The sequence below is a fragment of the Amycolatopsis sp. NPDC089917 genome, assembly GCF_040684635.1.
Taxonomy (GTDB): Bacteria; Actinomycetota; Actinomycetes; order Mycobacteriales; family Pseudonocardiaceae; genus Amycolatopsis.
Genome location: NZ_JBFBGL010000017.1, coordinates 1 through 114990 on the forward strand (window position 1 = coordinate 1; position 114990 = coordinate 114990).

Consider the following 114990-nt stretch of genomic DNA (forward strand, 5'->3'; position numbering starts at 1 on the left):
CGACCCAGCGTTCTCCGGCAGCTCCATGGGTCGCGAAAGCCACTTTCGGGACGTCAGGTGTCTCGAAAGTGGCTTTCGCGACACCCGAAGTCGGCGGGCACGCGAGCGGGGAGCATGACGCCCTTGCCTTTCCGCCCGGCAGAACCGGAATCGCCACTCACGACCACCGTTCGCTAGGCGGAACTCGCGTGATCAAAGACGTGACACGCGTGTCGTCCCTTCGATCACGCGAGTTCGCCGTCCGATCACGTGAGTTCCGCCTTCGATCACGCGAGTTCGGCTAAGCGGAGAAGACCCCGGTGACGGCGGCCGCCGCCGAGATCAGCGCGAGCCAGACCGGCGGGACGACGTCCTTGGGCCCGTCGCCCGCCCGCACGTGGGCGATCGCCGCCCCGATCAGCAACGCCGTCAGGCCGATCGCCGCGGCGATCCCCAGCGGCAGCCAGAAGAAGCCGGCCACCAGGCCCGCCGCCCCGGCGACTTCGAGCGCGCCGATCCTCTGGATCTCCCGGACCGAGAAGCCGAGCCTCTCGGTCCGGGAGACCAACGACGGCTGACGCAGGACCTTCGCCACCCCCAGTACGGCGAAGATCGCGGCCAGCAGGAGGGAAAGCACGGCGGAAAACACGGCCATCACGGAACTCCTCGGTGTGAAGGGACTTGTCAGACCGTGACGCGGCGCATCGTGGCGAACCCGCCCGCGCCCGCGACGGCCACCAGCACGGCGAGCACCCCGGTCAGGCCGCCGACGGTCAGCGTGCCGAAGAACGTGCCGACCTTCGACCACGAGTCGGTCCAGCTGAGCAGCACCACCGCGCCCAGCAGCACCAGGACCTGCGCCGCGGCGAACAGGACCACGCCCACCACCGAAGCGCGGCGGTAGATCAGGCCGTACCACATGCCGTAGAGGTACATCAGCGTCAGGAACACGAACGCCGTGAGCAGGGTCAGGTACCAGGGCCCGTCGAGCAGCCACGGCACCCGGAAGTAGTTGAGCCCGAGTCCCCAGCCGCCGGTCGCCTGCTCGATCGCCTGGAACACGGCGATCCCCACCGCGTACACCGCGGAGAGCCCGGCGACCAGCAGGACCGTGCCCAGGTAGTACGACCGCCGGGACACGCCGAGCGCGAGCCCGAACGGCAGCGACTTCGTCATGCTCATGGCGCCGCAGACGAGCATGAAAACGAAGAGCGTGAACAGGCCGCCGGAGTAGTTCTGCTCGGGCTTGTCGGGGATCACCGAGAAGATGACCAGGTTCACCCCGAAGGCGAAGAGCGTGACGCCGACCGGGAGGACCAGGTACTGGAGCCGGTCCACCAGGTGATAGCGCGCGACGTTGATCAGGGTGTTCATGCGGACGCCTCCTCTGCGGTCGTCGCCTGTCCGTTGGAGGTGTGCACCATCAACTGCTGCAAGGAAAGCGGTTCGAGCTTCAGGTGCAGCGCCTGCGCCCTGGCCTTCGCGGCCGCGTCGAGCGAGTCGGCGACGGTGACCGAGGCCCGCGAACCGATCTTGCGCCGGTGCAGCACCCGGCGGCCGGCGACGAAGTCGTCCACCGCGAGGGCGGGACCGCTGACCGTGGCGGCCGAACCGCGCAGGTCGTCGGCGGGCGCGTCGAGGACGACGCGGCCCTTGTCGATCATCACGACGTGCTCCAGCAGATCGGCCACTTCGTCGATCAGGTGCGTGGAAAGCAGGACCGTGCGCGGGTGGGCCGAATAGTCGTCGAGCAACCGGTCGTAGAACAGCTGTCGCGCGACGGCGTCGAGACCCGCGTACGGCTCGTCGAGCAGCGTGAGTTCCGCTCGCGCCGCCAGCCCGATCGTGATCGACAGCGCCGAGCGCATCCCTCGCGAGAGCTTCTTGATCGGGCGCTTCAGCGGCAGAGCGAAGTCGCGCAGCAGCGTGTCGGCGAGTTCGGCGTCCCAGTTCGGGTAGAACCACGACGCCGCCGCGAGGGCGTGCCGGACCTTGAAGTCCGGGAACTGCTGGTCCTCGCGGACGAGCACCATGCGCCGCAGCACTTTCTCGTTCTCGACCGGGTTCTCGCCGAACACGCGGACCGAGCCCGCGCTGGCGAACTCCTGGGCGGTGACGATGCGCAGGAAGGTGCTCTTGCCCGCGCCGTTGCGGCCCAGCAGGCCGGTGATCTTGCCTTCTTCGATGTCGACCGAGACATCGCCGAGCGCGAGGTGGTCGCCGTAGCGCCGGTTCAGGCCGGTGGTCGAAATGGTCGGCGTCATGCGGCGGGTCCTCCGTTCCGGTGTCCGTTCCCGCGGATGAGCGAGATCAGGGTTTCGTCGTCGATGCCGAGGCGCCTCGCTTCGATGAGCATCGGGTCGAGGTACTGCTCGGCGAACCGCTGCCGCCGGTCGGTGAGCAGCTTCTGCCGCGCGCCGCCGGCGACGAACATGCCGATACCGCGCCGCTTCTCGAGCAGGCCGTCGTCGGCGAGCACGTTGATTCCCTTGGCCGCCGTCGCCGGATTGATCCGGTAGAAGGCGGCGAGTTCGTTGGTTGACGGCACGCGTTCCCCCTCGGCCAGGCTTCCCTCGGCGATGTCGTCGGCGATCTGTTCGGCGATCTGCACGAACAGGGGCGTTCCTTCGTCGAGCACGACACCTCCGTCCCCAGTCTTCGTGCACCTCGTTGGTGCGGTGGTTCATTGCTGGACTAAGTAACCCATGAACCACCCGCCGAACGCAAGTGGCTTCCGCCGTGCGCACTACTGTGCAATGCGTGGTACCTTCTGTTGCGTAAGACTGGAGGGACGCGACTGTGGAGATCAGTCAGCTGCTAAAAGGCGTGCTGGACCTCGCCGTTCTCGCGGTGCTTCGCGGGGAGGACGGCTACGGCTACGACGTGCTCCGAAGACTCCGGGTCGCGGGGTTGCAGGAGGTGGGTGACGCTTCGGTGTACGGGACGCTCCGGCGGCTGTACAAGGCGGGCCTGCTGACGTCCTACGTGGTGCCGAGCGAAGAAGGCCCGCACCGGAAGTACTACAGCCTCAACGAGCCGGGACGTCAGCGCCTCGAAGAGTCGGGGCAGACCTGGCGGACTTTCGCCACGACGATGAACAGCCTGTTGGGAGAGGCAGCATGAGCACGCAGAATCCGACCGCCGTGCGGGTGTATCTGGCGAGGGTCAGGAGCGCGCTCGCCGACCTGCCCGAGAGCGAAGTCGAGGAAATCCTCGAAGACGTCCGGCCGCACCTCGCCGAAATGGAGGCGGAACTGGGGGACAACCCCAAGGTCGACGCCCTGATCGAGCGTCTGGGCAGCCCCGAGGGCTACGCCGCCGAATTGCGCGCGTCCGGTGGCTATCCGCCGCGCCCGCCCGGCTCGGGTGACCTGAGCACCGTGCTGAAGGAGAAGACCGGGATCGGCGGAGCGCGGTTCGCCTTCTGGGGACTGGTGTTCTCCATGGGCGGTTTCGCGCTGTTCGGCTTCGCGGCCGCGGTGTGGGTCCGGGTGGAACCGTTGCTGGGCCTGCTTTTCGTCGCTCCCGTGCTCGCGATCAGCGTCGCCTACGTGGTCCGGCGGGGCGTCGCCCCGATCGCCGAATTGCCCGAGGTGATCAAGCTTCGCGAGATCGTGAAGTCGTTCCAGAGCAACCGGAACGACAAGGGACTGAGCTACTTCCGCACGCTCAAGCCTGCCTGGTGGGTGCTGTGCGCGGCGGTGCTGGTCGTGTTCGGCCTGCTGCTCGTGCTCCGCGACGCCGAGGCCGTCCTGTTGCTGCCGTTGATGTTGCTGGCGGCCGTCGCGGTGGTCTGGGCGGGACCGAAGCTGAAGACCGACCGGCGGCTGCTGTGGCTGGCCGTGCCGATCTCGGCGTTCGTCATCGGCAGCATCCTCGGCGGCGCGGGCGCGGCCGTCGATCTGATCGCCAAACGGTCCTACGGCGGCAGTTCCTACAACAGCGGCTACACGCCGAACTACAACGACACCTACGGCAATCCGCAGTTGATGTACGGCAGCCAGGACGTGGAGAACATCTACGCGTTCGACGCCGAGGGCAAGCCGCTGACGGAGATCTACCTCTACGACGAGAACGGCCGTCCGCTCAGCACGACCCGGTACGCCTGCGAGAAGAGCACGGGTGAGAAGCGGAGGGCCGGCGACGACAACCGCTATCCGCGCCCGCTCATCGAGCGGGGTGTCGAGGACAACCAGGGGAGCCGCAACGGCTACAACGGTTCCCGCGGCTACTGCGAGGAAAAGGTCGAGGTCCCGTTCAGCGCGGCGATCCCGAAGGGTGCCCCGGTGCAGCCTTCCGCGACCCCTCAGGCGCCGCCGTCGAGTTCCACCCAGCCGACGCGCTAGGTGGTCCGGGTGAGGGCGGACGTCGGGGGCCGCCTTCACCCGAATCGGGGAGAGCCGCGAAAGTCACTTTCGAAGACATCGGGGATCGGGAAAGTGGCTTTCGCGGCATTTCTCTTTTGTGACCTGGCGGAGCACTTTCGTTCCAGGTCATGGCCGCTACCCTTTTCGGATGCGTCACCGCGACGAGCCGACTCTCGAACGCGAGCGCGAACTCGGGAGGATCGAAGCGGCACTCGCCTCCGCCACGGCGGGCGAGGGCCGGGCGGTGGTCATCGAAGGCAGGGCGGGGATCGGCAAGACCCGGCTGCTGCAGGAGACCCACGCGCTCGCGAAAGGCCGCGGCTTCGGCAGGGCGCGGGCCTTCGGCGACGCGCTCGAAGAAGCGCTGCCCTGGGGCGTCGTCCGTCAACTGGTCGAGTCTTTGTTTTCCCGCCATGGCGAGGAAGTCCTCGACGCCGCGGCCGGTGATCCGAGCGAAGCCGAACTCGCCAGGACGCTGCACGCGTTGTGGTGGGTCGCGGTCGACCTCTCGGCGGCCCGGCCGTTGCTGATCACGGTCGACGACGCGCACTGGGCGGACCCGTCGTCGCTGCGGTTCCTCGTCTATCTCTCCCGCCGGATCGCCGACCTCCCGATCGCGCTCGTCGTGGCGACCCGTCCGCCCGCGGAGCACACCGGGCCGCTGGCGCTTCTGAGCGTCTCACGGCAAGCGGAACGCGTGCTGCCGAAAGGGCTTTCACCCGAAGCCCTCGCCGAACTCGTGGCCGCCCGCGGGGTGCCCCCGGCCTGGGCCGTGGTCACCGCGCTGCACGAAGCCAGCGGCGGAAATCCTTTTCTGGTCGGGGTTCTCGCCGACGAGCTCGACGTGCTCGGGCTGCCGCTCGATCGCGGCACGACCGCGAACAAGGTCGGAAAGCTGGGTCCCAGCACCGTTTTCCACGCGGTTCTGGGCAGAGTGCCGCGAGAGGCCGTCGCGCTCGCCGGAGCGGTCGCGATCCTCGGCACCGGCGGTGCTCCGTGGCGGGCAGGAGCGCTGGCGAAGCTGGACGCCGCAGGACTTTCGGCCGCCGTCGAGGCACTGATCTCGGCCAACGTCTTCACCGCCGACGGAGACCATCTCGTCTTCGTCCATCCTGTCGTCCGCGAGGCCGTTCTCGCCGAGCTGGGCCCGATCGACCGCGCGGCGTTGCACGCTGCCTCGGCGAAGGCGTTGTACGCGGCGAAGGCACCAGAGGACCGGATCGCCGCTCATCTCGTGCAGGCCCCGAGAGGCACCTTGCCGGACTCCGCCGCGATCCTGCGCCGGGCCGCGGCGGCGCTGCTTTCGGCGGGCGATCCGGGAACGGCCGCCGCGCATCTGCGCCGGGCCGTCGAGGAGAGCCCGGACGATGCCGCGTTGCGGGCCGAACTCGGCCACGCGCTGCTCCGCACGGGTGAGACCGTGGAGGCGCGGCGGCAGCTCCTCGTGGCGGCGGACGGGGTTCCCGACGCCGAACTCGTCGCGGCCGCCGCGTCGGCCACGACGGTCGTCGACGGACCCGAAGCCGCCGTCGCCGAACTCCGTGAGGCGATCGCCGCCCGCCCCGGCGGCCCGCGCGATCCCGGCCGGATGCATCTGGAGGCGCGGCTCGCGGTGGTCCGCTCGTTCCTGCCGCACCATCGCCGGACGGCGTCCGATCACCTGCGCGAGTACGCGAGCCTGAGCGGCGGCACGCCCGACGAGCGCACCCTGCTCGGCCTGCTCGCGCAAATGGGGCGCTACGAGGTCCGTCCCGCGGGCGAGGTCGCCGCGACCGCCCGTCGCGCGCTCGCCAACGGCGCCTATTTCGAAGACGCCACCGGCAGCATCGACGCGATGGTCGGCTGGGTGGTCGCGATGCTCGCGCTGATCTCCGCCGACGGGATCGAAGAGGCGGGCCGGGAGATCGAACGCGCGCGGCAGCGGGTGCGGGTACACGGTTCGCCCGTCGAATTCGCGATGGTCGCCAACGCCGCGCTGTTCCTCGACTGGCGGCTCGGCCCTGGCCGCCACGCTGACCACCCTGGCCGCCACGCTGCCCGCCTTGGCGCTGTCCGCCGCCCTGGCCGCGGTCACGGCCGCCCTGCTCGCGAGCGGGCTTGCCGGGCTCGTCGTCCAGGCGCAGCGTCAGCGAGATCCGCTTGCGCGGCACGTCGACCTCCAGCACCTTCACCTTGACGATGTCGCCCGGCTTCACGACCTCACGCGGGTCCTTGACGAAGTTCTTCGACAGCGCCGAGACGTGCGCGAGCCCGTCCTGGTGCACGCCGACGTCGATGAACGCGCCGAACGCGGCCACGTTCGTCACGACGCCTTCCAGGCGCATCCCCGGCTTGAGGTCGCCGATCTTGTCGACGCCCTCGGCGAAGGTCGCGGTCTTGAACGCCGGACGCGGGTCGCGGCCCGGCTTGTCGAGCTCGGAGAGGATGTCGGTGACCGTCGGCAGACCGAACGTCTCGTCGACGAACTCGGCAGGCTTCAGCGCCTGCAGCGTCCGCGTGTTGCCGATCAGCGCGCGGATGTCCGTGCCGGTGGAGGACAGGATCCGCCGCACCACCGGATAGGCCTCCGGGTGCACCGAGGACGAGTCGAGCGGGTCGTCGCCGTCCGGGATGCGGAGGAAGCCCGCGCACTGCTCGAACGCCTTGGGGCCGAGGCGCGCGACCTCCTTGAGCCCGGTCCGCGTCTTGAACGGCCCGTTCTCGTCGCGGTGCGCCACGATGTTCTCCGCCAGCGTCGTCGTGATGCCCGAGACGCGGGTCAGCAGCGGCGCCGACGCGGTGTTGACGTCCACGCCGACCGCGTTCACGCAGTCTTCGACCACCGCGTCGAGCGAACGCGACAGCGAGATTTCCGACAGGTCGTGCTGGTACTGCCCGACACCGATCGACTTCGGGTCGATCTTCACCAGTTCAGCCAGCGGGTCCTGCAGCCGCCGCGCGATGGAGACCGCGCCGCGCAGCGAGACGTCCATGCCCGGCAGCTCCTGCGACGCGAACGCCGACGCCGAGTACACCGACGCGCCCGCCTCGGAGACGACGGCCTTGGTCAGCTTCAGTTCCGGGTGCTTCTTGATCAGCTCGCCGGCGAGCTTGTCGGTCTCGCGCGACGCGGTGCCGTTGCCGATCGAGATCAGGTCCACCCGGTGCCGCGCGCACAGGGCGGCGAGTTCGGCGATGGACTGGTCCCATTTGTTGGCGGGCTGGTGCGGGTAGATCACGTGGGTGGCGACGACCTTGCCGGTCGCGTCGACCACGGCGACCTTGACGCCGGTGCGGAAGCCCGGGTCGAGGCCCATCGTGGCGCGGGTGCCCGCCGGTGCGGCGAGCAGCAGGTCGCGCAGGTTCGCGGCGAACACGCGGACGGCGTCGTCCTCGGCGGACTGGCGCAGCCGCATCCGCAGGTCGATGCCCAGGTGCAGCAGGATCTTCGTGCGCCACGCCCAGCGGACGGTGTCGCCGAGCCACTTGTCGCCGGGGCGGCCTTCGTTGGCGATGCCGAACTTGTGCGCGATGCGGTTCTCGTACTCGGTGGGCCCGGTCTTGGGCTCCTCGGAAGGCTCCTCGGACTCCATCGACAGGTCGAGGACTTCTTCCTTCTCGCCGCGCAGCATCGCGAGGATCCGGTGCGAGGGGAGCTTGGTGTAGGGCTCGGAGAACTCGAAGTAGTCGGAGAACTTCGCGCCTTCTTCGGCCTTGCCGTCGCGGACCTTCGAGGCCAGCCGGCCTTCGGTCCACATCTTCTCGCGCAGCTCGCCGATCAGGTCGGCGTCCTCGGCGAAACGCTCGACGAGGATCGCGCGGGCGCCGTCCAGCGCGGCCTGCGCGTCCGCGACACCCTTGTCGGCGTCGACGAACACCGCGGCGGCGGCCTGCGGGTCGGTGTTCGGGTCGCTCAGCAGCCCGTCGGCGAGCGGCTCCAGACCGGCCTCGCGGGCGATCATCGCCTTCGTCCGCCGCTTGGGCTTGTACGGCAGGTAGATGTCCTCCAGGCGGGACTTGGTGTCCGCCGCCATGATCGACGCTTCCAGCGCCTCGTCCAGCTTGCCCTGGCCGCGGATCGACTCCAGCACCGCGACCCGGCGCTCGGCGAGTTCCCGCAGGTAGCGGAGTCGTTCTTCGAGCGTGCGGAGCTGGGCGTCGTCCAGCATCCCGGTGACCTCTTTCCGGTACCGGGCGATGAACGGCACGGTCGATCCGCCGTCCAGCAGGTCTACGGCCGCCTTGACCTGCCCCTCGCGCACGCCGAGTTCTTCGGCGATCTTCTGCTCGACTGTCTGCAGGCCCTGCACGCTCACTCCCACGCTCCTGAATCCGCCCTCGGGTGCTCTCGGACCCTGCATTCTGCCGCTCGTGCCGAGCCGACTTTCGTATGGCCTCCCCTAAGCGAACCCTTGACAGGTGGATTGGTCTGTACCATTTTGATGTGGCCGACATCACCCGTTCGTGGAGGCCAGTAGTGAAAGTCAAGCCGAAACACGCGTTCCTCGCCCTGCTGTCGTCTTTGGCCGTGTGCCTGGGGGTGACTTTCGCGGTCTCTGGCAGCGCCTCGGCCGCGAACATCCTGACCAACCCGGGCTTCGAACTCGGGACCACGAGCGGCTGGACCTGCTCCGGTACGTCCTCGGTGGTCAGCACGCCGGTCCACTCCGGCACCCGCGCGCTCAGCGCCACCCCCGCCGGGCAGGACAACGCCCGCTGCTCGCAGAGCGTGCCCGTCAAGGCCAACACCGCGTACACGCTGTCGGCGTGGGTGCAGGGCAGCTACACCTACCTCGGTGTCACCGGCACCGGAACGGGTGACAAGAACACCTGGACCCCGGGTGGCGGCGCCTGGTCCCAGCTGTCGCTGAGCTTCACCACCGGCACGTCCACCACCAGCGTCGAGATCTACCTGCACGGCTGGTACGGCCAGGCCGCGTACTTCGCCGACGACGTCAACCTGGACGGCCCCGGCGGCTCGCCCACCACGACGCCGACGACGACCACTTCGTCGCCCACCACCAGCACTTCGCCGACCACGTCGAACCCGCCGACCACCACGACGGGCAACCCGCCGACCGGGGACCTGCCGAAGCACGTGATCACCGGCTACTGGCAGAACTTCTACAACGGCGCGAAGGCGCTCAAGCTCGCCGACGTCCCGACGAAGTACAACATCATCGCGGTGTCCTTCGCCGACGCGACGACCACGCCGGGCGCGGTCACCTTCACCCTCGACTCGGGTCTGTCGAGCCAGCTCGGCGGCTACACCGACGCGCAGTTCAAGGCCGACATCAAGACGGCGCAGGCGCGCGGGCAGAAGGTCATCCTGTCCGTCGGCGGTGAGAAGGGCACGATCCGCGTCGACTCCTCGGCCGCGGCGACGAACTTCTCCAACAGCATGAAGACGCTCATCGCGAACTACGGCTTCGACGGCGTCGACATCGACCTCGAGAACGGCGTCAACTCGACCTACATGGCGCAGGCGCTGCGGGCCATCCACGCGGGCGGCGGCACGGTCATCACCATGGCGCCGCAGACGATCGACATGCAGAGCACCGGCGCGGAGTACTTCAAGCTGGCGCTGAACGTCAAGGACATCCTGACGATCGTCAACATGCAGTACTACAACAGCGGTTCGATGCTCGGCTGCGACCAGAAGGTGTACTCGCAGGGCACCGTCGACTTCCTCACCGGACTGGCGTGCATCCAGCTCCAGGGCGGTCTGCGGCCCGACCAGGTCGGTCTCGGCCTGCCCGCCTCGGGCTCGGCCGCGGGCGGCGGCTACCAGGCGCCCGGCAACACGGTCAACGCGCTGAACTGCCTCGCGAAGGGCACGAACTGCGGTTCGTTCAAGCCGTCGACGACGTACCCGACGATCCGGGGCGCGATGACCTGGTCGATCAACTGGGACGCCTCCCAGGGGTACTCCTGGTCGAACACGGTGAGCGCGGGCCTGGCCGGCCTCCCGTGATGACCCGCTAGACCGGGGCGGGTGCCGGCGTCGCGCGGGCGACGGCACCCGCCCTTTCCATGTCAGAGCGGGGTGAGCGGCAAGCGCAGGGCCGCGGGAGCCTCCGGAGGCACGACGGGCTTGAGCGGGGCGACAGGGTACAGCCGCCGGTAAGCGGAGCCGAGCGGCGGCCGCGGGTCGGCCTCACCCTTGTTGGGCCACAACGACATCGCGCGTTCCGCCTGCGCGGTGATGGTCAGCGACGGGTTCACCCCGAGGTTCGCCGAGATCGCCGATCCGTCGGCGATGTGCAGCCCTGGGTAGCCGTGCACGCGCTGGTACGGGTCGACGACGCCGGTCTCGGCGCTCTCGCCGATCGCGCAGCCGCCGATGAAATGCCCGGTGATGGGGATGTTCGCCAGATCCGTCCACGCGCCCTGCGCGAGCCCGCCGATCTTGGCCGCCACCCGCCGGGTGACCTCGTGCCCGGCCGGGATCCACTCGGGGTTCGGATCGCCGATGCCCTGTTTCGTGGTCATCCGGCGGCCGAAGAGCCCGCGTTTCGTGTACGTGGTCACGGAATTGTTCAGCGTCTGCATCACCAGCAGCCCGACCATCCGCTCCGACCAGCGCCGCGGGTTGTGGAGCCGCACCAGGTTCCGCCGGTTCCGCCACAGCTCGCGCGCGCCGAGCGCCCACCGGCGCCTGCCCGGCTCGGCGTCCACGAGCACCGTCGTCAGCAGGCCCATGAAGTTGCTGCCCTTGCCGTAGCGCACCGGTTCGACGTGCGTGACGGCGTCGGGATGGATCGACGACGTGATCGCGACGCCGCGCGTGAAGTCCGTGTCCTTCCGCAGCGACCGCGCGGCGAGGACGGCCTCGGAGTTCGTCCTGGCGAGCAACCCCAGGCGCGGTGACAGCTCCGGCAGGGTGCCGGAGTCCTTCAACGAATGCAGAAGCCTTTGCGTGCCCAGGGAAGCGGCGGCGAACACGACCTGCTCGGCGGTGAAGGTCCTGCGAGCCCAGCGTCCCGTCCGGACGGTGTCGACCGCGTATCCGCCGTCGATCGGCCGGACCGACACCGCGGTGGTCAGCGGATGGACCTCCGTACCCGCTTTTTCCGCCAGGTACAAGTAGTTCTTGACGGTCGTGTTCTTCGCGCCGACGCGGCAGCCCGTCATGCACTCGCCGCAGTGCGTGCACGGCTTCCGTCGCGGCCCTTCGCCGCCGAAGAACGGGTCGACATCGCGCTCGCCGAAGTAGACGCCGACCGGGGTCGGCCGGTAGGTGTCCGCGATGCCCATGTCCTCGGCGACCTCGCGCAGTACGCGGTCGGCCGGGGTGATCAGCGGGTTCTCCGTCACGCCCAGCATCCGTTTCGCCTGGTCGTAGTGCGGGGCGAGCTCGGCCTTCCAGTCGGTGATGTGCGCCCACTGCGGGTCTTCGTAGAAGGTGTCCGGGGGTTCGTAGAGCGTGTTCGCGTAGACGAGCGAACCGCCGCCGACGCCCGCGCCGCTCAGCACGAACGTGTTCTTCAGCAGGGTCAGCCGCTGGATGCCGAAGCAGCCCAGTTTCGGGGCCCACAGGTACTTCCGCAGCCGCCAGGAGGTCTTCGCGAACTCGTCGTCGGCGAACCGGCGGCCGGTCTCCAGCACGCCGACGCGGTACCCCTTCTCGGTGAGCCGCAACGCTGTCACGCTGCCGCCGAAACCGGAGCCGATCACCAGCACGTCGTAGTTCATCGCGGTCCCGCCGTCCGGTAGTCGCCGAGGTCGAGGGTCTTCGTCCGGCGGTCGTACTCGGTCACCAAGCCTGGCCAGTTCGTGCTCACGCGGCCGTTCTCCTGGCGGTACCAGCTGGCGCAGGCCGACCAGACGCTGCGGTCGAGCCGCCGCTGGATCTCCTCGTCGTACCGCTGCTCGACCCCGGGAACGACGTCCATATAGGACACTTCGGGACGGCTGAGGTGTTCGACGGCCTGGCGGATGTAGCGGGCCTGCCGTTCGATCATGTAGATGATGGAGCCCGCGCCGAGGTTCGTGTTGGGGCCGTAGACGCAGAACAGGTTCGGGAAGCCCGGCACGGTCATGCCGAGGTACGCCCGCGCGCCGCCCTTCCACGCGTCGGACAGTGCCCTGCCGCCGAGGCCCTCCACCTTGAGCTCGCCGAGGAAGTCGGTCGCCGCGAACCCGGTCCCGTAGACGATGACGTCGGCTTCGTGCTCCACGCCGTCCTCGGTGAGCACCCCGGACGGCGTGATCGCGCTGATGTGCCGGGTCTCCACGGCGACGTTGTGCTGCGCGAGCGCGGGCAGGTACTCGTTGGTGAACAGGATCCGCTTGCAGCCCAGCGGGTAGTCCGGGGTGAGCTTCTCGCGCAGCGTCCGGTCCTTGATGTGACGGCGGCGCAACTGGGCCGTGCGGAGTTCGAAGACCTTGGCCAGGAAAGGATGTTTGGTCATCGCGTAGGTCGCGTACTCGGCGAGGAGGAAGATCCGGAGCCTGCCGAGCAGTTGCGTGGCCGGGAGGTGCCGGAACAGCCGCTGCTGCCAGCGCCGGTAGCGGGTGTCCCGTTTGGCCATGATGTACGGCGCGGTGCGCTGGAACACGGTCAGCTCGCCCGCCCGGCGCTGGAGTTCGGGCACGAACTGGATCGCGCTCGCGCCGGTGCCGATCACCGCGACCTTCTTGCCGCGCAGGTCGACGTCGTGGTCCCAGTGGGCCGAGTGGAAACTGGCGCCCTCGAAGGTTTCCTGGCCGGGGATGTCCGGCTGGACCGGTCGCGAGAGCTGTCCGACCGCGGGGACGAAGACGTTCGCTTCGAACGTCTCGCCGCCCGCGGTCTCGACCCGCCAGAGCCCGCGTTCCTCGTCGAAGGCCGCGCCGGTGACACGGGTGTCGAAGCGGATGTGCGGTTCGAGCCCGTAGCGGCGCACCACGCGCTTGAGGTACTCGTGGATGTCCGGTTGCAGGGAGAAGCGCTTCGGCCAGTCCGGGTTGGGTTCGTAGGAGAACGAGTACAGCGGCGACGGGATGTCGCAGCCCGCGCCGGGGTAGGTGTTCTCCCGCCAGACGCCGCCGGGTTCGGCGGCGCTCTCCAGGATGGTGAAGTCGTCGAACCCGGCGCGTTTGAGCTCGATCGCCATCCCGACGCCGCCGAAGCCAGTCCCTACGATCAGCACGCTCGTGTCGCCCATGCCGATCGAAGCTACGCAGCGTTCACCCGGCTAGGAAGTACACGACCGGCCACTCAATCGAGATTTCCGGCCACGATCTCCACGGAGTGACTCTCGGCCTTCGGGTGTGCCCAGGTCAGAAGGCGGTGGGCCGAGCTTTCGAGGGCGTCCAGATCGCGCTTCGGGACGCGTTCGAACGGCGTGATCACCACCGACGCGGCCTTCTTCACCACCTTGATCTCCCAGAAGCCCTTCACGGACCCGTCGACCAGGATGGTGCCTTTGACCAGGCCGTTCTGGGTGATGACGACCTTGCGGTACTCGTCGCTGATCACTCGCGTGCGGTCGGCGTAGGACAGGACGGTCTGGTCGAACGGGCCCAGCAGCCGGGCCGGCGCGGGCGTGTCCGGATCGGGACGAGAGGCTTCGGGCAGGTCGAAGAGCTCGCGGCCGTTCTCGTCGCGGAACGTCCGCAGTTCCGGCCGCAGCCGCTCGACGACGTCGCCGAGTTTCGTGATCCCGGCCCACGCCTGCGCGTCCTGCACGCCGGCCGGCCCGAACGCGGCCAGATAGCGCCGGAACATCGCTTCGGGTGACAGCGACTCGTCCGGTTCGGCGCCGAGCCAGTCCCCGGTGGCCTGATACGTCGGCTGCCCCGACTTGCCCCAGACGCCGCGCGGCGGGATCTGCACCAGCGGCAGCAGCGCCCGAGCGACGTGCACCAGCGACGACGGCGCCACCCCCTCCCAGTGCTTCGCGAGTTCCGCGCCGAGCCCGGCCGACGAAAGCGGCCGCTCGCCGAGCAGCTTGCGGGCGACGCGGGCGATCTCCTGGTGGTCGAGATCCCTGATGTCGGGGCCGAACTGGGTGTTGCCGGTCACCGCGCGGTCGTAGAGGGGCTGCACGATCGGCCGCCACGCCAGCGCGTCCGACGGCGTCACCAGGTGCACCGTGCCGCGCATGAGCGCGATGCGCACGACACTCTTGTCCAGCAGCAGGTCGGCCAGGTCTTCCTGGCGGAAGCCGTGCAGCCGTGTCCACAGCGCGAAGTACGGCGGGTTCGGCGCCTGCGCCTGCAACCCGGCGAGATGCTCGACCGCTTCGAGCGCGGTCATCTTCGAACGCCGGAGCAGCAGTTGCCGGTCCAGCATGGCGCGATTCAGCGCGCGCCTGCTCAACGTGTCGGACATGCCGCTCACCCTAATCGGGATCAAGGACAGTTACGGTCCTCAATGCGCCGATCGTCGCCCGGGGATCCATAATCCCGGCCATGGAACTACCGCCGCCGGTGATCCGCGACTGGGACTACCCGCGCGGGACGGCGAGCATCGTGCTCATGGCTCGCTTCGCCGCCGAGAACGGCATCACGGGTCTGGAGTCCTACGAGCACGCTCCCGTCGACGGTCAGGTCGACGCGCGGCAAGAGCTGGCTGTGGTCCGGAGCCTGGTTCGCGGGCTCGGCGGCGGGGACGACGTCGCGCTGCGGCTGAGCAGGCGGTACCGCGTCAGCGCCTTCGGCATCTTCGGTTTCGCGTGCATCAGCAGCCCGACACTGGGTGACGCGATGCGTTTCGCGCTGCGGTACCTGGACCTGAGCTTCACCTTCTGCATCCCGCACGTGACCGTCGAGGCCGGCCGGCTCGCGCTGACCATGGACGACGGCCGCGTGCCCGCCGACGTCGCCCGCTTCCTGGTGTTGCGCGACCTCGGTGCCATCCACACCGTCATGCGCGACATCCTGCCGGATATTTCCTTGCGTTCGCTGGCCTTCCGGCACGAGAAGTCGTCCACTGTGGACGAATACGTGCGGACTTTCGGGATCGCGCCGTCGTTCTCCGCGTCTGCGCACGTCGCCACTCTGGACCCGCTCTTCCTCGACAAGCCCCTGCCGCAAGCCAACGACCAGACTGTCGCGGTCTGCGCCGCGCAATGCGATCTGCTGGTGTCGCGGAAACGCGAACGGTCCGGGATCGCCCAGCAGGTGCGGGAACGGCTGGTGCGCCTCGGCGGGGTCGACGCGGGGATGGAGGAGGTCGCGCGGCGGCTCGCGCTCAGCCCGCGCACGCTGCGACGGCGGCTGTTCGAGGCCGGGACCGGCTACCGCGCGCTGCTCGACGAGGTCCGTCAGGCGCTGGCGGAGGAGATGCTGGACACCGGCGCGCTCAGCGTCGAGGACGTCGCGCTGCGGCTGGGCTACGCCGAGGCGTCGAGTTTCATCTACGCCTTCAAGCGCTGGAAGGGGATGACGCCGGCGGCGTACGCCCGGCGGAACGCGTTGCGAGGACGGCCGGGTAGGTGACGCGCAACAAGTGCAGGATCGAATCGGTGAGGAAGACGCGCAGCTCGTCCCGGCCGAGCGTGCCGCGGACCAGCCACTCGCGGGACGCGGCCCGCAGCATCCCGCCATACGACCGGATCATCGCGCGAAGCTCCTCGCGACCCTCCGTGACGTCGCTCATCAACGCGGCCGCGAGCACCCTGTCGGCGGCGATCTCGTCACCCTCCAACATGATCCGCTCGATGTCCGGGTCACGGCCGACGGCCTCCGGCCCGATCGCCGTCAGCCACGCCTGCTCGTTGCGCTCGACGACCTCGATCCAGTGCCGCACGCTGATCGCGAGCCGCTCTTCGGCGGTGGTGTCGGGCAGGTTCTCGATCACCGGCGCGGGCACGATCATCATCTGCCGGACGACTTCCAGGTACAGCTCGCGCTTGCCGCCGAAGTAATGGTTGATCAGCGGCCTCGCCACCCCGGCCGCCTTCGCGATGTCCGAGGTCGAAACGGAGGCGTACGTGCCCTCGCCGAACAACCGCCGGGCCGCCGCCAGGATCTCGGCGCGCCGGGCGGCCGGTTCGAGACGGCGCCGACCTGAGAGAACGGGCGTCTCCGGATCGGTGTTCACGCTTCGAGCGTAACTGTTTCAGGCGGCCGCCTGCCGTTATTCATTCGGAACGACCCGCCGGTAACTCCGAGAGCCTTCGAACCGACGTTCGGGGCGGGGGGACCGGGTGCCATGGGTAGGGACGAATGACCAGTGCTGAACGCGATCCGGTTCGCCGCGTCGGGCGGTGGGTCAGTGTCCGATTGCAGCATCGTGACGTCCGGATCCAAGGTGACACAGCGGACGAATGCGTCTCCTACGCGGGGATCGTGATCACCAGCTTCGAGAACGGGGCCGAGGTCGGCGAACGCTGGATCCCGCTCGGGGGCGATCCGTCGGAGGCCGACGACGAACAGCTCATCCAGCAGTTGCGTGACGCTTTGATCTGGCAGGCGCGCCGCCCACCCAAGGCCGCAGGGGAGTAGCCAAGCCGGAACACGCGTGTCTGGAGCCGGATCTCGCGTGATCGGAGCCGGACCGGCTCCAGACACGTGAGTTACGGCTTCAGTCACGCGAGTTACGGCTCCAGGCACGCGAGGTCCGGCTGGAACCCCGCCCGAAGCTAAGCCCGCAGGCCCTCGAAAGCGATCTTGCACACCGCGTCCGCCAGTTCCGTCCCCGCCGAGCCCCGGCGCGGCCGGTACCACTCGATCAGCGAGTTCACCATGCCGTACAGCAGCCGCGCGGTGACCGCGGGATCGATGTCGGGCCGCACGTCGCCCTCGGTTTCGGCCCGTTTCACCAGGTCCGTCACCAGCCGGTCGAACTCGCGCCGTCGCGCCAGCGCCGCGCGTTCGACCTTCGTGTTGCCCCGCACCCGCAGCAGCAGGGTCACGAACGGCAGCTGCTCGACCAGCACGAGGACACTGCCCCGCACCAGATGTTCCAGCTTCTCGATCGCCCTGCCCTCGAAGGACTCCGTCTCGGCGGCGACGGCGAACAGGCCGTTCAGCGCGCGGTCGACGGCGAGCCGCAGCAGCTCCTCCTTGCTCGGCACGTGGTGGTAGATCGCGGATTTCGTGATCCCGAGCTTCCGGGAGAGGTCCTCCATGCTGGTGCCGTCGTAGCCGCGTTCGTTGAACAGCCGGACGGCGACCTGCAGCAGCGACTCGAGGTCGTACCCGGGGCGGCCCCGGCGGGCGGGGGTGCTCAAGCGCGGTCCCGCTCGTCGAGCACCCGGCGCATCTTGCCCAGCGACCGCTCCAGCGTGTCCGGGTCGACGACCTCGACGCCGACGCTCACGCCCACCCCGTCCTTGACCCCGGCGATCAGCCGGGCGGCGGCCTCGGCGCGCTGGTCGGCGGTCACGTCCGGACGAGCCTCGACGCGGACGGTCAGGTGGTCCATCCGGCCCTTCGTGGACCGGATCAGCTGGAAATGCGGCGCGAGCGCGGGGGTCACCAGCACGACTTCCTCGATCTGCGTGGGGAAGACGTTGACGCCACGCAGGATGATCATGTCATCGCTACGCCCGGTCACCTTCTCCATCCGCCGGTACGCGGGCCGCGCGGTGCCCGGCAGCAGCCGGGTGAGGTCGCGGGTGCGGTAGCGGATGATCGGCAGCGCTTGTTTGGTGAGCGACGTGAACAGCAGCTCGCCCTCGGCGTCGATGGGCTTTTCGGTGAACGGGTCGATCACCTCGGGGAAGAAGTGGTCCTCCCAGATGTGCAGCCCGTCCTTGGTCTCGACGCATTCCTGCGCGACGCCGGGGCCCATCACCTCGGACAGGCCGTAGATGTCGACGGCGTCGATGCCGACACGCTCCTCGATCTCCGTGCGCATCTGCTCGGTCCACGGTTCCGCGCCGAAGATGCCGACCTTGAGCGAACTCGTCCGCGGGTCGATGCCCTGCCGTTCGAACTCGTCGAGCAGCGTCAGCATGTACGACGGGGTGACCATGATGATCTCGGGTTCGAAGTCGGTGATGATCTGCACCTGGCGCGCGGTCATGCCGCCCGACGCCGGGATCACCGTGCAGCCCAGTTTCTCCGCGCCGTAGTGCGCGCCGAGACCGCCGGTGAACAGCCCGTACCCGTAGGCGACGTGGACCTTGTCGCCCGGCCGCCCGCCCGCCGCGCGGATCGAGCGCGCCATCACCGTCGCCCAGGTGTCGATGTCCTCGGCGGTGTACCCGACGACGGTCGGCTTCCCGGTGGTGCCGCTGGACGCGTGGATGCGGCTGACCTGCGATTCCGGCACGGCGAACATGCCGAACGGGTAGTTGTCCCGCAGGTCCTGTTTCGTGGTGAAGGGGAACTTCGCCAGGTCTTCCAGCGCCTTGCAGTCGTCCGGGTGAACCCCGGCCTCGTCGAACTTCCGGGTGTAGAACGGCACGTTGTCGTAGGCGTGCCGCAGCGTCCACCGGAGGCGTTTCAGCTGCAGCGCCTGGAGTTCGTCGATGGTGAGGTTCTCGGCTTCGTCGCTGGAAGTCATCGTCACGCCTTCTGGATGGTGCGGCTCCGGCCGCGGAATTCGGCGACGACCTCCGGCCCGTCGGGGGTCTCCCGGTGCACGGTGACGTCGTAGATGCCGTTGCGGCCGTAGCGGGTCCGCTCGGTGGCGGTGGCGACGAGATGATCGCCGAGCTTGCCGGCGGCGACGAACGAGATCTCCGCGCCGGACGCGACGGTCACCGGGCCGTGGCTGTTGCAGGCGCAGGCGAAGGTCGTGTCGGCCAGCAGGAAGACGTAGCCGCCGTGGGCGATGGCGTGGCCGTTGACCATCGTCTCGGTGATCTTCATCGTGGCGACGGCGTGCCCTTCGGCGGCCTCGACCAGTTCGATGCCCATCGCGTTGGACGCCTGGTCGTCGGCGAACATCGTGTGCGCGGCGTTAGTCAAGCCAGACCACCTAGTTACTGACCGAATGGACGGTTGTTAAAGGGTGTCGCCAGTAAAGGCGTGCTTTCGGGCGGATGTCAAGCGTCCACCGCCTTCAGGGGGTTTGCAAGACCCCGGTCAGGAGCTACAGTCAATTACTGAACGGACGGTCTGTTAATCCACCACGCGAAGGGTCGCCCCATGGCATTGCTGCGCAGCTACGTCTCCGGCGGATGGCACACGGCGGAAGCTGACGGAGTACCGCTGCACGACGCCTCGACGGGCGAGGAGGTCGCCCGGGTCTCGTCCGACGGCGTCGACTTCGCCGCCGCGCTGGACCACGGCCGCCGCGTCGGCGGCCCCGCGCTGCGCGAGCTGACCTTCCACCAGCGCGCCGCGCTGCTGAAGGCCCTGGCCTCCCACCTGCGCGAACACCGCGAGGAGCTGTACGCGCTCTCGGCAAGGACGGGCGCCACCAAGGGCGACTCGATGGTCGACATCGACGGCGGCATCGGCGTGCTGTTCGCCTACTCCAGCAAGGGCAAGCGCGAACTGCCGAACGACACCGTCTACGTTGACGGCAACGTCGAGCCGCTGAGCAAGGGCGGCACCTTCGTCGCCCAGCACATCGCCGTCCCGCTGCGCGGCGTCGCCGTGCAGATCAACGCCTTCAACTTTCCCGTCTGGGGCCCGCTGGAGAAGTTCGCGCCCGCGTTCCTCGCCGGGGTGCCGAGCCTGATCAAGCCTGCCAGCCAGACCGCGTACCTCACCGCGCGCCTGGTCGAGATCATCGTCGAGTCCGGCATCCTGCCCGAGGGTTCGCTGCAGTTCGTCGCGGGCAGCGTCGGCGACCTGCTCGACCACGTCACCGCGCAGGATCTCGTCTCGTTCACCGGTTCCGCGTCCACCGCGCAGAAGCTGCGCGCGCATCCCGCCATCGTGCGCAACTCGGTCCGGTTCAACGCCGAGGCCGACTCGCTGAACCTGTCGATCCTCGGCCCGGACGCCAAACCCGGCACCACCGAGTTCGATCTCTTCGTCAAGCAGCTGACCACCGAGATGACGGTCAAGGCGGGCCAGAAGTGCACCGCCATCCGCCGCGCCTTCGTCCCCGCGGACCTGCTCGACGCCGTCGCCGAGGCCGCGAGCGCGCGGCTGGCGAAGACCGTCGTCGGCAACCCCACCGCCGAAGGGGTGCGGATGGGCGCGCTGGCCAGCCTGGAGCAGCGTGAGGAGGTCCGGCGGTCGCTCAAGGCGCTGCTGGACGTCGGCACGGTCGTCTTCGGTGACCCTGAGCAGGTCGACGTCGTCGGCGCGGACGCCGAACGCGGCGCGTTCCTCTCGCCAGTGCTGCTGAAGGCGGACCCGGAGCGTTCCGAGCCGCACGAGGTCGAGGCGTTCGGCCCGGTGTCGACGCTGCTGCCCTACACCTCGACCGAGCAGGTCATCGAGCTCGCCGCTCGCGGCGGCGGAAGTCTCGTCGGGTCCATCGTTTCCGCGGACCAGGATTTCGTGCGCGAGGTCGTCCTCGGTGTCGCGCCGTACCACGGCCGTCTGCTGGTGCTGGACGCCGACGACGCCAAGGAGTCGACGGGCCACGGTTCGCCGATGCCGCAGCTGGTCCACGGCGGCCCCGGCCGCGCGGGCGGCGGCGAGGAGATGGGCGGCGTCCGCGGCGTGCTGCACCACATGCAGCGCACCGCCGTCCAGGGTTCGCCCGGCGTCCTGACCGCGGTCACCGGCCGCTGGGTCACCGGCGCCCCGCGCATCGCGGACGACGTCCACCCGTTCCGGAAGTCCTTGGCGGAACTGAAGATCGGCGACTCCGTCGTCGCCGGGCCGCGTGAGGTCCTGCAGTCCGACGTCGACCACTTCGCCGAGTTCACCGGCGACACCTTCTACGCCCACACAGACCCCAAGGCCGCGGCGGCGAACCCGCTGTTCGGCGGGATCGTGGCGCACGGGTACCTCGTGGTCTCCTTCGCCGCCGGCCTGTTCGTCTCGCCGGAACCCGGCCCGGTGCTGGCCAACTACGGCCTGGAGAACCTGCGGTTCCTCACCCCGGTCAAGGTCGGCGACACCCTCACGGTGACCTTGACCGCCAAGCAGATCACCCCGCGCATCGACCAGGAGTACGGCGAAGTCCGCTGGGACGCCGACGTCACCAACGCCGACGGTGACTCGGTCGCCAAGTACGACGTCCTCACCCTGGTGGCGAAGGAGCAGTCATGACCGCGACGTTGCCCGAGGAAGACCTCGAAAAGCACTTCGAAGCGACCATCGAGCGCGACCAGCGCATCGAGCCCCGCGACTGGGTGCCCGAGGGCTACCGCAAGACGATGATCCGCCAGATCGCGCAGCACGCGCATTCGGAGATCATCGGCATGCAGCCCGAGGGCAACTGGATCACCCGCGCGCCTTCCTTGCGGCGCAAGGCGATCCTGCTCGCCAAGGTGCAGGACGAGGCCGGGCACGGGCTGTACCTGTACTCGGCGGCGGCCACGCTCGGCGCCGACCGCGCGGACCTGACCGACAAGCTGATCAACGGCAAGCAGAAGTACTCGTCGATCTTCAACTACCCGACGCTGACCTTCGCCGACGTCGGCGTGGTCGGCTGGCTGGTCGACGGCGCCGCGATCTGCAACCAGGTCCCCTTGTGCCGCAGCTCGTACGGCCCGTACGCCCGCGCCATGATCCGCATCTGCAAGGAGGAGTCCTTCCACCAGCGGCAGGGCTTCGAACTGCTGATGACCATGATGCGCGGCACGCCGGAGCAGCGCGAAATGGTGCAGGAGGCGGTGAACCGCTGGTGGTGGCCGTCGTTGATGATGTTCGGCCCGCCGGACGCGGACTCGCCGAACACCGCGCAGTCGATGGCCTGGAAGGTCAAGCGGCACACCAACGACGAGCTGCGCCAGCGTTTTGTCGACATGTCCATCCCGCAGGCCGAGGCGCTGGGCGTCACCTTCCCGGACCCGGACCTGAAGTGGAACGCCGGACGCGGGCACTACGACTTCGGCGCCGTCGACTGGGACGAGTTCAAGAACGTGTTGAAGGGCAACGGCCCCTGCAACGCCCAGCGCGTCGCGCACCGGCGGCGGGCCCAGGAAGACGGCGCGTGGGTGCGGGAAGCCGCGGCCGCCCACGCCGCGAAGAAAGGTGCCCCGGCATGAAGCACGACTGGCCGTTGTACGAGGTGTTCGTCCGGGGCAAGCGCGGGCTGAACCACGTGCACGTGGGTTCGCTGCACGCGGCGGACGACGACATGGCGCTGCACCACGCGCGGGATCTGTACACCCGCCGCAACGAAGGCGTGTCGATCTGGGTCGTGCGCGCGTCCGACATCACCGCGTCCTCGCCGGACGAGAAGGACCCGTTCTTCGCGCCCAGCGGCGACAAGGTGTACCGGCACCCGACGTTCTACGACATCCCCGACAACGTCCCCCACATCTGACATGAGCTTCGACAACGCCTACGAGGCGATCACCGAGGAGAACGACTCCCGCTGGGCCTTCGGCACCGGGTTCGAGGATCCGCTGTCCGGGGTGGACACGACGGTCCCGTCCGGTGTGGACGGTGCGCGACTGGCGGCCTACTGCCTGATGCTCGGCGACGACGCGCTGATCTTCTCGCACCGGCTCCAGGAGTGGTGCACGAACGCGCCTGAACTCGAAGACGAGGTCGCGATCGCCAACATCGCGCTCGACCTGCTCGGGCAGGCGCGGCTGCTGCTGGCCCGCGCGGGCAAGGCGGACGGCAGTGACCGCACCGAGGATTCGTACGCCTTCTTCCGGAGCGAGCAGGAGTACCGCAACGTCCGCCTCGCCGAACTCGAAGGCGGGCACTTCGGGTATCTGATCGCGCGGCTGCTCGTGTTCTCGATCTGGCGGCTGGCACTCCTGCAGCGGCTCCAGTCCTCCGTGGACCCGGTGCTGGCGGCCATCGCGGACAAGGGCGTCAAGGAAGTCGCCTATCACCGCGATTACGCCGCCCAGTGGGCCGTGCGCCTCGGCGACGGCACCGAGCTGTCCCACGAGCGCATGCAGGAAGGCCTCGACGCCGTTTGGCCTTATGTCGGCGAGCTTTTCGCCGCGCACGAGGTCGAGTTCGTCGAGTCGCCGTCGCTGCGGCCGGAGTTCGACGCGATCCTCGACCAGGTGCTGGCCGTCGCTCACTTGACCCGGCCCGAGGCCGGCGCGCTCGCCGGGGTCTCCGGCCGGATGGGCCGCGACGGCGTGCACACCGAGCGGATGGGCTTCCTGCTGGCGACCCTGCAGAGCGTCGCCAGGGAACATCCGGACGCGACATGGTGACCGCGTACGCCGTGGCGGCCACGGTCACCGATCCGGAACTGCCGATGCTCACCCTCGCCGACCTCGGCGTGCTGCGCGAAGTGTCCGAAGAGGACGGTCGGGTGATCGTGGCTATCACTCCGACCTACACCGGCTGCCCGGCGATGGACACCATGCGCGACGACCTCGTGCACGCGCTCACCGGCGCGGGCTACGGCGACGTCGAGGTCCGCACGGTGCTGTGGCCGGCGTGGTCCACCGACTGGATCACCGAAGACGGCAAACGGAAACTGGCCGAGGCCGGGATCGCGCCGCCGGGGGCCGCGCCGCGGCGGACCGGCCCGATCCCGTTCACGCTGAGCCCGCCGGTGTCTTCGGTCCGCTGCCCGCATTGCGGTTCCGCAGACACCGAAGAGCAGTCCCGGTTCAGCGCGACGGCGTGCAAGGCCTTGCGCCGCTGCCGGTTCTGTCTCGAACCGTTCGAACACGTCAAGGAGATCTAGCGTGACCGCGATCCTGCGCCGCACCGGGTTTCACGCCCTGAAAGTGGCCGACGTCCAGCGTCTGTGCGACGACGCCGTCGCGGTCACGTTCGACGTGCCCGAGGACCTCGCCGACACGTTCCGCTTCAAGGCCGGTCAGTCGCTGACCCTGCGCCGCGAGGTCGACGGCCGTGACGAGCGCCGCTCGTACTCGATCTGCGCGCCCGCCGGTGCGGCGCCGCGGGTCGGTGTCCGCGAGGTGCCGGGAGGACTGTTCTCGTCGTGGCTGGTGCGCGACGTGAAACCCGGCGACGAGATCGAGGTCGCGCCGCCCACCGGTACCTTCAGCCCCGACCTGGAAGCCGCCGGGCACCACGTGCTGATCGCGGCCGGGTCCGGGATCACGCCGGTGCTGTCGATCGCGTCGTCGCTGCTCGGCGACTCCGACGCCACGGTGACCGTGCTGTACGGCAACCGCCGCACGGACACCGTCATGTTCGCCGACGACCTCGCGGACCTGAAGGACCGCTACCCGGCGCGGCTCGAACTCGTCCACGTGCTCTCCCGCGAGCCGCGCGAGGCCGAACTGTTCACCGGACGCCTCGACGTGGAGAAGCTGCGGCGCCTGTGCACCGTGCTGATCCCGGTCGGGGACGTCGCGCACTGGTGGCTGTGCGGACCGTTCGAGATGGTGACCGGCGCGCAGGAACTCCTGCGATCCCTGGAGGTCCCTGACGAGCGTGTGCACCAGGAACTGTTCTATGTGGACACTCCGCCGGAGCCGGTGCGCCACGTCGACCCGGCCGTCGTGGGTTCGTCCAGCGAGGTGACGCTGGTCCTCGACGGCCGGTCGACGACGATGACGCTGCCGCGTAACTCTTCCCTGCTCGACGGCGCGCAGAAGTACCGCCCGGACCTGCCCTTCGCCTGCAAGGGCGGCGTGTGCGGGACCTGCCGGGCGAAGATCTGCGACGGCAAGGTGGACATGCGGCGCAACTTCGCCCTGGAGAAGGCCGAAGTCGACGCCGGTTTCGTGCTCACCTGCCAGTCGGTGCCGGTGTCCGACGCGGTGACGGTGGACTTCGACGCCTGAGTCAGGCGAGACAGGCGCGGATCGCGTCGCCGTAGACCCGGCCGGCGAGGCGGAAGTTCTCTTCGCCGTGGTGGCTGAACCGCTCCAGGGAGACCCCGCTGTTCACTTCCAGCACCAGCGGGTCTCCCTGGACGGTGACGATGTCGACCGTGGCGAAGCGCAACGACAACGCGTCCGTCGCGCTTCGCCCCAAGGTCGCCAGCCCCTGTTTCGTCCGATGATCCCCGCACACTTCGGGCACCGCCCCGAAATGCAGGTTGTGCCGCCACTCCTGGCTGTCCGGCGGCCGCACCTTGCGGTAGGCGAGCAGCAGCTCGCCGTCCAGGAGCACGGCCCGGAACTCGTCCTCGACGTCGAGGAGGGGAGACCAGGCCAGCGCGCGATAACGCGGCGAGAGCGCGGAGACCAGGGCGTCCAGTTCGGCTTCCGTGTGGACGCGATGGACGTCGCGGCCGCCGCTCTCCGCGTTCGGCTTGAGGACGATCGGGAGTTCGGCCCGCCAGTCGACCTGCCGGTTGCCCCGCCAGGCGGCCCGCAGCAGGGACTGCTGGAGGCAAGGAACACCGGCCGCCCGCATGAGCGTCGAGCTCGCCGCCTTGTCGTCGGCGATCTTGGCCGCCGCGACGTTGTTGAGAGGAAAGGAATAGCCGAGCACGAGCGCGCGGTCCGCGTCGCGCCGGATCTCCGCCAGCCAGTGGTCCGCGTGCCAGGCGATCGTCCCGCCCGCTTCGGCGACGGCGTTCTCGAGATGGCGGACGAAGTGCCGGTCGGCGAGGCCCGACCTGGGCGGGTCGGCGTCCATCACACTGCTGGGGCTGGTCACGGATTCCCCTCGTCTCGGCCGGTCACCTGCCAATCGTGCCCGGCTTCACCGGTGTTACTCACCCCTGTTCACTCGATCCGGTCCGCTCCACCTCGATCCACCTGGTGATGCCGATGTCCTTCAGGAACGGCCGGTCGTGGCTCGCCACGATCAGTGTGCCCCGGTAGGCCAGCAAAGCCTCGGTGAGCCGTCGCACGCTCGCCAGGTCGAGGTTGTTCGTCGGCTCGTCGAGCAGCAGCAGCCGCGGCGTGGGCTCGGTCAGCAACAGCGTCGTCAGCGCCGCCCGGAACCGTTCCCCGCCGGACAGCGACGCCACCTCGCGGTCGGCCGCCTTCCCCCGGAACAGGAACCGCGCCAGCCTAGCGCGGATCTCGTTGTCCGTGAGCGACGGCGCGACCAGGCGCACGTTGTCCACAAGGGACAGTGAGTCGTCGAGGATGTCGAGCCGCTGGGGAAGCAGCCTGGCGGGGACGAACAGCTCCGCCGCGCCCGACTTCGGCGGGAGTTCTCCGGTGATCGTCCGCAGCAGGGTGGTCTTCCCCGAACCGTTCGGGCCGACGAGGGCGATCCGTTCGGGGCCCATGACGTGCAGGTTCACCGCCGGGCCGAACCGGGGCACGGCGTCGATCCGGAGCACGTCCGTTCCCCGGGGGACCGTGGTCTCCGGCAGTTCGACGCGGATCTCGGCGTCCTCGCGCACCAGTTCCCCGGCGGCTTTCAGCGCTTCGACGGCGCCTTCCAGCCTGTCAGCGTGCAGATTCCGGTGCTTGCCCGCGGCGATTTCCGCGTCCTCCTGGCGTTTGCGCATCCGCACCTTGGGCTCGCGTTTGGTGTCCCACATCTTCTGGCCGTAGCGGGCCCGCCGGGCGAGTTTGATCCCGGCTTCGATCAGCTCCCGTTTCTGCCGCTTGACGTCGGACTCCGCCGCGCGCAGGTGCCGCCGCGCGGCGTCCTGGGCGACCTCGACGGCGTGTTCGTAGGTCGCGAGGTCGCCGCCGTACAACGTGACTTGGTGGTCGCGGACCTCGGCGATCCGGTCGACCAGCCGGAGCAGTTCGCGATCGTGCGAGACGACCACGAGGATCCCGCCCCAGGCGGCCACCTCGCGGTGCACGAGTTCGCGCGCCCGCAGGTCGAGATTGTTCGTCGGCTCGTCGAGCAGCAGCGCGGCCGGACGGCGCAGGAGCAGGGCGGCTAGCCCGAGCAGCGTGAGCTCGCCGCCGGACAGCTCACCGGCCCGCTCGTCCAGCCGGACGGCGCTGAGACCGAGCCTGTCGAGGATCGCGCGGGTGCGCTCCTCGACGTCCCAATTGTCGCCGATGGTGGCGAAGTGCTCTTCGGTGGCACTGCCGCTCTCGACGGCCCTGATGGCCGCGCGGACCGCGGTGACGCCCAGGACGTCGTCGACCCGGCGATCGGTGTCGAGGACGAGGTTCTGCGGCAGGTAACCGAGCTCGCCGGGCGCGGTCACCGAGCCCGTGGTGGCTTTCAACCGCCCGGCGACCAGCCTGAGCAGCGTGGACTTACCGGATCCGTTGGTGCCGACCAGGCCGGTGCGGCCGGCGCCGATGGTGAGCGAAAGGCGCTCGAACACCGGGACGCCGTCTGGCCAGGTGAAGGTGACGTCGGAAAGCGTCAAGGAAGAAGACATGAGACTCCCTGCGAAGGAGGTGGGATGAGGGCGCAGGTTCGTCTCACAAGATCATCGGGCCACCCTAGCCCGCGCGCGTCCGCGGTGCGACTGAATTTCGCGGGGCATACTGGCGGGCGTGATCGAACGACCCCACGTCCTGTTGTCCGCCGCGGTCTCGCTGGACGGCTACCTCGACGACGCGACCGACACCCGCCTGGTGCTGTCCGGTGACGAGGACTGGGCCAGGGTGGACGGGCTGCGCGCGGTGTCGGACGCGATCCTCGTAGGCGCGAACACGGTGCGCGCGGACAACCCCCGCTTGCTGGTCCGCTCGCCGGAGCTGGTCGCGGAACGGGTCGCCGCCGGCCGCCCGGAACAGCCGGTCAAAGTCACCGTCACGCGGAGCGGGTCCCTTGATCCGGCGGCGCGGTTCTTCACCGTCGGCGACGCGGAGAAGCTGGTCTACGCCCCGCCCGGGGTCGTCACCGGAGTGAAGGCGACCGTCGTCGACCTGGTGGATCTGCGCGGCATGCTGGCCGACCTCCACGCGCGCGGTATCCGGCGGCTGATGGTCGAGGGCGGCGGCGCGATCCACACGCAGTTCCTCACCGAAGGGCTCGTCGACGAACTGCACCTGGCCGTCGCGCCGTTCTTCGTCGGCGATCCGCGTGCCCCGCGATTCACCGGTCCGGGCGCTTTCCCGCGCGGGCTCACGCTCGTCGACAGCACGCGGCTGGGCGACATCGCCGTGCTGGAGTACCACGCCACGCCGGAACCGTCCGAAGTGGACATTCTACGGCTGCGCGAAGCCATCGCGCTGGCCGAGAACTGCCCGCCGCGCACTTTCCGCGTCGGGGCGGTCATCACCGACGCCGACGGCGAAGTGATCTCCACCGGCTACTCGGGCGACGGTGATCCCGCCAACCACGCCGAAGAAGCCGCGCTAGCCAAGCTCGAACCCGGAGATCCGAGACTGGCGGAGGCGACGATGTACACGTCACTGGAGCCGTGCAGCTCGCGGACGTCACATCCGCGAAGCTGCACCCGGCTCATCCTCGACGCCGGCATCCCGCGCGTCGTTTTCGCCTGGCGCGAGCCGTCGGTGTTCGTCGACTGCGTCGGCGCCGAGACACTGGAGGCGGCCGGACGCCGGGTGATCGAGGTACCAGCCCTCGCGGCCGACGTCCGCCGCGCGAACACCCACATCGCGGGTGTCCGCCCCTGACCTACTTGCAGGCGTCGCAGCAGCCGCAGCCCTGACCGGTGCACGCCGAGCAGCAACCGTGGCGAAGCACGACCTTCAACAGACGCTTGATCATCGCTGTCCTCCCGATCGTTGTCATCCCACCGCCCTTGTCACGCTAAGTTCTGCGCATACGACAGTGGTACCGCCGGGAGTGCCATGGGGCCGCTCCAAGGGGTGACGTCAGGATTCGAGGTCCCCCTCCAGCGAGAGGTAGACCTCCCGCAGCTGAGCCAAAAGATCGGCGTCCGGCTCCGCCCACAGCCCCCGATCGGCGGCCTCGTTCAGGCGCTCGATGATGCCGCGCAACGCCCACGGGTTGGCCTGGCGCAGGAACTCCTGGTTGACCTCGTCGAGCACGTAGGACTCGCTGAGCTTCTCGTACATCCAGTCGCCCACCACGCCCGCGGTGGCGTCGAAACCGAAGAGGTAGTCGACCGTCGCCGCCAGCTCGAAGGCGCCCTTGTAGCCGTGCTTGCGCATCGCCGACAGCCAGCGCGGGTTGACCACGCGGGCCCGGAAGACGCGGGCGGTCTCCTCGCCGAGGGTGCGGGTGCGGACCGCGTCCGGCGTGGTGCTGTCACCGACGTAGGACGCCGGCGCGGTGCCGGTCAGCGCGCGGACGGTCGCGATCATCCCGCCGTGGTACTGGAAGTAGTCGTCCGAGTCGGCGATGTCGTGCTCGCGGGTGTCGGTGTTCTTGGCCGCCACCACGATCCGCTTGTACGAGTTCTCCATGTCCTCGCGCGCCGGTCGGCCGTCGAGGTCGCGGCCGTAGGCGAACCCGCCCCAGACCGCGTAGACCTCGGCGAGATCCTTGTCGTCGCGCCAGTTCCCGGAATCCATCAGCGGCAGCAGGCCCGCGCCGTACGCGCCGGGCTTGGACCCGAAGATCCTCGTGGTGGCCCGGCGTTCGTCCCCGTGCGCGGCCAGATCCGCGCGGGTGTGGGCGCGGACGAAGTTCTGCTCGTCCGGTTCGTCCAGGTTCGCGACGAGGCGCACGGCGTCGTCCAGCAGCGTGATGACGTGCGGGAAGGCGTCACGGAAGAAACCGCTGATCCGGACGGTGACGTCGACGCGCGGACGGCCGAGCTCGGCGAGCGGGATGGACTCGATCCCGGTGACCCGTCGCGACGCCTCGTCCCAGACCGGCTGGACACCCAGCAGGGCAAGGACTTCGGCGGCGTCGTCACCCGACGTGCGCATGGCCGACGTGCCCCAGACCGAGAGGCCGACCGAACGCGGCCAGTCGCCGGTGTCCTCCTTGTAGCGGCGGAGAAGCGAGTCGGCGAGTGCCTGCCCGGTCTCCCAGGCGAGACGGCTCGGGATGGCCTTCGGGTCGACGGTGTAGAAGTTGCGGCCGGTCGGCAGCACGTTGATCAGGCCGCGCAGCGGAGAACCGCTGGGACCCGCCGGGATGTAGCCGCCGTCGAGCGCGTGGAGCACGGCGTCGATCTCGGCGCCGGTGCCCGCCAGCCGTGGCACGATCTCGGTCGCGGCGAAGGTCAGGACCCGCGCGACCTCCTGGTGTTCCGGCACTTCGGCGACGACTTCGGCGACGGCGGCGGGGGACCAGTCCCGCGCTTCCATCGCCTCGACGAGCGACCGGGCCGTCTGCTCGATGGCGTCCACTTCGGACAGTGGTGCGTCGCTGTTTTCCTTGAGCCCCAAAGCTGAACGAAGACCGGGGACGGCGCCCTGTTTGCCGCCCCACATCTGCTGCGCGCGCAGCATCGCGAGCACGAGGTTGATCCGCGCCTCGCCCACCGGCGCGGCGCCGAGGATGTGCAGGCCGTCGCGGATCTGGGCGTCCTTGACCTCGCACAGCCAGCCGTCGATGTGCAGCAGGAAGTCGTCGAACTCCGCGTCGTGCGGCCGTTCCTCGACACCGAGGTCGTGGTCCAGCTTCGCGGCCTGGATCAGTGTCCAGATCTGCGCGCGGACCGCGGGCAGCTTCGCCGGGTCCATCGCGGCGATGTTGGCGTGCTCGTCGAGAAGCTGTTCGAGACGGGCCATGTCGCCGTAGCTCTCGGCGCGGGCCATCGGCGGGATCAGGTGGTCGACGATCGTCGCGTGCGCGCGCCGTTTCGCCTGCGCGCCCTCGCCCGGGTCGTTGATCAGGAACGGGTAGATCAGCGGCAGGTTGCCGAGGACCGCGTCCGGCGCGCAGGAGTCCGAGAGACCCGCGGTCTTGCCGGGAAGCCATTCGAGCGAACCGTGTTTGCCGAGGTGGACGACGGCGTGCGCGCCGAACTCCTCCTCCAGCCAGCGGTACGCGGCCAGGTAGTGGTGACTCGGCGGGAGGTCCGGGTTGTGGTAGATCGCCACCGGGTTCTCGCCGAACCCGCGGGGCGGCTGGATCATCAGGATGACGTTGCCGGACTGCAGCGACGCCAGGACGATGTCGCCCGCTTTGTTTAGAGACTTGTCCACATAGAGCTCACCGGGCGCGGGACCCCAGTGCTCCTCCATGCCCTCGCGCAGTTCCGCGGGCAGCTCGGCGAACCACGCGCGGTACTTGTCGGCCGGGACGCGGATCGGATTGCCGGAAAGCTGTTCCTCGGTGAGCCACTCCGGATCCTGGCCGCCCGCGGCGATGAGCGCGTGGATCAGCGCGTCGCCGTCCGGCTGGTCGGTGCCGGTGGGCTCGACGCCGGGGAACGGGTCCTCGCCGAGGTCGTAGCCCTGGTCGCGCATGCGGCGCAGCAGCTCGATCGCGGACGCGGGGGTGTCGAGGCCGACGGCGTTGCCGACGCGGGAGTGCTTCGTCGGGTACGCGGACAGCATCAGCGCGATGCGGCGCTCCCGCGGCGGCGTGTGGCGCAACCTCGCGTGGGCGAGCGCGATCTTGGCGACCCGCGACGCGCGTTCGGCGTCCGGCACGTACTTCGGGAGGCCGTCGTCGTCGATCTCCTTGAACGAGAACGGGACGGTGATGAGGCGGCCGTCGAATTCGGGGACGGCCATCTGGTTGCCCGCGTCGAGCGGGGAGAGGCCGTCGTCGTTGGCGGACCAGGTCTCGCGGTCGCTGGTGAGGCAGAGCGCCTGGAGGATCGGGATGTCGAGCGCGGCCATCTCGGCGACGTCCCACGCCTCGTCGTCCCCGCCGGCGCCGACCTCCGACGGCCGCGTGCCGCCGGCGGCCAGCACGGTGACCAGGAGCGCGTCGGCCTTGGCGAGCTCGGCCATCATCTCCGGCTCGCGGGTGCGCAGGGACGCGCAGTGGATCGGGAGCGCGCGGCCCCCGGCGTCCTCGATGGCGTCGGAGAGGGCGTGGACGAACTCGGTGTTACCGGACAGGTGATGCGCGCGGTAGTAGAGGATCGCGATGACCGGACCGGTGGTTTGCTCGGGTGTGCGCTCCAGGACTCCCCAGAGCGGTTGCACGGCGGGCGGCTCGAAGCCGTCACCCGTGAGAAGGAGCGTGTCGTTCAGGAACCGGTGCAGCTGGGTGAGGTTGGCGGGGCCGCCCTGCGCGAGGTACGCGTGCGCCTCCGCCGCCGTGCCCGCCGGGACCGTGGACAGCTTCATGAGCTGCGCGTCCGGCGTCTGCTCACCGCCGAGGACGATCACGTGCGCGCCGCTCGCACGGACCGTGTCGAGCCCCTCCTGCCAGCTCCGCTCGGACCCGAGGATCCGGACGACGACGATCCGGGCGCCGTCGAGCAGGCCGGGCAGCTCGGCGAGGTCGAGCCGGGCGGGGTTGGCCAGCCGGTAGTCGGCCTCACTGGCGCGTGCGCTGAGCAGGTCGGTGTCCGAAGTGGACAGAAGCAGGATCACGGCAGTCCTCACTCGGGGTGTCCGCGCCCCGGGTCGTGCGGTCGCGACGGCCGGAGTTCCTGGCTTCCTCTCTCTTGGCTGCGAGAGGTGACAGTGGCGGGACCGCCCCGGACTCTCACCGGGTTCCTCCCTCTGCCGTCGCGTGGGTCTCCGCTCACTCTCCGGTGCGGTCCGGCGGGAGTCAAGGTGATGTGTCCGGCAGGCGGTCCGAGGCAGGGTACTCGCTGGTCGTGAGCGGTGTGCTCGGACAGATTTGCGGGTATGCGATCGGTCTTCGTGTTCCCCCGACTGGATCAGGCGGGCATCGTCGCTGCGCTTGATGCGCTTTCGCCAAGCCAGAACGAGCCCTGGCTGGTGGAAGACGTGCTGTACTGCTGGCTGAAGTCCGAGGACGACCACCTCTACCAGGGCTGGGAACAGGAAGCCGACGAGCATCTGATTCCCGCGATCGGTCACCGCCCGGACTGGGCGATAGAGATCGAAGTGTCCGGCCGGGTCGAAGGAACCGGGCAACTGCGGCGGCTGGTCCTGACCCTGCTTGAGCATGGTGGCGTCGTGACAGACGACTTCAGCGACCATGCGTGGACGGCGAGCGAGATCCGGTCCCACGCGCGATACGAAGGCTTGACCTTCTTCGACTTCCGGGGTTCGTACAACCGGCTCACCCAGCCACAGGCATGGTGAGGGGCCCGTCGCCGGTGTGGCTGGCGGGCTCCTCGGGTCATGCGTGTGTGTTGCGCCGGGTTCTTCGTAACGGGTCGAGGTATTGGGGTGGGATGAACTCGGGTAGCCCGTCGGTGGCCATGCGGACGTGCCAGTCGCCGTGGTGGATCAGCCGGTGGTGGAAGCTGCAGAGCAGGACCAGGTTCCGAAGATCCGTGGGGCCGCCGTCTGCCCAGTGGTGGATGTGGTGGGCGTGACAGTTCTTCGGTCTTCGATGACAGCCCGGGAACGCGCAGCCGCGGTCGCGGATGTTGAGCGCTCGTCTTTGGCCTGGGGTGACGAACCGTCGTAGTCGTCCCACGTCGAGGGGTTCTCCGGCGGCGTTCATGACCACCGGGAGCATGAGGCAGTCGCAGGCGGCCATGCGGGCTTCGCGGGCGGTCATGGTGCCGACGAAGTCGAGGCAGGCTTTCCCGATCCCGGTCTTGAGCTCGTCCAGGCCGATGGTGACGTGCACGAGAGTGCGGTAGCCGCTCGTTCCGGGCTGGTCAGGGCAGGCGATAGCGAGATCGAGCAGCTCGGCCCAGGCGTCACCCTGGCGTTCGGCCTTCGTTCGCAGATCGGCTTGGCCGAATTCGTCGACCGGGCGGGGTTTCGCGTAGGCCTCCAGCGCGGCGGCGGTCCGGGCACCCAGCTCGTCATCGAGCAGCCCGTTCAGCTTCCAGAACCCGTCCTTGCGGCGCTCCAGAGTGACCTCGCGGCGCGGCTGCTTCGGTTCTGGCTCCTTGGGCTTGTTCCCGTCGGGGTCGAGCCAGGCGAGAATGTTCGCCTCCGCCTTCACCAGCTGCCGGGGACCCGCGTCCCGGGCGAGGTTGCCGAGAATCTTCTCGGCGCTCTCCCGCTCCTCAGCAGAGGTGTCGGCAGGGAGCTTCGCGAGAATCTCCAGGATCTGCTGGATCCGCTCCGCCCCGACCAACCCTTCAGCGGCCGCAGCGCCGGTGGTGGGCGCGACCGCTGGGACTTCGGTGCCGTCTAGGGCGCGGGTCGGGTTCAACGCGATCGCCTGATTCACCACCGGCCGGGCCTCCTGAAAAGAAAGCCCCGCCACATCGGCAAACCATTTGATCGTGGTGCCATAGCCGAACAAGTCCTTCACGCCCCGGGACTCGACCTCCGCCAAATACCGGCCCAAGCCAGCGGAGGCGACCCGCATCACCTGCAAGAACTGTCGCACGCCATGGGCAAGCTCCAGCTTGTCGGCGCGCCACAACTCCTGCGGCAACTCGGGGAGAACGGTCTCGGACACCCTTCAATACTACACCTCAAATTCGAACATGTGTTCGTAACTTTACGCCACTGGCGAGTCCGCACATTTCCCACTGACGGGTGACCCGGCACCATTCGCGATTAGTCCTCTAAATGCTTCACGCAAGAGTGGAGTGGTGTGGCAGGTGCTCGGGACCGGCATCGTCACCGCATTTAGTCCTCTAATTGCGAGGCTCGCGAGCAGGAGTTCCTCGCCTCCGATCCGATCCCGCCCCAGCCGGACAGCGTGAGCGTGCGCCCGCTCCAGCAGGCTCACGCCGAGCGTTCCGAGGAATCCCCGATCCGCGGGAAAGGGGCGGTGGAGAAGATGATCTCCACCGTCACCTCGAAGAATCCCGCGATCCGCAGCGCGAGGTAGAGGCTCGGGCTGTACTCGCCGCGTTCGAGGTAGCCGATGGTCTGGTAGTGCACGCCCAGCGCATCGGCGAGCTCGCGGCGGGAGATGCCCCGTTCCGCCCGCAGCATCGCGATCCGGTTGTAAACGACCTCGCTCATGAGCTAGCCAATTCGCTGCATCGCCTTTTCCCGTCGTGCCGCCACCGAGGACCCGGATTCGCGGCGCGCCATCCGACGCAGGACCACCGGGGCCAGGACCAATCCGATCACGGCCCACGCGGCCAGCACGCCGAGGGTCTCCCAAGGCCGCCAAGAGTGCCCGATCTCGATCATCACCGTCGAATCCGGCAGCAGTGCCGACCGCATGCCGAGGCCGAGCCAGTACATCGGGAAAACCTGGCCGATGCCCTGCAGCCATTCGGGCAGCGCGGTGATCGGGTAGAAGATCCCGGAGATCGCGCCGAGGCCCAGGGTGGGCAGCATGATCAGCCCGATGCTGCGCGCGTTCGTGGTCAGTGAGCCGAAGATCGCGCCGATCGGCATGGTGGCGAGCAGGCCGAGCACCAGCACCCACAGCAGGCCCAGCCAGGACGTCAGCCCGCCCGGGGCGATGCCGTCGAACAGGATCAGGCTCGGGAACAGCACCAGCAGCATCCCGATGACGGTGCTGAGGGAGACCGTGACGACCTTGCCGACGAGGTAGCCGACCATGCCGTTCGGGGTGGCCTTGGCGCGCAGGAGCGTGCCGTCCTCGCGTTCGACCGCGAGGACGCCCGCCATCCCGAGCATGCCGCTGAACACGATGCCCGCGCCCAGCACGCTCGGCACGGTCGCGGCGCCGAGCGAGAACTCCATGCCCGGCAGTTTCGCGTCGCGCATGAAGAACATGACGACGATGAAGATCGCCGGGAAGACGAAGGTGTTGAACAGGTCTTCGCGGTTGGTCATCATCTGGCGTGCTTCGAGCCAGCCCCGCCGGACGCCCATCCGGACACTGTGCTGAACCGGGTTCATCGCGCGCCCACCGCCTCGAGGGTCTCGGCCTTGCGGACGAGGGTCATGTAGGTGTCTTCGAGCGACGCCCGCCGGACCTCCAGGTCGTCGACGGCGTCCCCGTGCTGCTTGAACAGTTCGTGCACGTACTTCGTCGATTCCGTCGTCGAGTGCACGAACCGCTGGCCGTCCAGCGTCCAGCGCACCTCGGCCTCGCCGGCGATCTGCCTGCTCAGCGCGTCGGCCGAACCGTCGGCCACGATCCGGCCGTGGTTCAGGATCAGGATCCGGTCGGCCAGTTTCTCGGCCTCGTCGAGGTCGTGCGTGGTGAGCAGGATCGTCGTGTCGTCGTCATCGGTCAGCCGGTGCACGAGTTCGTGGAACTCGCGCCGCGCCTCCGGGTCCAGTCCGGCGGTCGGCTCGTCGAGGAACAGCAGTTCCGGGCGGCCGACGATGCCGATCGCGACGTCTAGACGGCGCCGCTGCCCGCCCGACAGCATCCGGACCCGCTTGTCCGCGTGCGCGGTCAGCCCGACCGCGGCGATCAGCTCGTCCGCGTCCCACGGCCGCTTGATGCGGTCGGTGGAGTACGGCGCGTAGTAGCTGCCCAGGTGCTCCAGCAGTTCCCGCACCCGCCACTTCGCGTGGTCGCGCCAGGACTGGAGGACGACCCCCAGCCGCGCCCTCCAGTCCTCGTCCGCGTGCGCCGGGTCGATGCCCAGCACGCTGACCTCGCCCTCCGAGCGCATCCGGAAGCCTTCGAGGATCTCGATCGTCGTGGTCTTGCCCGCCCCGTTCGGCCCCAGCAGGCAGATCACCTCGCCGCGGTGCGCGGTGAAGTCCACCCCGTGGAGGACGTCGTTCGTCCCGTACCGCATCCGGAGATCTTTGACGGAGATCATCACGTCGTGTGGATCTCTCATAGGTCACCCCCATCTCAGTGCTGCGATCGAATGTAGCACACCTACTACATTCGATCCGATGATTACTCCCTCTCAAAGAGGCCATCTACAGTGAGCGCATGTCCGCGAGCGCACGTGTCCGAGCCGATGCGTGCCCCGGTGTTTTCGCCACCCACGACGCCGCGGACGGTCCGCTCGCCCGCGTCCGGCTGCCCGGTGGCGCCATCACGGCGGACAGGCTCCGGGCTCTCGCGGACGCCGCCGACGACCTCGGCGACGGCGCTCTGCACCTGACCTCGCGCGGCAACATCCAGCTTCGCGGCGTCACCCGTCCCGGTCTCGCGGCCAGGCTCACGAGTGCCGGGCTTCTGCCTTCGCCGTCGCACGAACGCGTCCGCAACATCCTCGCTTCGCCGCTGAGCGACGTCGCCCAGGAACTCGCCGCCGCGCTCGACAAAGCCCTGTGCACCGTCCCCGAGCTCGCCGAACTTCCGGGGCGCTTCCTCTTCGCGCTCGACGGCGGAGAAGGCGACGTCGCGGGAGAAGGCGCCGACGTCTGCTGGCGTGACGGCGCGGTCCTGCTCGCCGGCCAGGACACCGGCCTGCGCGTCCCCGCCGAACACGCCGTCGACGCGCTGATCTCGGTCGCGCGCGCGTTCCTCCGGACCAGGGGCACGGCTTGGCGGGTCAGTGAACTTTCCGACACGAAACCGCTGGTCGGCGGCATTCCGGGAGAGCGAACCGAGCCTGAGGTCTTCGCTACCGGGCCAGGCCTGCCCATCGGACCGATCGGCGACGCGATCGCGGTAGCCCCGGTCTTCGGCCGCCTGACCTCGGCACAGGCGCGCGCGATCGCGAGGGCCGGGAACGCCGTGGTCACCCCGTGGCGGTCGATCCTGGTCCGCGGTCCCCTCGAGCCGGACACCGGACTGGTCGCCGATCCGGACGCGCCTTCGCTCGGGATCAGCGCCTGCATCGGACGGCCGGGCTGCGCGAAGTCGCTGGCCGACGTCCGGGCCGACGCGGCGCGGGTCGGCCGGGCCCCGAGAGCCCATTTCGCCGGTTGCGGACGGCGTTGTGGAAAACCCGCGCACGAGCACGTCGACGTGCTCGCGACGGAGGACGGTTATCTGGTCGACGGGGCGTTCGTCCCGGCCGGCGAGCTGGCGAAGGCGTTGGCCGAGAAAGGACAGCAGTGATCGACTACATCCGGGACGGGGCCGAGATCTACCGGCATTCGTTCGCCACCATCCGCGAGGAGGCGGATCTCGCGATCCTCCCCGACGACGTCGCGGTGCTGGCCGTGCGGATGATCCACGCCTGCGGGATGGTCGACCTGGTCGACGACCTCCGCTACAGCCTGGACGTCGTGGAGTCCGGCCGCGCCGCCCTCGAAGCGGGCGCGCCGATCCTCTGCGACGCCAACATGATCGCCTCCGGTGTGACCCGCAAACGTTTGCCTTCCGCCAACGAGGTGCTGTGCACGTTGTCCGACCCGAAGGTGCCGGGGCTGGCCGAGCGGATGGGCACCACCCGGTCCGCGGCCGCGCTGGAACTCTGGCGCGACAAGCTGCCCGGTTCCGTGGTGGCGATCGGCAACGCGCCCACCGCGTTGTTCCGCCTGCTGGAACTGCTCGACGAGGGTGTCGGCGCCCCGGCGGCGATCATCGGCGTCCCGGTGGGTTTCGTCGGCGCCGCCGAGTCCAAAGTGGAACTCGCGGACCGGGCGCCGGCCCCGTACCTGGTGGTGCACGGACGTCGCGGCGGCAGCGCGATGGCCGTCGCCGCGATCAACGCGATGGCGAGTGAGGTCGAATGAGCGGGCTCGGGAAACTCTGGGGTGTCGGGCTCGGGCCCGGTGACCCGGAACTGATGACGGTCAAGGCCGCGCGGCTGATCGGCGAGGCGGACGTCATCGCCTATCACAGTGCGCGGCACGGCCGGAGCATCGCGCGGTCGGTCGCCGAGCCGTACCTGCGGGACGGCCAGGTCGAGGAGAAGCTGGTCTACCCGGTCACCACCGAGACCACCGACCACCCCGGCGGCTACGAAGGCGCCATCGCCGACTTCTACGAGCTGAGCGCGAAGCGGCTCGCCGAGCACCTCGACGCCGGACGCGACGTGGTGGTGCTCTGCGAAGGCGACCCGTTCTTCTACGGCTCCTACATGTACATGCACGAGCGGCTCGCCGACCGCTACGAGGCGACCGTGGTGCCCGGCGTGACGTCGGTCAGCGCGGCGTCGTCGGTGCTCGGCCGCCCGCTGGTGCAGCGCGACGAGGTCCTCACCATCCTTCCCGGCACCCTGCCCGCGCCGGAGCTCGCGCGACGCCTCGCCGACACGCAGGCCGCGGCGGTGCTCAAACTCGGCCGCACGTTCGGCAACGTCCGCGAGGCGCTGGCCGAGGCCGGGAAGCTGGACGACGCCTTCTACATCGAACGCGCCACCTGGCAGGCGCAGCGCGTCGAGCCGCTGGCCGACGTCGACCCGGAATCGGTGCCGTACTTCTCGCTGGCGCTGCTGCCCAGCCCCGCGTACGCGTCCCGGCTCGCCGACGAACCCGAAGTCCCCCGGAAGCCGGAAACGCACACCGGCGGCGAAGTCATGGTCGTCGGCCTCGGCCCCGCGGGGCCTGGCTGGCTGACTCCCGAAGCGACCGAGGAACTGGCCGCGGCGGAGCACATCGTCGGCTACGGCCCGTACGTCGCGCGGGTGCCGCAGCGCGCGGGCCAGCGGCGGCACGCGTCGGGCAATCGTGTCGAGGCCGAACGCGCCGTCGAAGCGCTGGAACTGGCCGCGAACGGCGCCAAGGTCGCGGTGGTGTCCTCCGGCGACCCGGGCGTCTTCGCGATGGCGTCGGCCGTGCTGGAGCAGCTCGCCGCCGGACACGGGACGGGAACGCGGGTGCGGATCGTGCCGGGCGTGACCGCCGCGCAGGCGGCCGCGTCCCGGGTCGGCGCGCCGCTGGGGCACGACTATTGCGTGCTTTCGCTGTCGGACCGGCTCAAGCCGTGGGAGATCATCGAACGACGGCTCGACGCGGCGGGCGCGGCGGATCTCGTGCTGGCGCTGTACAACCCGGCGTCCCGCACGCGGACCACGCAGCTCGCGCAGGCCCGTGACGTCCTGCTGCGGCACCGCGCGCCCGAGACGCCGGTGGTCGTCGCCCGCGACGTCGGCGGACCGGAGGAGGACATCCGCGTCGTCACCCTCGGCACGCTGGAGCCGTCGGAAGTGGACATGCGGTGCCTGCTGATCGTGGGTTCGTCGAAGACCCGCGCCGAGAACGGGGTGGTCTGGACACCGCGCAGCTACGAGTGACGGCTCGGCCCGGCGTTCCGGGCCGATTCCGCTCGCGCCCCCGGCCTCAGCCTGGATACAGGGCCCGACGGGGCAGAGAAGTAGACGGAGTAACTCTCTCCGTAATAAACATATAGCGCATGGGGGGACTTGCCACAAGCCCCCGGTGATGCCGCAGACTCACTCGCCGTAGCCGAAACCTGGCGAAATGGGAGTCTGTGTCAACTCAGGGTCATGAAGAAGAGCTCCGGTCCGAACGCGAATACGTCGCCGGGCTCTACACGCGCCTGGACGCCGAACGCGCCCGGGTGAAGGGGGAGTTCCAGGCCGCGCTGGGCGGGACCGGCGGGACGGCCATGGAACGCGACGTCGAGGTGCGCGCGCTGGCCAGGGAGTCGCGCCGGCTGGACGTCGTGGACAACGGCCTGTGCTTCGGCAGGCTGGACAGCTTGGCCGGGGAGACCTCGTACATCGGCCGCATCGGGCTCTTCGACGAGGAGAACGACTACGAACCGGTGCTGCTCGACTGGCGGGCGCCCGCCGCGCGCCCGTTCTACACCGCGACCGCCGCGACGCCGGAGAAGATGCGCCGTCGCCGTCAGTTCCACACGCACGGACGTGAGCTGCTCGGCTTCACCGACGAGGTGTTCGGCCGCCCCGGCGGCGACGCGGAGGGTGACGCGGCGCTGCTCGCGGCCGTCAACGCGCCGCGCGGCGAGGGGATGCGCGACATCGTCGCGACGATCCAGGCCGAACAGGACGAGATCATCCGGCACGAACACCCCGGTGTGCTGGTGATCGAGGGCGGGCCGGGCACCGGGAAGACCGTGGTGGCGCTGCACCGCGTCGCATACCTGCTCTACACCCAGCGCGAGCGGATGGAACGCCACGGCGTGCTCGTCGTCGGGCCGAATCCGGCGTTCCTGCACCACATCGGCCGGGTGCTGCCGTCGCTGGGCGAGACCGACGTGGTGTTCATGACCACCGGCGATTTCGTGCCCGGCAAGCACGTCACCGCCGAGGACGGTCCGGAGGCGACGCGGCTCAAGGGGTCGCTCAAGATGCTGGACGTCCTCAAGGCCGCCGTCGCCGGCCGACAGCGGCTGCCGGAGGAGCCGGTGCTGATCGAGCTGGCCGACGTCACCGTCCGGATCGACGCCGAGACCGCGGAATGGGCCAGGGACGAAGCGCGCAAGAGCGGCTTGCCGCACAACGAAGCGCGGGTGACGTTCACCGACATCGTCACCTACGTCCTGACCGAGCGGGCGATCGCGCGGATCGGCCGCGGCTGGCTCAGCCGGGACGACCGCGACGAATGGGAGCGGCTGCGGAAGGACCTGCTCAAGGAACTGGCCGAGAGCGAGACGTTCACTGCCGCGCTCGACGACCTCTGGCCGATCCTGACGCCCGAAAGCCTGCTGGGGACGCTCCTCTCGTCCTCGGAACGGCTGCGCGCGGCGGGGGCCGACCAGGCGTTGCTGCGGGCCGACGGGGAGGCCTGGACGGTGTCGGACATGCCGCTGCTCGACGAGCTCGTCGACCTGCTCGGCCGCGACAAGGCCGCGGACGAAGCGGCGGAAAAGGCGCTGGCGCGGGAAAAGAAGGCCGAGGCCGAGTACGCCGAAGGGGTGCTCGACACGATGAAGCTCGACCGCGAGGAGATGGACGAAGACGTCATGCTGTCCGCGGAAAACCTCCTCTTCGCCGACGAACTCGCCGACCGGTTCGTCGAGCACGACACGCGCAGCCTCGTCGAGCGCGCGAGCGCGGACCGGGACTGGACGTACCGGCACGTCGTCGTCGACGAGGCGCAGGAACTGTCCGAAATGGACTGGCGGGTGCTGATGCGGCGCTGTCCCAACCGGTCTTTCACCGTCGTCGGGGATCTGGCGCAGCGCCGGTCCGAGGCGGGGGCGCGGTCGTGGGACGCGATGCTGGAGCCGTACGTGCCGGGGCGCTGGGTCTACCGGTCGCTGACGGTGAACTACCGCACGCCGTCGGAGATCATGGCCGTCGCCGCGTCGGTGCTCGCCGAATTCGCGCCCGACGTCCGGGCGCCGGAATCGGTGCGCTCGAACGGTGTCGAGCCGTGGGCGCGGCAGGTTTCGGCGGAGTCGCTGGCCGGCGCCATCGAGGAGTTCGTCAAGGACGAAGCCGGTCGTGAAGGCACCAGCGTCGTGATCGGACCGCCGGGAGTGCCGGGCACCGTGCCCGCCTCGGAGACGAAGGGGCTCGAGTTCGACGCCGTCCTCGTCGTCGACCCGGAACGGATCCTGGCCGACGGCCCGCGAGGCGCGGCTGAGCTCTACGTGGCGCTTACGCGCGCTACGCAGCGGCTCGGCGTCCTTCACGAGGACCCGCTGCCGCCCGCGCTGGCGGGCCTGAACCCGTAACTCGCGTGATTGGACACCGCACTCGCGTGCTTGGAGGCGTAACTCACGAGTTCCGCCTCCAAGCACGTGAGTTACGGGTTCAAGCACGCGAGTTACGCCTAGCGGGTCGGGTCCTTGCCGTTCGGCTGCTGCGGCCCGGGACCCGGCGACCACCAGCCGGGCACGACCTTCTCGCCGTGGATGATCGTCGGCGCGATCCCCTCGGTGAACGGTTCGACCTGCAGCAGCTGGCCCCACGACTGGCTGGGCTGGCCGATCAGGTAGCTCGGCACCTCGGGTTCGGCGGCGACCTCTTCGAGCCAGCCGATCGGACCGCCGTTGGTGCTGGACGCCCAGTTCGCCTCGTCGGCGACGGCGCCCGCGGTGATCCGGTACTCCGGCATCTTCGAGATGCCGTCGTGCGAGGTCACCGGCTCCACGCACGGGTAGACGAACGACGCGGGCCAGTCGACGTACACCGGTTTGCCCGCGATCTTCTCGGTCAGCGTGGTGAACGTCGGCACGCGGGGCGCGGACGCCGCGATCCAGCCGTCCTCGGTGAGGTCGTTGTCGACGATGTTGATCCGCACGGACGTCGTCTCGGCGGGCAGGTCACGCAGGTTGATCCGGGTGTCGTTCCAGCCGTTGGTCCCCGCGCCGGGCGGGAGGACGAACTGGCTGCGGACGACCTTCACGCCTTCGGGTGTGTTCACGCCGTAGTCGAGGCTGACCGACGTCGGCCGCCGTGCGGCGCCCGCGGTGGCGACCACGATCTGGCCGTCGGCGGGCTTCTCGGCGAGGGCGTACCAGTCGCTGCGCAGCCGCCCGGCCCGCGTTTCGGGGTCGAGGAAGCTGCTCCACATCGGCACCTCGTCGGGCTTGAAGCCGTGCGGAGGTTCGGCGAGCGGGTCCTTGTCGTCGATCGCGCGGGTGTGGAACCCGGTCTGCACGCGGCCGTTGTCCTTCTCGGGATCGGGCAGCGGCGGCGGGGTCTGCCCGGCGGGCGGCTCCTCCTTCTTGACCGGCACCGTCCGCTGTTCGGACTGGGCCCGCAGGATGCTGGTCGCGGCGTCGCGTTCCACCATCACGTGGTCGGAGAGGTTGCAGCTCTTGCCGAACAGATGCCCGAAGTTCGCGGCGCCGAGGCTGTAGGAACCCTGCTGGTTGTGGATCGCCCACGCCATGCTGACGAACTCACCCGTGGCCATGAGACCGCAGACGACCACCAGCGAGAGCGAGCCGAGCCGCAGCGAACGGCTCCGTCCTTCCTGCGGTCCCGCCTGCTGGCCGGGCCGATGCGCGCGGACGTTCTCCACGAACGCGTAGATCCCGGAGATCGCGGCAGCGACCAGCAGGATCGTCGACAGCGGGATCCCGCCGATCGACGGCGCCACCGCGGTCCACTGCACACCGAGTTTCGAGACGAACCAGAACGAGTTGGGCCCGGTCGCGGCCAGCGCGCCGACCACGAGCAGCCCGGCGAGGAACGCCGCCCGGTTCCGTCTGGACCGCAGCACGGTCGAACTGGTCGCCAGCGCGGTCAGCGCCGCCATGGCCGCGCCGACCGCGGCGAACGCGCCGAAGTGGTGCGTCCACTTGGTCGGGGTCAGGGCCAGCAGCAGGAAGAACAGCGCGACCGTGCCGATCAGGCGACGGCTGGGGCCGAGCGCGGCGCCGGGGATCCGGCCGCGGCGCAGCAGCACCACCAGGCAGGTCCCGGTGCACAGCAGCACGAGCAGGACCGGGAACCGGCGTGGCACCGATCCGTCCGGCAGGCTTTCGAAGAGCAGCTGGTAGCGCGCGAGTTCCTGGAACCACGACAGGTTCGGGCCGACCAAGGTGCGGATCCGGGTCGCCTCCTGGACGGTGGCGAAGGTCTGGTCGGCGAACACCACGATCAGCACCAGCAGCCCCGAGGCCAGCACCGGCCCGAGCACCGGCAGCCAGCCGTTCTCGGCGCGCTGGCGGACCAGTTTGAACAGCGGGCGGGCGGCGACCAGGAACGGCGCGACCGCGATCAGCCCGGTCGGCGTCGCGGCCAGGGTGAACCCGGCGGCGGTCAGCCCGAGGCACAACGGCAGCAGACGGCGGGTCACCAGCGCGCGTTCCACGGCGCAGATCGCCAGCAGCGAGCCCAGCGCGGCGACCGGTTCCGGCCGGACACCGTTGTTGAACGGCATCCACCAGACCAGGAACACCGCGGCGGCGGCCCAGCCCGCCGCGCGGCTCATCCGGACCTGGGTGCCGAGCCGCGGCATGACCTCGCGGCTGATCAGCAGCCAGCTCAGCACGCCGAGCAGGAACGACGGGAGCCGGATCCACGGCGGCACCGTGCTGACGTGCGCCATCAGCTGATACACGTGGTAGAACCAGCCGAACGGCGCTTCGGCCACACCGAACCAGCGGTGGTAGTTCGTGAGGTAGCCGGTCTCTTCGGCCACTCTCGACATCGTGAGGATGTAGCCGTCGTCGGAGGTGACCGGGCCGATGAAGACCCACGCGCCGAGCGCGATGATCACCGTCGCGTCGCGGGCGGTCAGCCGCCACCAGCCGACCGGCGCCCAGCGCGGCGCCCGGCGGGCGACCCCGGAGTCCAACCGCCACACCGCGATCAGGCAGCCGATGAACGACAGCGCCGCGATCACGCCGACGATCCACTTCAGCACCGTCGGCGAGGTCTGGTAGCGGGTGTCCGGGACGACCGACACGTGCAGGCCGGCGATCGGGTCCTTGCCCGCGTTGATCGACGAGTAGATGCCGACCAGCCGCGGCCGGACGTCGCCCTCGGCGTGGAACACCACGGTCTCGGCGACGGTCAGCGTCATCTGGTTCGCGTCCGCCGACAGTTTGATGTCGCATTTGTCGGCGGGCAGCGGCTGCTGCACGATCTGCTGTCCCTGACTGGACGCGAGCAGCACACCGCTGTCGATGCGCAGCTGGAGGCCGACGCCCTTGCCCGCGCGCGGGTCGGTGCGGCCGTCGGGCACGGTGGAGAACAACAGCGCCTGCCCCTGCGAACGCGCGTCGAGCGACCGGACGGTCGTGCACGGCAGATCGACGCGGAGGTCCTGGGCCCAGTACCCGGTCAAGGGCGCGTTGACGGAGCGGGTGTCGCCGCCCGTTGGCCAGACGACCTCCGCTGTGTCCTGCACCACCGGCAGGAAGGGGAAAGCCAATGCGCACAAGGCGGACAGCAACCCCAGCGTGACAGCGATCAAACGCATCGGCGCAACGCTAACGGGTCTGGTCCGAACGGCTTACGCAGGGCTGCCCTTCGTCGTGCCGCCGAGCCAGGTTAGGGCGTCCCGGACTGTCGTCACACTGGTCGTTTCGGGACGTCTCGGGCGCCGGACGACGACCACCGGGAGGCCGAGTCCGCGGGCGGCGGTGAGCTTCGCGGCGGTCATCGAGCCGCCGCTGTCCTTGGTGACGAGCACCTGGACGTCGTGCCTCTCCATGAGCGCGCGTTCCTTCTCCACCGTGTACGGCCCTCGGTCGAGCAGGACTTCGTGCCGCCGGGGGAGCGGCACCTCGGGCGGGTCGACGCAGCGGATCAGGAACCAGAGGCCGAGTCCGGCGAACGCGGCGAGACCTTGGCGTCCGCTGGTGAGGAACACGCGGTCACCCAGCGTCGGAAGCAGTCGCGCGGCGTGGCCGAGGTCGTCGGCCCAGTGCCAGGTGTCGCCGGGTTGCTCGGTCCAGCCGGGCCGGGCCAGCCGCAGCAACGGAACGCCCGTCGAACGGGCGGCTTCGGCCGCGTTGGCGCCGATGCGTTCGGCGAAGGGGTGGGTGGCGTCGATCACCGCGTCGACGTCGTTCTCGGTCAGCCAGCGCGCGAGACCCTCCGGGCCGCCGAAGCCGCCGACGCGCACTTCGCCGTCGGGCAGCTTCGGTCGCGCGACGCGGCCCGCCAGTGACGACACGACGTGTTCGCCCTGGCCGGCCACCGCTTTCGCGAGCTCCCGCGCTTCGCCGGTGCCGCCCAGGATCAGCAGCGTCATCGCGCCACGGCCGCGCGCCACCGTTCCAGCGTGCGCAGGTTGGCGAGCGTCTCGGCCCAGGTGAGTTCGGGCGCCTGCCGGTCGGCGAGGTGCGTGGCGACGTGGTCGGCCTCGCGAGCGAAGAGGCCTTGAGTCGCTTCGACCTCGATCACCTCGGGCTCGCCGCCTTCCGGCGTGAGGACGATCCGCGAGGTCTTCGGCTTCCGCATCTCGTGGATCCACGCCGGTTTCGGCACGTACAGCTGACCTTGCGAGCCGTAGACGCGGATGTGGTCGTCCTGTGTCAGCTGGAAACCGCAGGCCAGTTGCGCGAGGATCCCGCCCGGCAGCCGGAGCAGCCCGAACGCGACCTCGTCGACGCCGTTCGCGTCGAGCCTCGCCATGCCGAGCACCTCGTCGGGCTCGACGACGTCCTGTCCGGTCACCGCCTGCGAGACCAGCCGCGCGAGTGAGGTGCAGTAGCAGCCGACGTCGAAGATCCCGCCGCCGCCCAGCGCGGGCTCGACGAGGCGGGGGACGGCGAAGTTGTAACTGAACGCGACGTCCACCGCGCGGACCTCGCCGATGGCGCCGCACGAGATCAGCTCGGCCAGCCGCCGGATCTGCGGGTGCAGCCGGTACATGAACGCCTCCATGAGGAAGACGTCGTTCGCCCGCGCCGCTTCGATGACCTTTTCGGCTTCACTGACCGAAACCGTCAGCGGTTTCTCGCACAGGACGTGCTTGCCTTCTTCGGCCGCGCGGATCGCCCACTCGCCGTGCATCGGATGCGGCGTCGAGATGTAGACCGCGTCGACGTCCGGATCGGCGAGCAGATCCTCATAGGAGCCATAGCATTTCGGGATCTCGAAGCGGCTCGCGAACTTGGCCGCCCGGTCGCCGGAGCGCGCGGCGACGGCTTCGAGCACACCGTGCTTGCTCTCCTCGACACCTGCCGCGAACTCGGCGGCGATGGTCCCGGCGGCCAGCAGGCCCCAGCGCACGCTTTTGAGATGACCCAGTTTCACAAGGACTCCGGTTGACTCGCTCGATCCCTGGTGGCCGAATAGAGAAAGCTATCGGGAAATCCTTCGGCCGCAAGTACTTCTCCGACGAAGATCATCGCGGCGCGGCTGATCCCGGCCTCGCGCGCCTGTGCGGCGATGGTGCCGAGCGTGCCGCGCAGCACCTGCTCGCCCGGCTGACTCGCCAGCGCGACGACCGCCGCCGGGCAGTCTTCCCGATAGAACGGCCGCAGTTCGTCGACTACCTGCTCGATCCGGTTGATCGCCAGATGCAGCGCGAGCGTGGTGCCGGTGCGCGCGAAGTTCGCCAGCGTCTCACCCGGGGGCATGGCGGTGGAGCGGGCCTGGGCGCGCGTGATGACCAGGCTCTGGCCGACCTCGGGCACGGTCAGTTCCCGGTTGAGCAGCGCGGCCGCGGCGGCGAACGCCGGGACACCGGGGGTGACGTCGTAGGGAACGCCCGCCGCGTCGAGTCGGCGCATCTGCTCGGCGACCGCGCTGTAGATCGACGGGTCGCCCGAGCACAGCCGCGCGATCTCGTGGCCGCCTCTGTGGGCCTCGACCATCCGCTCGACGATCGCGGGGAGGTCGAGGTCCGCGGTGTCGATGAGCACCGCGTCGTCCGGGCAGTACTCCAGGAGCGCCGTCGGCGTCATGCTGCCGGGGTACAGGCAGGTTCCGCAGCGTCCGAGCAGGTCACGGCCGCGCACGGTGATGAGGTCGGCCGCGCCGGGACCCGCGCCGATGAAGTGCACTGTCAAGGTTTGCTCCGATAGTTCCACTGTGTCACGGCTCGCGCCGGGGTCCAGCCGGTGAATCCGCCCAGCGGCGCCGCCTGCTCGACGCCGACGCGGATCAGCTCGCCGCCGTGTTCGCCGTACGCGCGGGCCAGGGCCTGTTCGGATTCGAGGGTCACGCCGTGCGCGACGATCCGCGCACCGGTCGCCAGGCAGGCGTCGAGCACGCCGGGCACGGTCAGCCCGCCGCCGATGAAGATCGCGTGCGGCCTGGTCAGTCCGTCGAGTGAGTCCGGTGCCGCGCCGATCACCACGTCGAGTTCCGGGACGCCGAGCGCGTGCGCGTTCCGGGTGATCCGGGCGGCCCGCTCCGGCGAGCGTTCGATCGCGATCGCCCGGTTCAGCGGATGGACCCGGGACCATTCGATCCCGACGCTGCCCGCGCCCGCGCCGACGTCCCACAGCAGTTCGCCGGGCGACGGCGCGAGCCTGGCCAGCGCGGACGCGCGCAGGTCGCGTTTGGTGAGCTGGCCGTCGTGTTCGAAGGCGTCGTCGGGCAGCCCGGTCAGCGGCAGCGCGGGACCGTCGGCCTCGATCGCGAACACGGTCAGCGAGCCCGGGCCGATCCGCTCGTCGGGGCCGCCGAGGTCGGACAGCGCGGTGACGCGGCTCTTGCCGTAGCCGCGGGTTTTGAGCAGGTCGAGCAGGTCTTCGGCGTTCGTTCCGAGGACGAGGATCTTCCGCCCGGGGGCCAGCGCCCGGCTCACCCGGCCGATCGCGCGGCCGACGACCGTGATCACCTCGGTCTCCTCCGCCGACCAGCCGAGCCTCGCGCGGGCGAGTGTCACCGAGGAGAGCGCGGGCAGGACCTCGACGTCGTGACCGCGCCGGATCAGCGTCGTGCCGATCCCGGACAGGAGCGGATCGCCGCTGGCCAGGACGCAGACGTGGCCTTCTCGCTCGGCGAGGAAACCGTCCAGGGCGGGGAGGAGCGGGCTCGGCCACGGCTCGGATCTCACCCCGGCCGGCAGGTACGCGAGCTGGCGTGGCGCACCGACGACGACGTCCGCGCGCAGCACCGCTTCCCTGGCCTGCGCGGACAGGCCGGACCAGCCGTCGGCTCCGATCCCGACGACCGTCAGGGGTGATTTTTCGCGCACCTCGGTCACGCTAGACGACGGATTTCCTGTGCGATGATCGCACCGGATCGTCGAGGATGAGGGAGAGCTGTGAAGCCGTACCCGTTCACCGCCGTTGTGGGGATGCCGGATCTGCGCCTGGCGCTGGTGCTTTCCTCCATCTCGCCCGCCGTCGGCGGGGTGCTCGTGCGCGGTGAGAAGGGCACGGCGAAGTCCACGATGGTGCGTGCGCTGGCGGGGCTGCTGCCCGGCGTCGACGTCGTGGACGCTTGCCGGTTCTCGTGTGATCCCGTCGAGCCCGACCCGGCCTGCCCGGACGGCCCGCATGCCGAGGGTTCGGCCGCGCACCGCCGTCCCGCGCGGCTGGTGGAACTGCCGGTCGGCGCGGCCGAAGACCGCGTGATCGGCTCGCTGAACCTGGAACGCGCGCTGGCCGACGGCGTCACCGACTTCCAGCCCGGTCTGCTCGCGGCCGCGCATCGCGGGCTGCTGTACGTGGACGAGGTCAACCTCCTGCACGACCACCTGGTCGACACGCTGCTCGACGCCGCCGCCATGGGCCGCGCGACCGTCGAACGCGAGGGTGTGTCGGTGTCGCACGCCGCCCGGTTCGTCCTGATCGGCACGATGAACCCCGAGGAAGGCGAACTGCGGCCGCAGCTGCTGGACCGCTTCGGCCTCACCGTCGAGGTCGCGTCCAGCCGGGATCCCGAACTGCGTGTCGAGGTCGTCCGGCGGCGGCTCGCCTACGAGGCGGATCCCGACGGTTTCGCCGGCCAGTACGCGGCGGCCGACGCCGAACTCGCCACGGACATCGAGGCCGCACAACGACTTCTGCCCTCGGTCAAACTGCCGGACGACGCGCTGCGGCAGATCGCCGAGGTGTGCGCCTCGTTCGAGGTCGACGGCATGCGCGCGGACATCGTGACCGCGCGGACGGCCGTCGCGCACGCCGCCTGGGCCGGGCGGACCGAGGTGACCACCGAGGACGTCCGGGTCGCGGCCCGGCTCGCGCTGCCGCACCGCCGTCGCCGGAATCCCTTCGACGCGCCCGGAATCTCCGAAGAGCAGTTGGAGCAGGCGCTTCAGGACGCCCAGCCGGAGGACCCCGGTCCCGACGATGACGGTCCCGGTTCGGGCACCCCGCCGGAAGGTGGCGAGACTTCGGGACCGCCGCCGTCGTCGTCATCGGAAGGCGGCGAAGAGCCGTCAGGCGGCGGACGGAGCGGCGGTGACCAGAAGCCGGTCGGTGCCGGGGAAGCCTTTCGCGCCCGGCGTTTCGAGGTGAAGGGCACCGGTGAGGGAGCCGCCGGACGGCGGTCGAGGGCGATCACCGACAACGGCCGCACCATCGGCGTCCAGCCCGCCGGGACCAAGGACGGGCATCCGCACTTGCTCGCGACCGTGCGCGCGGCCGCGCCGCATCAGCGGTCCCGCGGCCGCAGCGGCGCCGGACTCGTGGTGCGGTCGCAAGACCTGCGGTTCGCCCGCCGTGAAGGGCGAGAAGGCAACCTGGTGCTGTTCTGTGTGGACGCGTCCGGCTCGATGGGCGCGCGCCAGCGGATGCGCGAGGTCAAGACCGCCGTGCTGTCGCTGCTGCTCGACGCCTACCAGCGCCGCGACAAGGTCGGCCTGGTGACCTTCCGCGCCTCCGGTGCCGAGCTCGCGCTCCCGCCGACCATCAGCGTCGACGCTGCGGCGTCCCGTTTGGACGGTCTCGCGACCGGCGGCCGGACCCCGCTGGCCGAAGGACTCCTTGAGGCGGCACGGGTTCTGCGGATCGAAGCCGTCCGCGATCCACTGCGGCGCCCGCTGCTCGTCGTCGTCACCGACGGCCGCGCGACCAGCGGCGCGGACGCTGTCAAGAGGGCTCAGCAGGCCGCCGGACTGCTGGCCGGCAACGTGACCTCGGTCGTGATGGACTGCGAGAGCGGCAAGATGCGCCTCGGGCTCGCCGCGGAACTGGCGGACCACCTGGGCGCGGAACATGTTCCGGTCACCGAGGTCGCCGCCGACACGCTCGCGGGCGCCGTCCGCACTCGTCTTTCCGGAAAGGCCGCGTAATGCCCCAGGGCAAACCGGAAACCGTGCCGAACGACGGGCTCACCACCCGCCAGCGTCGCAACCGACCGCTGCTCGCCGTGCACACCGGCGAGATGAAGGGGAAGTCCACGGCCGCGTTCGGGATGGCGTTGCGCGCCTGGAACCAGGGCTGGTCGATCGGCGTGTTCCAGTTCGTGAAGTCGGCGAAATGGCGCGTCGGCGAGGAAGCCGCGTTCCGCGCGCTGGGCAAGCTGCACGAAGACACCGGCCAGGGCGGCGCCGTCGAGTGGCACAAGATGGGCGAGGGCTGGAGCTGGGCGCGCAAGTCCGGGTCCGAAGAGGATCACGCCGTCAACGCCCAGGAGGGCTGGGCCGAGATCAAACGCCGTCTCGCCGCCGAAACCCACGACTTCTACGTCCTCGACGAGTTCAGCTACCTGCTGAAATGGGGCTGGCTCGAAGTCGGCGACGTCGTCTCGACGCTGACCGGGCGCCCCGGGCACCAGCATGTCGTGATCACCGGCCGGTACGCGCCGCCGGAGCTGATCGAGGCGGCCGACCTGGTCACCGAGATGACCAAGGTGAAGCACCCGATGGACGCCGGGCAAAAGGGCCAGCGAGGCATCGAATGGTGAATCGCGTGGTCATCGCCGCGCCCGGTTCCGGGCACGGCAAGACCACGATCGCCGCGGGCCTCATGGCGGCGTTGCGCGCGCGGGGGCTGAAGGTGTCCGGGCACAAGGTCGGGCCCGACTTCATCGACCCGAGTTATCACGCCCTCGCGACCGGGCGGCCTGCCCGCAACCTCGACCCGTTCCTTCAGGGCGAGGACCGGCTGATCCCGTTGCTGCGGCACGGTTCCGCCGGTGCCGACATCGCGATCATCGAAGGCGTGATGGGCCTCTTCGACGGGGCGCTGGGCACCGAGGGGTACGCGTCGACGGCGCATGTCGCGCGGCTGCTGGACGCTCCGGTCGTGCTCGTCGTGGACGCGTCGGCGGCGTCGCGCAGTGTCGCGGCGACCGTGCTCGGGTTCGCGCAGTACGACACCCGCGTCCTGCTCGCCGGGGTCATCCTCAACAAGCTGGGCTCGCAACGGCACGCGGACGAGATCGTCACCGCGCTGGAGGCGACCGGCGTCCCGCTGCTGGGAACGTTGTACCGCAACGAAGAGATCCACGCGCCCAGCCGTCACCTCGGCCTGGTCCCGGCGGCGGAGCGGGCGAGCGAGTCGGAACGGCTGCTGCCGGAACTGGCGGGCTGGATCAGCGAAGGTGTCGACCTCGGCGCCGTCGTCCAGGTCGCGCGGTCGGCTTCCCGGCTTTCGGGTGAACCCTGGCGGCCGCCGCTTTCCCATGACGGCTCGCGCACGGTGGTCGCCGCCGCGGCCGGGCCGGCGTTCACCTTCCGCTACACCGAGGCCGACGAACTGCTCGCCGCCGCCGGCGTCGACGTCGTCGAGGTGGATCCGTTGCAGGACAAGGAACTTCCCGAAGGCTGCGCCGGACTGTACTTCGGCGGCGGGTTTCCGGAGGTGCACGCCGAAGAGCTGTCGGCGAACGTCCCGTTGCGGACGGCGGTGGCCCGCGCGGTCGGCGACGGAATGCCCGTCGTGGCCGAATGCGCCGGGCTGTTGTACCTGTGCCAGGACATCGACGGGATGCCGATGACCGGCGTCCTCGACGCCTCGGCCACCATGACGAAACGCGGGAAACTCGGATACCGCAAGGCTTTCTCACCCGCGGACACGGTGCTGACCGTCGCCGGGCAGCGCGTCACCGGTCACGAGTTCCACCGCACGATCGTCGAACCCGGCAGCGGCCCGACACCCGCGTGGGGCTGGGACCGCACACCCGACGGTTTCGCGTCGGCCTCGCTGCACGCGTCGTACCTGCACGTCCACTGGGCGGGCTACCCCGAACTCGCCGAGCGGTTCGCCGCCGCGGTCCATGCCCATGGCTGACTACGACCTCTGGCACCATGGAGACCGCGAGGTCGGCGAAGGGCTCGTCGATCTGGCGGTCAACGTCCGGCTCCCGGCGCCGCCCGCCTGGCTGCGCGCCGAACTGGCGGCGGCCCTGGACGACCTGGCCGCGTATCCCGACGTCTCCGCCGCGGTGACCGCGGTGGCCCGGCGGCACGGGTTGCCGGAGTCCCAGGTGCTGGTGACCTCGGGCGCGGCCGAGGCCTTCACGTTGCTGGCCACGGCGTTGCGGCCTTCGCGTGCGGTGGTCGTGCACCCGCAGTTCACCGAGCCGGAAGCCGCTCTGCGCGCGGCCGGTCATGCCGTCCATCGCGTCCTGCTGTCGCCCGATGACGGGTTCCGCCTGGGCGGCGTTCCGGACGACGCGGACCTGGTCTACGTCGGGAACCCCACGAACCCGACTTCGGTGCTGCATCCGGCCGCGGAGCTGCTCGCGTTGCGGCGTCCGGGCCGGCTGGTCGTCGTCGACGAAGCCTTCCTCGACGCCGTTTCCGGTGAGACCGAAAGCGTTGCGGGACAACCAGGTTTCGTCGTCCTCCGGAGCCTGACGAAGACCTGGGGCATCGCCGGCCTGCGCGCCGGATACGTGCTGGCGGAAGAGTCCGTTGTGGACAGTCTGCGCGCGGTCCAGCCGCCGTGGTCGGTGTCCTCCCTCGCCGCCGTCGCCGTCGTGGCTTGCTGCCGCCCGTCGGCACTGGAGGAGGCCGAAAAGCGCGCGGTGTCGGCGGAATCGGATCGGGAGTACCTGGTTTCGAGCCTGACGGCCTTGGGCGTCGAGGTGCTGGGGGAGCCGCGCGGGCCGTTCGTGCTCGTGCGGCTGCCCGGGGCTGACGGCGTTCGGGAACGGTTGCGGGAGCACGGGTTCGCGGTCCGGCGCGGGGACACGTTCCCGGGGCTGGACTCGCGGTACCTGCGGATCGCGGTGCGGGACCGGGAGACGGTGGACCGGTTCCTGGCGGCCCTCGCGCTGGTGACCCCTGCTTGAGGAGTGTCGCGAAAGCCACTTTCGGGACGTCAGATGTCGCTAAAGTGGCTTTCGCGACGCACGAACGGGGAGGCTGCATGAGCTACTGGGCCATCGTCAGCCGTAATCACCCTCTGAGTGATCCCTGGACCGTGGTCCGGGGAACGCGCTCCTCCGAGGAATCCCTCACTGTCGACCGGACCTGGCGGAAGTCCGACCAGATCTACCGCATCGACTCCGGCCGCGAGTATCAGGACTACCTGCCCGTCACCGAAGAGTACGTCGAGTGGTTCAAGGCCAAGATGGCCGAGCGGACCGGTCGCCGCCGGGCCGCCGAACCGAAGTGGGGCCCGGAGTTCTACTACTGGGCGATCGTGCTCGGCCGGTTCACGCTGGACGACCCGATGACCGTGGTGCGTGCCGACGGCTACGGCGACGGCCTCCACGAGTTCACCCGTGATCTCGACTGGCGGCCGGGCAAGCCGGACCGGTTCACTCGGCTCATGGGCGACAGGGGCCCGGGCAACGACGCCGTCCTGATCACCGGGAAAGAGGCCCGGCGATTCGAGCGGACCCAGGCCGATCGCGTGCGCGAGCACAGATTCTGAGGGGACACTCGACGTCCCCGCCTCCGGCGAACGGACCGCCGCGACACGTCCCTTTTCCGGCGCCCGGGATGATTGGATGAGCCGGTGAACTTCGTGATCGGCGTCTTCGATCTCTTCGCCTACACCATCCCCGGCGCGCTGTACGTCGCGTTCTTCGGTTACCTCGGCGCGAAACTCCACCTCCTGACGGCGGCGAGCATCGGCGGCGTGCCGACGGTGGTGCTGGTCGTCGTGATCGTCGTGCTGAGTTTCCTGTTGGGCTATCTGGCCTATCCGCTCGGCGAAGCGCTGGAGCGGATCGTGCCGCGCAGGCGGAAACGGAACCCGGTCGACCTGTTCCTCCAGCGCTCACCCGCCGCCAAGGGTCGCCCGTTCCTGAAGGAGAACACGCATCTCCTGCTGAGCGCGCTGCAACTGCACGACAAGGAGGTCGCGGTGGACGTCACGAGGCTGCGCGCGTCCGGGCTCATGGTGCGCAACTGCGCGCCGCCGTTGCTGCTGGGCGCGGTCGCCGCGATCGTCGACGTCTTCACCGGCAAGCATCCGTTCGTCGCGGCCGTGCTCGCGGTGCTGCTCCTGTCCGCGTCGCTCACTTTGGTCGCGCAGGCCAGGAAACTCAGCCTTTGGGCCGGGATGAAGACGCTCGAACTGTGCTTCTGGATCCCGGAAATCGACGAGAAGCTCACGACCGCCGACCCGGCCTCCTGAGGTGTACTTGCCACCGGGCAGGACCAGGCTTAAAAGGACAAACCCAGCAGAACGCCCGCCACGGCCACCTCGACGCAGCCGCCGAGCACGTCCCCGGTGATCCCGCCCAGCCGTTGGACGCACCGGGCCAGCAGTGCCGAAGCGGCCAGGTATCCCAGCGCCACCGCGGCGAGCCCTTGCCACCAGGGACGAACCAGCGCCGCCGCGCCCGTGAGCACGGCGAACACCACCGCGGCCGTCCACACCGGCACCGAACCGGCGACGGTCGCGCCCAGCCCTTCCGGCCGGGCCGTGGGCACACCGCGCGCACAGCACAGCGAGAGCACGCCGCGTCCGGCGAAGATCGCGAGCGCGGCCGCCGCGACGCCGTGCCCGGCCGAGATCGCCCCGGCCAGCGCGCCGACCTGGACGAGCAGCACCAGCACCAGCGTCGCGACCCCGGTCGGCCCGGAATCCCCGCGCCGCATGACCTCCAGCGCCCGTTCGCGGTCGTAGGAGGCGCCGAGCCCGTCGGCGGTGTCGGCGAGTCCGTCCAGATGGAGCCCGCGGCTGCCCAGCGCCACCGCGCCGACCGCGAGCGCCGCGGACGCGAAAGCGGGCAAGCCGATCAGCTCACCCGAGTAGACGATCGCCGAAGCGACGGCGGCGAGCGGCACGACGGCCAGGGGAGCGAGCACCATCGCGCCGCCCGCCACCCGCCGGTCGATCAGTTTCGGCGCCGGGACCCGGACCGTGGTCAGGGTCCCGACGGCCATTTTCAGCGCGTCGGCGATCAAGCCAGATCCGCCAGCAGGCCCATGTCCGCGAGGATCGCCCGAGCCGCCCGCAGCGTCGGCACCGCCTGCACGGCGCCGCTGCCCTCGCCGAGCCGCAGCCCGAGGTCGAGGATCGGCTCAAGTCCGAGCGCCTTCAACGCGTACGCCTGCGACGGCTCGGTCGACCGGTGCCCGGCCAGCCACCACTGCTCGGCGCCCGGCGCGATCTCGCGCGCGACGAGCGCCGCGGCCCCGGAGAACACGCCGTCGAGCAGCACCGGAACCCCGCGGACCGCGGCCTGCACGAGAAAGCCCGACGTCGCGGCGAGACAAGCGCTGCCGAGAGCGGTCAGCACCGCGAAGGGGTCCTTCACCGCACCGGCTCTGGTCAAGGCGGCCTCGACGACGGCGACCTTCCGCGCCCGGCCCTCCTCGTCGATGCCGGTGCCCGTGCCGACGACCTCTTCCGCCGCCAGGCCGAGCACCGAGGCGACCACGGCCGCGCAGATCGTCGTGTTGCCGATCCCCATGTCGCCGGGGATGAGCAGATCCGCGCCGCCGTCGATCTCCTCGTCCGCGATCGCCAGCCCGTGCTCGAACGCCGCCCGCGCTTCACCCTCGGCGAGCGCGTCCTCGACGTCGATCGAACCGGAACCCCGCCGGACCTTGTGCGCGGTGACCGCGGCCGGCACGTCCGCGCCGTCCCAGTCCACGGCGATGTCGAGCGCCCGCACCTTGGCCCCGGACAACGCGGCGAGCACGCCGACGCCGCTCTTGCCGGCCAGGAACACCCGGACCATCGCCGCGGTGACCTTGCGCGGATACGCCGACATCCCGGACACCCCGTGGTCCCCGGCGAACACGACGACGCGGACGTCGTCGAGCGGTCGCGGCGGGACACAGCCGTGCGCCGCGCTGAGCCAGGCGGCCAGGTCTTCGAGCCTGCCGAGCGAACCCAGCGGCTTGACCAGTCCGTCCAGTCTGGCGCGCGCGGCGGCTTCGGCGGCGGCGTCCGGGGTGGCGATACGCATGGCTACTCCCTAAGGCAGGTCCAGCATCCGTCCGGCGACGACCAGCACGGTCCGGTCGGACACGGCGGACACCCGGTTGTTCAACGCGCCCAGCACATCACGGAACACGCGTCCGGACACCGTCGCGGGCACCACACCGCTGCCGACCTCGTTGCTGACCGCGATCACCGGGACGTCGGCCTGCGCCCACGCCGCCAGGAAGTCCTCCAGCCGGTCGTCGAGCCGCCGTTCCCAGCCCTTGCGCTGCTCCCACGCGCCGACCTCGTCGAGCACCCGGCTGATCCAGGTGCCGAGGCAGTCGATGAGCAGCGGATGCGTCGCCGTGCGCAGCACCGTGGCCAGGTCGGTGGTCTCGACCGTCTTCCAGTGGGCGGGCCGTCGCGCGCGGTGCGCGGCCACCCGGGCGGCCCAGTCGGGATCGTCGGCGCTCGGCGGCAGTCCGGGGGCGACGTAGGTCAGGTGCGGGTGGCGGGACGCGAGGCCCTCGGCGTGGTGGGACTTCCCAGAGCGGACGCCGCCCAGTATCAGCACCTTGCCGTCGTCGCGCGAGTAGCGGCGAAGTGCCCTCGCGAGGGACTCGAGGACCCCCGCGAGGCGATGCGTCAGCTTGGTCATACCCCGCATTCTCGTGCACGCGCTACGGTTCGCCACGTGCCACTCCGACAAGCCGCCACCGCAGCCGGACTCGTTACCGGTTACGTCGCCGACGCCGTGTTCGGAGACCCACGGCGGAGGCATCCGGTCGCCGGCTTCGGCCGCGCCGCGCAAGCCCTCGAACAGCGGGTTTGGGCCGATTCGAAGGTGCGGGGCGCGGCATACACCGTCGCCTGCGCGGGCACGGTCACCGGATTGGGTGTCGCTGCGCACCTCGTGACCCGAAAGCGTCCGTTCACGCGGTTCGCGCTCACCGCGGCGTCCACTTGGGTGGTCCTGGGCGGCCGGGGGCTCGCGGCCGAGGGCGCGCACATGGCCCGGCTGCTCGACGACGGCGACCTGCCCGCCGCGCGGCGGCGGCTGTCGCATCTGTGCGCCCGCGACGCCACCGATCTCGACACCGGACAGCTCGCGCGCGCCACCACCGAGTCGATCGCGGAGAACACGTCGGACGCCGTCGTCGCGCCGCTGCTGTGGGGAGCGGTCGCCGGGATCCCGGGGTTGCTGGGCTACCGCGCGCTCAACACGCTCGACGCGATGGTCGGCTACCGCTCGCCGAGGTACGCGAACTTCGGCTGGGCGTCGGCCAGGGCGGACGACCTGGCGAACCTGGTGCCGTCCCGCGTCGGCGCGGCGCTGACCGTGGCGTCCGCCCCGCTCGCGGGCGGGTTCGCCAAAGCCGCGTTCCGCGTCTGGCGCCGCGACGGGAAGCACCATCCGAGTCCCAACGCCGGCCAGATCGAAGCCGCGTTCGCGGGCGCGCTGGGCGTCCGCCTGGGCGGGACGAACAGCTACGGCGGCCGCACGGAGCGCCGCGGCGTCCTCGGCGACGGCCGCGAACCGGAACCGGTGGACGTGCGCCGCGCGGTCCGGTTGTCGCGAGCGGTCGGTCTCGCCGCGCTCGCCGTCGCGGTCGCGGTCACCCGGTGAGCGGCCTGCTCGTCGCGGGGACGACGTCGGACGCGGGCAAGAGCCTGGTCACCGCCGCGTTGTGCCGCTGGCTCGCGCGCCGCGGCGTGCGGGTCGCGCCGTTCAAGTCGCAGAACATGTCGAACAACTCGATGGTGTGCGCGGACGGCGCCGAGATCGGCCGCGCGCAATGGCTCCAGGCGCGGGCCGCCCGGGTCGAACCCGAAGCCGCGATGAACCCGGTGCTGCTGAAACCGGGGAGTGACCGCCGCAGCCACGTCGTCGCGCTCGGGAAACCGTTCGGCACGCTGGAAGCGGGGGAGTACGCGACCGGCCGGGCCGGGCTGGCGGAGATCGCGTTCGACACTTTTTCCGCTCTGCGAAAGCGGTTCGACGTCGTGGTGTGCGAAGGCGCGGGCAGCCCGGCCGAGATCAACCTGCGCGAGGGCGACTACGTCAACATGGGGCTGGCACGGCGCTTCGGCCTGCCCGTGGTCGTCGTCGGCGACATCGACCGCGGCGGGGTCATGGCCGCGATGTTCGGCACCCTCGCGCTGCTGTCCGCGGCGGACCAGGCGCTGGTTTCCGGGTGGCTGGTCAACAAGTTCCGCGGTGACGTGGGCCTGCTGCGGCCGGGTTTGGAGACGCTGGAGAAGCTCACCGGCCGCCCGGTCTTCGGCGTGCTGCCCTGGCTCGACCAGGTGTGGATCGACTCGGAGGACGCGCTGGCCGCCGCGGGCTGGGGAGCGTCCGGTGGTTCCCTGCGGATCGCTGTCGTGCGGTTCCCCCGTGCCTCCAACGCGACCGACGTCGACGCGCTCGCCGCCGAGCCCGGCGTCTCGGTCGCGCTGACGGCCGATCCGGACACGGTCCGGTCCGCCGATGTGGTGATCCTGCCCGGTTCCCGCGCGACCGTGGACGACCTGGCGTGGCTTCGCGCTCGTGGTCTGGCGGACGCAGTGTCGTCGCGGGCCGAGGCGGGACGTCCGGTGCTGGGGATCTGCGGCGGCTATCAGATGCTGGCCGCCGAGATCGAGGACGACGTCGAATCCGGCGCCGGCACGGTGCCCGGTCTCGGTCTGCTGCCGACGCGGGTCTCGTTCAGCGCGGACAAGGTGCTGGCCCGTCCCTCGGGCGCATGGCGCGGCCAACCCGTGGAGGCGTACGAAATCCACCACGGCACGGTCGCCGCCACCGGCCCCGCCGAGTCCTTTTTGGACGGGTACCGGCGGGGCGCGGTGTGGGGCACGATGTGGCACGGCGCCTTCGAGAACGACGGTTTCCGCCGTGCCTGGCTGGGTGAGGTCGCGGACTGGTCACCGGCCGCCGGGGCGCCGGGCTTCGGCGCGCTGAGGGAAGCCATGCTCGACAAGCTCGCCGACGCCGTCGAAGAACACGTCGATACCGCCGGACTGCTGCGGCTGATCGAGGACGGCGCCGGCCGCGGCCTGCCGTTCGTGCCGCCCGGAGCCTAAGCCCGGACGGCTTCCTTGCTCTTCAACGCCTTCTCGGCCAACGCCCCGAAGGTCAGGCCGAGCGCGGTCCAGAGCACCACCTGCGTGCCGACCGAGGCCAGCCGGAACGTCCACAGCGTGGAACCGGGGAATCCGTCGGGCACCTCGTCGATCGACGGCAGCAGCGCGGCCGCCACCCCGATCAGCACGATGTACCCGCCCGAGGCGATCAGGCCGCCGCGCCACGCGCCGAGCCGGTCGGCCAGTTTCCGGCCGAACGCCGCCGCGAGCAGGCCGATCAGCAGCGAGAGCGCGACGAAGCCGAAGTACAGCGACGTCCGGCTCCCGATCGTGCCCGCCTGCCCGACGGCCGGGGGATTCGCCGGATATTTCAGGAACGGCACCAGGAACACGACCACGAAGGCACCACCCGCGAGAAGCGCCGCGGTCACGCGCGGCCGCAGGGTGCCGAGCCGTCCGTGGACGAAGGCGAACGCGAGCGAGAACAGCCCGCCGACCGCGACGCCGTACAGGCCGACGCCGGTCAGCAGACCGACGGTGCTCTGCACACCGCGCGTGACGAGCTCTTCCTCCTCCTGTTCGGCCGGGGCGGGAGCGTGTTCGTGCGCGCCCGGCGCGCTGTGCGAATGCGCGGCGCCGCCTTCGAGACCGATGGCGGTCTCGACCGAAGGCTCACCGAGGAAGTACGCGAAAAAAGTCGCCAAGACACCGGCGATCAGGCCCGCGAGCATGCCGCGGACCAGCAAGGTCCTCATCATGGGGCGTGTGCCGCCTAGTGGCAGGGGAAGGCCAGCAGGTGCCGGCCGTCGTGGACGAATTCGTGGACGTACGAATTCGCGAACACCGACACCGCGCCCTGCTCCGCGCTGACGAAGTACAGCGCGATCAGCGAGAGGAGGATGACGAGCACCGCCCAGGGCAGGATCTCGCGGACGGGGATCCGGACGGGGACGGGTACTGCGGCTACCGCTTCGGACATGGCGGTGGGACCTCCTCGGGCTAGCGCGGCCTCTTCAGGGGTTGCACGACGGCTCCGGGTCTGGCTTCCTCGAACCGGCTGGTTCGAGGTCACAGTGGCGCGACCGCGCGGAATCTCACCGCGTTCCGGGTGCCGTCGTCTGGCCGGTCGAGCGTAGGTCGCCACGAAGCGTCCGGTCAATGTGACGGAACCCGATCGGCGCAGGCTCGTTACGACGGAATCGGGACCCTCCACCGATCGGTGGATGAAGGATCCACCGCGTCTTGGCCGCTCGGTCGATTCGGCGCACCCCCGCCGGACGGCATCGTCGTCGTATGGCAATCATCGAGGTGGACGGCCTCGTCAAACGCTACGGCGACCACACCGCGGTGGACGGTGTCGGTTTCTCCGTCGAGCGAGGCGAGATCTTCGGCATCCTGGGTCCCAACGGCGCGGGCAAGACCACGACCGTCGAGTGCGTCGAGGGGTTGCGCGTCCCGGACGGCGGGACCATCCGGGTCTGCGGGCTCGACCCGCGACGCGAGACCGGTGAGCTCCGGCAACTGCTCGGCGCGCAGCTGCAGGAGAGCGAGCTGCCGGACAGACTCGAGGTCGGCGAGGCGCTCAAGCTCTACAGCTCCTTCTATCGCGAACCGGCGGACTGGCGGGAACTGCTCGCCACCCTCGACCTGACCGACAAGGTGGACACGCAGTTCCGCAGGCTGTCCGGCGGGCAGAAGCAACGGCTGTCGATCGCGCTCGCGCTGATCGGGAACCCGAGGGTGGCGGTGCTCGACGAGCTCACCACCGGCCTCGACCCGCAGGCCCGCCGCGACGCGTGGGACCTGATCGAGGCCGTTCGCGACCGGGGCGTCACGATCCTGCTGGTCACGCACTTCATGGAAGAGGCGGAACGCCTGTGCGACCGGATCGCGGTGATCGATTCCGGCAAGGTGGCCGCCCTCGACACCCCGGCGGGGCTCGTCGCCCGCGTCGGCGACCGGCAACGCGTCCGGTTCCGGCCGTCCGCCCCGCTGGACCCCGCCGTGCTGACCGCGTTGCCCGAGGTCAGCTCGGTCGAACGGGCAGGGGAACGGCTCGTGGTGACCGGCACCGGGAACCTGCTGCTCGCCGTGACCACAGTGCTCGCGCGCAACCAGGTCACCGCCGCCGAACTACGCGTCGAGCAGACCTCCCTCGACGACGCGTTCGTCGCGCTCACCGGCCGCTCCACCGACTCCTGAGGAGACCACGATGCCCGCCCTGACCCGGCTCACCGCCGTCGAGACCAAACTCTTCTTCCGCGAACCGATCCTCGTGTTCTTCGTGCTCGCCTTCTCACCCATCCTGCTCGTCATCATCGGCGCGATCCCCGCCATGCGGGAACCGAGCGAGGACCTCGGCGGCGCCAGCGCGATCAGCGTCTACGTGCCGATCATCGTCGCGATGAGCCTCGCCTTGTACGCGCTCAGCAGCCTTTCCCAGCTGTTCGCCACGTATCGGGAGAAAGGAATTCTGCGCCGGATGCGGACCACCCCGGTCAAGCCGGGTGTGCTCCTCGGCGCGCAGCTGCTGATGTCCATCGTCCTGTCCGTGGCGACGATGCTGGTCGTGCTGGCCATCGCCAGGCTGGCGTTCGACGTGAGCCTGCCCCGGAACACGCCCGCGTACCTGATCGGCTACCTGCTGGCCGCGCTGTCCGTTTTCGCGATCGGCCTGCTGATCGGCTCGTTCGCGCCGACCGGCAAAAGCGCCGGCGCGATCGGCACCCTGTCGTTCTTCCCGCTGGTGTTCTTCGCCGGTCTCTGGGTGCCGCGCGCCGAGATGAACGACGTCCTGCGCGCGATCAGCGACCTCACCCCGCTGGGCGCGGGCGTGCAATCATTGCAGGACGCCGCCGCCGGTCACTGGCCGCAACCGCTGCAGGTGGCCGTCATGCTGGGGTGGACGATCGTGGCCGGTGGCCTGGCCGCCCGGTACTTCCGCTGGGAGTGAATCGTGAGCGTCGAAGCGGAGCTGCGCGCGGAGTTCGACCGCTGGGAGCGGACGGAGACGGTGGTCTTCAAGCTCCTCCCGTACGCGTTGCTGGCGACCTGCCTCTTCATCGCGCTGCTGCTTCCGCTATGGCGGGTGCCGGTGCCCCTGCCGACGGTGATCGGGCTGTCGGTCGCGGTCGCTGCCTGGATGGCCTGGTTCCACACGCTCCGCCCGGAAGGGAACGGGAAGGGCGGGTATTACGCGGGTCTCATGGCGCTGACCGCCTGCCTTGTCGCGGTCGCGCCCTGGTACGGCCTGTTCACCTTCGTCGGCTACCCGCAGGCGTTCCACTACCTGAAGGGCCATTGGCGCTACGCGGGCGTCACCGTCACGTCCATGATCTCGGCGATGGCGTACCTGGGCGGGCTCGCGAACGCCCGGGACCTGTGGCCGGCGTGGGCGGGGATCAGCGTGATCAGCACGGTGCTGGCCGCGGCGTTCTCACGGATCGCGGAGCGGGCCGACCAGCGCATCGTCAAGCAGAAGCAGGCGCTCGCCGAGTTGCACGAGGCGAACGCCCGGCTCGAAACCGCGCTGCAGGAGAACGCGGGGCTGCAGGCCCAGCTCCTGGTCCAGGCGCGTGAGGCCGGGGTACTCGACGAGCGGCAGCGGATCGCGCGCGACATCCACGACACCCTGGCCCAAGGGCTGGCGGGCATCCTCACCCAGCTGCAGGCCGCCGAACAGACGTTGGGCGAGCACCGGCACCTGGCGAACGCGATGGACCTGGCGAGGGAAAGCCTGACCGAGGCCCGGCGGACGGTGCACGCGGTGCAGCCGGAAGCCCTCGCCGAGGGCAGGCTCCAGGACGCGATCGGCGACGTGACCAGGCGCTGGGCGGAGGTGAACCACGTCGACGCGGTGCTGACCACCACCGGCGACCCGCGGCCGATGCACGCCGACGTCGAGGTGACCCTGCTCCGGACGGCGCAGGAAGCACTCGCCAACGTGGCCAAGCACGCGAAGGCGAGCCGGGTCGGTTTGACCCTGTCGTACATGGAGGATCTGGTGACACTCGACGTCCGCGACGACGGAGTGGGCTTCGAGCCCGATACCCGGCACACCAACGGTTCCGCCCACGGCGGGTTCGGGCTGACCGGGATGCGGCAGCGTGTGCGGCGCCTCGCGGGCACGCTCGAGATCGAGTCGGAGCCGGGCGGGGGCACCGCGATCTCGGCCGCCGTGCCCGCGATCCCGGCCGGGGCCGAGCGATGATCTCCCTGCTGATCGTCGACGATCACCCGGTGGTGCGGGACGGGCTGCGGGGCATGTTCAGCGCCGACCCGCGGTTCGAGGTCCTCGGTGAGGCGGGGGACGGCGAGGAAGCCATCACCGCCGGGGTACGGCTCCGGCCCGACGTGATCCTCATGGATCTGCGGATGCCCCGGACCGACGGCGTCACCGCCATCGAGGAGCTGGCGAAACGCGGAGTCACTTCGCGGATTCTCGTGCTCACCACCTACGACACCGACAGCGACGTACTGCCCGCCATCCAGGCCGGCGCCACCGGCTACCTGCTGAAGGACGCGCCGAGGGAGGAACTGTTCCGCGCGGTGGAGGCGGCCGCGCAGGGGCAGGCGACGCTTTCCCCCGCCGTCGCGACCCGGCTGATGGGGCAGATGCGGCAGAAGCCGACCTCGGGACCGCTTTCGCGGCGTGAACTGGAGGTCCTGGAACTGATCGCGCAGGGCTCGACCAACCGCGAGGCGGCGAAGCGGCTGTTCATCAGCGAGGCGACGGTGAAGACGCATCTGCTGCACGTGTACGCCAAACTCGATGTCAACGACAGGGCGGCCGCCGTGGCCGCGGCGTTCTCCCAGGGTTACCTGACACCGCGCGGCTGACGGAACCTGCCGCCGGCGGTCGGGCGCATGTCAAAATCCAGCTATGACACCTGCGGTGGCGGCACTCGATGTCGGCGGAACGTCCATCAAGGCGGCCTTGTACGACGCGGACCTGAAAGACCTGGCCAGCTTGCGCGAGCCGACGGCGCGCGGAGCGGACGGCGAGGCCCTCGCCGACCAGGTCGCGCGGATCGTGGAAACCCTGGGCAAGCAGGCGGGCACCGGGACACCGGACGCCGTCGGCGTGGTCATCCCCGGCATCGTCGACGAGGTCGAGCGGGTGGCCCGGTTCTCGGCGAACCTCGACTTCCGTGACGTCCCGTTCGGCGAGATGCTCGACAGCAGGCTGGGCTTGCCGTTCGCGTTCGGGCACGACGTCCGCGCGGGCGGGCTCGCGGAGTTCCGCGTCGGCGCGGGCAAGGGCTGCACCGACGCCGCCTTCATCCCGGTCGGCACCGGGATCGCGGCCGCGCTGCAGCTCGACGGCAAGCTGTACGCCGCGGGCGGGCAAGGCGGCGAGATCGGGCATATCGACGTCGGCCACCGGCTGCTGTGCGGCTGCGGCGCCACGGGCTGCCTGGAGGCGATCTCCTCGGCGTCGGCCATCGCCCGCCGCTACAGCGAGCACACCGGACGCCCGGCCGAGGGCGCCGAGCAGGTGGTCGACGCCGCGCGGCACGGCGACGAGGCCGCGATCTCCGTGGTCAACGACGCGCTCGAAGGACTCGGGCACGGCATCAAGACCCTGGTCACGCTGCTCGCGCCCGAGGTCGTCGTGCTCGGCGGCGGCCTGTTCACCGCGGGCGACTACGTGCTCGAACCGGTGCGGGCGTGGCTGAGCTCGAACCTGCAGTTCCAGCGGATGCCGGAACTGCGGATCGCGCAACTCGGCGACGAGGCGGGCAGGCTCGGCGCGGCCCTGCTGGCGCTGGACCGGCTCAGTGTTCGATGACGAACCCGCGACCGCGATCGACGTCGGCAGGACGCTGTCTGGTCGTCCTCCTCGCGGATGCGGACAGGGCGTCCTGCCACCGCGATAGCGGGGCCTTCGGCCGGGGCGGGTTCGTGCGCAGCTCCGCCAACTGGCTCAAGCCTTGACGACCCGCACGCCTTCCTCTTCGAAGGCGTGCACCCGCTGGGGATCCGCGCGGCCGTCGGTGACGAGGACGTCGACGTCGGCGGTCGCGCAGATCTTCGCGAAGGCGTGACCGCCGAGTTTCCCGCTGTCGGCGAGCACGACGACCTGCCGGGCGCGCGCGGCCATCAGCCGGTTCGTGCTCGCGTCGCCCTCGTGGTGCGCCTGCGCGCCGTGCACCGGGTCGAACGCGTCCACCCCGAGGAACACCAGGTCCAGCGAGATCTGGTCGAGGAACAGCTGCGACAGCGGCCCGGACAGGTCGAACGACTGCTGCCGCGCGACCCCGCCGGTCACCACGATCTTGATGTTGGGCCGCACGGCGAGCTCGTGGGCGATGTTGAGCGCGTTCGTCACCACGGTCAGCAACGGCCCGCTGCTCGACTCGCCCATGTCGGGCCGGGTCGCGAGCGCGCGGCCCACCTCGGTGCTCGCGGTGCCGCCGTTGAGGCCGACCACCATGCCCGGGTCGACCATTTTCGCGGCGGCGGCCGAAATCCGTTGCTGTTCCGGCGCGTTGCGGGCTGCCTTGTGCCGCAACGGAAGGTCGTAGGCGACGTTGCTCGCGACGGCGCCGCCGCGGGTGCGGACCACGAGATTGCGGTCCGCCAGGTGATCGAGGTCCCGGCGGATGGTCGCGGGGGACACGCCGAGCTCGCCCGCCGAAACCTCGACGTCGACCTTTTCCCGCTCTCCCACCATGTCCAATAAAGCCGTCAGCCGTTCATGCCGGTTCATCCGAGCTCCCTCCCCGAAGCGCGATGTCGCTTACCGCACCGGACAAAGTACTACGCGTCGCGATGCGGTCGGAGGGAAGCGGCGGGTTTGGGAAAACGGCAAGTGAGTGGTCGCCGGCCACCCCCAGTGTGACCGGCGCCCACCCGGTGGCCGGCACGCCCAGGGCCGGCCCGATTCGGAGGTTATCGGCGCGGACTCCGGACGGATATCCGCATTGCGCCCGTTCCGGTGACGTTTAGCGGATAGTCCGCCATTCGGTCACCGGAACCGGGCACAGCGCGTGAAGAATCAGCCCTTTCCGCCCAGCCCGCGCAGGAACGCGAGCGACGGCATGAAGAAGTAATCGCCGCCCTTCAGGGTCACCGCCTGCGGGAAGGGATCCGCGGTGACCGTCCGGGTACCCGCCCAGTCCTTGGTGTAGACGGATTCCGGACGCGGGCCCTGTCCGATGACCGGATCGAGCCCTGGCGGCTTGACCCCGACCGGCGGAATCGGGAACCCGGGGTTGTTCGCCCAGGTCGCCTGGGTGAACTCGAACTGGTTGCCCACGGCCGAATTGAACGCCATGAACAGCAGGCCGACCTCGCTGCTCGGCCGGGCCGACGGCGGCAGGTCGGCGTTCGGGTCGTCGGCTCGCTCGCCGTAGGGCACGCCTCGCCGCGCCATCAGGTGCAGGCGTTCCTGCTGCGGCTGTTCCGCCCCGCCGCTGCCACGCGGGTTCGTCTTGCGGATGTGGGCCTGGAACGGGCATTTGGCGCCGCTGCCGTCACTTCCGTAGTCGAAGTTGTTCGGTACCGGGCTTTCCGCCCCTTCTTGCCGTTGCGCGGTCAGCGGTGTGCCGTCCTCGAACCGGCCGACGATCATCGCGCCCGCCCGTTCCCGGTCTTCGCCGACGAGACCCAATTGGCCGGCGAGCGCCTCTTCCGCCTGCTTGAATCGCCGCACGTTCTGTTCCAATTTGCGGAAAACGAAGTAGCTGCCGAAATGCGTACCGGGATCGGGGGCGGCGCGATCGGGGACGAGCACCTGGTTCAAAGGCGCACTCGGATCCCAGGCGCTGATGCCGTCCGTTCCCGTCTTTTCCGCGTGGATGTCCTCGACCAGGAAGAGCGGCTGGCTCCGGCCGTCGACGTAGCCGAAATGTTCGATGCCCTCGCCGCGGGAATTCGCCCGGCCGAGTCCGGTTTCCTCGGCGACCACGGAAATCGTCGACGGAATCAGTGCGAGAACCGCGTTCCGGCGCGCGGTCATCGGCGCGTCGGCGCCGTCGGCGATGATGACGACGGCGTGGATCTCGTCGAGGTACCCACTGTCGAACGTGGAGCGAGGCGGGTCGTTCAGCTTCTCGCGGGTCTCCTGCGCACGCATGCCTCGGCGGAAAGATTCGTCTTGCGGTGGCTCGATTTTCAGGAATCGGTAGCCTGCCGAGGTCAGCCCGGCGCCGACGTAGGGAGACCCCTTCGCCCCCTCCGCCTTGAAGCGTTCGACCTCGGCCAGGTGGGTCTTCGCCGACTTCATCAGCGGGACGAGCGAAGAGAGGAACTTTTTCGTGCTCTTTTCCTCCGAAAAACGGAGGAAAAGAGCGGAGAAATGGTCGCGAGCGTGCGCTTTGAGGATGTTCGGCTGAAGTTCGTCGAGCATCTTCGCGGCGTCGCCTGCCGCCGTCTTCCATTCCAAGGGAATGCTCAGGTCAACGGGCATAACAAGGAACCCCCTCCATGGGAACCCCGTCCGGCGGCCCCGGCAGGTCTTGCCGGTCCCCACCGCCGTGCGGGACTTACTCCTCGATACAACCGATACCGAAAGCCCGCCGGCATCACCCTCAGTTATGCGCTTTCGGCGGCTTTATCACCCGAAAGAACCAACGGGTCGATCACGTAACGCAATCAGTCCTCTGCTTGCGATAGTTCGTCGTCGAACCACCGCAAGCAGAGGACTGAATACGCGAAGGGCCCGGTACCGGATACCTACTGTCTGGCCGGTTCCGTGTGATCAGGCGGACGACACACGTGATCAGGCGGACGACACACGTGTCCGGACGGACGACTCGCGGCGGACCTCGGCCGCGAGCGTGTCGTCCGTCCGATCACGCGAGTTCGCCGTCTGATCACGCGAGTCACGCCTTCCGACCCGGCGACCTGACCTGCGCGATGCCCCGGGGATCGTGTCGCGAGCAACTCGGCAACAAGTACGTGAAGGCCCCCTTCACTGCGTCTAGCGCAAGGAAGGGGGCCTTCACGTACTGGAACGAGACCTAGGTTAGCGGACGGTCGGTCGGAGCGATCGGAGCGGGCAGGACGTCCCGTCCGGTGAGGAACGCGTCGACCCCGGCCGCAGCGGAGCGGCCCTCGGCGATCGCCCACACGATGAGCGACTGGCCGCGGCCCATGTCACCGGCCACGAACACGTTGTCCACGCTGGTCTTGAACTCCTTGTCGCGGGCGACGTTGCCGCGCTGGTCGAGCTCGACGTCGAGCGCCTCCAGCAGGCCTTCCCGCTCCGGGCCGACGAAGCCCATCGCGAGCAGCACCAGCTGCGCGGGCAGCTCCTTCTCGGTGCCCTCCACCGGGACGAACTTGCCGCCCTCGTTGCGTACCTCGACCAGCTTCAGCGCCCGCACCCGGCCGTCGGCGTCGGCGGCGAACTCCTGGGTGTTGACCGAGTACAGCCGCTCGCCGCCCTCCTCGTGCGCGGACGAGACGCGGTAGATCATCGGATACGTCGGCCACGGATGCGCGTCCGACCGCGAAAGCGGCGGCTTCGGCATGATCTCCAGCTGCGTCACCGACTTCGCGCCCTGGCGGTGCGAGGTCCCGACGCAGTCCGCGCCGGTGTCGCCGCCGCCGATGACCACGACGTCGAGACCCTCGGCGCTGATCGGCGTGACGTCCAGGTCGCCGGACGCGACGCGGTTGGCGTGCGGCAGGAACTCCATCGCCTGGTGGATGCCGTCGTGCTCCCGGCCGGCGATCGGCAGGTCGCGCCACGCCGTCGCGCCACCGGCGAGGACCACCGCGTCGTAGGACGACTTCAGCTCCTCGACGGTGAGGTCGACGCCGACGTTCACCGAGGTCCGGAACTCCGTGCCCTCGGCCCGCATCTGGTCCAGCCGCCGGTCGAGCCGGTGCTTCTCCATCTTGAACTCGGGAATGCCGTAGCGCAGCAGCCCGCCGATCTTGTCGGCCCGCTCGAAGACCACGACACTGTGGCCCGCGCGCGTGAGCTGCTGCGCCGCGGCGAGTCCCGACGGCCCGGACCCGACCACCGCCACCTTCTTGCCGGTCTTCGCGACCGGCTCCTGCGGCGTGACCCAGCCTTCCTCGAAGGCCCGGTCGATGATCGAGATCTCGACCCGCTTGATGGTGACGGGATCGTCGTTGATCCCGAGCACACACGCCGTCTCGCACGGCGCCGGGCAAAGGGTCCCGGTGAACTCCGGGAAATTGTTGGTCGCGTGCAGCCGCTCGGCCGCGTCACGCCAATCGTCGCGCCAGGTCAGCGTGTTCCACTCGGGGATGAGGTTCCCGAGCGGGCAGCCCTGGTGGCAGAACGGGATGCCGCAGTCCATGCAACGCCCGGCCTGCTTCTGCAGCTTCGACGTCGCGAAGTCCTCGTACACCTCGCGCCAGTCCATCAGGCGCAGGTCGACGGGACGGCTCTTCGGCGTCTCGCGAGTGGTGGTCAGAAAGCCCTTGGGGTCAGCCATGTGCGGCCTCCATGATCGCCTCGTTCACGTCACGCCCGTCGCGCTCGGCTTCCGCCTGAGCCGCGAGCACCCGCTTGTAGTCCTTCGGCATGACCTTGCCGAACCGGTCGACGGCGGCGTCCCAGTCGGCGAGCAGCGTGCGCGCGACCGCGGACTCCGTTTCGTCGTAATGCTTTTCGAGCGCCTCGCGCAGGAAGTCCACATCGGACGAATCCAGCGGGTCGATGTCGACCATCTCCGGGTTCGTCCGGTGCGCGGGCAGGTCCAGCACGTACGCGACGCCACCCGACATCCCGGCCGCGAAGTTGCGGCCGACGCCACCGAGCACGACGACCCGGCCACCGGTCATGTACTCGCACCCGTGGTCGCCGACGCCCTCGACGACGGCCAGCGCGCCCGAGTTGCGCACGCAGAACCGCTCGCCGACCTTGCCGCGGATGAAGATCTCGCCGCTGGTCGCGCCGTAGCCGATCACGTTGCCCGCGATGATGTGCTCTTCGGCGTTGTACCGCGCCACCTCGGGCGGCCGCACGATGAGCCGTCCACCGGACAGGCCCTTGCCGACGTAGTCGTTGCCGTCACCGAAGAGCCGCAGCGTGATGCCCTTGGGCACGAACGCGCCGAACGACTGACCGGCGGTCCCGGTGAAGGTGACGTCGATCGTGTTGTCCGGCAGGCCCTCGCCGCCCCACCGCTTGGTGAGCTCGTGACCGAGCATGGTGCCGACGGTCCGATTCACGTTGCGGACCGGCAGCTCCAGCCGCACCTTGTCGCCGGACGACAGCGCGCCCTCGGCGAGCTGGATCAGCGTGTTGTCGAGCGCCTTCTCCAGCCCGTGGTCCTGCACCGTCTGCTGGTGGCGCAGCCCGGCGGGCGCGGTGTCGGGCACGTGGAAGATCGGCGTCAGGTCGAGACCGGCGGCCTTCCAGTGGTCGATCGCCTTGCGCTTGTCGAGCATCTCCGCGTGGCCGACGGCCTCGGCGATGGACCGGAAACCCAGCTCCGCCAGGTACTCCCGGACCTCCTGCGCGATGAACTCGAAGAAGTTCACCACGTACTCGGCCTTGCCGCTGAACTTCTCGCGCAGCTTGGGGTTCTGCGTCGCGACGCCGACCGGGCAGGTGTCGAGGTGGCACACGCGCATCATGATGCAGCCGGACACCACCAGCGGCGCCGTCGCGAACCCGAACTCCTCGGCGCCGAGGAGCGCGGCGATGACGACGTCACGGCCGGTCTTGAGCTGACCGTCGGTCTGCACGACGATCCGGTCGCGCAGGCGGTTGGCCAGCAGCGTCTGCTGCGTCTCGGCGAGCCCGAGTTCCCACGGGCCGCCCGCGTGCTTGATCGACGACAGCGGGGAAGCGCCCGTGCCGCCGTCGTGCCCGGAGATGAGCACGACGTCCGCGTGCGCCTTGGAAACCCCGGCCGCGACCGTGCCGACGCCGACCTCGGACACGAGCTTCACGTGGATGCGCGCGGCCGGGTTGGCGTTCTTGAGGTCGTGGATCAGCTGCGCCAGATCCTCGATCGAGTAGATGTCGTGGTGCGGCGGCGGGGAGATGAGCCCGACGCCCGGCGTGGAGTGCCGCGTCTTCGCGATCCACGGGTACACCTTCGCGCCGGGCAGCTGGCCGCCCTCGCCGGGCTTCGCGCCCTGCGCCATCTTGATCTGGATGTCGTCCGCGTTGACCAGGTACTCGCTCGTGACGCCGAACCGGCCGCTCGCGACCTGCTTGACCGCGCTGCGGCGTTCGGGGTCGTAGAGCCGGTCCGGGTCTTCGCCGCCCTCACCGGTGTTCGACTTGCCGCCGAGGCGGTTCATCGCGATGGCCAGGGTTTCGTGCATCTCCGACGAGATGGAGCCGTAGGAGATCGCGCCGGTGGCGAACCGCTTGACGATCTCGGAGACCGGTTCGACCTCCTCGATCGGCACGGCGGGCCGCTGGCCGATCTTGAAGTCGAACAGGCCGCGCAGTGTGTACAGCTTCTGCGCCTGGTCGTCGACGGACTTCGTGTACTCCTTGAAGACCTCGTACTTCCCGGCCCGGGTGGAGTGCTGGAGCTTGAACACCGTCTGCGGGTTGAACAGATGCGGTTCGCCCTCGCGGCGCCACTGGTAGTCCGCGCCGGTCTCCAGCTCGCGGTGGTTCGCGCGGAACCCGTCGCGCGGGAACGCCCGGCGGTGCCGCTCGGCGACCTCCAGCGCGAGGGTGTCGAAGCCGACGCCGCCGAGCCGGGAAGTGGTGCCGGTGAAGCAGTCCTGGATGACCTCGTCGCCCAGCCCGACCGCCTCGAAGATCTGCGCGCCGGTGTAGGAGGCCACTGTGGACACTCCCATCTTGGACATCGTCTTACGGACGCCCTTGCCCAGCGCCTTGATCAGGTTCGCGGTCGCCTGCTTGGCGGTGGAACCGGGGATCAGGCCCTGATCGGCCATCTCCTCGACGGTCGCCATCGCCAGGTACGGGTTCACCGCCGCGACGCCGTAGCCGATCAGCAGCGCGATGTGGTGCACCTCGCGCGCGTCGCCCGCCTCGACGATGAGGCCGACCTGCGTGCGGGTCTTCTCCCGGACCAGGTGATGGTGGACCGCGCCGGTGAGCAGCAGCGACGGGATGCCCGCGTGGTCCTCGTCGATCCCGCGGTCGGACAGCACGATCAACCGGGCGCCCTCGGCGATGGCCGCGGACACCTCGGCGCGGATCTCGTCGAGCCGCCGCACGAGCGCCTCGCCGCCACCGTGGACGTCGTAGGTGCCGTTCACGGTGACCGACTGGAACTCGGGCAGGTCGCCGTCGTCGTTGACATGCACCAGCTTCGCGAACTCGTCGTTGTCCAGCACCGGGAACGGCAGCACGATCCGGCGGCACGACTTCGCGCCGGCCTCCAGGAGGTTCGGCTCCGCGCCCAGCTGGGTGCCGAGCGACGTGACCAGTTCCTCGCGGATCGCGTCCAGCGGCGGGTTGGTCACCTGGGCGAAGAGCTGGATGAAGTAGTCGAAGAGCAGCCGCGGACGGCTGGACAGCGACGCGATGGGGGAGTCGTTGCCCATCGAGCCGATCGGCTCCGCGCCGGTGCGGGCCATCGGTTCGAGCAGGACGTCGAGTTCCTCTTCGGTGTAGCCGAAAGCCTGCTGACGGCGCACGAGCGCGCCGTGCGCCGGGACCTCGCGCTCGCGCGCGGGAAGCCCTTCGAGCGGGAGGAGGCCGTCCTCGACCCATTCGTCGTACGGGTGTTCGGTGGCGAGCTCGTTCTTGATCTCCTCGTCCTCGACGATCCGGCCGGCGGCCGTGTCCACGAGGAACATGCGGCCCGGCTCCAACCGTCCTTTCCGGACGATCGCGGACTGCTCCAGCTCCAGCACGCCGACCTCGCTGGCGAGGACGACGAGACCGTCCTCGGTGACCCAGTACCGGGCCGGGCGCAGGCCGTTGCGGTCGAGCACCGCGCCGATCTGGGTGCCGTCGGTGAAGGAGACCAGCGCGGGGCCGTCCCACGGTTCCATCAGCGTCGAGTGGAATTCGTAGAACGCGCGGCGCGCGGGGTCCATTTCCTGATGGTTCTCCCAGGCCTCCGGGATCATCATCAGCACCGCGTGCGGCAGCGACCGGCCGCCGAGGTGGAGCAGTTCGAGCACCTCGTCGAAGGACGCCGAGTCGCTCGCGCCGCGCGTGATGATCGGGTGGATCCGCTTGAGGTCACCCGGGATCAGGTCGGATTCGAGCAGCGCCTCGCGCGCGTCCATCCAGTTCCGGTTGCCGCGCAGGGTGTTGATCTCACCGTTGTGGGCGACGTACCGGTACGGGTGCGCCAGCGGCCACGACGGGAAGGTGTTGGTGGAGAAGCGGGAGTGCACCAGGCCGATGGCGCTGGTGACGCGCTCGTCGGTGAGGTCGGCGAAGAACTTCTCGACCTGCGGCTCGGTGAGCATTCCTTTGTAGACGATCGTCCGCGAGGACAGGCTCGGGAAGTACACGTCGTCCTCGACGAGTTCGTGCTCGGCGCGTTTGCGCACCACGAAGGCGGCGCGTTCCAGCGCAAGGCCCTCCAGCGCGTCCTGTCCGGCCAGGAACAGCTGGCTGAAATGCGGCATGGTCTCGGCCGCGCCGGTCCCGACGTGTTCCGTGTGGACGGGCAGGTCGCGCCAGCCGAGCACGCGCATGCCCTCTTCGGCGGCGACGCGCTCGATGGTCGTCATCGCCCGGTCACGCGGGATTTCCTCCTGCGGAAGGAAAGCCGTGCCGACGGCGTACGCGCCGGGCTCGGGGAGGTCGAAGCCGGCGACCTCGCGATAGAACTCGTCGGGGACCTGGATGAGGATCCCGGCGCCGTCGCCGGTCTCCGGATCCGCGCCGCGGGCTCCGCGATGTTCCAGATTCCGCAGCGCGATCAGCGCTTTGGCGACGATGCCGTGATCGCGTTTTCCGGAGAGATCGGCGACGAACGCGACACCGCAGGCGTCGTGCTCGAACTCCGGGTCATAAAGGCCTTCGGGGGCCTTGCTGCCCTTGTTGCTGGCATGGTGGGTCACGGCTGGCCGCCTCCCAAGGCGTCGGCGCGACCGGTACCACTCCATTCGGGTGGTTCGAAAGTGAACCAGCTAACGAAGTGGTCCGGGACCGCGATGGTCAGTCGAGAGGGAACGATCCCGCCCGCATGGCGGGGGCAGGCCTCGTAGAGCCGCACTGCATTGGGCGGCCGATGCGCTTGTCTGTCTCTTGTGTACTGCCGCGCGCCGGGTGCCGCCAGACCCGTTGTGGTGGATGGCAGGCGGGGCGCACGTGGAACTCCCGGGTTCGCCGGTCTTATGACGATAGTGTGAAATCGCTGTTATCGACATACGTCGCTTGGTCGGGGTGGGAAATGCCACGCGGGCGTTGACTTCAAACATCATCTGCCCACTGGCTGGAATGGCATGTCCACTGAGTGGTGCATCAAGCCGCTGACCTGCGTAAACGATCGCTCACGTCACCCGATGGTGTGACCTGGATCGCGCAGCGGAGTGGGTTTCACCGGTGTCACGGTGACCCGAGGTGACCACCGGATCGCCCGAACGGCAGAGCGGCGTGCCCGGTTTGAGAGGCTGTGCCGATGGCGGATCGTTATCTCACCGTGGCGGGCACGGGTGTCAACGAGATCGAAATACGGCGTTCACGGTTCCTCTGCGCCCTCGCCCCGGTCACCTCGGAAGAGGCCGCCAGGGAGGTGATCGCCGCCCGGAAGAAGGCCGATCCGGCGGCCCGCCACCACTGTCACGCGTTCGTGCTGGGCGCCGACGGGCGGCTCGGCTCGATGGATTCTCGGCGGGAAGGAATGCCTCGAATCGAGCGGTCCAGTGACGACGGCGAGCCCGCGGGCACGGCGGGCACCCCGATGCTCGAAGTGCTCCGCCGTCGCGAGCTGACCAACACCGTCGCGGTGGTGACGCGGTACTTCGGCGGAGTGCTCCTCGGCGCCGGCGGGCTCATCCGCGCGTACGGGCAGGCGGTCTCGGAGGCCGTCGACGTCATCGGGGTGCGGGAGTACCGGCGGCTGCGGCTGGTGGAGGTCGTCGTCGACTACGACCGGGCCGGACGGCTGGAGAACGACATCCGCTCGTCGCCGTACCTGCTGCACGCGACGCGGTTCGAGGACGTCGCGCACTTCGACGTCGGGATCGCGCCGGACGAGGGGGACGCCTTCCACGCCTGGCTGGCGGACCTGACCGGAGGGGAGGCCCTCGCCGAGGAGACCGGCGAAACCTGGCTCCCCACTCCACGCGTTTAGTCCTCTAAACGCGTTACGTGAGGGACTCCAGGTCCGTGAAGGGGTCCTTCACGGACCTGGGCGGGTCTCGCGCTGGTCGCGAAAGCCACTTTCGGGACACCAGACGTCTCGAAAGTGGCTTTCGCGACGTCCGGCGTCGGGGCCTCCCGGTCGGTGCCCTCACTTCCCGCGTTCAGTCCTCTAAATGCGTCGGGCGCGCCACTCCTCCAGGGTGATGGCGTACTCGACCTCGCCCTCCTCCGTTCCGGGGATCGGGTCGTCGAAGTGCTCGTGGAAGGTCCGGACGTGCCGCATCCCGATCTTCTCCATCACCCGCCGCGAGCCCAGGTTCACCGCCATGGTCGCCGCCCAGATCCGCGTCGCCCCGAATTCGGTGAACCCTTTCTCCAGGAGTGCGAGCGATCCCTCGGTCGCGTACCCCTTGCCCCACGAAGAGCGGTTCAGCCGGTAGCCCAGTTCGGGATCGTCCGTGTGATGACCGCGCAGCGGACGGAAATGGAACCACCCCAGGAAAGCCCCGCCGGTTTTCTCGATCGCCGCCCAGAACCCGTAACCGGGGAAACGCTCGTAGTAAGCGAGGAAGGCGGGAAGATCGCGCTTTTCGATCTCCGCCCGATCGGCGGGTTCGCCCCCGTTGAGATACCGCATGACTTCGGGGTCGTCGTAGAGTGCGAACAGGTCGTCGACGTCGCCGCCGGTGAACTGCCGCAGCAGGAGACGCTCGGTCTCCAGAAAGACATGCATCCGCGAAGCGTGGCGCCGCGAGGGCGCGCGGGCAACCGGTTTAAGCGGCCACTCCGGGGCTGGCGAGGCCGCCCAGCGCCACCAGCCCGGCCTCGGTGAGCAGGGCGGGCACGCGCTCGCCCCACCGGCCGCCCCTGGCGGGCGCCACCAGGCCGAGGTGGGCGAGGCGGTGCGCGGTGTGCTGGTCGCAGCAGGCGAGACCGTCGACGAACAGGTCCGGCTCGCAACTGCAGCTGATCTCGGCGTGACCCTCGGACACGGCTCTCAGGGTGGCCCGCTCACGATGGTTCAGCTCTGTCCGAACGTCCATGGCGCGCCTCCTTTCTGTTCCTCTGGTGAACAGTCAAACCCACACCCCCGACAGTTTCCGTCTTCTCCGGTGCGAAGTCGTGGATTTCGGGCGGACTTCGGGGTGGCGAGTCGGGTATTCCCGGGTGCCCAGCTAAGGGCTGTCCCCCGGTATTCGACGCGGAAGCGGTTCCAGCTGGGTCTTGCGCAGATGCCGGAAAATGATCGAGCTCCGGAAACCGACGATCTCTTTCCGCTTCGACAAACGATCCACCAGGAATGAGTGGAGCTGTTCGACGTCCTGCGCGGCGACGTGGATCAGGAAATCGTCGCTACCGGCGGTGACGAAGACCGAAAGGACCTCCGGCAATTCCGCGACCGAACGCTGGAAGGAGTCGATCACCTCCCGGCTCAGCGGCCGCACCTGCGCCGAGACCATCGCCTGCACGCCGCGGTTGAGGCTCCGCAGGTCGATGTCCGCGTGGTACCCGCGGATGACGCCGCGAAGCCGGGAATCTCACCCACGAACAGGCGCTCGAACGCGTCGAGGCTCTCGAAGCGACGACACAGCAGCTGCTCGACGCCGCCGCGGCCAACGGCACCACACCACTGGCCGAAGCGGACGCCCTCGCCGAAGCGCGGTAGTTCGACACCGACTTCCCGCATTCAGAGGACGAAATGCGGGAAGTCGGTCAGAGGAGGCCGGCTTCGGAGGCCTTGCCGATGGCTTCGACCCGGTTCCGCGCGCCGAGTTTGTGCAAGGCGGACTGGAGGTAGGTCTTCACGGTGTTCCGCGCCAGCCCGGTCGACTCCGCGATCTCCGGATTCGTCTGTCCTTGCGCGGCCAGCCGCAGGACCTCGTATTCGCGCCGCGTCAGGCCGCTGCGGGCCAGCGCGCCGGATCGGTGTCCCTCGTCGGGGAAGATGCGCGGATCGACGACACGGTCACCCTTGAGCACCTGCCGCAGCGCCGCCACCAGATCCGTCCCGGCGACGTCCTTGAGCAGGCAGCCGTGCGCCCCGGAGTCCAGCGCGGCCCGCACCCCCTGATGGTCGCCGTGGGCGGTGAACACCACGATCCGCCCGGCCGGGTGAACCCGGCGGAGTCCGGTGACGACCTCGGGCGCGAGCATGTCCGGCAGCCGCAGGTCCAGCAGGATCAGCGCCGGTTCCAGCTCGCCCGCGCGCCGGATCGCGGACCGGCCGGTCTCGGCCGAGCCGACCACGGTCATCGCCGGGTCGTGACGCAGCAGCAGGCTCACCCCGTCGCGGACCACCGGATGGTCGTCCACGACGAGCACCGTCACCGGGGACGGCACGGTTCCGGCACCCAGGCGCGCAATGTGCAGCCGTCGTCCTCGTCGCGGACCAGGCTGACCCGGCCGCCGAGCCGGGCGGCGCGTTCGGCCAGCGCGCGCAGCCCCATCCCGGTGCCGGGTTCCCCGGTGTCTTCGGCGCGCTGCCCGGTCCCGTCGTCGGCGACGACCACCTGCACGCCGTCGTCGCTGGGCAGCAGGCTGACCACGACGGACAGCGCGCCGGCGTGTTTCTCGACGTTGAGCAGGCCTTCCCGGACGGCCGCGACCAGCAGGCCGGTGCGTTCGGCGTCCAGTCGCGGCAGCTGCGCGAGCTGGACGAACCGCGCCGGGACACCGCAGCGGGCCTGGAACGAGCGGCAGTGCTCGGCCAGTTCCACCGGCAGCGCGCGTTCCGGGCTCGACTCCGACAGCGCCAGCAACGACTCCCGGAGCGCCCGCGACGCGGCCGAGACGTCGCCCTCCAGCCGCCGCAGCCGCGATTCGAGCGCCGGGTTGTCGCTGCTGTCCTCGTGCAGGTCCCGGACCTGGACGCCGATGGAGAACAGCAGCGCGCCGACCGAATCGTGCAGCGCGCTCTGCATCCGGAGCCGTTCGGCGGACAGGGCCGTCTCACGGTCGGACTCGGCGACCGACGCCAGTTTCAGCGCCCGGCCGGCTTCACCGGCGATGTCCTCGAGGGACCGGACCGCGTCGTCGCCGAAGTCGCGGGGCTCGCGCATCGCGGCGTACGCGACGGCGACGGTCTCTGTCCCGCTGACGATCGGGACGGCGATCATCGCGGCGAGCCCTTCGCCGCGGACCTGCGCGTCGAACTGGTGGGTGATGCTCGGCGAGCTGACGTAGTCGTTGACCCGGACCGGCCTGCCCAGCGCGAGCACACGGCCGCCGATGCCCTGGCCGACCGGCACGGCGAGGTCGTGGAGCGCGTCCGTGCGGGTGCCCGACATCCAGCGGATCACCGCCTGCTCGGGCCCGGTCAGCTCGGCGACGAAACCGGAATGCGTGCCGACCGACTCGCGGATCAGCCGCGCGGTGCCGTTGAGCGCCGCGACCCGGTCGAGCGTCGCGAGCAGCTCTTCGCGCTCACGAAGAAGCCCGCCGAGCAGCGCGTCGTGCTCGGCGGCGAGGTCTTCGGCGACGTGCCGTCCCGGCGTCACGCGCCCACGATCGCACACCGGGGCGGCTTCGGACATACCCGGCCGGAGAGGGTGCGGGTGTGCGTTCCGGCCCGCGGTTGTCTTGAATGGACTCCGTGGAGATCCTGGCCGACGCCGCGACACTGGCGCTGTACACGACCGACGCCTCCAACTACCGGCACGTGCCCGAGGGCGTGGTGCTGCCCCGGAGCGTCGACGAGGTGATCGCGGCCGTCGCCGCCTGCCGCGAGGCCGGGCTGCCGGTGATCGCCCGCGGCGGCGGCACCAGCGTCGCAGGCAACTCGTGCGGGCCCGGCGTCGTGATCGACACGTCGCGTCACCTCGGCGGCGTCCTCGACCTCGATCCCGGGGCGCGGACGGCCAAGGTCGAGCCCGGAACCGTCCTCGACCACCTCCAGGCGCTCGCCGCGCCGCACGGGCTCCGGTTCGGCCCCGATCCGTCGACGCATTCGCGCTGCACGATCGGCGGGATGATCGGCAACAACGCCTGCGGATCGCATTCGGTCGCCTACGGCCGCACGGTCGACGTCGTCCGTGAGCTGGACGTGCTGCTCTACGACGGCACCCGGCTGACCGTCGGGCCCACCTCACCGTCCGAAGTGGACGAACGGGCGGCCAGGCCCGGCACCGAGGGACGCGTCTACTCCGAGCTCCGCGCGCTCGTGCGCGACAACCTGGCGTCGCTGCGCACCGAACTGTCCTCCTTCGGCAGGCGCGTGTCCGGGTACGGGCTGGAACACCTGTTGCCGGAGAACGGTTTCGACGTCGCCAAGGCGCTGGTCGGCAGCGAGGGCACCTGCGTCACCGTGCTGGGGGCGACGGTCTCCCTCGCCGAGGTGCCGCGACGCAAGGTGCTCGCGGTGCTCGGCTTCGACTCCGACATCGCCGCGGCCGACGCCGTCCCGGCGATCCTGCCGTGGTCGCCGCTGACCGTGGAGGGGGTCGACGCGGACCTCGTCGCACTGCTGGAACCGGGCCGGGCCGACGGGCTTCCGCCGGGCGGGGCCTGGCTGTTCGTCGAGATGGACGATCCGGACCGGGCGCGCGGGCTGATCGACGGACTGCGCGGCGCGGTGACCGGATCCGCGCTGCTCGACGACACCGCCGCGCAGAAGCGGCTGTGGCGGATCCGGGAGGAAGGCGCCGGCCTCGCGACCCGGCTGGCCGGGGGCGAGGAGGCCTGGCCCGGCTGGGAGGATGCGGCCGTCCCGCCCGAGCGCTTGGGCGCCTACTTGCGGGAATTCAAGCAGCTCATGCGCGAGCACGGCCGCAAAAGCGTGGTCTACGGCCACTACGGCGAAGGCTGCCTGCACCTGCGACTGGACTTCGATCTGCTTTCCCCGCAAGGGATCGCCGGGTTCCGGTCGTTCCTGGAAGAGGCGGCCGACCTCGTCGCCGCGCACGGCGGTTCGCTGTCCGGCGAACACGGCGACGGTCAGGCCCGCTCGGAACTGCTGTCCCGGATGTACAGCCCCGAGATGCTCGCGCTTTTCGCGCGGTTCAAAGGGATCTTCGACCCGGCGGGCATGATGAACCCCGGCATCCTGGTGAACCCGCGGCCGGTCGACGCCGATCTCCGGGTGCGGCGCGCGCCGCTGGAACTCGAAGACGTCACCGCGCTCGCGTATCCCGAGGATCAGGGGAGCTTCGGGCAGGCGATGCGGCGCTGCGTCGGGGTCGGGAAATGCCGCGACACCACCGGTGCGGGCGTGATGTGCCCGAGTTACCGCGCCACGCGCGAAGAGAAGCATTCGACGCGGGGCCGCGCGCATCTGCTCGCCGAGATGGTGAACGGCGAGCTGATCACCGACGGCTGGCGCTCGGAAGAGGTCGCCGAGGCGCTGGATCTCTGCCTGTCCTGCAAGGGCTGCCTGTCCGACTGTCCTGTCGACGTCGACATGGCGACCTACAAGGCGGAATTCCTGCACCAGCACCACAAGGGGCGGCTGCGTCCGGCGTCGCATTACTCGATGGGCTGGCTCCCGGTGTGGCTGCGCGCGGCCTCGCTGGCGCCGCGCCTGGCGAACACGATGTCGCGCCGGTTCTCCGGGCTGCTGAAGAAGGTCGGCGGGATCGCGCCGGAGCGGGATCTGCCGACGTTCGCCCCGGCGCCGTTCACACGGCGGCGCACCGACCTCAAGCGCTGGGCGACCGGTTCCCGGCGGGTGGTGCTGTGGCCGGACTCCTTCAACAACTACCTCACCCCGGACGTCCTCGACGCCGCGGCCGAGGTGCTCACCGCGGCGGGCTACGACGTCGTCCTGCCCGATCGCGGCGTCTGCTGCGGCCTCACCTGGGTGTCCACCGGACAGCTGGATGTGGCGAAGAACGTGTTGCGCCGTACGCTTTCCGTGCTCGAACCCTATCTGCGGGCGGGATATCGGGTGGCCGGGCTGGAGCCGAGTTGCACGGCGCTCTTCCGCGGCGATCTGGCGGCCCTCCTGCCCGGTGACCCGGTGGCGGAACTGCTCGCCGAGCGCACCCGCACGTTCGCCGAACTCGTCGAGGACTCGCCGCTGGAATTCCGGTCACTGGACGTCGAAGCGCTCAGCCAGGTGCACTGCCATCAGCACGCCGTGCTCGGCTTCGGCGCCGACGAGGCGGCGATGCGCGCCGCGGGTGTCCGCAATTCCACCATGGACTCCGGCTGCTGTGGATTGGCGGGAAACTTCGGCTTCGAACGCGGCCACTACGACGTCTCCGTCGCCTGCGCCGAAGACCGCATGCTGCCCGCGATCCGCGCCGCGGCCGAGGGGGCCGAGGTGGTCGCGGACGGCTTCAGTTGCCGGACGCAGATCGAGCAGCTCGACGGGCGGCGGGCGCTGCACCTGGCGGAGTTGCTGAGGCGCGCGCTGCCCTAGACGCTCACCACCAAGCGCGGGCGAGGGCTTCCGGTGTCGGCTCGTCCGGAGCCGGAAGAACCTTGAGGTACCAAGTGAAATTGCTGTAGACGTGCAAGAACGCGTACGCCAGACAGCGGCGGGAGAACTCGTCGTCCGGGTCGGTGCCGTACCCGGCGAGCAGCCGCCGCAGGAAGTCCTTGTCCCCGCCGGAAACGAACAGGCCGACGGCGACGAAGTCGTACTCGGCCGCGCCTCGCATCGCGGGTTCGAAGTCGAAGAGCCCGGTCAGCCGCGGACGTTCGCCGTCGTGGGTGACCATGACGTGGTCGCGCATGAACTCGGTGTGCAGCGGGACGATCGGCGGACTGCCCAGGTCGACCGAATCGAGGAACGCCGGGATCCGGCCGAGCCAGCTTTCGTCGAGCCCGGTGCGCCGGTGATGCTCGACGACGTTCGCGCGCTGCTCGGCGACGAACGTGGCCCAGTCCGGCGGATCGAGGACGTCGAGCCGTGGGTCCCGCAGGGAATGCAGGGCGGCCAGTGCCTCGCCGAGTTCGGGAGCGAGCCGGTTCCGGTCCTCTGTGGACAGTTTCGGCCAGGCGTCCTTCAGTGTTTCGCCGCGCAGGCGCTCCATGAGCACGTAACCCCAGCCGTCCCGCTCGCCGACGTCGCGCACGGCGGGCGTCGGGATCGGCAGCTTCCCGTGCAGCACCTCGAGCATCGTCCGCTCGGTGGGTAGTTCGTCGAGGTGCACCGGCGGGAACAGCTTGAGCACCAGATCGTCGCCGACGGCGTACACCGGCAGCGAGCCCTCGGTGAACGGGACGACTTCGCCGAGGCCGTGCGAATCGGTCAGGGACGTCACCGCCGGGAGCAGGTCTTGCCTGGTCAGCGCGTCGAACTCGGCTTCGGTGCCGGCGGGCGGGAACGAGATCACGCACCGACCGTAGAACAGCGGGCCGGAGACGGCGACGCAATTACCCGCTGCGTTCCAGCAGGGTCCGCGCCGCGCCGAGGACGAGGCGGCAGACCGCGTCGGGATCCGCGCTGGCCAGCGGTTCCTTGCCGGTGATCTCGCGGACCAGGCCGATCCCGAGCAGCCAGGCCAGGATGAGGTCGGCCCGCAGGTCCGCGTCGTCGGCGTCGGTCAGCGTGGCGAGCACCTTCGCGTACTCCTCGCCGAGCTGCCGCCGGACCGCGGCCGCCGCGCTGTCGTGCCCGGTCGACCGCAGGTAGGCGTCGAGCGTGCGATCGCGGCCCTTGTCGGACTCCAGCATGCTGCGCAACGCCGTCCCGAGCAGTTCGCCCGGTGGGGTGGTGGCGATCTGCTCGCGGCCTCCCCGCGCCAGGACCTCCTCGAAAAGCGCGTCCTTCGAGCCGAAGTAGCGGAAGAGCAGTGCCTGGTTGGCTCCGGCGACCTTCGCGATGTCGCGCACCGTCGTCCGGTCGAAACCGCGCTCGGCGAACAGCGCCGCCGCCGCGTCGAGCAAGGCCGCCTTGGTCGCGGCCGCGTCGCGCTTGCGGACCTGCGGTTCTTCCGTCATCGCGCCTCCCCGGGTCCGCACAGGTTAACGGGGCGTCGCACGGTAGGCGCATTGACGCTCACCGTGATCGTGGTTAGCGTTGTAAGCAGTTGCTTACAAACCGCCGAGCCGGGGGGTTTCCGGACAAATGACCACCACCGACAGCGAATTCGTCGCCTATCCCTTCAACCAGGACACAGGACTCGAACTCGACGCGGCCTACGCCGACGCTCGCGCGGCCGAGGGCATGCTCCGCGTCCGTCTCCCGCACGGTGAGCCGGCGTGGCTCGCGGTGCGCTACGCCGACGCGCGCCTAGTGCTGGGCGACCGGCGGTTCTCCCGCGCGATGGCCGCGGACAAGGACGAGCCGCGGATGGCGCCGGGCAGGCGGCCCGGCGGGATCCTCAGCATGGACCCGCCCGACCACACCCGGCTGCGCACGCTGGTCGCGAAGGCGTTCACCATGCGCCGCGTCGAGACGCTGCGGCCCCGGGTCGCCGAGCTGGCGGCGGGCCTGATCGAGGAGATGAAGGCCAAGGGACAGCCCGCCGATCTCGTCGAGGACTACGCGCTGCCGATCCCGGTCGCGGTCATCTGCGAACTGCTCGGCGTGCCCGTCGAAGACCGGCCGAAGTTCCGCGTGTGGAGCGACGCGGCGCTGTCGACCAGCCCGCTGACCACCGAAGAGATGATGGCCAACCAGGACGAGCTGCGGGCGTACATGCACGTGCTCGTCGAGCAGCACCGTGCCGAACCCCAGGACGATCTGATGACCGCGCTGATCGAAGCGCGCGACGTCCACGACAAGCTGAGCGAGCTGGAACTGGTCGACATGTGCGTCGGCATCCTGGTCGCCGGGCACGAGACCACCGCCAGCCAGATCCCCAACTTCGTCTACGCCCTGCTCGAACAGCCCGAGCAGCTCGCCCGCCTGCGCGCGGACCTGGACCTGATCCCGGCCGCGGTCGAGGAACTGCTGCGCTTCGTCCCCTTGGGTGCCGGAGCCGGGTTCGCCCGCTACGCCACCGAAGACGTCAAGGTGGGTGAGGTGCTGGTCAAGGAGGGCGAGCCGGTGATGGTCGCGATCGGCGCCGCCAACCGGGACGCGCTCCAGTTCACCTCGGCCGAAACCCTCGAATTCGGCCGGGATTCCAATCCTCACCTCGGTTTCGGGCACGGCGTGCACCACTGCCTCGGTGCCCCGCTGGCCAGGCTGGAACTTCAGGAGGCTCTGCGGGCGTTGCTGCGGGATCTTCCCGGATTGCGCCTCGGCGGCGATATCGTGTGGAAGACGCAGATGCTGGTGCGGGGGCCCCGCTCCATGCCGATCGGATGGTGAGCATGAGCTGGAAAGTCGAGGTCGATGGCAACACGTGCATCGGCTCGGGGATGTGCGCTGCGCTGATGCCGGAGGTCTTCGAACTCGAAGGCGCGACGGCGACGGTGGTCGATGGGGAGGTGAACCCGGACGAGACGGTGCTGGACGCGGCGGACTCCTGTCCCGCCATGGCCATCGAGGTACTGGAAAACGGTGCGGTGATCGGGCCGCGGCCCTGATCGTCGCCTTTTAACGCGTGGCGGTCGTCGGTGAAACGGCGTAGGACGGCTGGGTGAGCGATGACAGCTTGGCCATCCGAATCCTGACCATCGACGACCTGCCCGCGTTCGCGGACGTGCTCGCGCGCGCGTTCAATCTCGACGTCACCGACGCGCTGACGCGCCGCGACGAGCTGGTGTTCGAGCCAGAACGGTGGCACGGCGTCTTCGACGGCGACGAACTCGTCGGGACGGGAGGACTGCTCACCCGCAGGATCACCGTGCCGGGTGGCGGGCAGACGCCGATCGCCGCGGTGACCGCGGTCGGCGTCGCACCGGGACACCGCAGGCGGGGCGTGCTCACCCGGATCATGCGGGCGCAGCTGCACGGCCTGCACGAGCAGGCCCGCGAACCGGTCACCGCGTTGTGGGCGTCGGAATCGGTCATCTACCCCCGGTTCGGCTACGGCCTCGGGGCACAGTTCTACCGCTCGAAGATCAAGGCCAGGGCCGCGTTCCGGCCGGGTGTCGAACTCGCATCCGAGCGGGTGCGCGAAGTCGGGCTGGACCAGGCCGTCCCGCTGATCAAGGCGATCTACGAGAAGGAGGCGCCGCAACGGGCTGGCGCGCTCGACCGGCCGGACGCGGCCTGGGAGTTCCTCTTCGACGACCCGGAATACCGGCGCCGGGATTTCACCGCGCTGAAGTTCGCCGTGCTGCCGGACGCCTACGCGATGTTCCGCGTGAAGAGCGACTGGAACGAAGAAGGACCGTGCGGGACGTTGCGGGTGGTGGAGCTGGTCGCGACGACGCCGCAGGCGTACGCGACGCTGTACCGCTACCTGCTCGACTACGACCTGACCATCACCGTCGAGACGAACGCGGCCCTCGACGAGCCGCTCATCCACATCCTCGAAGACCCCCGCAAGATGAGCAGGCCCGCCGGGGACTCGCTGTGGGTGCGGCTCGTCGACGTCGATCGCGCCCTGGCCGCCCGCCGCTACAACGCCCCGGTGGACCTGGTGTTCGGCGTGCGCGACGCCTTCTGCCCGTGGAACGCCGGCAACTGGCGGCTCGTCACCGACGCCGACGGGAACGCCGAGGTGAAGCGCGTGGAGGACCCGCCTGACCTCGAACTGGACGTGACCGACCTCGGCGCGATCTACCTCGGCGGCACCCGGCCGAGCACGCTCGCCGCGGCGGGCCGGATCAAGGAGCGGACCGCGGGAGCGGTTTCGCGGGCGACGGCGGCGTTCGCGGGCGATCGCGAGCCGTCCTGCCTGGAATCCTTCTAGGGCTTCAGGATTCCGTGCTCGGTCACGACCGCGGTGATCAGCTCGTGCGGCGTCACGTCGAAGGCCGGGTTGAACACCTCCGCGCCCTCGGGCGCGACCGGCGTACCGCCGAAGCTCAGGACCTCGCCGGGATCGCGTTCCTCGATCACGATCCCGGCGCCGTCCGGCATCGAAGCGTCCACAGTGGACGAAGGAGCGACGACCACGAACGGGATCCCGTGGTGCTTCGCCGCGATCGCCAGGCCGTAGGTGCCGATCTTGTTGGCGACGTCGCCGTTGGCGGCGACCCGGTCGGCGCCGACGAGCACGCAGTCGACCAGGCCACGGCTCATCGCGGCGGCGGCCGCGCCGTCGGGCTGGATCCGGTACGGGACACCGGCTTCGGCCAGTTCCCAGGCGGTCAGGCGGGCGCCCTGCAAGAGCGGCCGGGTCTCGTCGACCAGCACGGATTCGACCAGGCCCCGGGTCTGCAGATGCCAGACGACGCCGAGCGCGCTGCCCCAGGCGACCGTCGCGAGATGACCGGCGTTGCAGTGGCTGAGCAGCCGCAACGGCCGTCGCTCGCAGTGTTCGAGCACCACCTCGGTCGCCAGGCGCGACGCCTCGTGATTGATCCGCTCGTCCTCGTCGAGGATCGTCAGTGCTTCGGTTAGGACGGCTTCGGGCCCCTCCGGGAGCTTCGCGAGCGCGCGGGAGACGCCCCAGCTCAGGTTGACCGCCGTCGGCCGGGCCTGGGCGACACGACGTGCCTCGGCCTCGACGTCACCATTCGCGCGGGTCGCGAGCACCACTCCGAGCGCTCCCGCCGCGCCGAGGGCGGGGGCCCCGCGGACCGCGAGCCGCTGGATGGCGCCGACGAGTTCGGCGACCGTGCGCAGTTCGAGCACGCGATACTCGGCGGGCAGCACGGTCTGGTCGATGATCGTGACCGCGTCGCCGGTCCAGTCGATCGTCCTGCGCATGGCGAGGTTCCCCCGGAAATCCAGTTGGCCGGTCGGGACCGGTTCGATGAGGATGCGGATCGTGACCATTCAACGCCACCATCCGCCCGGTCTGCACCCCACGCCCACCTATCACCACGTGACCGTCGTCGAAGGGCGGCGGGACGTCCACCTCGCCGGCCAGTGCCCGCTCGCCGAAGACGGCAAGGTCGTCGAAGGCGACGTGCTCGCGCAGGTCGACCAGGTCGTCGCGAACACCGCCGCCGCGCTCGCCTTCGCCGAAGCGGCCCCGGCCGACGTCGTGCGCACCGTGATCTACGTGGTGACGCCGGACGCCGACGTGCTTTCCGCCGTGTGGGACCGGTTCGTCGGGTCGGAGATCGGGGAGGCCTTCACGACCGCGAGCACCCTGCTCGGCGTCGCGCAGCTCGGCTACCCCGGGCAGCTCGTCGAACTCGACGTCACCGCCGCCACGGCCTGATCTCGCCGAACACCGGTCCGTGAAGGCCTCCTTGAGGGACTCTGGGTCCCTCAAGGAGGCCTTCACGGACATGACGCCTTTGCGCCGCTCACGACCACCGCGGCCGGCGGCATCAGGTGATGATCGTGACGACCGGCTCCCCGGCCTTCGCGGCACCGGCGAAGAAAGGCACGAGCGCGTCGTAGTGGGCCCGCACGTACTCCAGCGCGTCGGGCTCGTCCCAGATCGACGGGTAGATCCCCTCGGCTTCGAGCTCCGAGAGTGCGACGCCTTCCGAGAGCTTGTCGAATCCGGTCAGCTCCGCCGAGATCGTCCGCACCTCGTCCGCGCTGAAGTAGCGCGGCGGCCCGTCGCTGTCGGCTTCCCCCAGCAGCGTCCCGCCCAGTACGAAGTCGACCTTCAGCCCGGCCCGCCCCAGCAGGTACCACAGCGCGTTCCACGCCTTGTCGACGTCGACCGTCCGCTCGGTGCCGTCGGCTTTCTCGGCATAGTCCCAGTACCGGTCGGGCTCCTCGATCAGCTCACGCAGCTCATCGGAGGTGACCCGCAGGTACGCACCGCACATGCCCATCGGTCAGAGCCCCGCCATCAGGTCGGTCTCGGTGATGCCCGGGCCCTGACCGGCGCGGATGAACCACTCGACGCCGAACGCCTGCGCGAAACCCTCGTCGGGCATCGCGAGGAAGAACGAGTCCTCGCTGATCTGGCTGGCGTGCGCGCGCATCGCGGCCCGCTTGTGCGGCAGGTACGCGGTGACGTCGACCCTCGCCGTCAGGATCGCCTCCGGCTTGCCGAACTCGGAACCGTCCTCGAAGTCGGGGAGGTCCTCGGCCTTCATCTGCCCGGTCCGCACCGCCTCCTCCATGCCGCGGCGCATCTCGTCACTGTTGCTCGTCGCCTCGTAGACCCGCGGCGTGCCCGCCAGCTCGGCCGCGCGCATGCCGACGCGATGCACCTGAATGTGGTCCGGATGCCCGTAGCCGCCGTTGTCGTCGTAGACGGTCAGGACGTCGGCCTGCTCCTCGCGCAGGATCTCGGCCAGCCGCTGCGCGGCCTCCTCGACGTCGGCCTGCCAGAACGTGCCGGGCACGTCGTTGCGCGGCTCGCCCATCATGCCGGAATCGGTGTACCCCAGGAACTCCACGCGCTTGGCCCCCAGGACCTCGGCGGAAGCGTGCGTCTCCTGCACGCGACGCTGCCACAACTCCTCTCCTTCGTCGAGGAACCCGTCCGGGACCTCGCCGACCTCGCCCCTGGTCGCGACGACGAGCACGACACGGTGGCCTTCCTCGAAAGCCTTGCGCATGACGCCGCCCGCGACGATGCACTCGTCGTCGGGGTGGGCGTGGAAACTCACCAATGTGGCCATGGTGGGGAAACTATCGCGAGGCACCGACATATTCCGGCACGACTCAAGGTTCACGGACAACAGGAGGCGGGGGCCGGCGTGGCTGGGATCGACGATTGGTACAAGAACCGCGCACATCTGCGCGAAGTACAGCCCGGACGACATCCCGGATCCGGTCGTCTTCGGGGAGGTCCCGGCTCACGGGTGGAGCATCCGCAAAGGCGGATCGTCTCGGGGCGAGACACGGACCTCGGCGCCCAAGGCCGGGGACACCCGGTCGACGCGATCCACGGGCCAGACCCGGTGGAGCACTTCCGGGAGCAAGCGGCGCCGTGTCTTGGCACGGCTTCGCCGCCCAGTGGTTGCGAACTCATCCGAACACGAGCAATGAAACCTTCTCGACGGCCTGTCGTTCGTCCGACCCCGACTCCGACGCGACCTGCCGCGGTCGACTACTGCGACGGCTGCGGTATCGCGGTCCGCGACGACGGTCTCACGCCTGATCTGCGCGAGAGTCCGCCGGGCTCGATCTGGGGCCTTGATCAAGGTCGTGCCGGTCTCGTGCACCGAGACGAGGCCGAGCGTGAAGGATCAAGACGTTGAACGTCCTGATCCTCCCCCACACGACCGCCAGTCGTACCAGCGGGTAAGCACAGACGAGTCCGCTAGAGCGTCACTTGCCACTCACGACCACCCCGGCCCACCGCTCACTCAAGCCGGATAGGTTCGCCGCAGGAACTCCAGCGTCAGGGCCCAAGCCGCCGCGGCGGGCTCGGGCTGGTGGAACATCGGCGCCACGTGGTTGTGGAACGCGTGCCCCGCGCCCTCGTGGACGTGGATCTCCGCGCCGTCATGCGAAGCGACCGCGTCGGCCAGGCGACGCACCCCTTCGACGGGAATGTAGGGATCGGCGCCCCCGAACTGGAACTGGATCGGGCAGCTGATCTTGTCCAGCAACGGAATCTGCCCCGGCACCGTCGACCCGTAGTACGAGACGGCGACGTCCGGGTCGCCCTCGGCGGCCGCGGCGTAGGTCATCGAGCCGCCGAGACAGAAGCCGAAGAGGCCCGCTCGGCCGCCGGTCTCGGGCAGGGAGCGCAGCATCGCGAGGGTCGCGAGGACGTCCGAGACCGCGCGCGCCGGGTCGAGTTTGCCGGAGACCTCCATCGACGCGGAGATCCCGGCCTCGTCGTGCGTGGCCGACCAGCCGGGCGCGATCCGCCAGAACAGCTCGGGCACGGCGACGACGTAGCCGAGCTCGGCGAGATCGGCGGCGACCGACTTGAGGTAGTCGTCGAGGCCGAAGATCTCCTGGATCAGCACCAGACCCGGACCGGAGCCGGATTCGGGCAGCCAGAGCGGGGCGTCGAACGAGCCGTCGGCGACGGTCACCTGGGTCATCGGGTTCCTTCCAGCGCGCGCACGAGGCAGTCCGCCACCAGGGCGGCCTGCGTGCCGTCGGGGTCGAGGTCGGGATCGAAGATGGTCAGTTCCAGTCCGGCCGCGCCGGGGAGCGAGACGAGACCGCGCAGCAGCTCGACGAGCCTGTCCGGGCTGAGCCCGCCGGGATCGGGACTGTCCACAGCGGACACGAACTCCGGGTCGAGGGTGTCGATGTCGATGTGGATCCAGAAACCGTCCAGCGGCGTGAAGATCTCACGGGCGGCGGCGAGCGCGCCCTCGGTGCCGGACGCCATGATCTCCTGGCTGGTGACGACGCGAAGCCCGGCTTCCCGCGTCTCGGCGGACTCCTCCTCGCGCACGCCGAGCACGAGGACGTCCTCGTCGCGGACGTAGGGCGCGAGGCCGTCCACATCGGCCAGTTCGGGCGCGCCGCGGCCGGTCACGACGGCGAGGGCCTCGCCGCCGACGGCACCGACGTGCTCGGAATTGCCGAGATGCCGGAAGTCGTCGTGCCCGTCGAAGTAGGCGATGCCGAAGCGCCCTTCGCGACGCAGGGTCAGCATCGCGGCGAGCGCGATCGAGCAGTCGCCGCCGAGCACGACCGGGAAACCGCCGTCCGCGCGGATCTTCGCGAGACGTCCGGCGAGGGTGGCGGTGTAGGTCGCGATGGCGGCCGCGTTCCGGGTGCCGCTGCCGGGCGACCACGCGGGCAGGTATCGCGGCGGTGTGACGACGCCGCCGTCGGTCGCGTCCAACCGGGTGAGCAGGCCGTGGTCACGCAGCGCGCCCGGCGCCTTGTAGCAGCCAGGGACCACCCCTTCGGCGGGCGGGCGCAGGCCGAGGTTGGACGGTGCGTCGAGCAGTACGAGATTCCCCATCACCTCACCGTAGTAGTCGTCCCTGGTGTCGCGCCGTCCGTCCCTTTAGGTTGGAGAGAACGGAGGAGGCTCAATGGCGGAGCGGACGAAGTACATCCTCGACGAAGCGGACATGCCGGCCCGGTGGTACAACGTCGTCCCGGACCTGCCGGAGCCGCCGCCTCCGCCCCTGCATCCGGGCACCCGCGAACCGATCGGCCCGGACGATCTCGCGCCGCTCTTCCCGCAGGCGCTCATCGCCCAAGAGGTCACCAGCGAACGCTACGTCGACATCCCGGAAGAGGTCCAGGACGTCTACCGGCTCTGGCGTCCTTCGCCGCTCTTCCGTGCGAGGCGGCTGGAGAAGGCGCTCGGCACGCCCGCCCGGATCTACTACAAGTACGAGGGCGTCAGCCCGGTCGGTTCGCACAAGCCCAACACCGCCGTGCCACAGGCGTTCTACAACGCGGCCGAGGGCGTCACGAGGCTGACGACGGAGACCGGCGCGGGCCAGTGGGGGAGCGCGCTCGCGTTCGCCTGCGCCACCTTCGGGCTCGAATGCGAGGTGTGGCAGGTCCGCGCTTCCTACGACCAGAAGCCGTACCGCAAACTGATGATGGAGACCTTCGGCGCGACGGTGCACCCCAGCCCGTCCGAGCTGACCGAATCCGGCCGCGCGATCCTGGCCGCCGACCCGGGATCGACAGGGAGCCTCGGCATCGCGATCAGCGAGGCCGTCGAACAGGCGGCGCAGGCGGAGAACACCCGTTACGCGCTCGGCAGCGTGCTCAATCACGTGCTGCTGCACCAGACGATCATCGGCGAAGAGGCGCTCAAGCAGTTCGAACTGGCCGGGGACACCCCGGACGTCCTCGTCGGCTGCACCGGCGGCGGGTCGAACTTCGGCGGGCTCGCCTTCCCGTTCCTGCGCGAGAAACTCGCCGGGCGGATGGACCCGGTGATCCGCGCCGTCGAACCGGCGGCCTGCCCGACCCTCACCCGCGGGAAGTACGCGTACGACTTCGGCGACACCGCCGGGCTGACGCCGTTGCTGAAGATGCACACCCTCGGTCACGACTTCATCCCCGACCCCATCCACGCCGGCGGCCTGCGCTACCACGGGATGTCGCCGCTGATCTCGCACATCTACGAACTCGGCCTCATCGAAGCGCTCGCCATCGGACAGGAGGAGTGCTTCGCCGCGGGTGTGCGGTTCGCCAGGACCGAGGGGATCATCCCGGCGCCGGAGCCGACGCACGCGCTCGCCGCGTGCATCCAGGAAGCGTTGCGGTGCAAGGAAACCGGTGAGGAGAAGGTGATCCTGACCGCGCTGTGCGGGCACGCGCACCTCGACCTCCCGGCCTACGGCGCGTACCTGGCGGGGAACATCTCCGACCACGCGCTGCCGGACGAGGTCCTCGCGAAGTCCCTCGCCGGTCTCCCGTAACCCTCGCGCGGATGTCATGAAAGGGTCGTTCAGGACGAAAAATGTCCTGAACGACCCTTTCATGACACCCGGGAGTGAGGGGGTCAGCCGGTCACCTGGTAGCCCGAAGTCCGGTTCCGTCCCGTGTTCTTCGCTTCGTAAAGCGCGCGGTCCGCGATGGCGATCACCGCGTCGAGGTCGGCGACATCGGGCCGGTCGGCGAGCCCGATCGACACCGTGACGTGCTCCGGCAGGTCGCCGGCGCGGGAGGCCACGCTCGACCGGATCCGTTCCGCGATCGCGTGGGCGTGCACGGCGGACGTGCCGGGCAGCAGCACGACGAACTCCTCCCCGCCGAACCGCCCGACCAGATCGGTGCCGCGCACCTCGGTGCGCAGCGTTTCCGCGATCGCCGCCAGATACCGGTCGCCGACCAGATGCCCGTGCCGGTCGTTGATCAGTTTGAACCGGTCGACGTCGACCATCAGCAGGCTGGTGTGCCGTCCCGCGCGCCGCGCGCGGTCGAGTTCGTCGGTCGCGGCCTCGCGCCACGCCTTGGCGTTGAGCAGACCGGTCTTGGCGTCGCTGCTCGCCTGTCGTTTCAGTTGCCGCAGCAGGACCCCGCGGTGCAGCACCAGCGTGATCCCGACGACCAGCAGCAGCACCACCGGCCAGTCCCGCAGCGCCCACGCCACGATCACGCCGAGCGCGATCGTCGCCGCTTCGAGTGCGTACTCGAACGGCATCGCCAGCGCGTCGCGCAGCCGGTCGTGCGGGGTGCCGTAGTACACCGCGATCGTCATCAGCACGGTGTTGACCAGCATGAACACCCCGCCCGCCGCGACCACCGAGCCGAACGACGAGACGTCGCGGGGGAGTTCCTCGAACGGGACCGCGTACCGGGAAAGGAAGGCGGCGGCCGCGAAGCCCGACAGGACGGTCGCGGCCGTGGAGTACATCCGCCGGAACAACGGGTTCGGCTGCCCGCGGAACCAGCGGTAGAAGAACGACAGGGCGATGACCAGCGCGGCCAGCCCGGGGTGCACCAGCAGTACGGCGGCGAAGGTCCAGACGCTGTCGAGCGAGATGTGCGGCGTGCCCGCGAACCGTTCCCGTACCCGCTCCACCGGGCGCGACAATTCCGTGTAGAGGACGACGCTGGTGATCAGGATCGCGAAGGGGATGGCGTTGCCCTGAGTGAACGGGATCCGGAGAAAAGACCAGGCGGATCCGGCGATCGCCGCGACGTCCACCAGGAGGACGAAGCCGATCAAGCCGCGGTTGGGTAGCCGCCACAGCGCCCAATTCGTTAGCGCCACGGTGACGAACGTAATCGGTTGGATACTAGGTGTCACTACGCTGTATGGGTAGGCGTGGGTGCACCACGCGTGACCGGAACGGGGAAGTGGAGGGGGTGAGCTCCATGCGCGGGCAGAACTGGTGAGTACCCGGTTCCGGTCAAAGGGGGTGAAGCGGAGCCACGTGGCGCCAAGCCCGGGTGGCCGGAACAGCCACGACGAGACCGGCCAATGCGATGACCGAGACCGTCGTCGCGGGTGAACCGAGCACGCCGACGAGCAGGCCGCCGGCGATCAGCCCGATTCCCTGCACGGCGATGAGTCCCGACCCGGCGAGGCCGAAGGCCTGGCCTCGTTCGGTGTCGGGGACCAACCGCATGAACGTGGTGCTCGCGGTGACCTGGTAGGCCGCGCACATCCCGGACAGCACCAGCAGTCCGGCGGCGTAGGGGAGCGACGGCCGGAACCAGAACGCCGCGAGCGGCACGATCGCGCCGAGCGCGAGGATCCCGACCATCCGCAGCCGGATCTCGGGCCGGACCAAGCGGCCCAGCACGAACACGCCGAGCACGATCCCCGCCGGATGCGCGGCGAGCAGCAGCCCCGCCGTCGCCGCCCCGCCGCCGATCTCCGCGGCGTAGGGCACGGCGAGACCTTCCGGCACGATCACGAAACCCGCCAGCCACGCCAGGCCGACCAGCGCGCGCAGCCGGCGATCACGCCAGATCGTGCGGGCGCCCGCCGAAAGCCGTCGCAGGGTCGACGTCGCCGGTCCGCCGGATCCCGAAGCGGCCCGGGCACGGACACCCAGCCGCAGGACGATCGCCGAGACACCGAACGTGACCGCGTCGATCGCCAGTCCCCGTCCCGGCCCGATCGCGGCGATCACCGCGCCGCCCAGCGCGAACCCGGCGAGCTGGCCGACCTGGTTGGTGATCTTCAGCAGGGATTGGCCCAGCACATACCGGTCCCCGCTCAGGACAGAAGGAAGGACCGCGGCCTGCGCGGCGGTGAACGGCGCGTTCGCCAGCTGCACCACCACGAGCACGGCGGCGAGCACGGGCAACGGGATGCCGGGGACGGCGAGCACCGCCACCAGGAGCGCCCGGACGACGTCGGAGCAGACCATCACCGCCCGCCGCGGGAACCGGTCGGCCAGCCCGCCGAGCAACGGCCCGCCGATCAGATCGGGCAGATAGGTGAGCGCGTAGGTCAGCGCGGGCCAGGTCGCCGAACCGGTCCGCTGGAACACCAGGACCGACAGCGCGACCCTGGCCACCTGATCGCCGAGGATCGACTGGAGTTCAGCGAACCAGATCGCCCGCAGTTCACCGACCGCGAGGATTTGCCGGAAGGTCGCCGTCGAGGTCATGTGTGGCCACCCCCGCTCGCTCGGGTTCACCACTCAGAGTACGCCCCCGGGCGCTTTGGGTGAACCCTCGCTGGTCAGTCGCGAGTGCTCTCCACATTCTCACCAGGCGGTGCCCCCGCCGGCAGGTCGAGCCCGTCAGAAACGGTGGAGTCGGTCACAGCGACCTGGTGGACGACGCTGAGGCCAGCCCCAGCAGGCCACGATGCGCGGGGGTGCAACGACCGGTCGCTACGGCGCGGTGCGATGACCTTGAGCCACCGCCCTACGGAGATCGAGATCGGTCGATCGTATCTGTAGGTGAGCCATACCAAGATGATCAATGTCAGGCACGGAAGCCCGATTGAGAATGCGTACAAAGTTCCGACCCCGCAGCACATCGAACTGAATCAGTTGATCTGGTCAGCGGGGCATGCCCCGGACAGAAGACTTTGTCTGACGCCGAAAGTAGCACAGCCGTGCGTGGCCAAGTGTTACAGCGGACCATCCTGCTCGGTCCACTGCACACCGGACGGCCGTTGCCCGCCGGAGTTCAGGAAGTCGTGAGCGGCACGCCGGGCGACCTCTACGGCGATCTCGGCGTTGTCTGGGTACTCCCGAGGATTGTTCATGAAGTAGTAGAGAACCTGTCCGCCTGGCGGCAGCGAAAAGGTCCCGCCCTTCGAATGCGCTCCGTTCGGCGCGTCATCACCGACGTACCGCAGGCTCGCCCGTTCGCCGTGCAGGCCGATCTCAAGCCAAGACTTTTCCGGATCGCCGTCCGTGTACAGTTCGGCGAGTGTCGGCCCGTTCATGGCCGCCAAGGCGTCCAGAACGCGGTCGAGATCGGTCGTTGTCGTGATCGTGGTCGCTTCGGTCACGTTACCGTCGTACCAAGCTTCGATCATGGCTTCTTTCTCTGTCCGAGGTAGGTGGTCCCGACCGGTGTTCCGTCCGGCGTGGTCCCGTACACGGTGAGCGCGCTTCCTTGGGGAAGGATCTTAGGGACCAAGGTCTCACAGCCGAACGGGCCTTTGCACACCTCGTTGTTGACGGCGACGGTTGCGCTGGTGATGCCGTTGTTCTGCATGTGAACGGCCAGCTTGACCTCGACGTCGGCAGTGGTGGAGGGCATCCGCCGGGCCCCCTGGTCCTTGAAGAACTGGACCGCCGCGGTTTCCATGTCGTCACGGCCGCTCACGATGCGCCCGGCTTCCTCCGCATCCGAGCCCGTGACCCACAGCCCGTGTGTCTTCTGTCCCTCTCCACGGTCGACGCGCGGCGGAAGATCTCGTTTCAGTTCGCCCACGCGGTCTTGGGAGACCGGAACGGGCTTCTCCAGCGTGGTTGTGGTGTGCACACCGGGCAGGCTGTGCGCTCCATCCTCCCGCGTCAGCCCCGTGACCTCGATGCTTGTCGGTGTTGCCGACATGCCGATCTCGGCCAGATACGCCGAGATACTCGCCTTCACGATCCTGAACCGGCTGACTGCCTGTTCTGCGGAGCGGCGTAGCTCGTCGTACAGCCCCGGGAGGGCACCTATTTCGAGGTCACCGGTTCCGCCGATCGCCCGTCCAAGCCATAGGGCGGATTCGCCGAAGCCCTCAGTGGCTTCCTGAGTCGCCTGTTCTGCCTGCTCAAGTGATGCGACGGCGGCGCCGAGTGCTGCGGCGACCGCTTCGACATCGCTCAATCCACCCCTCCTCGCCCCTGTGCCGTGGACCCATGACACTGGGTCTGACAGCGGACGGGACAAGAAACCGGGGCGAGCGGGTGTACTTGGGTGCGGCCGCTGTCGGTTTCCTGTCCGGCTTGTGAGCTGCGTTCAGGTCTGGAGAACCCGGTGGCGCTCGCGCCACGCAAGATCAGTTTCTCGCCCTCCGGCGCCGTACTGTCCGAATCTTCATCAGATCGAGGTTTCGGCCACACCTCACGCAGTGAAGGCCCCCTTCATGGCGCTGGACGCCATGAAGGGGGCCTTCACGGGAAGAGAGCGGGTTACTCCGTGCCGCAGGTGATCTTCGGCTGCGGGTTGTAGTGGACGTTCCGGGTGTGACGCCGGACCTCGCGGCCGCTCGCGGCGTCCTTGATGATCCGGGTGTCCGACGTGGTGAAGCCGGGCGCGCCGTTGCTGGGCTTGCAGTTCTCGGCCGGGCCGGGTTTCGTCGGCGGGTCGGACGGGTTGGTGCGGCCGCCGGCGACCGACTCGACGGTGTACTTCTTGGTGCCCCACAAGCGGATCGTGATGTCCGACGGCGTCCACACGGTCTGGATCGCGACGCCGGTGTCGCCGTCGTTCGTGAACTTCAGGTCGATCACGCTGCCGCCGTTGTGGTTCTGGAACACGGTCGCCTCGCGCGCGGCGGGGTAACGGCTGATGTAGTAGCTGTGTTCCTTGTGCTCGGTGTCCTTCATGCCGGCGAAGTACGAGGCGTTGTAGAGCGTGGTCGCGAACTGCGAGATCCCGCCGCCGACCTCGCGGCCGGGCGCGCCGTCCTTGATGACACCGGCCTCGACGTACCCCTGCGGCGCGCCGCGCGGCCCGGTGAACCCGTTGAGGCTGAACGTCTCGCCCGGCTTCACGATGGCGCCGTTGACCTTCTGCGCCACGACCCGGATGTTCGTCCCCGAGTCCGGGGCGAACCCGCCGGTCTTGAACTCGCTGACGACCTCCTTGATGCCGAGCTGGTTCGCCTGCTCGGTGGTCACCTTGGCCGGGGTCTTCTTGTAGGTCACCGCGAGGTCGCGGGGCGCGTCGCGCTTGAGCACGTCGAGCACCGGCTTGAGGCTCGGCTCCCAGTCGACGACGTTCGCGTCCTCGGAGGGCTGGACGGTCGGCTTGCCGCCTTCGAAGACGATCTGCGCGTCCTTGCCCTCCTTCTCAGTGGACTTCAGCTGCGGGCCCGCGGCTTCGATGATCTTGGTGTTGTCCACCTTCGGGTTCAGCACGCCGCCGTCGGCGGGTTCGAAGGTCAGCGCGGTCGCGATGGCTTCCGGCTTGACGATCGCGTCCTTGCCCTCGCCCTTGATGACGATCGGCGCCGACACGGCGGGCTTCGCGATCTGGTCGAGGGCGGCGTGGACGGCTTCCGGCGAGACCTTGACCGGGGTCTGGGTGACGGCGAGCGTCAGCGGCTCGCCGGTGGCCCAGCGGTCCAGGATGGTCTTCTTGGCGGCCTCGACGTCGAGCTTCTGCCCGGTCTTCGGCTCGACCGCGACGGGCTTGGACTCTTCGAAGCGGACGGTGCCCTCGACCGGGTCGCGGTCGACCTTGTCACGCAGGTTCTCCAGCGCCCCGGTGAGCTTGCCGTCGTCGGTCTGCGTGACGACGCCGACCTCGGTGGTCGTGAAGAACGACGCGATCCGCGTTAACGGGTTCAGCGGCTGGTCGCCCGCCTGGTCCAGGGTGGCGGGCCAGTCGAGGCGCAGGCCGGCGTTGTTCGGCGCCAGCGACTCCTGGGCGTCGCCCGCGACGACCTTCACCGGCCGCGTCAGCCGCGGTTCGATGCCGCCCCGGAGCTCCTTCTCGGCCGCGGTGCGGTCCATCCCGCCGACGTCGACCCCGGCGACGGTGACGCCGCGGGGGACGCTGCCCTGGGAGACCAGCACGTCGAGGGCGTACGCGACGACCAGCAGGCCGAACACGCCGCCGCCGATGAAGGCGGCCTTGCGGTAGCTGCGACGGCGCTTCGGTGGCGTGGGCTCCTGGGGCGTGGCAGACTCCGCGAACCCGGGCGTGACGACCGGGAGAATGTCCGTCTGCTCAGCGTGGGACTCGGGCCAGCGCGGTTCCTGCGGCAACTTTCCACCCTCCACGGTCCGGTGGGGCCGGACGTCGTGATCGAACATCCGGGCCTTCCACACGTTCCGGACGTACGTTCAAGATACGGGGGGCGTTTTGTGTGCCTGCAACTCGCCCGGTTGGGTGAGCGAGTCACTCCGTCGGGTGGTCACTGGGCGTCAGGTTCCGGATTTTCGCCCACTCTCGCGAGAAAGTCGAAGTCACAGCCTTCGTTGGCTTGCGTGATGTGTTCGGTGTACAACGCGCCGTAACCACGTTCGTACCGCGGGGGCGGCGTGGTCCACCGTGCCCGGCGTTGTTGCAATTCCGCATCATCGACGTCGAGGCTCAGCCGTCGCGATGGGACGTCCAAAGTGATCGGATCGCCGTCGCGGACCAGCGCGAGCGGCCCGCCCACGTGGGATTCCGGCGCGACGTGCAGCACGCACGCGCCGTAACTGGTGCCGCTCATCCGGGCGTCGGACACGCGGACCATGTCCCGGACGCCCTTGGCCAGCAGGTGATCGGGCAGCGGCGGCATCCCGTACTCGGGCATGCCGGGGCCGCCGAGCGGACCGGATCCGCGCAGCACCAGGACGGAGTCCTCGGTGATGCCGAGCGCGGGATCGTTGATGCGCTTCTTCAAGTCCTTGTAGTCGTCGAAGACCACCGCCGGTCCAGTGTGGACGAGCAGCCGCGGGTCCGCGGCGATGTGCTTGATCACCGCGCCCGAAGGGGCGAGGTTTCCGTGCAGCACGGCGACTCCGCCTTCCGCGGCGACCGGGTTGCCGCGCGGGCGGATGACGTCGTCGTTGTGCACCCGCGCCGTTTCCAGTGTCTCGCCGAGAGTCCGGCCGGTGACCGTGACGCGTTCGGTGTGCAGCAGATCGGTCAGCCGCGAGAGCAGACCGGGAAGCCCTCCTGCGTAATAGAAGTCCTCCATCAGCCAGTCCCCGCCGGGCCGGATGTTCGCCAGCACCGGGACCCGGCGCGCGATCGCGTCGAAATCGCCGACGGACAAAGGGATCCGGCCGCGGCCGGCCATCGCGATCAGATGGATGACGGCGTTGGTCGAGCCGCCGAGCGCCAGCACGGTGGTGATCGCGTCGGCGTACGCGCGCTTGTTGAGGATCTTCGTGATGGCGAGGTCCTCCCACACCATGTCCACCACCCGCGCGCCGCTCGCCGCGGCCATCCGGTGGTGCGCCGAGTCCACGGCGGGGATCGACGCCGCGCCGGGCAAGGTCAGTCCGAGCACTTCGGCGACCGACATCATCGTGGACGCCGTCCCCATCGTCATACAGGTCCCGGGGGAGCGGGCGAGCCCACGCTCCAATTCGGACAGTTCCGCGTCGCCGATCAGCCCGGCACGCTTGTCGTCCCAGTACTTCCACATGTCGGTGCCGCTGCCGAGCACCTCGTTCCGCCAGTGCCCGCGCAACATCGGGCCCGCGGGCACGAAGATCGCGGGGAGGCCCGCGCTCGCCGCGCCCATCAGCAACGCCGGCGTCGTCTTGTCGCAGCCGCCCATGAGGACGGCGCCGTCGATCGGATAGGACCGCAGGATCTCTTCCGCCTCCATCGAAAGCAGGTTGCGGTAGAGCATCGGCGTCGGTTTCTGGAAGGTCTCCGACAGCGTCGCGACCGGGAACTCCAGCGGGAATCCGCCCGCCTGCCACACCCCGCGTTTGACCTGTTCCGCGCGTTCGCGCAGATGCAGGTGGCAGGGGTTGATGTCGCTCCAGGTGTTGAGGATCGCGATGACGGGCTTCCCGAGGTGTTCCTCCGGGTTGTAACCGAGCTGCCTGCTCCGGGCGCGGTGGCTGAACCCGCGCAGTTCGTCGCCGCCGAACCAGCGGTGGCTGCGGAGATCCTCGGGGGCTTTCATACCTCCGAGTATGACATCTCATATATGATTGACCGATGTCGTCGACCTTCAGCCTGCCCGCTTCCCGCACCGAAGTGGTGCTCGAAGAGATCCGCCGCGGCATCCTCACGCGCGAGCTCGCACCCGGGCAGCCGCTGGTCGAAGCCGAACTCGCGGCCCGGCTCGGGGTGTCGAAGACCCCGGTCCGCGAGGCGCTCAAGGTGCTGTCGAACTCGGGGCTCGTGACGTTCAGCCCGTACAAGGGCGCCTCGGTGTGCGTGGTGGACGCGGAGCTGGCGAAGTCGGTCTACGACGTCCGCATGGTGCTGGAACCCGAAGCCGTGCGCCGGTCGGTGGAACGGCGCTCGCCGCTCGAAGACGCCGCGGAGACGCTGAAGGAGGCGTCGGCGGCGATCGCGGACAAGGACCAGGCCGCGCTGAGCCTGCTCAACCGCCGGTTCCACCGCGCGCTCTACAGCGGCTGCGGCAATCCGCTGATGGTCTCGATGCTGGACGACCTCAAGGACCGAGCCGCGCTGATCAGCGTGGTCGGCTGGGAGGCGAATCCCAGCTGGCGCAAGGAATGGAACGAGCACAAGGCGGTGCTGGCGGCGGCGAAGAAGGGTGACGCCGACGGCGCGGCCGGGCTGTTGCGGGCGCATATCGGCGACTTCCTGGACCGGATCCTCGGGGCGATCGGAGCCGAGTGATGCGCCTGCTGATCGTCGCCGACACGCATCTGCCGCTGCGCGCCAAGGCGCTGCCGGATCAGGTCTGGCGCGAGGCCGACGCGGCGGACGTCGTCGTCCACGCCGGCGACTGGGTCGAGCTCGCCCTGCTCGACGAGCTCGAAGCCCGCAGCAAGCGGCTCATCGGGGTCTGGGGCAACAACGACGGCGCGGACCTGCGGGCGAGGCTCCCCGAGATCGCGCGGGCGGACCTCGGCGGCGTAGCCCTGGCGGTCGTCCACGAGACCGGCGGCAAGCAGGGACGCGAGCGGCGCTGCGACAAACAGTTCCCGGACACCGACGTCCTGGTGTTCGGGCACAGCCACATCCCCTGGGACACGGTCACGCCGAACGGGCTGCGGCTGCTGAACCCCGGCTCGCCGACGGACCGGCGTCGTCAGCCGTTCTGCACCTATCAGACCGCCGAGATCCGCGACGGCGAGCTGCGCGACGTCGCTCTTCATGAGCTGCCTCTTCGCCGCTGACGGGGTAGACAGGGAGCCATGGAACCGGCGCAGGCGTTGAGGGAGATCGCGTTCCGGCTGGAACGCGCGGGCGAACCGAGCTACCGGGTGCGGGCCTTCCGGCAGGCGGCTTCGGTGATCGCCAAGGTCAAGCCCGACGACCTGCGCAAACGTGCCGAGGCGGGCACGCTGACCGCGTTGCCGAACATCGGCAAGGCGACCGCGGCCGTCGTCGAGGACGTCCTCGCGGGTCGCCGTCCCGCGTACTTCGAGAAGATCGGCGAGCCGAAGCTGCCCGACGGCGGTCCGATGCGGGCCGCGCTGCGCGGCGACTGCCACACCCATTCGGACTGGTCCGACGGCGGGAGCCCGATCGAGGAGATGGCCGAGGCCGCCCGCGCGCTCGGGCACGAATGGATGGTGCTGACCGACCATTCGCCGCGGCTGACCGTCGCCAACGGCCTCTCACCCGAGCGGCTGCGGCGGCAGATGGACGTCGTCGCGGAACTGAACGAGACGATGGCGCCGTTCCGGATCCTGCACGGCATCGAGGTCGACATCCACCTCGACGGCACGCTGGACCAGGAGGAAGACCTGCTGGAGCAGCTGGATTTCGTGGTCGCGAGCGTGCATTCGAAGCTACGGATGCCCGCCAAGGAGATGACGCCGCGGATGATCGCCGCCGTCCAGCATCCGCGGGTCCGGGTGCTGGGGCACTGCACCGGACGGCTGGTGATGGGGGCACGCGGGAAGCGGCCCGAGTCGGAGTTCGACGCGGAAGCGGTGTTCACCGCGTGCCGGGACAACGGCGTCGCCGTCGAGATCAACTCGCGTCCCGAACGCCGGGATCCGCCGACGCGGCTGCTGAGCCTGGCCGTGGACCTGGGCTGCGACTTCGCGATCGACAGCGACGCGCACGCGCCGGGACAGCTGGACTGGCTGGTCTACGGCTGTGTGCGGGCCACCGAGCTGGGGATCGAGCCGGACCGGGTGATCAACACGCGGACCGCCGAAGACCTGCTGGCCCCTGGCCTGTCGGGCTCGTGAGCGGCATGGCTGGTTAGCACCGGGCCGGCACGCGTGTCGTCCGGGCCATCACCTGTGTCGTCCATCTGATCACACGCGCCGTCCGACCAGTCACGCGAAAACACCGGCCCGGTCCGGTGGCCGTGAGTGGCAAGGCTGGCTATCGGGGTAAGGCGGAAGTCCCCTTCGCCTCGCTGGTCACCGGTCCGTGAAGGCCTCCTTGAGGGACCCAGAGTCCCTCAAGGAGGCCTTCACGGACTCGACACTCGAAGCGTGCCGAGCGCTAGTTGATCTCGAACGGCTCCCCGTAGACCTTCCACTTCAGCGGAGTGTGCAGGTCGAGGTTGCCGTCGTTGAGCCACACCAGCTGGGCCGTGTCGATCCGCGACGTGTCCGCGTGCGCCTCTTCCTGCTTCATGACCACGCGCCGCGCGTCGAGGAACGCCTTCAGATACGCCTTCTCGTCGCCGCCCTGGGACGGCGGCTTCGCCTTCTGGATCGCGGTCGAGCGGATGCCGCCGAAGCTGTCCTGGCTGGTGCCCGGGCCGTGCATCACGATGGCGTCGTAGTAGATGAATTGTCCCAGTGCGCCCAGCCCGTCCGATTTGGCCTGGTTCACCGACGGGTCGAAATAGACGCGGTCGCGTTCGCCGTTCTGCGCTTCCTTGAAGTCCGCGCGTCCGGCGGCCTCCTTCCACGCGTTTTCGAAACCGCCGCCCAGGCCTTCGTGCGAATCGCTGCCGTTGACTTTCCGCAGCGCCGGGAGGTATTCCGCGAGCGGGTTGTCCGGGACCGAGTTCGTGTAGCGCTCGACGAGGTCGAGCATGTCGCCGGTGCCCGAGCAGAACCCGATGATGCCGGCGGTGTACCCGCGTCCGTCGCCGATGTCCTCGATGTAGGAGTACTGCGCTTTCCAGTCCAGCGAAGAGTTTTCCGCGCTGGAGACGATCTGCATCGCGATCTCCTTCTTCTCCGGCGAGGCGAGGTCGCCACCGGAGGCGAAGATCGACACCGACGCCGGGGCGGGCTCGGCGGACGCTAGTGAAGAGAGCGCGACGGGGCCGGAAACGGCGAGAGCGAGGACGGAAACAGCGCCGAGAGCACGACGCATCGCGGGCCGCAGGGTGTCACTCATGAAAGGTGTCCCTTTCCACAGAGAATTGTCATTTTCTGATCGGTGTAGCTGCGGCGTGCGGACACGATAACCAGGGGTGACAGTTTCCGGCAAGGGGTCGATCTGGTGGAAGATTTTTGCTACAAGGTCGCGAAGCGCAGCCCCGCGCCACTCAGCCTGTCGATCAGCGCCTGCCCCATCGCGGTCGCCGTGGTGACCTGCCCGGCCGTCTCGGGCAGGTCGTCCAGCGCCAGGCACAGGGCGGACTCGCCGAGCATCTTGGCCGTCTCGCCGTAGCCCGGATCGCCACCGGACACCTCGGTCACGACGCGTTCGCCATCGCTCTCGGCGTGGAACCGCACGGAGAACCACGACCGCGCGCGCCGCTGCTCGTCCGGTCCGCCGCCGGGCTTCAGCAGATTCGACAGCGCCCGTCGCGCGGGCGGGATCTGGGCGGCGCCGAACAGGACGCCCATCCCGGCGGCGCCGGCGACCACCGTCGGAAGCCGTTTGATCGCCGCGAAATGCCGGTAGGTGAAGTCGGGGCCGTACGCCGGGAGGGCGGCGGCGGAGCGGGCGACGATCATCGGGTCGATGGTCGGCAGCGGCACCGCCCAGAAACCGTCGGGGCTGCGGTGCGGGGTGCCGAGCGAGGTCCGTGCGCGACGGCCCGCCGGCCGGGGTTCGGCGGCGGCGCGGTCGCGGGCGGCGCGGATGCTCGGAGACAGCCGGGAAAACGCGGTCAGCGCCGAAAGGAACGTGCCGCCCGAAGGCGCCGCGCCCGCCCGCACGTAGCCGTCGATCCGGACCGGCTTCCCTTGCGGCAACCGGGAAATCGTGAACAGGGCGCCGAGGTCGTGCGGGATCGAGTCGAAACCGCACGCGTGCACCAGCCGCGCGCCGGTCTCGGCCGCGCGGGCGTGATGGGCGAGGTACATCTTGTCGACGAACTCGGGCTCGCCGCACAGGTCGGCGTAGTCGGTCCCCGCCTCGGCGCACGCGGCGACCAGGGGCTCTCCGTAGTGGACGTACGGGCCGACTGTGGTGGCGACGACCTTCGTGGACTCCGCGACCTTTCGCAGCGAGTCCACATCGGAGACATCGGCGCGCAACAGCGGCAGTTCGCCGAAGTCCGGGTTGATCGAGAAAAGGTTTTCCCGCAACGCTTCCAGCTTGCCGGGATCGCGTCCGGCCAGGGCGAGACGCAGGCCGGGCGGCGCGGTGCGCGCGAGATAGTCCGCCGTCAGGCCACCGGTGAACCCGGTGGCGCCGAACAGCACGACGTCGTGATCACGTTCGGTGGGCATCGCGCCACACTACCGCCGGTCATCGCCTGTCGCCGGTGTAGACGACGGCGGCGCCCACGGCGTCCACGCCCGAGATGAGCTCGGCGAGCGCCTTCGGGAGTTCCCGGTGCGTGGCTTCGGCCCAGGTCCGCAGGCCGGCGCGGTCGAGTTCCGGCTCGCAGAGGTCGTCGAGGCCGACGGTCCAGGCCAGCAGGGCCAGGCAGACCGAATGCGGGTCGGGGCGCTCGGTGCCGAGGACGGCCGTCCTCGCCTTGCTGCGCGCGGCCGTCGACATCAGCAGATCCCGCGGCGGGTACCGGTGATTCTTGCGCATGAGCACCCGGTCGGTCTCGCGGTTGATCACTCCCGTGCGGAGCAGATTGTCCGCGACCGTTTCCCCGAGATCCTGCCGGAGATGGTCGACCCATTCCCGGACGGTGTGCGGCTCGCGTTCGCCGAGGATTTCCGAGAACACCCGATCCAGCGGGGGATGCGCGAGACCGCGGCGGGTCAGCGGCCGGATTCGCTTGCGTTCCACGGTGATCCGCTCGGCGAGGAGGAGATCGCAGAGCGCGGCACCGGCCATTCCGATGCCGAGTCCCGTGCGGCGCAGCGCGGGTTTTCCGGTGAACTCGTCGTGGGCAAGGAAGAACAAGGAATCGACCAACGTCAGCCGACGCATGAATGGCACGCCCTCCGGCGTTGTAGTGCGGGACGGCCAAAGTAGCGGTAGGCCGCGTACCACTGCGACCCGAGGTCCGTTTTTAGCCTGAACGGACGTATCTCGCTCGCGTGCCCGGCCCTAAGGTGGGATGGCTTTCGCAAGATCAAGAACGCGAACCGACCGCGTTCGCCGACAAACAGACGTCCGGGGGGACGGTTCATGGGTACGCACAGACCGCGGCGCGGTCTCGGCCAACGGCGGCTCGGAGCCGCTCAGATCGTCTTCTTCGTGGTGGCGGCGGCGGGCCCGCTCTTCGCCATCGCGGGCGGGGTCCCGACGAACTACGCGGTCACGGGCAGTATCGGTGTCCCGCTGTCGTTCCTCCTGCTCGCCCCGATCCTGGGCCTGTTCGCGGTCGGGTACGCGGCGATGAGCCGCTACATCACCAACGCGGGCGCGTTCTATCCCTACGTCGCCAACGGGGTCGGGAAGTCCACCGGCGCCGGGATCGCGTTCGTCACGCTGATCTCCTACAACGCCATCCAGATCAGCATCTACGGCCTGTTCGGCTGGTCGGTGTCGACCTGGCTGGGCACGCTGACCGGATCCCCGCCGCCGTGGTGGCTGTGCGCGCTGGTGATGGTGCTGATCGTCGGCGCGCTCGGCGTCCTGCGGGTCGACCTCAACGCGAAGGTGCTCGGGGTCGCGCTGTGCCTCGAAGTCGCCGTCGTCGCCATCGTCGACATCGCGTTGTTCGCGAATCCCGCCGGTGGCAGCGTTTCCTGGGTTCCGCTGCAGCCGTCGAGCCTGTTCACCACCGGCGTCGGCGCGGTGTTCGCCTTCTCCGCCGCGGCTTTCATCGGCTTCGAAGGCGCGGCGACCTATGGCGAGGAGACCCGGGACCCCAGCCGCACGGTCGGCCGGGCGACGTTCGCCGCGATCGGTCTCACCGCGGTGCTCTACGTCGTTTCGTCGCTCGCGCTCGCCGTGGGCGCCGGACCCGACGTCATCGTCACCACCGCGGCCGCCCAGGGGCCGGATCTGCTGTTCAACCTGGCGGGGCGGCATCTCGGCGAGACGTTCTCCGACGTCGCGTACACGCTTTTCGTGACCGGCCAGTGCGCGGCGCTGCTGAGCTTCCACAACGCCGTCGCGCGCTACTTCTTCGCGCTGGGCAGGGAAGGGCTGCTGCCGCGCTCGCTGGCCAAGACGAGCAAGCGCACGGGCGCGCCGGCCGCCGGTTCGCTCACGCAGACCGCGCTCGCCCTCGTCGTGGTGTCCCTGTTCGCGATCGCGGGCCGCGACCCGGTGACCGAACTGTTCACCTGGCTCGGCACGACGGCGTCGACCGGTGTCGTGGTGATCATGATCGCCGTCTCGCTTTCGGTGATCGGCTTTTTCAAACGCCGCCGTCAGGCCGAAAACGCCTGGCGCCGATGGATGGCGCCGGGGCTGGCGATCCTCGCGCTGTCGGCCGTCCTCGCGCTGATCCTGCTCAACTTCGACCTGCTGCTCGGCCCGGCGGGCGGCTTCCTGCTGCGCTGGGGGCTGCCCGGTCTCGTGGCTGTCGCGGCCCTGGCCGGTTTCCTGCGCGCGGAAGTACTGCGGACCCGCGATCCCGAGACCTACGCCGCGATCGGCGGTCCGCTCGAAGGGGAAGACGAAGAACCAGCGAAACTCCGGGCGGGGCGATGATCGTGCGCTCAGCCGAACCGTCCGAAATGGACACCGTCGTCGACGTGCTGACCGAGGCCTTCCACGACGATCCGGTCAGCGTGTGGGTCTTCCCCGACGCTGAGCGCCGTCCGGCGGCGCTGAAGATCTTCCACTGGGCGATCGTGCGCTCGACCGTGGCCGCGGGCGGCCACATCGACGTCACCGACGACCTCTCCGCCGCCGTCCTCTGGACGCCCGGCGGTGACGAGGACATCGACGGCGACGCGTTCGCCGGGCTCACCGGGGAAGAGCTCGGCAGGCTCGCGGCGTTGTTCGCGGTGATGACCGAGCGTGCCCCCGGCGGCGAGTACCACCACGCGCAGTTCATCGGCGTCCGCAAGAACGCGCAGCGGCAGGGGATCGGCGGCTGGCTGCTGCGGCACGGGCTCGACCGCAACGGTGCCGTTCCCGCGTACCTGGAGGCGAGCAGCCCGGAGAGCGCGAAGCTGTACCGGCGGCTGGGTTTCCGTGATCACGGCCCGGCTTTCGCGGTCGAGGGCGGGCCGCCGATGCAGCCCATGTGGCGCGAACCGTGACAGATCTCTCGTCGATTTGTCTATAAAGGACTGGTAAAGTCGCGGGCAGATGACGACGAACCGTGCCCCCGCCCCACGGCACCGTTCCGTCTTCTTCCTGCTGATCTTGCTCGTCTTCGCCTTCGTAACGCCGACCGTTCCCCACGGGCACGGCCGTACGGCGAAGGAAGACCCTGTCGCCGTCTTCGCGACCCATCCGCTGCCCGCCTTCCACGGCGGCCAAGCCATCCCCCTGGCCGACCTGCCCGCCGAAACGGCGACGGTCGACCTCCTCGACGCGGGTCCCGTCCCCGAACAGGGTGAACCCGTCGTCATCACCCGCGCGGTGCCCCAGGCTCCCGCGCGGGCACCTCCGGGCTGAACCGGTCCTCATCCCGCATTCAGCCACCATCGGAGGTCTCCATGAGTTCCGGTCATGCCTTGCTGGCCGTCGGCGGGGCGTTCCTCGCCGCCGGTGTCATCGCCAGAGCCGGCGCCCGCATCGGGCTGCCCACGATCCCCCTGTTCATGCTGGCCGGTTTCGTCTTCGGCCCCAACACCCCCGGACTGTCCCTTGTGGACGATCCGAAAGAACTCGGCGTCCTCGCCGGGCTCGGTCTCGTCTTCCTCCTGTTCTATCTCGGCCTGGAGTTCTCCCTCGACGACCTCGCCAAGGGCGGGCGCAAACTCGTCTGGTCCGGGCTGGTCTACCTGATCCTCAACATCGGCGGCGGACTCGCCTTCGGCTTCCTGCTGGGCTGGGGAACCCGGGAAGCGCTGGTCATCGCCGGCGCCATCGGCATCTCGTCGTCGGCGATCGTCACCAAACTCCTGCTCGAAGCCCGCCGGATGAACAACCCCGAATCCCGGCTGATCATGGGCATCATCGTGATCGAGGACATCTTCCTCGCGCTGTACCTGGCGTTGCTGCAGCCGGTGCTGTCCGGGGCCGGGAGTTTCGCCACGGCGGTCGTCGACTTCGGCAAGGCCTTCGTGTTCCTGATCGTGATGGTCGCGCTCGCCCGCTGGGGCGGCCGGGTGGTGTCGAAACTGTTCGGCTCGGCCGACGACGAACTGCTGACCGTCTGCTTCGTCGGGGTCGCCGTCATGGGCGCCGCCGTCGCCGAGGAGGTCGGGGTGTCCGACGCCATCGGCGCGTTCATGGTCGGCATGATGCTCGGCGGGTCGAAGGTCGCGCCGCGCATCCACAAGCTGGTGCTCCCGCTGAGGGACGCGTTCGGCGCCCTGTTCTTCTTCATCTTCGGGCTCAGCATCGACCCGAACGCGGTCGGTTCGGTGGTCGTGCCGGTGCTGATCGCGGTCGCGCTGACGATCGTGCTGAACCTGGGCGCGGGCGCGCTGGCCGCGCGGCTGAACGGGTTCGGCCGCCAGGCCGGGGTGAACATCGGGCTGACCGTGCTCACCCGCGGCGAATTCTCCCTGGTGCTCGCCGCGATGGCGACCGCCGCCGGACTGGACTCGCGGGTCGCGCCGTTCGTCGCGGGCTACGTCCTGCTGCTGGCCGTGATCGGTCCGATCGCGGTCATCCGGTCGGAGAAACTCACCTGGTTGCTACCGGCGAGTATCGTCCGGCAGGATTCGACCACCCGGGACCGCGAAGAGCCGGCACCGGTGACGTGACGAGGAGGCCCGGGTGACCGAGCGGTTCGGCGGCTATCAGAACGAGATCTACCTGCAGGGGCTCGGCGGGATCCTCCCGCCGTGCTCCACCGACGCCACGAAGCTGGAGGAGTCGGCGCGGGAGATCCTGGAGCCCGGGCCGTTCTGGTACGTCGCGGGGTCGGCCGGTTCGGGCGCCACCGCGCGGGCCAACCGGGAGGCGTTCGACCGCTGGCGCCTGGTGCCCCGGATGCTCACCGGCGCCACCGAACGCGATCTGTCGACGACGGTCCTGGGGACGCCGCTGCCGGCGCCGGTGCTCCTGGCGCCGGTCGGCGTCCAGTCGATCGTGCACGAGGGGGCCGAACCGGCGGCCGCGCGCGCCGCGGCGTCGGTCGGCCTGCCCTACGTCATGTCGACGGCGTCCTCCACGAGCATCGAGGCCGTCGCCGAGGCCAGTGGCGAGGGACCGCGCTGGTTCCAGCTGTACTGGCCGACCGACAACGACGTCTGCGCCAGCATCCTGGCCAGGGCGAAGGCCGCGGGCTTCACCACGCTCGTCGTCACGCTCGACACCTGGACGCTGGCGTGGCGCCCGAACGACCTCGACCACGCGTACCTGCCGTTCATCAAGGGCGAGGGACTCGGTGTCCCGCTGAGCGATCCGGTGTTCCGCGGCCTGCTGGAGAAGACGCCGGAGGAGGACGCGCCCACCGCGATCCTGCGCTGGATCTCGATGATCACCGGTACCGACAGCACCTGGGACCGGTTGCCCTTCCTGCGCGAACACTGGGACGGGCCGATCGTGCTCAAGGGCATCCAGCACCCCGACGACGCGCGCCGTGCCGTCGAGGCCGGGATGGACGGGATCGTCGTGTCCAACCACGGCGGCCGCCAGGTCGACGGCGCCGTCGCCTCGCTCGACGTGCTCCCGGAGATCGTGGCCGCGGTCGGCGACCGGCTGGAGGTCCTGTTCGACTCCGGGATCCGCACCGGCGCCGACATCGCCAAGGCGCTCGCGCTCGGGGCGAAGGCCGTGCTGGTGGGGCGGCCGTGGGTCTACGGGCTCGCGCACGCGGGGGAGGACGGCGTCCGGCACGTGCTGCGGAGCCTGCTCGCCGACCTGGACCTGACCATGGGCCTGTCCGGGCACCGGACGCCCGCCGACCTCACGCCGGGGTCGCTCACCCGGTCCTGACCAGCGGGATGTCGCCTCCGGCATATTCGGAGGCCCTGATCGTCACACACGGCTATCCTGGTGCCGGTCATGGCTGCTCAACCTTCCCCGCTCGGCGCCCTGCGCGCTCGCCTGCCCGAATTGATGTCGCGCGACGAGCACCGCCTCCGGCGTCGGCTCGACGGTGCCCGGAAAGCGCGGAACGCCGAGTCGATCACCGCGCAGATCGAGGCCGACATCGAGGCCGCCGAACTGCGGGTCACCCGCCGCCGCGACGGCGTCCCGAAGATCTCCTATCCCGAAGAGCTGCCGGTCAGCCAGCGGAAGGACGAGATCGCCGACGCCATCCGCGACCACCAGGTGGTGATCGTCGCGGGCGAGACCGGGTCCGGGAAGACGACCCAGCTGCCGAAGATCTGCCTCGAACTCGGCCGCGGGATCCGGGGCCAGATCGGGCACACGCAGCCGAGGCGCCTGGCCGCCCGCACGGTCGCCGACCGCATCGCCTCCGAGCTGAACACCGAACTCGGCGAGGCCGTCGGCTACAAGGTCCGCTTCACCGACCAGTCCGGCCAGGACACCCTGGTCAAGCTGATGACCGACGGCATCCTGCTGGCCGAGATCCAGACCGACCGGATGCTGCGGCAGTACGACACGCTCATCATCGACGAGGCGCACGAGCGCAGCCTCAACATCGACTTCATCCTCGGCTACGTCAAACAGCTCCTGCCGCGCCGCCCCGACCTCAAGGTGATCATCACGTCGGCGACGATCGACCCGGAGCGCTTCTCGAAGCACTTCGGCGACGCGCCGATCGTCGAGGTCTCCGGCCGGACGTATCCGGTCGAGGTCCGCTACCGGCCGATCATCGACCCGGACGATCCGGACGCCGACGCCGACCGCGACCAGACGCAGGCCATCTGCGACGCCGTCGACGAACTCCAGCACGAGGGGCCCGGGGACATCCTGGTGTTCCTCTCCGGCGAGCGGGAGATCCGCGACGCCGCAGACGCGCTGTCCAAACAGGACCTGCGCAACACCGAGATCCTGCCGCTGTACGCGCGGCTTTCGTCGTCGGACCAGCATCGCGTGTTCCAGCGGCACACCGGGCGCCGCGTCGTGCTCGCCACCAACGTCGCCGAGACGTCGCTGACCGTGCCGGGCATCAAGTACGTCGTGGACCCCGGCACCGCCCGGATCTCGCGGTACAGCCATCGCACCAAGGTCCAGCGGCTGCCGATCGAGCCGGTCTCGCAGGCGTCGGCGAACCAGCGCAAGGGCCGCTGCGGCCGGACGTCGGACGGTATCTGCGTCCGGCTCTACTCCGAGGACGACTTCGACGCCAGGCCGGAGTTCACCGATCCGGAGATCCTGCGGACCAACCTCGCGTCGGTCATCCTGCAGATGACCTCGCTCGGCCTCGGCGACATCGCGGCGTTCCCGTTCGTCGAGCCGCCGGACCGCCGCCAGGTCACCGACGGCGTGCAGCTGCTCCAGGAGCTCGGCGCGTTCGAGATGTCGGACGGCAAGAAGCTCACCGAGACCGGCCGCAAGCTCGCGCTGCTCCCGGTCGACCCGCGGATGGCGCGGATGGTGCTGGAGGCCTCGCGCAACGGCTGCGTCCGCGAAGTGATGATCATCGCCGCCGCGCTGTCCATTCAGGACCCGCGCGAGCGGCCCGCGGAGAAACAGCAGGCGGCCGACGAACAGCACGCGCGGTTCGCGGACAAGACGTCCGACTTCCTGGCGTACCTGAACCTGTGGGAGTACGTCAGCGAGCAGCAGAAGACGTTGTCCAGCAACCAGTTCCGCCGCCTGTGCCGCAACGAGTACCTGAACTACCTGCGCATCCGCGAATGGCAGGACATCTTCAGCCAGCTGCGTCAGCTGGCCAAACCGCTCGGCATCACCCTCGCCACCGCCGGCCCGGTCGATCCGCAACGTGTGCACACGTCGCTGATCGCCGGGCTGTTGTCGCATGTGGGGCTCAAGGACCCGGCGAAGGGCGATTACCTCGGCGCGCGCGGGGCGCGGTTCTCGGTGTTCCCGGGTTCGGCGCTGTTCAAGAAGCAGCCGCGGTTCGTGATGTCGGCCGAACTGGTCGAGACGTCGCGCCTGTGGGGCCGGGTCAACGCGCGCATCGAGCCGGAATGGGTCGAACCGCTCGCCGGGCACGTGGTGAAACGGAACTACTCCGAGCCGCACTGGGAACGCAAGCAGGGCGCGGTGATGGCGAAGGAGAAGGTGACGCTGTACGGCGTCCCGCTCGTCGCCGACCGGCGCGTCAACTACGGCCGCATCGACCCCGAAGTGAGCCGCGAGCTGTTCATCCGGCACGCGCTGGTCGAGGGCGACTGGGAGACGCGGCACCACTTCTTCCGCGAGAACCGCGCGCTGCTCGACGAGGTCGAGGACCTGGAGAACCGGGCCCGTCGTCGCGACATCCTGGTCGACGACGAGACGCTGTTCGAGTTCTACGACCAGCGCGTCCCGGCCGACGTCGTCTCCGGGCGGCATTTCGACAGCTGGTGGAAGAAGGCTCGGCACACCCAGCCCGATCTGCTGAGCTTCGAGAAGACGATGCTCATCAACGAGACCGCGGGTGGCGTGCGCGAAGCCGACTACCCCGACTTCTG

Annotated in this window: 99 protein-coding genes, 2 pseudogenes and 1 riboswitch (1 of these 102 only partly in view); of the genes and pseudogenes, 47 read left to right on the forward strand and 54 right to left on the reverse strand. The window is 69.7% G+C overall.

Annotated elements, in window-relative coordinates; genetic code table 11:
• Nucleotides 1-280: 280 nt before the first annotated feature.
• Genes AB0N89_RS14860 through AB0N89_RS14875 form a run of 4 tightly spaced genes read right to left on the reverse strand, consistent with a single transcriptional unit; the run spans nt 281 to nt 2617 of the window.
• A complete protein-coding gene (locus AB0N89_RS14860; protein WP_364204596.1) occupies nt 281-634 on the reverse strand; it encodes a DoxX family protein in 354 nt (117 codons plus the stop codon).
• Between the two features lie 29 nt (nt 635-663).
• On the reverse strand, nt 664-1353 hold the full coding sequence (locus AB0N89_RS14865) for an ABC transporter permease (RefSeq protein ID WP_364204598.1): 690 nt from the start codon (nt 1351-1353) through the stop codon (nt 664-666).
• The gene (locus tag AB0N89_RS14870; RefSeq protein WP_364204599.1) at nt 1350-2243 is read right to left on the reverse strand and encodes an ABC transporter ATP-binding protein; all 894 of its coding nucleotides are present in this window, start codon (nt 2241-2243) and stop codon (nt 1350-1352) included. The genes AB0N89_RS14865 and AB0N89_RS14870 overlap by 4 nt, the downstream gene beginning before the upstream one ends.
• Nucleotides 2240-2617 (reverse strand): GntR family transcriptional regulator, encoded by a 378-nt coding sequence (locus AB0N89_RS14875; RefSeq protein ID WP_005160428.1) that lies wholly within the window; start codon nt 2615-2617, stop codon nt 2240-2242. The genes AB0N89_RS14870 and AB0N89_RS14875 overlap by 4 nt, the downstream gene beginning before the upstream one ends.
• 161 nt (nt 2618-2778) lie before the next feature.
• On the opposite strand from AB0N89_RS14875, the gene AB0N89_RS14880 reads away from it, so the two are divergent.
• The 3 genes and pseudogenes from AB0N89_RS14880 to AB0N89_RS14890 all read left to right on the forward strand — a co-directional run.
• Nucleotides 2779-3102, forward strand: a complete 324-nt coding sequence (locus AB0N89_RS14880) for a PadR family transcriptional regulator (RefSeq protein WP_005160429.1) — start codon at nt 2779-2781, stop codon at nt 3100-3102.
• Nucleotides 3099-4325 carry a hypothetical protein gene (locus AB0N89_RS14885; protein ID WP_364204602.1) on the forward strand — a complete coding sequence of 409 codons (1227 nt, stop codon included), beginning with the start codon at nt 3099-3101 and terminating at the stop codon, nt 4323-4325. The genes AB0N89_RS14880 and AB0N89_RS14885 overlap by 4 nt, the downstream gene beginning before the upstream one ends.
• 169 nt (nt 4326-4494) lie before the next feature.
• A pseudogene (locus tag AB0N89_RS14890) lies at nt 4495-5823 on the forward strand (AAA family ATPase); the annotation flags it as partial.
• Between the two features lie 529 nt (nt 5824-6352).
• On the opposite strand, the pseudogene AB0N89_RS14895 reads toward AB0N89_RS14890, so the two are convergent.
• Nucleotides 6353-8686 (reverse strand): annotated as a pseudogene (locus AB0N89_RS14895) (Tex family protein); the annotation flags it as partial.
• Nucleotides 8687-8802: 116 nt separating this feature from the next.
• On the opposite strand from AB0N89_RS14895, the gene AB0N89_RS14900 reads away from it, so the two are divergent.
• Nucleotides 8803-10299, forward strand: coding sequence for a glycosyl hydrolase family 18 protein (locus AB0N89_RS14900; protein ID WP_364204604.1), 1497 nt, complete (start codon nt 8803-8805; stop codon nt 10297-10299).
• A 62-nt stretch (nt 10300-10361) separates the two neighbouring features.
• Here AB0N89_RS14900 and AB0N89_RS14905 read toward each other — a convergent pair whose 3' ends face one another.
• Genes AB0N89_RS14905 through AB0N89_RS14915 form a run of 3 tightly spaced genes read right to left on the reverse strand, consistent with a single transcriptional unit; the run spans nt 10362 to nt 14643 of the window.
• Nucleotides 10362-12020, reverse strand: a complete 1659-nt coding sequence (locus AB0N89_RS14905) for a GMC family oxidoreductase (protein WP_364204605.1) — start codon at nt 12018-12020, stop codon at nt 10362-10364.
• On the reverse strand, nt 12017-13474 hold the full coding sequence (locus AB0N89_RS14910; protein ID WP_364204607.1) for an NAD(P)/FAD-dependent oxidoreductase: 1458 nt from the start codon (nt 13472-13474) through the stop codon (nt 12017-12019). The genes AB0N89_RS14905 and AB0N89_RS14910 overlap by 4 nt, the downstream gene beginning before the upstream one ends.
• A 53-nt stretch (nt 13475-13527) precedes the next feature.
• Nucleotides 13528-14643: a winged helix DNA-binding domain-containing protein gene (locus tag AB0N89_RS14915; protein WP_364204609.1), complete on the reverse strand. Its 1116-nt coding sequence runs from the start codon at nt 14641-14643 to the stop codon at nt 13528-13530.
• Nucleotides 14644-14723: 80 nt separating this feature from the next.
• Between AB0N89_RS14915 and AB0N89_RS14920 the strand changes: the two genes are divergently transcribed.
• Nucleotides 14724-15752, forward strand: a complete 1029-nt coding sequence (locus tag AB0N89_RS14920) for an AraC family transcriptional regulator ligand-binding domain-containing protein (RefSeq protein ID WP_364204611.1) — start codon at nt 14724-14726, stop codon at nt 15750-15752.
• On the opposite strand, the gene AB0N89_RS14925 is transcribed toward AB0N89_RS14920, so the two are convergent.
• Nucleotides 15679-16356 carry a helix-turn-helix domain-containing protein gene (locus AB0N89_RS14925; RefSeq protein ID WP_364204613.1) on the reverse strand — a complete coding sequence of 226 codons (678 nt, stop codon included), beginning with the start codon at nt 16354-16356 and terminating at the stop codon, nt 15679-15681. The two genes, AB0N89_RS14920 and AB0N89_RS14925, sit on opposite strands and share 74 nt — an antisense overlap.
• Nucleotides 16357-16481: 125 nt before the next feature.
• On the opposite strand from AB0N89_RS14925, the gene AB0N89_RS14930 reads away from it, so the two are divergent.
• The gene (locus AB0N89_RS14930) at nt 16482-16760 is read left to right on the forward strand and encodes a hypothetical protein (RefSeq protein ID WP_364204614.1); all 279 of its coding nucleotides are present in this window, start codon (nt 16482-16484) and stop codon (nt 16758-16760) included.
• A gap of 137 nt (nt 16761-16897) precedes the next feature.
• On the opposite strand, the gene AB0N89_RS14935 is transcribed toward AB0N89_RS14930, so the two are convergent.
• Genes AB0N89_RS14935 through paaI form a run of 3 tightly spaced genes read right to left on the reverse strand, consistent with a single transcriptional unit; the run spans nt 16898 to nt 19154 of the window.
• On the reverse strand, nt 16898-17488 hold the full coding sequence (locus tag AB0N89_RS14935) for a TetR/AcrR family transcriptional regulator (protein ID WP_364204615.1): 591 nt from the start codon (nt 17486-17488) through the stop codon (nt 16898-16900).
• On the reverse strand, nt 17485-18768 hold the full coding sequence (gene paaK / locus AB0N89_RS14940; protein WP_364204616.1) for a phenylacetate--CoA ligase PaaK: 1284 nt from the start codon (nt 18766-18768) through the stop codon (nt 17485-17487). The genes AB0N89_RS14935 and paaK overlap by 4 nt, the downstream gene beginning before the upstream one ends.
• A 2-nt stretch (nt 18769-18770) precedes the next feature.
• Nucleotides 18771-19154: a hydroxyphenylacetyl-CoA thioesterase PaaI gene (gene paaI, locus AB0N89_RS14945; RefSeq protein ID WP_364204790.1), complete on the reverse strand. Its 384-nt coding sequence runs from the start codon at nt 19152-19154 to the stop codon at nt 18771-18773.
• Between the two features lie 201 nt (nt 19155-19355).
• Here paaI and paaZ point away from each other — a divergent pair, with 201 nt between their 5' ends.
• Genes paaZ through paaE form a run of 6 tightly spaced genes read left to right on the forward strand, consistent with a single transcriptional unit; the run spans nt 19356 to nt 25021 of the window.
• Nucleotides 19356-21386 carry a phenylacetic acid degradation bifunctional protein PaaZ gene (gene paaZ, locus AB0N89_RS14950; protein WP_364204618.1) on the forward strand — a complete coding sequence of 677 codons (2031 nt, stop codon included), beginning with the start codon at nt 19356-19358 and terminating at the stop codon, nt 21384-21386.
• Nucleotides 21383-22327 carry a 1,2-phenylacetyl-CoA epoxidase subunit PaaA gene (gene paaA / locus AB0N89_RS14955; RefSeq protein WP_364204620.1) on the forward strand — a complete coding sequence of 315 codons (945 nt, stop codon included), beginning with the start codon at nt 21383-21385 and terminating at the stop codon, nt 22325-22327. The genes paaZ and paaA overlap by 4 nt, the downstream gene beginning before the upstream one ends.
• Nucleotides 22324-22608 (forward strand): 1,2-phenylacetyl-CoA epoxidase subunit PaaB, encoded by a 285-nt coding sequence (gene paaB / locus AB0N89_RS14960; RefSeq protein WP_005168080.1) that lies wholly within the window; start codon nt 22324-22326, stop codon nt 22606-22608. Before paaA ends, paaB begins: the two co-directional genes overlap by 4 nt.
• A 1-nt stretch (nt 22609) precedes the next feature.
• Nucleotides 22610-23467 carry a 1,2-phenylacetyl-CoA epoxidase subunit PaaC gene (gene paaC, locus AB0N89_RS14965; RefSeq protein WP_364204621.1) on the forward strand — a complete coding sequence of 286 codons (858 nt, stop codon included), beginning with the start codon at nt 22610-22612 and terminating at the stop codon, nt 23465-23467.
• Nucleotides 23461-23949: a 1,2-phenylacetyl-CoA epoxidase subunit PaaD gene (gene paaD, locus AB0N89_RS14970; protein ID WP_364204623.1), complete on the forward strand. Its 489-nt coding sequence runs from the start codon at nt 23461-23463 to the stop codon at nt 23947-23949. Before paaC ends, paaD begins: the two co-directional genes overlap by 7 nt.
• Before the next feature lies 1 nt (nt 23950).
• The gene (gene paaE, locus AB0N89_RS14975; RefSeq protein ID WP_364204625.1) at nt 23951-25021 is read left to right on the forward strand and encodes a 1,2-phenylacetyl-CoA epoxidase subunit PaaE; all 1071 of its coding nucleotides are present in this window, start codon (nt 23951-23953) and stop codon (nt 25019-25021) included.
• Between the two features lies 1 nt (nt 25022).
• Here the strand turns inward: paaE and AB0N89_RS14980 are convergent, their stop codons facing one another.
• Nucleotides 25023-25844 carry a hypothetical protein gene (locus AB0N89_RS14980; RefSeq protein ID WP_364204627.1) on the reverse strand — a complete coding sequence of 274 codons (822 nt, stop codon included), beginning with the start codon at nt 25842-25844 and terminating at the stop codon, nt 25023-25025.
• 58 nt (nt 25845-25902) lie between these two features.
• Nucleotides 25903-27495: an ATP-binding cassette domain-containing protein gene (locus tag AB0N89_RS14985; protein ID WP_364204628.1), complete on the reverse strand. Its 1593-nt coding sequence runs from the start codon at nt 27493-27495 to the stop codon at nt 25903-25905.
• A 118-nt stretch (nt 27496-27613) separates the two neighbouring features.
• On the opposite strand from AB0N89_RS14985, the gene AB0N89_RS14990 reads away from it, so the two are divergent.
• The gene (locus AB0N89_RS14990) at nt 27614-28702 is read left to right on the forward strand and encodes a dihydrofolate reductase family protein (RefSeq protein ID WP_364204630.1); all 1089 of its coding nucleotides are present in this window, start codon (nt 27614-27616) and stop codon (nt 28700-28702) included.
• A gap of 201 nt (nt 28703-28903) precedes the next feature.
• Here the strand turns inward: AB0N89_RS14990 and cobN are convergent, their stop codons facing one another.
• Nucleotides 28904-32500, reverse strand: coding sequence for a cobaltochelatase subunit CobN (cobN, locus tag AB0N89_RS14995; protein WP_364204632.1), 3597 nt, complete (start codon nt 32498-32500; stop codon nt 28904-28906).
• 53 nt (nt 32501-32553) lie between these two features.
• Nucleotides 32554-32629: riboswitch (cobalamin riboswitch) on the reverse strand.
• A 132-nt stretch (nt 32630-32761) separates the two neighbouring features.
• On the opposite strand from cobN, the gene AB0N89_RS15000 reads away from it, so the two are divergent.
• Complete coding sequence (locus AB0N89_RS15000; RefSeq protein ID WP_364204634.1) at nt 32762-33184, forward strand: hypothetical protein; 423 nt, start codon at nt 32762-32764, stop codon at nt 33182-33184.
• A gap of 37 nt (nt 33185-33221) precedes the next feature.
• On the opposite strand, the gene AB0N89_RS15005 is transcribed toward AB0N89_RS15000, so the two are convergent.
• The 4 genes from AB0N89_RS15005 to AB0N89_RS15020 all read right to left on the reverse strand — a co-directional run bounded on the left by AB0N89_RS15005 (nt 33222) and on the right by AB0N89_RS15020 (nt 36741).
• Nucleotides 33222-34469, reverse strand: coding sequence for a DUF222 domain-containing protein (locus tag AB0N89_RS15005; protein WP_364204636.1), 1248 nt, complete (start codon nt 34467-34469; stop codon nt 33222-33224).
• A gap of 272 nt (nt 34470-34741) precedes the next feature.
• On the reverse strand, nt 34742-34984 hold the full coding sequence (locus AB0N89_RS15010) for a helix-turn-helix transcriptional regulator (protein WP_364204638.1): 243 nt from the start codon (nt 34982-34984) through the stop codon (nt 34742-34744).
• A 3-nt stretch (nt 34985-34987) separates the two neighbouring features.
• Nucleotides 34988-35839: an ABC transporter permease gene (locus AB0N89_RS15015; protein ID WP_364204639.1), complete on the reverse strand. Its 852-nt coding sequence runs from the start codon at nt 35837-35839 to the stop codon at nt 34988-34990.
• On the reverse strand, nt 35836-36741 hold the full coding sequence (locus tag AB0N89_RS15020) for an ABC transporter ATP-binding protein (RefSeq protein WP_364204641.1): 906 nt from the start codon (nt 36739-36741) through the stop codon (nt 35836-35838). The genes AB0N89_RS15015 and AB0N89_RS15020 overlap by 4 nt, the downstream gene beginning before the upstream one ends.
• 98 nt (nt 36742-36839) lie before the next feature.
• Between AB0N89_RS15020 and AB0N89_RS15025 the strand changes: the two genes are divergently transcribed.
• The 4 genes from AB0N89_RS15025 to helR all read left to right on the forward strand — a co-directional run bounded on the left by AB0N89_RS15025 (nt 36840) and on the right by helR (nt 42413).
• Nucleotides 36840-37919, forward strand: coding sequence for a precorrin-3B synthase (locus tag AB0N89_RS15025; protein WP_364204643.1), 1080 nt, complete (start codon nt 36840-36842; stop codon nt 37917-37919).
• Entirely contained in the window at nt 37916-38539 is a 624-nt protein-coding gene (locus tag AB0N89_RS15030; RefSeq protein WP_364204645.1) for a precorrin-8X methylmutase, read from the forward strand. Before AB0N89_RS15025 ends, AB0N89_RS15030 begins: the two co-directional genes overlap by 4 nt.
• A complete protein-coding gene (locus AB0N89_RS15035) occupies nt 38536-40041 on the forward strand; it encodes a precorrin-2 C(20)-methyltransferase (protein ID WP_364204647.1) in 1506 nt (501 codons plus the stop codon). The genes AB0N89_RS15030 and AB0N89_RS15035 overlap by 4 nt, the downstream gene beginning before the upstream one ends.
• Nucleotides 40042-40238: 197 nt before the next feature.
• Complete coding sequence (gene helR, locus AB0N89_RS15040; RefSeq protein ID WP_364204649.1) at nt 40239-42413, forward strand: RNA polymerase recycling motor ATPase HelR; 2175 nt, start codon at nt 40239-40241, stop codon at nt 42411-42413.
• Between the two features lie 98 nt (nt 42414-42511).
• On the opposite strand, the gene AB0N89_RS15045 is transcribed toward helR, so the two are convergent.
• From AB0N89_RS15045 to cbiE, 5 genes are read right to left on the reverse strand one after another with little or no spacing between them, the layout of a single operon-like run.
• Nucleotides 42512-45616: an arabinosyltransferase domain-containing protein gene (locus tag AB0N89_RS15045; protein WP_364204651.1), complete on the reverse strand. Its 3105-nt coding sequence runs from the start codon at nt 45614-45616 to the stop codon at nt 42512-42514.
• A gap of 33 nt (nt 45617-45649) precedes the next feature.
• Nucleotides 45650-46393, reverse strand: coding sequence for a cobalt-precorrin-6A reductase (locus AB0N89_RS15050; protein ID WP_364204792.1), 744 nt, complete (start codon nt 46391-46393; stop codon nt 45650-45652).
• Nucleotides 46390-47400 (reverse strand): Gfo/Idh/MocA family oxidoreductase, encoded by a 1011-nt coding sequence (locus AB0N89_RS15055; protein WP_364204653.1) that lies wholly within the window; start codon nt 47398-47400, stop codon nt 46390-46392. The genes AB0N89_RS15050 and AB0N89_RS15055 overlap by 4 nt, the downstream gene beginning before the upstream one ends.
• Entirely contained in the window at nt 47397-48158 is a 762-nt protein-coding gene (gene cobM / locus AB0N89_RS15060; RefSeq protein ID WP_364204655.1) for a precorrin-4 C(11)-methyltransferase, read from the reverse strand. Before cobM ends, AB0N89_RS15055 begins: the two co-directional genes overlap by 4 nt.
• Nucleotides 48155-49303, reverse strand: coding sequence for a precorrin-6y C5,15-methyltransferase (decarboxylating) subunit CbiE (gene cbiE, locus AB0N89_RS15065; RefSeq protein ID WP_364204657.1), 1149 nt, complete (start codon nt 49301-49303; stop codon nt 48155-48157). Before cbiE ends, cobM begins: the two co-directional genes overlap by 4 nt.
• A gap of 60 nt (nt 49304-49363) precedes the next feature.
• Between cbiE and AB0N89_RS15070 the strand changes: the two genes are divergently transcribed.
• From AB0N89_RS15070 to AB0N89_RS15095, 6 genes are all read left to right on the forward strand, one after another.
• Nucleotides 49364-51337, forward strand: a complete 1974-nt coding sequence (locus AB0N89_RS15070; RefSeq protein WP_364204659.1) for a putative cobaltochelatase — start codon at nt 49364-49366, stop codon at nt 51335-51337.
• Nucleotides 51337-51951 carry a cob(I)yrinic acid a,c-diamide adenosyltransferase gene (cobO, locus tag AB0N89_RS15075; protein WP_364204661.1) on the forward strand — a complete coding sequence of 205 codons (615 nt, stop codon included), beginning with the start codon at nt 51337-51339 and terminating at the stop codon, nt 51949-51951. Before AB0N89_RS15070 ends, cobO begins: the two co-directional genes overlap by 1 nt.
• Nucleotides 51945-53279 carry a cobyrinate a,c-diamide synthase gene (locus AB0N89_RS15080; protein ID WP_364204662.1) on the forward strand — a complete coding sequence of 445 codons (1335 nt, stop codon included), beginning with the start codon at nt 51945-51947 and terminating at the stop codon, nt 53277-53279. The genes cobO and AB0N89_RS15080 overlap by 7 nt, the downstream gene beginning before the upstream one ends.
• Nucleotides 53272-54285, forward strand: a complete 1014-nt coding sequence (gene cobC / locus AB0N89_RS15085) for an Rv2231c family pyridoxal phosphate-dependent protein CobC (RefSeq protein WP_364204664.1) — start codon at nt 53272-53274, stop codon at nt 54283-54285. The genes AB0N89_RS15080 and cobC overlap by 8 nt, the downstream gene beginning before the upstream one ends.
• Nucleotides 54286-54362: 77 nt before the next feature.
• Nucleotides 54363-54872, forward strand: coding sequence for a hypothetical protein (locus AB0N89_RS15090; RefSeq protein ID WP_364204665.1), 510 nt, complete (start codon nt 54363-54365; stop codon nt 54870-54872).
• Between the two features lie 84 nt (nt 54873-54956).
• On the forward strand, nt 54957-55580 hold the full coding sequence (locus tag AB0N89_RS15095; protein ID WP_364204667.1) for a hypothetical protein: 624 nt from the start codon (nt 54957-54959) through the stop codon (nt 55578-55580).
• Nucleotides 55581-55609: 29 nt separating this feature from the next.
• Here AB0N89_RS15095 and AB0N89_RS15100 read toward each other — a convergent pair whose 3' ends face one another.
• From AB0N89_RS15100 to AB0N89_RS15110, 3 genes are read right to left on the reverse strand one after another with little or no spacing between them, the layout of a single operon-like run.
• Nucleotides 55610-56356, reverse strand: a complete 747-nt coding sequence (locus AB0N89_RS15100; protein ID WP_364204669.1) for an adenosylcobinamide-GDP ribazoletransferase — start codon at nt 56354-56356, stop codon at nt 55610-55612.
• Nucleotides 56353-57366, reverse strand: coding sequence for a nicotinate-nucleotide--dimethylbenzimidazole phosphoribosyltransferase (gene cobT / locus AB0N89_RS15105; protein ID WP_364204671.1), 1014 nt, complete (start codon nt 57364-57366; stop codon nt 56353-56355). Before cobT ends, AB0N89_RS15100 begins: the two co-directional genes overlap by 4 nt.
• 9 nt (nt 57367-57375) lie before the next feature.
• A complete protein-coding gene (locus tag AB0N89_RS15110; RefSeq protein WP_364204673.1) occupies nt 57376-57981 on the reverse strand; it encodes a bifunctional adenosylcobinamide kinase/adenosylcobinamide-phosphate guanylyltransferase in 606 nt (201 codons plus the stop codon).
• Between the two features lie 36 nt (nt 57982-58017).
• On the opposite strand from AB0N89_RS15110, the gene AB0N89_RS15115 reads away from it, so the two are divergent.
• A complete protein-coding gene (locus tag AB0N89_RS15115; RefSeq protein WP_364204675.1) occupies nt 58018-58950 on the forward strand; it encodes a cobalamin biosynthesis protein in 933 nt (310 codons plus the stop codon).
• The gene (locus tag AB0N89_RS15120) at nt 58947-60404 is read left to right on the forward strand and encodes a cobyric acid synthase (protein WP_364204677.1); all 1458 of its coding nucleotides are present in this window, start codon (nt 58947-58949) and stop codon (nt 60402-60404) included. The genes AB0N89_RS15115 and AB0N89_RS15120 overlap by 4 nt, the downstream gene beginning before the upstream one ends.
• On the opposite strand, the gene AB0N89_RS15125 is transcribed toward AB0N89_RS15120, so the two are convergent.
• A complete protein-coding gene (locus tag AB0N89_RS15125) occupies nt 60401-61162 on the reverse strand; it encodes a CbtA family protein (protein ID WP_364204679.1) in 762 nt (253 codons plus the stop codon). The two genes, AB0N89_RS15120 and AB0N89_RS15125, sit on opposite strands and share 4 nt — an antisense overlap.
• 14 nt (nt 61163-61176) lie before the next feature.
• The gene (locus AB0N89_RS15130; protein WP_020634341.1) at nt 61177-61383 is read right to left on the reverse strand and encodes a CbtB-domain containing protein; all 207 of its coding nucleotides are present in this window, start codon (nt 61381-61383) and stop codon (nt 61177-61179) included.
• A gap of 314 nt (nt 61384-61697) precedes the next feature.
• On the opposite strand from AB0N89_RS15130, the gene AB0N89_RS15135 reads away from it, so the two are divergent.
• From AB0N89_RS15135 to AB0N89_RS15155, 5 genes are read left to right on the forward strand one after another with little or no spacing between them, the layout of a single operon-like run.
• On the forward strand, nt 61698-62606 hold the full coding sequence (locus tag AB0N89_RS15135) for an ABC transporter ATP-binding protein (protein ID WP_364204681.1): 909 nt from the start codon (nt 61698-61700) through the stop codon (nt 62604-62606).
• Between the two features lie 10 nt (nt 62607-62616).
• Complete coding sequence (locus tag AB0N89_RS15140) at nt 62617-63357, forward strand: ABC transporter permease (RefSeq protein WP_364204683.1); 741 nt, start codon at nt 62617-62619, stop codon at nt 63355-63357.
• Between the two features lie 3 nt (nt 63358-63360).
• Nucleotides 63361-64614, forward strand: coding sequence for a sensor histidine kinase (locus AB0N89_RS15145; protein ID WP_364204685.1), 1254 nt, complete (start codon nt 63361-63363; stop codon nt 64612-64614).
• Entirely contained in the window at nt 64611-65243 is a 633-nt protein-coding gene (locus AB0N89_RS15150) for a response regulator transcription factor (RefSeq protein WP_364204687.1), read from the forward strand. Before AB0N89_RS15145 ends, AB0N89_RS15150 begins: the two co-directional genes overlap by 4 nt.
• Nucleotides 65244-65298: 55 nt before the next feature.
• Nucleotides 65299-66195, forward strand: coding sequence for an ROK family protein (locus tag AB0N89_RS15155; protein WP_364204794.1), 897 nt, complete (start codon nt 65299-65301; stop codon nt 66193-66195).
• A gap of 135 nt (nt 66196-66330) precedes the next feature.
• Here AB0N89_RS15155 and AB0N89_RS15160 read toward each other — a convergent pair whose 3' ends face one another.
• From AB0N89_RS15160 to gltB, 4 genes are all read right to left on the reverse strand, one after another.
• Entirely contained in the window at nt 66331-67116 is a 786-nt protein-coding gene (locus AB0N89_RS15160) for a DeoR/GlpR family DNA-binding transcription regulator (protein ID WP_364204689.1), read from the reverse strand.
• 288 nt (nt 67117-67404) lie between these two features.
• The gene (locus AB0N89_RS15165; protein WP_364204796.1) at nt 67405-68817 is read right to left on the reverse strand and encodes a Dyp-type peroxidase; all 1413 of its coding nucleotides are present in this window, start codon (nt 68815-68817) and stop codon (nt 67405-67407) included.
• A gap of 553 nt (nt 68818-69370) precedes the next feature.
• Nucleotides 69371-70822: a glutamate synthase subunit beta gene (locus tag AB0N89_RS15170; protein ID WP_364204691.1), complete on the reverse strand. Its 1452-nt coding sequence runs from the start codon at nt 70820-70822 to the stop codon at nt 69371-69373.
• Nucleotides 70815-75353: a glutamate synthase large subunit gene (gene gltB, locus AB0N89_RS15175; RefSeq protein WP_364204693.1), complete on the reverse strand. Its 4539-nt coding sequence runs from the start codon at nt 75351-75353 to the stop codon at nt 70815-70817. Before gltB ends, AB0N89_RS15170 begins: the two co-directional genes overlap by 8 nt.
• Before the next feature lie 560 nt (nt 75354-75913).
• Here gltB and AB0N89_RS15180 point away from each other — a divergent pair.
• On the forward strand, nt 75914-76588 hold the full coding sequence (locus AB0N89_RS15180) for a YigZ family protein (RefSeq protein ID WP_364204695.1): 675 nt from the start codon (nt 75914-75916) through the stop codon (nt 76586-76588).
• Between the two features lie 180 nt (nt 76589-76768).
• Here the strand turns inward: AB0N89_RS15180 and AB0N89_RS15185 are convergent, their stop codons facing one another.
• The 5 genes from AB0N89_RS15185 to AB0N89_RS15205 form a co-directional block, all read right to left on the reverse strand.
• The gene (locus AB0N89_RS15185; RefSeq protein WP_364204696.1) at nt 76769-77332 is read right to left on the reverse strand and encodes a GNAT family N-acetyltransferase; all 564 of its coding nucleotides are present in this window, start codon (nt 77330-77332) and stop codon (nt 76769-76771) included.
• Between the two features lie 40 nt (nt 77333-77372).
• Nucleotides 77373-77642: a hypothetical protein gene (locus AB0N89_RS15190; protein ID WP_364204698.1), complete on the reverse strand. Its 270-nt coding sequence runs from the start codon at nt 77640-77642 to the stop codon at nt 77373-77375.
• Between the two features lie 132 nt (nt 77643-77774).
• Entirely contained in the window at nt 77775-78059 is a 285-nt protein-coding gene (locus AB0N89_RS15195; RefSeq protein WP_364204798.1) for an Lrp/AsnC ligand binding domain-containing protein, read from the reverse strand.
• Nucleotides 78060-78312: 253 nt separating this feature from the next.
• On the reverse strand, nt 78313-78939 hold the full coding sequence (locus tag AB0N89_RS15200; protein WP_364204700.1) for a response regulator transcription factor: 627 nt from the start codon (nt 78937-78939) through the stop codon (nt 78313-78315).
• Nucleotides 78924-80096 carry a GAF domain-containing protein gene (locus tag AB0N89_RS15205; RefSeq protein WP_364204702.1) on the reverse strand — a complete coding sequence of 391 codons (1173 nt, stop codon included), beginning with the start codon at nt 80094-80096 and terminating at the stop codon, nt 78924-78926. Before AB0N89_RS15205 ends, AB0N89_RS15200 begins: the two co-directional genes overlap by 16 nt.
• 86 nt (nt 80097-80182) lie before the next feature.
• Between AB0N89_RS15205 and AB0N89_RS15210 the strand changes: the two genes are divergently transcribed.
• Nucleotides 80183-82957 (forward strand): FAD-binding and (Fe-S)-binding domain-containing protein, encoded by a 2775-nt coding sequence (locus AB0N89_RS15210; RefSeq protein WP_364204704.1) that lies wholly within the window; start codon nt 80183-80185, stop codon nt 82955-82957.
• A gap of 4 nt (nt 82958-82961) precedes the next feature.
• On the opposite strand, the gene AB0N89_RS15215 is transcribed toward AB0N89_RS15210, so the two are convergent.
• The gene (locus tag AB0N89_RS15215) at nt 82962-83876 is read right to left on the reverse strand and encodes an aminoglycoside 3'-phosphotransferase/choline kinase family protein (RefSeq protein ID WP_364204706.1); all 915 of its coding nucleotides are present in this window, start codon (nt 83874-83876) and stop codon (nt 82962-82964) included.
• 40 nt (nt 83877-83916) lie between these two features.
• Complete coding sequence (locus tag AB0N89_RS15220) at nt 83917-84483, reverse strand: TetR family transcriptional regulator (RefSeq protein WP_364204708.1); 567 nt, start codon at nt 84481-84483, stop codon at nt 83917-83919.
• A 127-nt stretch (nt 84484-84610) separates the two neighbouring features.
• Between AB0N89_RS15220 and AB0N89_RS15225 the strand changes: the two genes are divergently transcribed.
• The 3 genes from AB0N89_RS15225 to AB0N89_RS15235 are packed head-to-tail and all read left to right on the forward strand — an operon-like array spanning nt 84611 to nt 87293.
• Nucleotides 84611-85801 (forward strand): cytochrome P450, encoded by a 1191-nt coding sequence (locus AB0N89_RS15225; RefSeq protein ID WP_364204710.1) that lies wholly within the window; start codon nt 84611-84613, stop codon nt 85799-85801.
• Between the two features lie 2 nt (nt 85802-85803).
• Complete coding sequence (locus AB0N89_RS15230) at nt 85804-86019, forward strand: ferredoxin (RefSeq protein ID WP_364204712.1); 216 nt, start codon at nt 85804-85806, stop codon at nt 86017-86019.
• 53 nt (nt 86020-86072) lie between these two features.
• Nucleotides 86073-87293 carry a GNAT family N-acetyltransferase gene (locus tag AB0N89_RS15235; RefSeq protein ID WP_364204713.1) on the forward strand — a complete coding sequence of 407 codons (1221 nt, stop codon included), beginning with the start codon at nt 86073-86075 and terminating at the stop codon, nt 87291-87293.
• Here the strand turns inward: AB0N89_RS15235 and mtnA are convergent.
• Nucleotides 87290-88255, reverse strand: coding sequence for an S-methyl-5-thioribose-1-phosphate isomerase (gene mtnA / locus AB0N89_RS15240; RefSeq protein WP_364204800.1), 966 nt, complete (start codon nt 88253-88255; stop codon nt 87290-87292). The genes AB0N89_RS15235 and mtnA overlap by 4 nt on opposite strands.
• A gap of 52 nt (nt 88256-88307) precedes the next feature.
• Here mtnA and AB0N89_RS15245 point away from each other — a divergent pair, with 52 nt between their 5' ends.
• Complete coding sequence (locus AB0N89_RS15245) at nt 88308-88715, forward strand: RidA family protein (RefSeq protein WP_364204802.1); 408 nt, start codon at nt 88308-88310, stop codon at nt 88713-88715.
• A 112-nt stretch (nt 88716-88827) separates the two neighbouring features.
• Here AB0N89_RS15245 and AB0N89_RS15250 read toward each other — a convergent pair whose 3' ends face one another.
• The 4 genes from AB0N89_RS15250 to AB0N89_RS15265 form a co-directional block, all read right to left on the reverse strand.
• The gene (locus AB0N89_RS15250) at nt 88828-89286 is read right to left on the reverse strand and encodes a YfbM family protein (RefSeq protein ID WP_364204714.1); all 459 of its coding nucleotides are present in this window, start codon (nt 89284-89286) and stop codon (nt 88828-88830) included.
• 3 nt (nt 89287-89289) lie between these two features.
• Nucleotides 89290-90084, reverse strand: a complete 795-nt coding sequence (locus tag AB0N89_RS15255) for a PIG-L family deacetylase (protein ID WP_364204715.1) — start codon at nt 90082-90084, stop codon at nt 89290-89292.
• A 690-nt stretch (nt 90085-90774) separates the two neighbouring features.
• Complete coding sequence (locus tag AB0N89_RS15260) at nt 90775-91464, reverse strand: dienelactone hydrolase family protein (RefSeq protein ID WP_364204717.1); 690 nt, start codon at nt 91462-91464, stop codon at nt 90775-90777.
• Nucleotides 91461-92345: an arginase family protein gene (locus AB0N89_RS15265; RefSeq protein WP_364204719.1), complete on the reverse strand. Its 885-nt coding sequence runs from the start codon at nt 92343-92345 to the stop codon at nt 91461-91463. The genes AB0N89_RS15260 and AB0N89_RS15265 overlap by 4 nt, the downstream gene beginning before the upstream one ends.
• 73 nt (nt 92346-92418) lie before the next feature.
• Between AB0N89_RS15265 and AB0N89_RS15270 the strand changes: the two genes are divergently transcribed.
• Nucleotides 92419-93771: a TrpB-like pyridoxal phosphate-dependent enzyme gene (locus tag AB0N89_RS15270; RefSeq protein WP_364204721.1), complete on the forward strand. Its 1353-nt coding sequence runs from the start codon at nt 92419-92421 to the stop codon at nt 93769-93771.
• 83 nt (nt 93772-93854) lie between these two features.
• On the opposite strand, the gene AB0N89_RS15275 is transcribed toward AB0N89_RS15270, so the two are convergent.
• The 6 genes from AB0N89_RS15275 to araD form a co-directional block, all read right to left on the reverse strand.
• Nucleotides 93855-95069, reverse strand: a complete 1215-nt coding sequence (locus tag AB0N89_RS15275; protein WP_364204723.1) for a GGDEF domain-containing protein — start codon at nt 95067-95069, stop codon at nt 93855-93857.
• A gap of 139 nt (nt 95070-95208) precedes the next feature.
• On the reverse strand, nt 95209-96420 hold the full coding sequence (locus tag AB0N89_RS15280; protein ID WP_364204725.1) for an MFS transporter: 1212 nt from the start codon (nt 96418-96420) through the stop codon (nt 95209-95211).
• Nucleotides 96421-96890: 470 nt separating this feature from the next.
• Nucleotides 96891-97304 carry an Imm1 family immunity protein gene (locus AB0N89_RS15285; RefSeq protein ID WP_364204727.1) on the reverse strand — a complete coding sequence of 138 codons (414 nt, stop codon included), beginning with the start codon at nt 97302-97304 and terminating at the stop codon, nt 96891-96893.
• The gene (locus AB0N89_RS15290) at nt 97301-98089 is read right to left on the reverse strand and encodes a DddA-like double-stranded DNA deaminase toxin (RefSeq protein ID WP_364204729.1); all 789 of its coding nucleotides are present in this window, start codon (nt 98087-98089) and stop codon (nt 97301-97303) included. Before AB0N89_RS15290 ends, AB0N89_RS15285 begins: the two co-directional genes overlap by 4 nt.
• Before the next feature lie 305 nt (nt 98090-98394).
• Nucleotides 98395-100197, reverse strand: a complete 1803-nt coding sequence (locus AB0N89_RS15295) for a VanW family protein (RefSeq protein WP_364204731.1) — start codon at nt 100195-100197, stop codon at nt 98395-98397.
• 149 nt (nt 100198-100346) lie between these two features.
• Nucleotides 100347-102065: an L-arabinonate dehydratase gene (gene araD / locus AB0N89_RS15300; RefSeq protein WP_364204733.1), complete on the reverse strand. Its 1719-nt coding sequence runs from the start codon at nt 102063-102065 to the stop codon at nt 100347-100349.
• A gap of 35 nt (nt 102066-102100) precedes the next feature.
• On the opposite strand from araD, the gene AB0N89_RS15305 reads away from it, so the two are divergent.
• The 3 genes from AB0N89_RS15305 to AB0N89_RS15315 are packed head-to-tail and all read left to right on the forward strand — an operon-like array spanning nt 102101 to nt 104283.
• Nucleotides 102101-102754, forward strand: a complete 654-nt coding sequence (locus AB0N89_RS15305; protein WP_364204735.1) for a GntR family transcriptional regulator — start codon at nt 102101-102103, stop codon at nt 102752-102754.
• Entirely contained in the window at nt 102754-103257 is a 504-nt protein-coding gene (locus tag AB0N89_RS15310; protein WP_364204736.1) for a metallophosphoesterase, read from the forward strand. Before AB0N89_RS15305 ends, AB0N89_RS15310 begins: the two co-directional genes overlap by 1 nt.
• A gap of 18 nt (nt 103258-103275) precedes the next feature.
• The gene (locus AB0N89_RS15315; protein WP_364204738.1) at nt 103276-104283 is read left to right on the forward strand and encodes a PHP domain-containing protein; all 1008 of its coding nucleotides are present in this window, start codon (nt 103276-103278) and stop codon (nt 104281-104283) included.
• A gap of 262 nt (nt 104284-104545) precedes the next feature.
• Here the strand turns inward: AB0N89_RS15315 and AB0N89_RS15320 are convergent, their stop codons facing one another.
• The 3 genes from AB0N89_RS15320 to AB0N89_RS15330 form a co-directional block, all read right to left on the reverse strand.
• Entirely contained in the window at nt 104546-105397 is an 852-nt protein-coding gene (locus tag AB0N89_RS15320; protein ID WP_364204740.1) for a chitosanase, read from the reverse strand.
• A gap of 119 nt (nt 105398-105516) precedes the next feature.
• Nucleotides 105517-106683, reverse strand: coding sequence for a saccharopine dehydrogenase NADP-binding domain-containing protein (locus tag AB0N89_RS15325; RefSeq protein ID WP_364204742.1), 1167 nt, complete (start codon nt 106681-106683; stop codon nt 105517-105519).
• A 19-nt stretch (nt 106684-106702) separates the two neighbouring features.
• Nucleotides 106703-107344, reverse strand: coding sequence for a GPP34 family phosphoprotein (locus tag AB0N89_RS15330; protein WP_364204744.1), 642 nt, complete (start codon nt 107342-107344; stop codon nt 106703-106705).
• A 201-nt stretch (nt 107345-107545) separates the two neighbouring features.
• Between AB0N89_RS15330 and AB0N89_RS15335 the strand changes: the two genes are divergently transcribed.
• The 6 genes from AB0N89_RS15335 to hrpA form a co-directional block, all read left to right on the forward strand.
• Entirely contained in the window at nt 107546-109021 is a 1476-nt protein-coding gene (locus tag AB0N89_RS15335) for an APC family permease (protein WP_364204746.1), read from the forward strand.
• Entirely contained in the window at nt 109018-109578 is a 561-nt protein-coding gene (locus AB0N89_RS15340; RefSeq protein ID WP_364204748.1) for a GNAT family N-acetyltransferase, read from the forward strand. Before AB0N89_RS15335 ends, AB0N89_RS15340 begins: the two co-directional genes overlap by 4 nt.
• A gap of 49 nt (nt 109579-109627) precedes the next feature.
• The gene (locus AB0N89_RS15345) at nt 109628-109939 is read left to right on the forward strand and encodes a hypothetical protein (protein ID WP_364204750.1); all 312 of its coding nucleotides are present in this window, start codon (nt 109628-109630) and stop codon (nt 109937-109939) included.
• A 41-nt stretch (nt 109940-109980) separates the two neighbouring features.
• Nucleotides 109981-111198 (forward strand): cation:proton antiporter, encoded by a 1218-nt coding sequence (locus tag AB0N89_RS15350; RefSeq protein WP_364204752.1) that lies wholly within the window; start codon nt 109981-109983, stop codon nt 111196-111198.
• Nucleotides 111199-111211: 13 nt separating this feature from the next.
• Nucleotides 111212-112375 (forward strand): lactate 2-monooxygenase, encoded by a 1164-nt coding sequence (locus AB0N89_RS15355; RefSeq protein ID WP_364204754.1) that lies wholly within the window; start codon nt 111212-111214, stop codon nt 112373-112375.
• Between the two features lie 69 nt (nt 112376-112444).
• A protein-coding gene (gene hrpA / locus AB0N89_RS15360) for an ATP-dependent RNA helicase HrpA (RefSeq protein ID WP_364204756.1) crosses the window boundary here: on the forward strand, nt 112445-114990 show its 5' portion. It continues 1339 nt past the right edge of the window; only the first 2546 of its 3885 coding nucleotides appear in the window; it begins with the start codon at nt 112445-112447; its stop codon lies off the right edge, out of view.

Bases quoted from the DNA above. Each gene is read 5' to 3' on its own strand.
- AB0N89_RS14860 (WP_364204596.1), bottom strand. From the start codon at position 634: ATGGCCGTGTTTTCCGCCGTGCTTTCCCTCCTGCTGGCCGCGATCTTC.
- AB0N89_RS14865 (WP_364204598.1), bottom strand. From the start codon at position 1,353: ATGAACACCCTGATCAACGTCGCGCGCTATCACCTGGTGGACCGGCTC.
- AB0N89_RS14870 (WP_364204599.1), bottom strand. From the start codon at position 2,243: ATGACGCCGACCATTTCGACCACCGGCCTGAACCGGCGCTACGGCGAC.
- AB0N89_RS14885 (WP_364204602.1), top strand. From the start codon at position 3,099: ATGAGCACGCAGAATCCGACCGCCGTGCGGGTGTATCTGGCGAGGGTC.
- AB0N89_RS14905 (WP_364204605.1), bottom strand. From the start codon at position 12,020: ATGAACTACGACGTGCTGGTGATCGGCTCCGGTTTCGGCGGCAGCGTG.
- AB0N89_RS14910 (WP_364204607.1), bottom strand. From the start codon at position 13,474: ATGGGCGACACGAGCGTGCTGATCGTAGGGACTGGCTTCGGCGGCGTC.
- AB0N89_RS14915 (WP_364204609.1), bottom strand. From the start codon at position 14,643: ATGTCCGACACGTTGAGCAGGCGCGCGCTGAATCGCGCCATGCTGGAC.
- AB0N89_RS14920 (WP_364204611.1), top strand. From the start codon at position 14,724: ATGGAACTACCGCCGCCGGTGATCCGCGACTGGGACTACCCGCGCGGG.
- AB0N89_RS14930 (WP_364204614.1), top strand. From the start codon at position 16,482: ATGACCAGTGCTGAACGCGATCCGGTTCGCCGCGTCGGGCGGTGGGTC.
- paaK (WP_364204616.1), bottom strand. From the start codon at position 18,768: ATGACTTCCAGCGACGAAGCCGAGAACCTCACCATCGACGAACTCCAG.
- paaI (WP_364204790.1), bottom strand. From the start codon at position 19,154: ATGTTCGCCGACGACCAGGCGTCCAACGCGATGGGCATCGAACTGGTC.
- paaZ (WP_364204618.1), top strand. From the start codon at position 19,356: ATGGCATTGCTGCGCAGCTACGTCTCCGGCGGATGGCACACGGCGGAA.
- paaA (WP_364204620.1), top strand. From the start codon at position 21,383: ATGACCGCGACGTTGCCCGAGGAAGACCTCGAAAAGCACTTCGAAGCG.
- paaB (WP_005168080.1), top strand. From the start codon at position 22,324: ATGAAGCACGACTGGCCGTTGTACGAGGTGTTCGTCCGGGGCAAGCGC.
- paaC (WP_364204621.1), top strand. From the start codon at position 22,610: ATGAGCTTCGACAACGCCTACGAGGCGATCACCGAGGAGAACGACTCC.
- paaD (WP_364204623.1), top strand. From the start codon at position 23,461: ATGGTGACCGCGTACGCCGTGGCGGCCACGGTCACCGATCCGGAACTG.
- AB0N89_RS14985 (WP_364204628.1), bottom strand. From the start codon at position 27,495: ATGTCTTCTTCCTTGACGCTTTCCGACGTCACCTTCACCTGGCCAGAC.
- AB0N89_RS15000 (WP_364204634.1), top strand. From the start codon at position 32,762: ATGCGATCGGTCTTCGTGTTCCCCCGACTGGATCAGGCGGGCATCGTC.
- AB0N89_RS15010 (WP_364204638.1), bottom strand. From the start codon at position 34,984: ATGAGCGAGGTCGTTTACAACCGGATCGCGATGCTGCGGGCGGAACGG.
- AB0N89_RS15015 (WP_364204639.1), bottom strand. From the start codon at position 35,839: ATGAACCCGGTTCAGCACAGTGTCCGGATGGGCGTCCGGCGGGGCTGG.
- AB0N89_RS15020 (WP_364204641.1), bottom strand. From the start codon at position 36,741: ATGAGAGATCCACACGACGTGATGATCTCCGTCAAAGATCTCCGGATG.
- AB0N89_RS15025 (WP_364204643.1), top strand. From the start codon at position 36,840: ATGTCCGCGAGCGCACGTGTCCGAGCCGATGCGTGCCCCGGTGTTTTC.
- AB0N89_RS15035 (WP_364204647.1), top strand. From the start codon at position 38,536: ATGAGCGGGCTCGGGAAACTCTGGGGTGTCGGGCTCGGGCCCGGTGAC.
- AB0N89_RS15045 (WP_364204651.1), bottom strand. From the start codon at position 45,616: ATGCGTTTGATCGCTGTCACGCTGGGGTTGCTGTCCGCCTTGTGCGCA.
- AB0N89_RS15050 (WP_364204792.1), bottom strand. From the start codon at position 46,393: ATGACGCTGCTGATCCTGGGCGGCACCGGCGAAGCGCGGGAGCTCGCG.
- cobO (WP_364204661.1), top strand. From the start codon at position 51,337: ATGCCCCAGGGCAAACCGGAAACCGTGCCGAACGACGGGCTCACCACC.
- AB0N89_RS15080 (WP_364204662.1), top strand. From the start codon at position 51,945: ATGGTGAATCGCGTGGTCATCGCCGCGCCCGGTTCCGGGCACGGCAAG.
- cobC (WP_364204664.1), top strand. From the start codon at position 53,272: ATGGCTGACTACGACCTCTGGCACCATGGAGACCGCGAGGTCGGCGAA.
- AB0N89_RS15090 (WP_364204665.1), top strand. From the start codon at position 54,363: ATGAGCTACTGGGCCATCGTCAGCCGTAATCACCCTCTGAGTGATCCC.
- cobT (WP_364204671.1), bottom strand. From the start codon at position 57,366: ATGCGTATCGCCACCCCGGACGCCGCCGCCGAAGCCGCCGCGCGCGCC.
- AB0N89_RS15110 (WP_364204673.1), bottom strand. From the start codon at position 57,981: ATGACCAAGCTGACGCATCGCCTCGCGGGGGTCCTCGAGTCCCTCGCG.
- AB0N89_RS15125 (WP_364204679.1), bottom strand. From the start codon at position 61,162: ATGATGAGGACCTTGCTGGTCCGCGGCATGCTCGCGGGCCTGATCGCC.
- AB0N89_RS15130 (WP_020634341.1), bottom strand. From the start codon at position 61,383: ATGTCCGAAGCGGTAGCCGCAGTACCCGTCCCCGTCCGGATCCCCGTC.
- AB0N89_RS15135 (WP_364204681.1), top strand. From the start codon at position 61,698: ATGGCAATCATCGAGGTGGACGGCCTCGTCAAACGCTACGGCGACCAC.
- AB0N89_RS15140 (WP_364204683.1), top strand. From the start codon at position 62,617: ATGCCCGCCCTGACCCGGCTCACCGCCGTCGAGACCAAACTCTTCTTC.
- AB0N89_RS15150 (WP_364204687.1), top strand. From the start codon at position 64,611: ATGATCTCCCTGCTGATCGTCGACGATCACCCGGTGGTGCGGGACGGG.
- AB0N89_RS15160 (WP_364204689.1), bottom strand. From the start codon at position 67,116: ATGAACCGGCATGAACGGCTGACGGCTTTATTGGACATGGTGGGAGAG.
- AB0N89_RS15165 (WP_364204796.1), bottom strand. From the start codon at position 68,817: ATGCCCGTTGACCTGAGCATTCCCTTGGAATGGAAGACGGCGGCAGGC.
- AB0N89_RS15170 (WP_364204691.1), bottom strand. From the start codon at position 70,822: ATGGCTGACCCCAAGGGCTTTCTGACCACCACTCGCGAGACGCCGAAG.
- AB0N89_RS15180 (WP_364204695.1), top strand. From the start codon at position 75,914: ATGGCGGATCGTTATCTCACCGTGGCGGGCACGGGTGTCAACGAGATC.
- AB0N89_RS15185 (WP_364204696.1), bottom strand. From the start codon at position 77,332: ATGCATGTCTTTCTGGAGACCGAGCGTCTCCTGCTGCGGCAGTTCACC.
- AB0N89_RS15190 (WP_364204698.1), bottom strand. From the start codon at position 77,642: ATGGACGTTCGGACAGAGCTGAACCATCGTGAGCGGGCCACCCTGAGA.
- AB0N89_RS15195 (WP_364204798.1), bottom strand. From the start codon at position 78,059: ATGGTCTCGGCGCAGGTGCGGCCGCTGAGCCGGGAGGTGATCGACTCC.
- AB0N89_RS15210 (WP_364204704.1), top strand. From the start codon at position 80,183: ATGGACTCCGTGGAGATCCTGGCCGACGCCGCGACACTGGCGCTGTAC.
- AB0N89_RS15220 (WP_364204708.1), bottom strand. From the start codon at position 84,483: ATGACGGAAGAACCGCAGGTCCGCAAGCGCGACGCGGCCGCGACCAAG.
- AB0N89_RS15225 (WP_364204710.1), top strand. From the start codon at position 84,611: ATGACCACCACCGACAGCGAATTCGTCGCCTATCCCTTCAACCAGGAC.
- AB0N89_RS15230 (WP_364204712.1), top strand. From the start codon at position 85,804: ATGAGCTGGAAAGTCGAGGTCGATGGCAACACGTGCATCGGCTCGGGG.
- mtnA (WP_364204800.1), bottom strand. From the start codon at position 88,255: ATGCGCAGGACGATCGACTGGACCGGCGACGCGGTCACGATCATCGAC.
- AB0N89_RS15245 (WP_364204802.1), top strand. From the start codon at position 88,308: ATGCGGATCGTGACCATTCAACGCCACCATCCGCCCGGTCTGCACCCC.
- AB0N89_RS15250 (WP_364204714.1), bottom strand. From the start codon at position 89,286: ATGGGCATGTGCGGTGCGTACCTGCGGGTCACCTCCGATGAGCTGCGT.
- AB0N89_RS15255 (WP_364204715.1), bottom strand. From the start codon at position 90,084: ATGGCCACATTGGTGAGTTTCCACGCCCACCCCGACGACGAGTGCATC.
- AB0N89_RS15260 (WP_364204717.1), bottom strand. From the start codon at position 91,464: ATGACCCAGGTGACCGTCGCCGACGGCTCGTTCGACGCCCCGCTCTGG.
- AB0N89_RS15265 (WP_364204719.1), bottom strand. From the start codon at position 92,345: ATGGGGAATCTCGTACTGCTCGACGCACCGTCCAACCTCGGCCTGCGC.
- AB0N89_RS15270 (WP_364204721.1), top strand. From the start codon at position 92,419: ATGGCGGAGCGGACGAAGTACATCCTCGACGAAGCGGACATGCCGGCC.
- AB0N89_RS15280 (WP_364204725.1), bottom strand. From the start codon at position 96,420: ATGACCTCGACGGCGACCTTCCGGCAAATCCTCGCGGTCGGTGAACTG.
- AB0N89_RS15285 (WP_364204727.1), bottom strand. From the start codon at position 97,304: ATGATCGAAGCTTGGTACGACGGTAACGTGACCGAAGCGACCACGATC.
- araD (WP_364204733.1), bottom strand. From the start codon at position 102,065: ATGAAAGCCCCCGAGGATCTCCGCAGCCACCGCTGGTTCGGCGGCGAC.
- AB0N89_RS15305 (WP_364204735.1), top strand. From the start codon at position 102,101: ATGTCGTCGACCTTCAGCCTGCCCGCTTCCCGCACCGAAGTGGTGCTC.
- AB0N89_RS15310 (WP_364204736.1), top strand. From the start codon at position 102,754: ATGCGCCTGCTGATCGTCGCCGACACGCATCTGCCGCTGCGCGCCAAG.
- AB0N89_RS15315 (WP_364204738.1), top strand. From the start codon at position 103,276: ATGGAACCGGCGCAGGCGTTGAGGGAGATCGCGTTCCGGCTGGAACGC.
- AB0N89_RS15320 (WP_364204740.1), bottom strand. From the start codon at position 105,397: ATGAGTGACACCCTGCGGCCCGCGATGCGTCGTGCTCTCGGCGCTGTT.
- AB0N89_RS15325 (WP_364204742.1), bottom strand. From the start codon at position 106,683: ATGCCCACCGAACGTGATCACGACGTCGTGCTGTTCGGCGCCACCGGG.
- AB0N89_RS15330 (WP_364204744.1), bottom strand. From the start codon at position 107,344: ATGCGTCGGCTGACGTTGGTCGATTCCTTGTTCTTCCTTGCCCACGAC.
- AB0N89_RS15335 (WP_364204746.1), top strand. From the start codon at position 107,546: ATGGGTACGCACAGACCGCGGCGCGGTCTCGGCCAACGGCGGCTCGGA.
- AB0N89_RS15340 (WP_364204748.1), top strand. From the start codon at position 109,018: ATGATCGTGCGCTCAGCCGAACCGTCCGAAATGGACACCGTCGTCGAC.
- AB0N89_RS15345 (WP_364204750.1), top strand. From the start codon at position 109,628: ATGACGACGAACCGTGCCCCCGCCCCACGGCACCGTTCCGTCTTCTTC.
- AB0N89_RS15350 (WP_364204752.1), top strand. From the start codon at position 109,981: ATGAGTTCCGGTCATGCCTTGCTGGCCGTCGGCGGGGCGTTCCTCGCC.